This window comes from Methylobacterium guangdongense (assembly GCF_038442355.1).
In the GTDB taxonomy this organism is placed as follows: Bacteria; Pseudomonadota; Alphaproteobacteria; order Rhizobiales; family Beijerinckiaceae; genus Methylobacterium; species Methylobacterium guangdongense.
The window spans coordinates 167292-279094 of record NZ_JBBXMX010000001.1 but is presented as its reverse complement, the minus strand read 5'-3'; the positions used below and the strand labels follow the sequence as shown (position 1 = coordinate 279094).

At 68.8% G+C, this 111803-nt stretch carries 104 protein-coding genes, 2 tRNA genes and 1 other annotated feature (2 of these 107 cut by a window edge); of the genes, 58 read left to right on the top strand and 48 right to left on the bottom strand.

Features of this window, described 5'->3' with window-relative positions:
- The 3 genes from lepA to AAHG09_RS01365 form a co-directional block, all read right to left on the bottom strand.
- A protein-coding gene (gene lepA / locus AAHG09_RS01375) for a translation elongation factor 4 (protein ID WP_342104801.1) crosses the window boundary here: on the bottom strand, positions 1-1452 show its 5' portion. 351 nt of this gene lie to the left of the window's left edge; 1452 of the gene's 1803 nt are visible here — the first part of the coding sequence; it begins with the start codon at positions 1450-1452; the stop codon falls past the left edge of the window.
- Between the two features lie 220 nt (positions 1453-1672).
- Positions 1673-1873, bottom strand: coding sequence for a hypothetical protein (locus AAHG09_RS01370; protein WP_342104799.1), 201 nt, complete (start codon positions 1871-1873; stop codon positions 1673-1675).
- A 60-nt stretch (positions 1874-1933) separates the two neighbouring features.
- Positions 1934-2719: a HugZ family pyridoxamine 5'-phosphate oxidase gene (locus AAHG09_RS01365; RefSeq protein ID WP_342104797.1), complete on the bottom strand. Its 786-nt coding sequence runs from the start codon at positions 2717-2719 to the stop codon at positions 1934-1936.
- A gap of 290 nt (positions 2720-3009) precedes the next feature.
- Between AAHG09_RS01365 and AAHG09_RS01360 the strand changes: the two genes are divergently transcribed.
- The 4 genes from AAHG09_RS01360 to AAHG09_RS01345 all read left to right on the top strand — a co-directional run bounded on the left by AAHG09_RS01360 (position 3010) and on the right by AAHG09_RS01345 (position 6560).
- Positions 3010-3720, top strand: coding sequence for a response regulator transcription factor (locus AAHG09_RS01360; RefSeq protein WP_010682252.1), 711 nt, complete (start codon positions 3010-3012; stop codon positions 3718-3720).
- 68 nt (positions 3721-3788) lie between these two features.
- Positions 3789-5543 carry a stimulus-sensing domain-containing protein gene (locus AAHG09_RS01355; protein ID WP_412759979.1) on the top strand — a complete coding sequence of 585 codons (1755 nt, stop codon included), beginning with the start codon at positions 3789-3791 and terminating at the stop codon, positions 5541-5543.
- A complete protein-coding gene (locus tag AAHG09_RS01350) occupies positions 5540-5983 on the top strand; it encodes an HPr kinase/phosphorylase (RefSeq protein WP_342104792.1) in 444 nt (147 codons plus the stop codon). Before AAHG09_RS01355 ends, AAHG09_RS01350 begins: the two co-directional genes overlap by 4 nt.
- Before the next feature lie 175 nt (positions 5984-6158).
- On the top strand, positions 6159-6560 hold the full coding sequence (locus AAHG09_RS01345) for a PTS sugar transporter subunit IIA (protein WP_091714599.1): 402 nt from the start codon (positions 6159-6161) through the stop codon (positions 6558-6560).
- A 7-nt stretch (positions 6561-6567) separates the two neighbouring features.
- Here the strand turns inward: AAHG09_RS01345 and AAHG09_RS01340 are convergent, their stop codons facing one another.
- The 6 genes from AAHG09_RS01340 to AAHG09_RS01315 form a co-directional block, all read right to left on the bottom strand.
- Positions 6568-7392, bottom strand: a complete 825-nt coding sequence (locus tag AAHG09_RS01340; RefSeq protein ID WP_342105451.1) for a DMT family transporter — start codon at positions 7390-7392, stop codon at positions 6568-6570.
- Between the two features lie 62 nt (positions 7393-7454).
- Positions 7455-8768, bottom strand: coding sequence for an ATP-dependent protease ATPase subunit HslU (hslU, locus tag AAHG09_RS01335; RefSeq protein WP_342104790.1), 1314 nt, complete (start codon positions 8766-8768; stop codon positions 7455-7457).
- A 102-nt stretch (positions 8769-8870) separates the two neighbouring features.
- Positions 8871-10367, bottom strand: coding sequence for a SulP family inorganic anion transporter (locus tag AAHG09_RS01330; protein WP_342104788.1), 1497 nt, complete (start codon positions 10365-10367; stop codon positions 8871-8873).
- Between the two features lie 65 nt (positions 10368-10432).
- Positions 10433-10488: a sequence feature (sul1 is cis-regulatory element that is thought to sense ions involved in sulfur or methionine metabolism; They are found in Alphaproteobacteria), on the bottom strand.
- Positions 10489-10552: 64 nt separating this feature from the next.
- A complete protein-coding gene (locus tag AAHG09_RS01325; protein WP_342104786.1) occupies positions 10553-12223 on the bottom strand; it encodes a methyl-accepting chemotaxis protein in 1671 nt (556 codons plus the stop codon).
- 138 nt (positions 12224-12361) lie between these two features.
- Positions 12362-12892, bottom strand: coding sequence for an ATP-dependent protease subunit HslV (hslV, locus tag AAHG09_RS01320; RefSeq protein WP_342105450.1), 531 nt, complete (start codon positions 12890-12892; stop codon positions 12362-12364).
- Between the two features lie 151 nt (positions 12893-13043).
- Entirely contained in the window at positions 13044-13811 is a 768-nt protein-coding gene (locus AAHG09_RS01315; RefSeq protein ID WP_342104783.1) for an SGNH/GDSL hydrolase family protein, read from the bottom strand.
- Between the two features lie 360 nt (positions 13812-14171).
- On the opposite strand from AAHG09_RS01315, the gene AAHG09_RS01310 reads away from it, so the two are divergent.
- The 3 genes from AAHG09_RS01310 (at position 14172) to AAHG09_RS01300 (ending at position 16043) form a co-directional block, all read left to right on the top strand.
- Positions 14172-15386, top strand: coding sequence for an MSMEG_0565 family glycosyltransferase (locus AAHG09_RS01310; protein WP_342104781.1), 1215 nt, complete (start codon positions 14172-14174; stop codon positions 15384-15386).
- Entirely contained in the window at positions 15379-15657 is a 279-nt protein-coding gene (locus AAHG09_RS01305) for an MSMEG_0570 family nitrogen starvation response protein (protein WP_342104780.1), read from the top strand. Before AAHG09_RS01310 ends, AAHG09_RS01305 begins: the two co-directional genes overlap by 8 nt.
- Before the next feature lie 86 nt (positions 15658-15743).
- Positions 15744-16043, top strand: a complete 300-nt coding sequence (locus tag AAHG09_RS01300) for a hypothetical protein (RefSeq protein WP_342104778.1) — start codon at positions 15744-15746, stop codon at positions 16041-16043.
- Here AAHG09_RS01300 and selB read toward each other — a convergent pair.
- Complete coding sequence (gene selB / locus AAHG09_RS01295) at positions 16040-17980, bottom strand: selenocysteine-specific translation elongation factor (protein WP_342104776.1); 1941 nt, start codon at positions 17978-17980, stop codon at positions 16040-16042. The genes AAHG09_RS01300 and selB overlap by 4 nt on opposite strands.
- Positions 17981-18342: 362 nt before the next feature.
- On the opposite strand from selB, the gene AAHG09_RS01290 reads away from it, so the two are divergent.
- From AAHG09_RS01290 to AAHG09_RS01240, 11 genes are all read left to right on the top strand, one after another.
- Positions 18343-19857, top strand: a complete 1515-nt coding sequence (locus AAHG09_RS01290; RefSeq protein WP_342104774.1) for a CYTH and CHAD domain-containing protein — start codon at positions 18343-18345, stop codon at positions 19855-19857.
- 677 nt (positions 19858-20534) lie between these two features.
- Positions 20535-20993: a tellurite resistance TerB family protein gene (locus AAHG09_RS01285; protein ID WP_342104771.1), complete on the top strand. Its 459-nt coding sequence runs from the start codon at positions 20535-20537 to the stop codon at positions 20991-20993.
- A 98-nt stretch (positions 20994-21091) separates the two neighbouring features.
- Complete coding sequence (locus AAHG09_RS01280) at positions 21092-22372, top strand: Zn-dependent hydrolase (RefSeq protein ID WP_342104768.1); 1281 nt, start codon at positions 21092-21094, stop codon at positions 22370-22372.
- A 61-nt stretch (positions 22373-22433) separates the two neighbouring features.
- Positions 22434-23717, top strand: a complete 1284-nt coding sequence (locus tag AAHG09_RS01275; protein WP_342104766.1) for a beta-ketoacyl-ACP synthase — start codon at positions 22434-22436, stop codon at positions 23715-23717.
- Positions 23714-24481: an SDR family oxidoreductase gene (locus AAHG09_RS01270; RefSeq protein WP_342104764.1), complete on the top strand. Its 768-nt coding sequence runs from the start codon at positions 23714-23716 to the stop codon at positions 24479-24481. The genes AAHG09_RS01275 and AAHG09_RS01270 overlap by 4 nt, the downstream gene beginning before the upstream one ends.
- A 30-nt stretch (positions 24482-24511) precedes the next feature.
- On the top strand, positions 24512-24799 hold the full coding sequence (locus AAHG09_RS01265) for an SH3 domain-containing protein (RefSeq protein ID WP_342104762.1): 288 nt from the start codon (positions 24512-24514) through the stop codon (positions 24797-24799).
- A 103-nt stretch (positions 24800-24902) separates the two neighbouring features.
- Complete coding sequence (locus AAHG09_RS01260) at positions 24903-25256, top strand: hypothetical protein (protein WP_342104760.1); 354 nt, start codon at positions 24903-24905, stop codon at positions 25254-25256.
- Entirely contained in the window at positions 25231-25581 is a 351-nt protein-coding gene (locus tag AAHG09_RS01255) for a type II toxin-antitoxin system PemK/MazF family toxin (RefSeq protein ID WP_342104759.1), read from the top strand. The genes AAHG09_RS01260 and AAHG09_RS01255 overlap by 26 nt, the downstream gene beginning before the upstream one ends.
- Before the next feature lie 52 nt (positions 25582-25633).
- Positions 25634-26659, top strand: coding sequence for a zinc-binding dehydrogenase (locus AAHG09_RS01250; RefSeq protein WP_342105449.1), 1026 nt, complete (start codon positions 25634-25636; stop codon positions 26657-26659).
- Between the two features lie 99 nt (positions 26660-26758).
- Positions 26759-27775, top strand: a complete 1017-nt coding sequence (locus tag AAHG09_RS01245) for a lipid A biosynthesis lauroyl acyltransferase (RefSeq protein WP_342104757.1) — start codon at positions 26759-26761, stop codon at positions 27773-27775.
- A 7-nt stretch (positions 27776-27782) separates the two neighbouring features.
- On the top strand, positions 27783-28550 hold the full coding sequence (locus tag AAHG09_RS01240; RefSeq protein ID WP_342104755.1) for a DUF1223 domain-containing protein: 768 nt from the start codon (positions 27783-27785) through the stop codon (positions 28548-28550).
- 93 nt (positions 28551-28643) lie between these two features.
- Here AAHG09_RS01240 and AAHG09_RS01235 read toward each other — a convergent pair whose 3' ends face one another.
- Entirely contained in the window at positions 28644-28865 is a 222-nt protein-coding gene (locus AAHG09_RS01235) for a hypothetical protein (protein ID WP_342104753.1), read from the bottom strand.
- Between the two features lie 245 nt (positions 28866-29110).
- On the opposite strand from AAHG09_RS01235, the gene AAHG09_RS01230 reads away from it, so the two are divergent.
- The 4 genes from AAHG09_RS01230 (at position 29111) to AAHG09_RS01215 (ending at position 33964) form a co-directional block, all read left to right on the top strand.
- Positions 29111-29830 carry a DUF1194 domain-containing protein gene (locus AAHG09_RS01230; protein ID WP_342104751.1) on the top strand — a complete coding sequence of 240 codons (720 nt, stop codon included), beginning with the start codon at positions 29111-29113 and terminating at the stop codon, positions 29828-29830.
- Positions 29831-29933: 103 nt separating this feature from the next.
- Positions 29934-31004, top strand: a complete 1071-nt coding sequence (locus AAHG09_RS01225; protein WP_342104749.1) for a malate/lactate/ureidoglycolate dehydrogenase — start codon at positions 29934-29936, stop codon at positions 31002-31004.
- A gap of 96 nt (positions 31005-31100) precedes the next feature.
- Entirely contained in the window at positions 31101-32411 is a 1311-nt protein-coding gene (locus AAHG09_RS01220) for an MFS transporter (protein ID WP_342104747.1), read from the top strand.
- A 29-nt stretch (positions 32412-32440) separates the two neighbouring features.
- The gene (locus AAHG09_RS01215; protein ID WP_342104744.1) at positions 32441-33964 is read left to right on the top strand and encodes a UxaA family hydrolase; all 1524 of its coding nucleotides are present in this window, start codon (positions 32441-32443) and stop codon (positions 33962-33964) included.
- 222 nt (positions 33965-34186) lie between these two features.
- On the opposite strand, the gene AAHG09_RS01210 is transcribed toward AAHG09_RS01215, so the two are convergent.
- A complete protein-coding gene (locus AAHG09_RS01210) occupies positions 34187-35233 on the bottom strand; it encodes a saccharopine dehydrogenase family protein (RefSeq protein ID WP_342104741.1) in 1047 nt (348 codons plus the stop codon).
- Between the two features lie 142 nt (positions 35234-35375).
- On the opposite strand from AAHG09_RS01210, the gene AAHG09_RS01205 reads away from it, so the two are divergent.
- Positions 35376-36161 (top strand): polysaccharide deacetylase family protein, encoded by a 786-nt coding sequence (locus tag AAHG09_RS01205; RefSeq protein WP_342104738.1) that lies wholly within the window; start codon positions 35376-35378, stop codon positions 36159-36161.
- A 341-nt stretch (positions 36162-36502) separates the two neighbouring features.
- On the opposite strand, the gene AAHG09_RS01200 is transcribed toward AAHG09_RS01205, so the two are convergent.
- On the bottom strand, positions 36503-36796 hold the full coding sequence (locus AAHG09_RS01200; protein WP_342104736.1) for a DUF2218 domain-containing protein: 294 nt from the start codon (positions 36794-36796) through the stop codon (positions 36503-36505).
- Between the two features lie 254 nt (positions 36797-37050).
- On the bottom strand, positions 37051-38514 hold the full coding sequence (locus AAHG09_RS01195; RefSeq protein ID WP_342105448.1) for an FAD-binding oxidoreductase: 1464 nt from the start codon (positions 38512-38514) through the stop codon (positions 37051-37053).
- 134 nt (positions 38515-38648) lie between these two features.
- Here AAHG09_RS01195 and AAHG09_RS01190 point away from each other — a divergent pair, with 134 nt between their 5' ends.
- The 3 genes from AAHG09_RS01190 to AAHG09_RS01180 all read left to right on the top strand — a co-directional run bounded on the left by AAHG09_RS01190 (position 38649) and on the right by AAHG09_RS01180 (position 40012).
- Positions 38649-39344, top strand: coding sequence for a fumarylacetoacetate hydrolase family protein (locus AAHG09_RS01190; RefSeq protein WP_342104734.1), 696 nt, complete (start codon positions 38649-38651; stop codon positions 39342-39344).
- Between the two features lie 20 nt (positions 39345-39364).
- A complete protein-coding gene (locus AAHG09_RS01185; RefSeq protein ID WP_342104731.1) occupies positions 39365-39829 on the top strand; it encodes an NUDIX domain-containing protein in 465 nt (154 codons plus the stop codon).
- 108 nt (positions 39830-39937) lie between these two features.
- Positions 39938-40012: transfer RNA gene (locus AAHG09_RS01180), tRNA-Gly, on the top strand.
- Between the two features lie 214 nt (positions 40013-40226).
- Here the strand turns inward: AAHG09_RS01180 and AAHG09_RS01175 are convergent.
- The 3 genes from AAHG09_RS01175 to AAHG09_RS01165 form a co-directional block, all read right to left on the bottom strand.
- Complete coding sequence (locus AAHG09_RS01175; protein WP_342104729.1) at positions 40227-41900, bottom strand: putative bifunctional diguanylate cyclase/phosphodiesterase; 1674 nt, start codon at positions 41898-41900, stop codon at positions 40227-40229.
- A gap of 1 nt (position 41901) precedes the next feature.
- Positions 41902-43725, bottom strand: coding sequence for an ATP-binding protein (locus AAHG09_RS01170; protein WP_342104726.1), 1824 nt, complete (start codon positions 43723-43725; stop codon positions 41902-41904).
- Between the two features lie 346 nt (positions 43726-44071).
- Positions 44072-44257, bottom strand: coding sequence for a hypothetical protein (locus AAHG09_RS01165; RefSeq protein WP_342104723.1), 186 nt, complete (start codon positions 44255-44257; stop codon positions 44072-44074).
- Between the two features lie 194 nt (positions 44258-44451).
- Between AAHG09_RS01165 and AAHG09_RS01160 the strand changes: the two genes are divergently transcribed.
- From AAHG09_RS01160 to AAHG09_RS01140, 5 genes are all read left to right on the top strand, one after another.
- Positions 44452-44694 carry a hypothetical protein gene (locus tag AAHG09_RS01160; protein WP_342104719.1) on the top strand — a complete coding sequence of 81 codons (243 nt, stop codon included), beginning with the start codon at positions 44452-44454 and terminating at the stop codon, positions 44692-44694.
- A gap of 28 nt (positions 44695-44722) precedes the next feature.
- A complete protein-coding gene (locus AAHG09_RS01155) occupies positions 44723-44938 on the top strand; it encodes a hypothetical protein (RefSeq protein ID WP_342104716.1) in 216 nt (71 codons plus the stop codon).
- Between the two features lie 107 nt (positions 44939-45045).
- Positions 45046-46326, top strand: a complete 1281-nt coding sequence (locus AAHG09_RS01150) for an O-acetylhomoserine aminocarboxypropyltransferase (protein ID WP_342104713.1) — start codon at positions 45046-45048, stop codon at positions 46324-46326.
- A gap of 82 nt (positions 46327-46408) precedes the next feature.
- Positions 46409-46669: a type II toxin-antitoxin system RelB/DinJ family antitoxin gene (locus AAHG09_RS01145; RefSeq protein ID WP_342104711.1), complete on the top strand. Its 261-nt coding sequence runs from the start codon at positions 46409-46411 to the stop codon at positions 46667-46669.
- Positions 46656-46937, top strand: a complete 282-nt coding sequence (locus AAHG09_RS01140) for a type II toxin-antitoxin system YafQ family toxin (protein WP_342104709.1) — start codon at positions 46656-46658, stop codon at positions 46935-46937. Before AAHG09_RS01145 ends, AAHG09_RS01140 begins: the two co-directional genes overlap by 14 nt.
- Positions 46938-47066: 129 nt before the next feature.
- Here the strand turns inward: AAHG09_RS01140 and AAHG09_RS01135 are convergent, their stop codons facing one another.
- A complete protein-coding gene (locus AAHG09_RS01135) occupies positions 47067-48854 on the bottom strand; it encodes an acyl-CoA dehydrogenase C-terminal domain-containing protein (protein ID WP_342104708.1) in 1788 nt (595 codons plus the stop codon).
- Between the two features lie 294 nt (positions 48855-49148).
- On the opposite strand from AAHG09_RS01135, the gene AAHG09_RS01130 reads away from it, so the two are divergent.
- Positions 49149-52538: a hypothetical protein gene (locus AAHG09_RS01130; protein ID WP_342104706.1), complete on the top strand. Its 3390-nt coding sequence runs from the start codon at positions 49149-49151 to the stop codon at positions 52536-52538.
- 138 nt (positions 52539-52676) lie between these two features.
- Positions 52677-53114 (top strand): DUF3429 domain-containing protein, encoded by a 438-nt coding sequence (locus AAHG09_RS01125; protein WP_342104704.1) that lies wholly within the window; start codon positions 52677-52679, stop codon positions 53112-53114.
- A 565-nt stretch (positions 53115-53679) separates the two neighbouring features.
- Here AAHG09_RS01125 and AAHG09_RS01120 read toward each other — a convergent pair.
- Together AAHG09_RS01120 and AAHG09_RS01115 are read right to left on the bottom strand one after the other, a co-directional pair.
- Entirely contained in the window at positions 53680-54186 is a 507-nt protein-coding gene (locus AAHG09_RS01120; protein ID WP_342104702.1) for a C39 family peptidase, read from the bottom strand.
- 149 nt (positions 54187-54335) lie between these two features.
- Entirely contained in the window at positions 54336-55004 is a 669-nt protein-coding gene (locus tag AAHG09_RS01115; protein WP_342104699.1) for a C39 family peptidase, read from the bottom strand.
- Positions 55005-55324: 320 nt separating this feature from the next.
- On the opposite strand from AAHG09_RS01115, the gene AAHG09_RS01110 reads away from it, so the two are divergent.
- Complete coding sequence (locus AAHG09_RS01110) at positions 55325-55798, top strand: VOC family protein (RefSeq protein ID WP_342104697.1); 474 nt, start codon at positions 55325-55327, stop codon at positions 55796-55798.
- A gap of 128 nt (positions 55799-55926) precedes the next feature.
- On the opposite strand, the gene AAHG09_RS01105 is transcribed toward AAHG09_RS01110, so the two are convergent.
- The 3 genes from AAHG09_RS01105 to AAHG09_RS01095 all read right to left on the bottom strand — a co-directional run bounded on the left by AAHG09_RS01105 (position 55927) and on the right by AAHG09_RS01095 (position 59553).
- Positions 55927-56376 carry a response regulator gene (locus AAHG09_RS01105; protein ID WP_342104694.1) on the bottom strand — a complete coding sequence of 150 codons (450 nt, stop codon included), beginning with the start codon at positions 56374-56376 and terminating at the stop codon, positions 55927-55929.
- On the bottom strand, positions 56373-57491 hold the full coding sequence (locus AAHG09_RS01100) for a sensor histidine kinase (protein WP_342104690.1): 1119 nt from the start codon (positions 57489-57491) through the stop codon (positions 56373-56375). The genes AAHG09_RS01105 and AAHG09_RS01100 overlap by 4 nt, the downstream gene beginning before the upstream one ends.
- Positions 57492-58338: 847 nt before the next feature.
- Positions 58339-59553 (bottom strand): NADP-dependent isocitrate dehydrogenase, encoded by a 1215-nt coding sequence (locus tag AAHG09_RS01095; protein WP_342104686.1) that lies wholly within the window; start codon positions 59551-59553, stop codon positions 58339-58341.
- Positions 59554-59747: 194 nt separating this feature from the next.
- Here AAHG09_RS01095 and AAHG09_RS01090 point away from each other — a divergent pair, with 194 nt between their 5' ends.
- Entirely contained in the window at positions 59748-60521 is a 774-nt protein-coding gene (locus AAHG09_RS01090) for an RNA methyltransferase (protein ID WP_342104682.1), read from the top strand.
- On the opposite strand, the gene AAHG09_RS01085 is transcribed toward AAHG09_RS01090, so the two are convergent.
- Positions 60522-60707 carry a hypothetical protein gene (locus AAHG09_RS01085; protein ID WP_342104680.1) on the bottom strand — a complete coding sequence of 62 codons (186 nt, stop codon included), beginning with the start codon at positions 60705-60707 and terminating at the stop codon, positions 60522-60524.
- Positions 60708-60809: 102 nt separating this feature from the next.
- Here AAHG09_RS01085 and ccmA point away from each other — a divergent pair, with 102 nt between their 5' ends.
- Together ccmA and ccmB are read left to right on the top strand one after the other, a co-directional pair.
- Entirely contained in the window at positions 60810-61448 is a 639-nt protein-coding gene (gene ccmA, locus AAHG09_RS01080) for a heme ABC exporter ATP-binding protein CcmA (RefSeq protein WP_342105447.1), read from the top strand.
- Positions 61445-62113, top strand: coding sequence for a heme exporter protein CcmB (gene ccmB / locus AAHG09_RS01075; RefSeq protein WP_342104677.1), 669 nt, complete (start codon positions 61445-61447; stop codon positions 62111-62113). Before ccmA ends, ccmB begins: the two co-directional genes overlap by 4 nt.
- Positions 62114-62575: 462 nt before the next feature.
- On the opposite strand, the gene AAHG09_RS01070 is transcribed toward ccmB, so the two are convergent.
- Positions 62576-63103 carry a hypothetical protein gene (locus tag AAHG09_RS01070; protein WP_342104675.1) on the bottom strand — a complete coding sequence of 176 codons (528 nt, stop codon included), beginning with the start codon at positions 63101-63103 and terminating at the stop codon, positions 62576-62578.
- A gap of 236 nt (positions 63104-63339) precedes the next feature.
- Entirely contained in the window at positions 63340-64419 is a 1080-nt protein-coding gene (locus AAHG09_RS01065) for a hypothetical protein (RefSeq protein ID WP_342104672.1), read from the bottom strand.
- Positions 64420-64696: 277 nt separating this feature from the next.
- Here AAHG09_RS01065 and rpsT point away from each other — a divergent pair, with 277 nt between their 5' ends.
- The 4 genes from rpsT (at position 64697) to AAHG09_RS01045 (ending at position 69209) form a co-directional block, all read left to right on the top strand.
- Entirely contained in the window at positions 64697-64963 is a 267-nt protein-coding gene (gene rpsT, locus AAHG09_RS01060; protein WP_342104670.1) for a 30S ribosomal protein S20, read from the top strand.
- Between the two features lie 498 nt (positions 64964-65461).
- On the top strand, positions 65462-66955 hold the full coding sequence (gene dnaA, locus AAHG09_RS01055) for a chromosomal replication initiator protein DnaA (RefSeq protein ID WP_342105446.1): 1494 nt from the start codon (positions 65462-65464) through the stop codon (positions 66953-66955).
- 319 nt (positions 66956-67274) lie between these two features.
- Positions 67275-68483 (top strand): acetyl-CoA C-acetyltransferase, encoded by a 1209-nt coding sequence (locus AAHG09_RS01050; RefSeq protein ID WP_342104667.1) that lies wholly within the window; start codon positions 67275-67277, stop codon positions 68481-68483.
- A 219-nt stretch (positions 68484-68702) separates the two neighbouring features.
- Positions 68703-69209: a hypothetical protein gene (locus tag AAHG09_RS01045; protein ID WP_342104664.1), complete on the top strand. Its 507-nt coding sequence runs from the start codon at positions 68703-68705 to the stop codon at positions 69207-69209.
- Between the two features lie 30 nt (positions 69210-69239).
- Here AAHG09_RS01045 and AAHG09_RS01040 read toward each other — a convergent pair whose 3' ends face one another.
- On the bottom strand, positions 69240-70019 hold the full coding sequence (locus tag AAHG09_RS01040) for an EAL domain-containing protein (RefSeq protein WP_342104661.1): 780 nt from the start codon (positions 70017-70019) through the stop codon (positions 69240-69242).
- Positions 70020-70131: 112 nt separating this feature from the next.
- Here AAHG09_RS01040 and AAHG09_RS01035 point away from each other — a divergent pair, with 112 nt between their 5' ends.
- Entirely contained in the window at positions 70132-72333 is a 2202-nt protein-coding gene (locus AAHG09_RS01035) for a 3-hydroxyacyl-CoA dehydrogenase NAD-binding domain-containing protein (RefSeq protein WP_342104658.1), read from the top strand.
- Between the two features lie 2 nt (positions 72334-72335).
- Here AAHG09_RS01035 and AAHG09_RS01030 read toward each other — a convergent pair whose 3' ends face one another.
- Positions 72336-73265: a LysR substrate-binding domain-containing protein gene (locus AAHG09_RS01030; protein ID WP_342104655.1), complete on the bottom strand. Its 930-nt coding sequence runs from the start codon at positions 73263-73265 to the stop codon at positions 72336-72338.
- A gap of 139 nt (positions 73266-73404) precedes the next feature.
- On the opposite strand from AAHG09_RS01030, the gene AAHG09_RS01025 reads away from it, so the two are divergent.
- Both AAHG09_RS01025 and AAHG09_RS01020 read left to right on the top strand, forming a co-directional pair.
- A complete protein-coding gene (locus tag AAHG09_RS01025; RefSeq protein ID WP_342104650.1) occupies positions 73405-74304 on the top strand; it encodes an amino acid ABC transporter substrate-binding protein in 900 nt (299 codons plus the stop codon).
- Between the two features lie 31 nt (positions 74305-74335).
- Positions 74336-75385: a threonine aldolase family protein gene (locus AAHG09_RS01020; protein WP_342104646.1), complete on the top strand. Its 1050-nt coding sequence runs from the start codon at positions 74336-74338 to the stop codon at positions 75383-75385.
- A gap of 6 nt (positions 75386-75391) precedes the next feature.
- Here AAHG09_RS01020 and AAHG09_RS01015 read toward each other — a convergent pair whose 3' ends face one another.
- The 3 genes from AAHG09_RS01015 to AAHG09_RS01005 all read right to left on the bottom strand — a co-directional run bounded on the left by AAHG09_RS01015 (position 75392) and on the right by AAHG09_RS01005 (position 80107).
- Positions 75392-76261, bottom strand: coding sequence for a 3'-5' exonuclease (locus tag AAHG09_RS01015; RefSeq protein WP_342104642.1), 870 nt, complete (start codon positions 76259-76261; stop codon positions 75392-75394).
- A 69-nt stretch (positions 76262-76330) separates the two neighbouring features.
- Positions 76331-78763, bottom strand: a complete 2433-nt coding sequence (gene ligA / locus AAHG09_RS01010; protein ID WP_342104637.1) for an NAD-dependent DNA ligase LigA — start codon at positions 78761-78763, stop codon at positions 76331-76333.
- A 48-nt stretch (positions 78764-78811) separates the two neighbouring features.
- Entirely contained in the window at positions 78812-80107 is a 1296-nt protein-coding gene (locus AAHG09_RS01005) for an MFS transporter (protein WP_342104634.1), read from the bottom strand.
- 124 nt (positions 80108-80231) lie between these two features.
- On the opposite strand from AAHG09_RS01005, the gene AAHG09_RS01000 reads away from it, so the two are divergent.
- From AAHG09_RS01000 to AAHG09_RS00990, 3 genes are all read left to right on the top strand, one after another.
- Positions 80232-80924, top strand: coding sequence for a 4'-phosphopantetheinyl transferase family protein (locus AAHG09_RS01000; protein WP_342104630.1), 693 nt, complete (start codon positions 80232-80234; stop codon positions 80922-80924).
- An 83-nt stretch (positions 80925-81007) separates the two neighbouring features.
- Positions 81008-81084: transfer RNA gene (locus tag AAHG09_RS00995), tRNA-Pro, on the top strand.
- A gap of 133 nt (positions 81085-81217) precedes the next feature.
- Positions 81218-82246 (top strand): hypothetical protein, encoded by a 1029-nt coding sequence (locus AAHG09_RS00990; RefSeq protein ID WP_342104627.1) that lies wholly within the window; start codon positions 81218-81220, stop codon positions 82244-82246.
- Positions 82247-82250: 4 nt separating this feature from the next.
- On the opposite strand, the gene tgt is transcribed toward AAHG09_RS00990, so the two are convergent.
- Positions 82251-83387 carry a tRNA guanosine(34) transglycosylase Tgt gene (gene tgt / locus AAHG09_RS00985; protein ID WP_342104622.1) on the bottom strand — a complete coding sequence of 379 codons (1137 nt, stop codon included), beginning with the start codon at positions 83385-83387 and terminating at the stop codon, positions 82251-82253.
- Positions 83384-84448 carry a tRNA preQ1(34) S-adenosylmethionine ribosyltransferase-isomerase QueA gene (gene queA / locus AAHG09_RS00980; protein ID WP_342104619.1) on the bottom strand — a complete coding sequence of 355 codons (1065 nt, stop codon included), beginning with the start codon at positions 84446-84448 and terminating at the stop codon, positions 83384-83386. The genes tgt and queA overlap by 4 nt, the downstream gene beginning before the upstream one ends.
- A gap of 98 nt (positions 84449-84546) precedes the next feature.
- Here queA and AAHG09_RS00975 point away from each other — a divergent pair, with 98 nt between their 5' ends.
- The 3 genes from AAHG09_RS00975 (at position 84547) to AAHG09_RS00965 (ending at position 86008) form a co-directional block, all read left to right on the top strand.
- On the top strand, positions 84547-84795 hold the full coding sequence (locus tag AAHG09_RS00975) for a hypothetical protein (RefSeq protein ID WP_342104616.1): 249 nt from the start codon (positions 84547-84549) through the stop codon (positions 84793-84795).
- A 6-nt stretch (positions 84796-84801) separates the two neighbouring features.
- Complete coding sequence (locus AAHG09_RS00970) at positions 84802-85023, top strand: hypothetical protein (protein ID WP_342104614.1); 222 nt, start codon at positions 84802-84804, stop codon at positions 85021-85023.
- A gap of 97 nt (positions 85024-85120) precedes the next feature.
- The gene (locus tag AAHG09_RS00965) at positions 85121-86008 is read left to right on the top strand and encodes a cation diffusion facilitator family transporter (protein ID WP_342104612.1); all 888 of its coding nucleotides are present in this window, start codon (positions 85121-85123) and stop codon (positions 86006-86008) included.
- 21 nt (positions 86009-86029) lie between these two features.
- On the opposite strand, the gene AAHG09_RS00960 is transcribed toward AAHG09_RS00965, so the two are convergent.
- The 10 genes from AAHG09_RS00960 to coxB all read right to left on the bottom strand — a co-directional run bounded on the left by AAHG09_RS00960 (position 86030) and on the right by coxB (position 95411).
- Positions 86030-87277: an SfnB family sulfur acquisition oxidoreductase gene (locus AAHG09_RS00960; RefSeq protein ID WP_342104610.1), complete on the bottom strand. Its 1248-nt coding sequence runs from the start codon at positions 87275-87277 to the stop codon at positions 86030-86032.
- 33 nt (positions 87278-87310) lie between these two features.
- Complete coding sequence (sfnG, locus tag AAHG09_RS00955; protein WP_342104608.1) at positions 87311-88426, bottom strand: dimethylsulfone monooxygenase SfnG; 1116 nt, start codon at positions 88424-88426, stop codon at positions 87311-87313.
- 211 nt (positions 88427-88637) lie between these two features.
- Positions 88638-89399, bottom strand: a complete 762-nt coding sequence (locus tag AAHG09_RS00950; protein WP_342104606.1) for an SURF1 family protein — start codon at positions 89397-89399, stop codon at positions 88638-88640.
- Positions 89396-89770 carry a DUF983 domain-containing protein gene (locus AAHG09_RS00945; protein WP_342104603.1) on the bottom strand — a complete coding sequence of 125 codons (375 nt, stop codon included), beginning with the start codon at positions 89768-89770 and terminating at the stop codon, positions 89396-89398. Before AAHG09_RS00945 ends, AAHG09_RS00950 begins: the two co-directional genes overlap by 4 nt.
- Positions 89771-89917: 147 nt before the next feature.
- Positions 89918-90778: a cytochrome c oxidase subunit 3 gene (locus AAHG09_RS00940; protein ID WP_342104601.1), complete on the bottom strand. Its 861-nt coding sequence runs from the start codon at positions 90776-90778 to the stop codon at positions 89918-89920.
- Between the two features lie 153 nt (positions 90779-90931).
- Positions 90932-91543, bottom strand: coding sequence for a cytochrome c oxidase assembly protein (locus AAHG09_RS00935; protein WP_342104599.1), 612 nt, complete (start codon positions 91541-91543; stop codon positions 90932-90934).
- Positions 91544-91554: 11 nt separating this feature from the next.
- Positions 91555-91719, bottom strand: coding sequence for a hypothetical protein (locus tag AAHG09_RS00930; RefSeq protein WP_167627646.1), 165 nt, complete (start codon positions 91717-91719; stop codon positions 91555-91557).
- A gap of 5 nt (positions 91720-91724) precedes the next feature.
- Positions 91725-92675, bottom strand: coding sequence for a heme o synthase (locus AAHG09_RS00925; RefSeq protein WP_342104597.1), 951 nt, complete (start codon positions 92673-92675; stop codon positions 91725-91727).
- 217 nt (positions 92676-92892) lie between these two features.
- Positions 92893-94521, bottom strand: coding sequence for a cytochrome c oxidase subunit I (gene ctaD, locus AAHG09_RS00920; protein ID WP_342104595.1), 1629 nt, complete (start codon positions 94519-94521; stop codon positions 92893-92895).
- 50 nt (positions 94522-94571) lie between these two features.
- Positions 94572-95411, bottom strand: a complete 840-nt coding sequence (coxB, locus tag AAHG09_RS00915; RefSeq protein WP_342104593.1) for a cytochrome c oxidase subunit II — start codon at positions 95409-95411, stop codon at positions 94572-94574.
- 292 nt (positions 95412-95703) lie between these two features.
- Here coxB and fdhD point away from each other — a divergent pair, with 292 nt between their 5' ends.
- Positions 95704-96549, top strand: coding sequence for a formate dehydrogenase accessory sulfurtransferase FdhD (fdhD, locus tag AAHG09_RS00910; RefSeq protein ID WP_412759972.1), 846 nt, complete (start codon positions 95704-95706; stop codon positions 96547-96549).
- A 60-nt stretch (positions 96550-96609) separates the two neighbouring features.
- Here fdhD and AAHG09_RS00905 read toward each other — a convergent pair whose 3' ends face one another.
- Positions 96610-97482, bottom strand: a complete 873-nt coding sequence (locus AAHG09_RS00905) for a chromosomal replication initiator protein DnaA (RefSeq protein ID WP_342104591.1) — start codon at positions 97480-97482, stop codon at positions 96610-96612.
- Positions 97483-98040: 558 nt separating this feature from the next.
- Here AAHG09_RS00905 and gltB point away from each other — a divergent pair.
- The 4 genes from gltB (at position 98041) to AAHG09_RS00885 (ending at position 104906) form a co-directional block, all read left to right on the top strand.
- Entirely contained in the window at positions 98041-102756 is a 4716-nt protein-coding gene (gltB, locus tag AAHG09_RS00900; protein WP_412759971.1) for a glutamate synthase large subunit, read from the top strand.
- A gap of 9 nt (positions 102757-102765) precedes the next feature.
- Entirely contained in the window at positions 102766-103002 is a 237-nt protein-coding gene (locus AAHG09_RS00895; RefSeq protein WP_342104587.1) for an AbrB/MazE/SpoVT family DNA-binding domain-containing protein, read from the top strand.
- A complete protein-coding gene (locus AAHG09_RS00890) occupies positions 103003-103404 on the top strand; it encodes a type II toxin-antitoxin system VapC family toxin (RefSeq protein WP_342104585.1) in 402 nt (133 codons plus the stop codon).
- A gap of 68 nt (positions 103405-103472) precedes the next feature.
- On the top strand, positions 103473-104906 hold the full coding sequence (locus AAHG09_RS00885) for a glutamate synthase subunit beta (RefSeq protein ID WP_342104582.1): 1434 nt from the start codon (positions 103473-103475) through the stop codon (positions 104904-104906).
- A 26-nt stretch (positions 104907-104932) separates the two neighbouring features.
- On the opposite strand, the gene AAHG09_RS00880 is transcribed toward AAHG09_RS00885, so the two are convergent.
- From AAHG09_RS00880 to galE, 3 genes are all read right to left on the bottom strand, one after another.
- Positions 104933-106357 carry an SGNH/GDSL hydrolase family protein gene (locus tag AAHG09_RS00880; protein WP_342104580.1) on the bottom strand — a complete coding sequence of 475 codons (1425 nt, stop codon included), beginning with the start codon at positions 106355-106357 and terminating at the stop codon, positions 104933-104935.
- Positions 106358-106449: 92 nt separating this feature from the next.
- Complete coding sequence (locus tag AAHG09_RS00875) at positions 106450-107652, bottom strand: lytic murein transglycosylase (RefSeq protein ID WP_412759970.1); 1203 nt, start codon at positions 107650-107652, stop codon at positions 106450-106452.
- A gap of 5 nt (positions 107653-107657) precedes the next feature.
- Entirely contained in the window at positions 107658-108650 is a 993-nt protein-coding gene (galE, locus tag AAHG09_RS00870) for a UDP-glucose 4-epimerase GalE (RefSeq protein ID WP_342104577.1), read from the bottom strand.
- A gap of 328 nt (positions 108651-108978) precedes the next feature.
- Between galE and galU the strand changes: the two genes are divergently transcribed.
- Positions 108979-109848, top strand: a complete 870-nt coding sequence (galU, locus tag AAHG09_RS00865) for a UTP--glucose-1-phosphate uridylyltransferase GalU (protein WP_342104575.1) — start codon at positions 108979-108981, stop codon at positions 109846-109848.
- Between the two features lie 240 nt (positions 109849-110088).
- On the opposite strand, the gene AAHG09_RS00860 is transcribed toward galU, so the two are convergent.
- Positions 110089-110991: an N-formylglutamate amidohydrolase gene (locus AAHG09_RS00860; RefSeq protein ID WP_342104573.1), complete on the bottom strand. Its 903-nt coding sequence runs from the start codon at positions 110989-110991 to the stop codon at positions 110089-110091.
- Between the two features lie 206 nt (positions 110992-111197).
- Here AAHG09_RS00860 and cpdR point away from each other — a divergent pair, with 206 nt between their 5' ends.
- Together cpdR and grxC are read left to right on the top strand one after the other, a co-directional pair.
- Positions 111198-111554, top strand: a complete 357-nt coding sequence (gene cpdR / locus AAHG09_RS00855) for a cell cycle two-component system response regulator CpdR (RefSeq protein WP_003603128.1) — start codon at positions 111198-111200, stop codon at positions 111552-111554.
- A 122-nt stretch (positions 111555-111676) separates the two neighbouring features.
- Positions 111677-111803 carry the 5' end (the start) of a glutaredoxin 3 gene (gene grxC / locus AAHG09_RS00850; RefSeq protein WP_342104570.1) on the top strand. It continues 143 nt past the right edge of the window, so only the first 127 of its 270 coding nucleotides appear in the window; its start codon is at positions 111677-111679; its stop codon lies off the right edge, out of view.

The window sequence follows — 111803 nt, the reverse complement described above, 5'->3', positions numbered from 1 at the left end:
GAGGTCACCCTCGCGGTAGTCCGACACGTGGTAGTCGAACGAGGCGTAGCCCTTCGAGATCGACTTCAACCGGTCGTAGAAGTCGAACACCACTTCGTTCAGCGGCAGGTCGTAGACCACCATGGCGCGCTTGCCGACGTAGTTGAGGTCGATCTGCACGCCCCGGCGGTCCTGGCAGAGCTTGAGCACGCCGCCGAGATAATCGTCGGGCGTCAGGATCGTGGCGCGGATCCAGGGCTCCTCGATCGTCTCGATCTTCATGATGTCCGGCATGTCGGCCGGGTTGTGCAGTTCTTTCACCTCGCCGTCGCGCATCTTGAGGCGGTAGACCACCGAGGGCGCGGTCGAGATCAGGTCGAGGTTGAACTCGCGCTCCAGTCGCTCCTGGATGATCTCCAGGTGCAGCAGCCCGAGGAAGCCGCAGCGGAAGCCGAAGCCGAGCGCGGCCGAAGACTCCATCTCGTAGGAGAACGAGGCGTCGTTGAGCCGGAGCCGGCCCATGGCCGAGCGCAGGTTCTCGAACTCGGCGGCGTCCACCGGAAATAGGCCGCAGAACACCACCGCCTGCACTTCCTTGAAGCCCGGCAGCATCTCGGTGGTCTGGCGCTTGTCCTCGGTGATGGTGTCGCCGACGCGGGTGTCGGCCACCTCCTTGATCGAGCCGGTGAAGAAACCGACCTCGCCGGGGCCCAGCGCGTCGATATCGGCCATCTTCGGCCGGAACACGCCGATGCGATCGACGCCGTAGACGGCGTCGGCACCCATCATGCGGATGGTCATGCCCTTCTTGAGGGTGCCGTCGATGATCCGCACCAGCACCACGACGCCGAGATAGGCGTCGTACCAGCTGTCCACGAGGAGCGCCTTGAGCGGCGCGTCGCTCTTGCCCTTCGGCGGCGGCAGGCGCGTGACGATCGCCTCAAGCACCGCCTCTATGTTGAGCCCGGTCTTGGCCGAGATCGGCACGGCGTCGGAGGCATCGAGGCCGATCACCTCCTCGATCTGCTCCTTCACCCGGTCCGGCTCGGCGGCCGGCAGGTCGACCTTGTTGAGGACCGAGACGATCTCGTGGTTGGCGTCGAGCGCCTGATAGACGTTGGCGAGGGTCTGCGCCTCCACGCCCTGCGAGGCGTCGACCACGAGGAGGGACCCCTCGCAGGCGGCGAGCGAGCGCGAGACCTCGTAGGCGAAGTCGACGTGGCCGGGCGTGTCCATCAGGTTCAGGACGTAATCCTTGCCGTCCTGCGCCTTGTATTCCAGGCGCACGGTCTGCGCCTTGATGGTGATGCCGCGCTCCTTCTCGATATCCATCGAGTCGAGCATCTGCTCGGACATGTCGCGCAGCGCCACGGTGCCGGTCGCCTGGATCAGACGGTCCGCGAGCGTCGATTTGCCGTGGTCGATATGCGCGACGATCGAGAAGTTGCGGATGGAGTCGATCGGGGCTGTCATCGGCATTCCGTTCGGGCGCGCGCCGACGCGCACCGTCTGACGTCTGGACATTCTGGGATGGAGCGGCTCCCGCGCGAGATAGCAGCGCTGCGGGAAGGCGCCAAGCGCGCCCGCAACCGACGCGCCATCCTGTCGCCGGGCACGCGGAAAGACGGGGACCGGATCGATCCGGCCCCCGCCCCTTGCACACGAAGGTGTTGCTTGCGCCGCGCGGGTCGCCTTAGCGACCGCGATCGCGGATCAGGCGCTCGATTTCGGCCTCGCCGTGGGAGCGCGCCTTGGCCTCGGTCGGGTGCTTCCGATCGGACCGCTGGTGCAGCTTGCCGTGCTTGCGGATGCTCCACTGGAACAGGGAGCCGCTGTCGCCGACGGGTTCGACATCGAGGCTGAAGGGGTAGGTGTCTGTCTGCGTTTCGCTCATGCAGCCGATATGGGGCAGTCGGCGGCATTTCGCCATGCCCCTTTGCGAAGTCCGTGCGGCCTAACCTTGCGTGTCGCTCGCGCGCGCCCGCGCGGCCATGGCAACCAAGCTCTTGCGCAGCGCACCCATGTCGGAGACGCGCTCCGGATAGACGACCCGGGCGGTGCGGTCGTTGGCCATCAGGTCCATTCCCTCGGGGTCGAGCCCGGTGAGCCGCCAGGGCAGCCCGGCCTCGGCGCCGCTGCCGGTCGCGTAGAGCGCGAGCGCGTCCGCGTGGTCGGCGTTCATATGCTCCACCGCCCCGCGCTCGCCGGCCACGATGGCCTCGGCGCCGGCGAGGTCGAGGAGCAGTTGATCGCGGGTCAGCGTCGCGGCCTTGGCGAAGCCGCCGTTCAGGTGGCCGGCCTCGGGATCGAGGGCGAAGAAGCCGAAATCGGGGAAGTCCGCGTAGAGCTTGGCCTTAGGATGGCGGGCGAGGAAGCGTTCCCGCGCCCGCAGCTCGCCGGTCTGCGTCGCGCGCCCGACCACGGTCAGCCGGGGATGGGCGAGGGGATCGCCCTTGCCGGTCTGGGCGAACAGCAGCGAGCAGCGTGGGTTCGCGAGCAGGTTCCTCGTATGGGCCGAAAGCCGGGACAGCAGCATCAGCGGCGTGCCGTCGGCATCGGTGGCGATCGTCACCAGGGAGGCGAAGGGCGTGCCGTCCGGGTCCAGGGTCGCGAGCGCGCCGGAGCGGATGCCGCGCAGCAGGCTCCGGGCGAGGCCGATCGCGTCGAAGGGCGCCTCGTCGGCCGGCAGGGGCCGGGCGGGACCCCGCGATTCGGCTGCGTTTCCGCCGGTCTCACCCATGCTGTTCCTCCCCCACGCGAATTGCCGTTCGACGCCTCTGCCACGTTAGCGAGACCGGGGTCGGTGCGCGAGGCGCGACACCCGCGTCAGATCGGCCGTTACGGCCAAGCTATGACCGCCGCTCGCTTTTTCCGATTGGCCGTACTAAAGCACCTGTCCCTTTGCGCGTCCCGGGCTGCGTTTCAACCGCCCGGTTCGCGCTCTTGTCTGCCCCTCGGGGGCCGGGACGCGGCGTGGCCTCGCGCGATGAGCCGAGACCGCGCCAGAACCCGTTCAGTCAGGGATCGCGCATGCCGACCATCGCCCTCGTCGACGACGACCGGAACATTCTCACCTCGGTGTCGATCGCGCTTGAGACCGAAGGCTACCGCATCCAGACCTACACGGACGGCGCCTCCGCCCTCGACGGCCTGCGCCATTCCCCGCCGGATCTGGCGATCTTCGACATCAAGATGCCGCGCATGGACGGGATGGAGCTTCTCCGACGCCTGCGGCAGAAATCGGACCTTCCCGTGATCTTTCTGACGTCGAAGGACGAGGAGATCGACGAGCTGTTCGGCCTGAAGATGGGCGCGGACGACTTCATCCATAAGCCGTTCTCGCAGCGTCTCCTGGTGGAGCGCGTGAAGGCGGTGCTGCGCCGCTTCGCCAAGGAGGCGCCCGGCGCCACGCCGCGCGGGGCCGAGGAGGTCGCGGCCCGCTCGCTGGAGCGCGGCGCGCTGATGATGGATCCCGAGCGCCACACCTGCACGTGGAAGGGCGAGCCGGTCACCCTGACGGTCACAGAGTTCCTCATCCTCCAGGCGCTCGCCCAGCGCCCCGGCGTCGTGAAGAGCCGCAACGCCCTGATGGATGCGGCCTATGACGATCAGGTCTATGTCGATGACCGGACGATCGACAGCCACATCAAGCGGCTGCGCAAGAAGTTCAAGGTGACCGACCAGAGCTTCGACATGATCGAGACGCTCTACGGCGTCGGCTACCGGTTCAAGGAGGCGTGATCTCCGGAATCCGCCGCGTGACCGCCCGCACACAGGCTCAGGCCGAGGAGGCCGAGCCCCGCACCTCCCTGGCCAAAGCCCTCTCCCGCCCGCTGACCTGGCCCCGTGCCCTCTGGGATGCGATCGGCCAGCGCGCCTCGTCGAGCCTGACGCGCCGCATCGTCGTGCTCAATCTCGTCGGGCTGATCGCGCTGCTGGTCGGGTTCCTATACCTCAACCAGTTCCGGCAGGGCCTGATCCAGGCGCGGATCCAGAGCCTCGCCATCCAGGGCGAGATCATCGCGGGCGCCATCGCGGCCTCGGCCTCGGTCGACACCGACACGATCCGCATCGATCCCGACAAGCTGCTTCAGCAGCAGGCCGGCGAGGCCGCCGAGGAGGAATCGCAGCCGCTCGCCTTCTCGCTCAACCCCGAGAAGGTGGCGCCGCTCCTCTCACGCCTCGTCACGCCGACCGGCAACCGGGCGCGGGTCTACGATCAGGAGGGCGGCCTCCTGTTCGACACCCGCACCCTGTTCAAGCGCGGCGATGCCGGCCGGCCCGACCCGCTGGAGCCCCGGCCGCACAAGCCCGGGATGCTGGAATCCGCCTTCCAGACTGTCCAGACCAAGCTAAGCGCTCTGTTCCGCAGCCGGGCCGAGCCCGCCGAGGAGACCGGCCCGTTGAACGGCCACTCCCTGCGCGAGGTCCAGGCGGCGCTCGGCGGCAATCGCGGCAGCCTCGTGCGCCGCAACAAGCAGGGGGAGACCACCGTCTCGGTCGCCGTGCCGATCCATAAGGCCGGCTCGGTCCGCGGCGCGCTGCTGATCTCGACCCAGGGCGACGCCATCGATCGGGTGATCGCCTCGGAGCGGTTCGGCCTGCTGCAGGTGTTCCTCGTCGCCTCGGCCGTGATGGTGGTGCTGTCGTTCCTGCTGGCCGGCGCGATCGCGGGCCCGGTCCGCCGCCTCGCCGAGGCCGCCGAGAAGGTGCGGATGGGCATCAAGACCCGCGAGGAGATCCCCGACTTCACCGAGCGCACCGACGAGATCGGCCATCTGTCGGGGGCTCTGCGCGACATGACCCAGGCGCTCTACCGCCGGATCGACGCCATCGAGAGCTTTGCGGCCGATGTCAGCCACGAGCTGAAGAACCCGTTGACCTCGCTGCGCAGCGCCGTCGAGACCCTTCCGCTCGCCAAGTCCGATGATTCGCGCGGCCGGCTGATGGCGATCATCCAGCACGACGTGAAGCGCCTCGACCGGCTTATCAGCGACATCGCCGACGCGTCGCGCCTCGATGCCGAACTCGCCCGGGCGGAGGCGCGGCGGGTCGATCTACGGCGCCTGCTCTCCACCGTGGTGTCGGTGGCCAACGAGCGGCGGCGGCCGAAGGACTGCCTGATCCAGCTCGACGTGGAGCCGACCGGGTTCGACAACGAGGCGCCGTTCACGATCATCGGCCACGACAGCCGGCTCGGGCAGGTGGTGAACAACCTGCTCGACAATGCCCGCTCGTTCTCGCCCAGCGACGCGAAGGTCCGCGTGGTGCTGCGTCGGGTGCGCGGCGAGGTCGAGCTGATCTGCGAGGATGAGGGGCCGGGCATCCCGGAGCACGCCCTGGAGCGGATCTTCGAGCGCTTCTACACCGATCGCCCCGAGCAGGGGTTCGGCCAGAATTCCGGCCTCGGCCTGTCGATCTCGCGTCAGATCGTGCAGGCGCATCGCGGCACGATCCGCGCCGAGAACCGTCCCGGCGCCCCCGACGAGGACGGCGAGCCCACCGTGCGCGGCGCACGCTTCATCGTCCGCCTGCCGGCCGCGCCCCGCCAGCTCCACGCGTGACGATCACCCTGCATGGCGCCTGCTGCGTGCTCGGCGGCGCCGGCATCCTGATTCGCGGCGAATCGGGCTCCGGAAAATCGAGCCTGGCGCTACTGCTCGCCGCCGCCGCCGACGGTGCGTTCGTGGCGGACGACAGGATCGTCTGCGCGGTCGCAGGCGGGGACGTCGTCGCACGCCCGCATGCGGCGCTCGCCGGTCGTGTCGAAGTGCGGGGGCAGGGGATCCTGTCGGTCGCCGATCTCGGCGTACCCGTCCGCCCCGAGACCATTCTGAATCTCGTCGTCGATCTCGTCGATGTATCGCCGCGTCTGCCTAAGCCGCCCGGACCGGCGGATCTGCTGGGTTTCCAGCTCCCCCGCCTCGTCCTCGATCACGGCGTCCGCGCCGCGGGCTTGGCGCCGCTGCTGATCCGTGCGGCACTGCAAAAGCCGCGGCCGTGACTTCGCAGCCGCACATGGCCTCCGAATCGCTCAGCGGTGGTGCCGCCCCATGGTATACGCGGGACAGCCGTGCCATGATCGCGGGGATGTCCGGGCAAAAAAGTCGCGTTCGCCTTGTGGGGGGCTGTGCGATGCACAACATGGCGGCACACACAGGACGTTGGAACACGTGTCGATGATTGGCATGGTGCTCGTCACTCACGGACTCCTGGCGACCGAGTTCAAGGCCGCTCTGGAGCACGTGGTCGGCCCTCAGGATCAGATCGAAACGATCACGATCGGGCCGGAAGACGATATGGAATTGCGGCGGCGGGACATCATGTCCGCGGTCTGTCGCGTGAATACCGGTGAGGGCGTGGTCGTGCTGACCGACATGTTCGGCGGCACGCCCTCGAATCTCGCGCTGTCGTGCATGAACGGCGGCTCGGTCGAGGTCGTGGCGGGCATCAACCTGCCCATGCTGATCAAGCTGGCCAGCGTCCGCGACGAGGAGAATCTCGGCGACGCGGTGCTGCACGCCCAGGAGGCCGGGCGGAAATACATCAACGTCGCCTCGCGGGTTCTGGCGGGCAAGTAAGCGCCTCTCACGTCTCCAGGATCGCCGCCTCGGGTCCCGGACGCCGCGAGCCCACGGTGATGCCCACGGATGCCGCGATGACGAGGCCGATGGCGAGCGACTGCACGAGGCTGATTCGCTCGCCCAGCAGCGTCAGCCCGGCGCAGGCCGCGACCGCCGGTTCCAGGCTCATCAGCACGCCGAAGCTTTTCCGGTCGAGGCGCCGCAGGGCAACCATCTCGAGGGAATAGGGCAGGGCGCTCGACATCACCGCCACCGCGAGGCCGGCGATCAGGATCCCGGGCGCGAGCAGACTCGATCCGGCCTCTGCCACGCCGAAGGGCGCCACCACCAGGGCCGCAGTCAGCATCCCGAGGGAGACCGCCTGACCGCCATCGACCCGGCCGGCTCGCTGGCCGAACAGGATGTAGAGCGCCCAACACAGGGCGGCCCCGAGATCGAGGGCGACGCCGACCGGGTCGAGCCCGTCCGTCGTGGCGATGGGCAGGAGCAGCATCAGTCCGAGAACGGCGAGGCCGATCCACAGGAAATCGGAAGCGCGGCGCGACGCGATCAGCGCCACCGCGAGCGGACCGGCGAATTCGATCGCCACGGCCGGCCCGAGCGGCAGGCGTGCCAGGGCGAGATAGAACAGCAGGTTCATTGCGCCGAGCGCCGCGCCGTAGAGCGCGATCCAGCCCGCCTCGCGCGTGCTCAGGCTCCGACGCCAGGGGCGCCAGGCCGCAATGAGGATCAGCGCCGAGAACCCGACACGCAGGCTCGATGTGCCGGCCGGGCCGACCGCCGGAAACAGGCTCTTGGCGAAGGTCGCGCCGCATTGGAGGGAGACCATGCCGGCGACGAGGGCGGCGACCGGGAGAAGTATCGGGGACGGGCGCACCCGTCCGGCCGCACTCACAGGATGAACCGACTCAGATCCGCGTTGGCCGCGAGATCCTCTACCCGCGACCGCACATAGGCGGCATCGATCGGCACGGTCTCGCCGGACCGGTCGGTAGCGGTGAAGGAGATCTCGTCGATCACCCGTTCCAGCACGGTCTGGAGCCGGCGGGCACCGATATTCTCCACCGAGGAATTCACCTCGACGGCGACCTTGGCCAGCGCATCCACCGCATCGTCCGAGAAGGTGAGGGTCACGCCCTCGGTCTCCATCAGCGCGACGGTCTGCTTGATCAGGCTCGCCTCCGTGGACGTGAGAATCTGGCGGAAATCGTCCACCGTCAGGGGCTGCAGCTCGACCCGGATCGGAAGGCGGCCCTGCAATTCCGGCAGGAGATCGGCGGGCTTCGAGACGTGGAAGGCACCCGAGGCGATGAACAGGATGTGGTCGGTCTTCACCGGCCCGTGCTTAGTGGTGACCGTAGTGCCCTCGATCAACGGCAGCAGATCGCGCTGCACGCCCTCGCGCGACACGTCGCCCGAGGAGCGACCCTCGCGGGCGCAGATCTTGTCGATCTCGTCGAGGAACACGATGCCGTTGTTCTCGACCTCGCGGATCGCGTCGCGGACCAGCGCCTCGTCGTCGACGAGCTTGTCGGATTCCTCGGCCATCAGGGGCGCGTAGGCGTCCCGCACGAGAACCCGGCGCGGCTTGCCGCGCTGGCCTCCGAGCGCCTTGCCCAGCATGTCGCCGATGTTGATCGCCCCCATGGAGGCCCCCGGCATGCCGGGAATCTCGAACATCGGCATCCCCGCCGGCGCGTTCGACACCAACTCCAGTTCGACTTCCTTGTCGTCGAGCTCGCTGTTGCGGAGCTTGCGGCGGAAGCTGTCGCGGGTGGATTGGCTCGCCGTCGGCCCGACCAGGGCGTCGAGGATCCGGTTCTCGGCGGCTGCCTCGGCCTTGGCGCGGACACCCTCGCGCTTGGTCTGCCGGGTCAGGCCGATCGCCACCTCGACGAGATCGCGCACGATCTGCTCGACATCGCGGCCGACATAGCCGACCTCGGTGAACTTGGTGGCCTCGATCTTGAGGAACGGTGCGTTGGCCAGTCGGGCGAGGCGCCGGGCGATCTCGGTCTTGCCGCAACCCGTGGGCCCGATCATCAGAATGTTCTTGGGCGCGACCTCCTCGCGGAGCGGGCCGGTGAGCTGCTGGCGCCGCCAGCGGTTGCGCAGCGCGATCGCGACGGCGCGCTTGGCGTCGTGCTGTCCGACGATGAAGCGATCGAGTTCGGACACGATCTCGCGCGGAGAGAACGTCGTCACCGCTGGTCCATCCCTGTTCCCGGCCGCGTTGCGTGGGCCCATGCCGGGAATGGGGTCCCGCGCGCCCCCGCGCAAGGGGCTGCGCGGGGGCGTATGGCCGCCTCAGTGTGCCGCGAGCGACGGTGCGGCCCCGGGCTTGTCGTGGGTTCCGAAGCGTTCCACCAGCGTCGCGCTGGCCGCGTTCAGCCCCATGACCTCGACGGTCCGGCCCCGCGCGCGGGCCTTCAGCACCACCCGGTCGAGGGCCGCCACGGCCGAGATGTCCCAGAAATGCGCCGCCGTCACGTCGATGACGAGGCGGTCGACGGGCTCGAGCAGGTCGATCGCCTCGGAGAAGGTGCCGGCGGAGGCGAAGAAGACCTGCCCGCTGACCCGGTAGGTCCGGGTCCGCCCGTCCGGCGACAGCTCCGAGGTGACCCGGCTGAGGCGTGAGACTTTTCCGGCGAAGAACACGCCCGACAGCAGCACGCCGACCAGGACGCCGATGGCGAGATCCTTGGTGGCCACGACCACCAGAACCGTCGCCAGCATCACCGCCGAGGAAGGCAGGGGGTTGGTGCGCAGCTGCGCCAGGGAGCGCCACGAAAAGGTGTTCAGCGAGACCATGATCATCACGGCGGTCAGCGCCGCCACCGGCACGACGGCGAGCAGGTCCTGCAGCGCCACCAGCAGCAGGAGCAGGAAGGCCCCGGCCACCAGGGTCGAGAGCCGGCCGCGGGCGCCCGAGGACACGTTGATGACCGACTGGCCGATCATCGCGCAGCCGCCCATGCCGCCGAACACGGCGGACGCCATGTTGGCGACGCCCTGGCCCAGGCACTCGCGGTTCTTGTCGCTGCCCGTATCGGTCAGGTCGTCGACGATCTGCGCGGTGAGCAGGCTCTCCAGCAGCCCGACCGCGGCAAGGGTCGCCGCGTAGGGCGCGATGATGCGCAATGTCTCGAACGTCAGGGGTACGTCCGGCAGGGCGAAGCTCGGCAGCGACGACGGCAGGGCGCCGAGATGCGAGACCGTGCGCACGTCGAGGTGGAACACGGCCGTGACCACGGTGAGCACGGCAATCGCCACCAGCGGCGAGGGGACGGCCTTCGTGATCCGCGGGAACCCGTAGATGATGACGAGGCCGAGCGCGATCAGCCCGTAGGTCGCCGGCGTGACGCCGGTGAGTTCCGGGAGCTGGGCCAGGAAGATCAGGATCGCCAGCGCGTTGACGAAACCGGTCATCACCGATTGCGACACGAACCGCATCAGCCGGCCGAGGCGCAGGAGCCCGGCCAGGATCTGGAAGACCCCCATCAGGATCGTGGCGGCGAAGAGGTACTGCACCCCGTGATCGCGCACGAGTTCGACCATCACCACGGCGGTGGCGGCGGTGGCGGCCGAGATCATCGCGGGGCGTCCGCCTACGAACGCGATGGTGCAGGCGATGACCACCGAGGCGTAGAGACCGACCTTGGGATCGACCCCGGCGATCACCGAGAAGCCGATCGCCTCCGGGATGAGGGCGAGGGCGACGACGACGCCCGACAGGGTGTCGCCGCGGAGATTGGAGAACCACGCGCCGCGAAGGCCGGTGGCTCCAAGGATAGTGCGTTGCATAGAATGATTGATCCGCACGAGGCGCACGTCCGCATCTCGGGCGGACGATCAGGACGACTCGGATGCGTGGTCCGGCGGATCGGCGGCCGGAAGAGCCACCCGGGCTTTCACCGGGTCCTTGCGAATGCCGTATCCCTACGGAACTCCGCGCTGCAACGCAACATCGCTTGCGTGCAGAGCCGGGCTCAGGCGGCCCGGACCTGCGCCACGAAGCCCGTCACCTCGCCGCCGAGCCCATTCGAGCGCCGGGCGATGTCGGCCGCGGCCTCCAGCACCTGCGCCGCGCTGACGCCGGTCTCGTGCGCCGCGCCGAGCACCAGCGCCATCGTCTCGGTGACCGACCGGGTGCCGCTGGCGGCCTCGGCGATGCTGCGGGCGATCTCCTGCGTGGCGACCTGCTGCTCCTCGACCGCGGCGGCCACGCCGAGGGCGATGCCGTGGACCTGCTCGATCGTGCCGCCGATCTCCTCGATCGCCGACACCGCCTCGTGGGTCGCGGCGCGCATGGCGGCGATCTGGCCGGCGATCTCTTCGGTGGCCTTGGCGGTCTGGGTCGCAAGATCCTTCACCTCGGTGGCCACCACCGCGAAGCCTCGACCGGCTTCACCGGCGCGCGCCGCCTCGATCGTGGCGTTCAGGGCCAGCAGGTTGGTCTGGCCGGCGATGGTCGAGATGAGCGACACCACCTGCCCGATCCCGTCGGCGCTGCGGGCCAGGGCCTGGACGCTGGAGCGGGTCCGCCGCGTCGCCTCGACGGCGCTCTCGGCCGCACTCGACGTCTGGGAGACCTGGACGCCGATCTCGCTCGCCGTGGCGGCGAGTTCCTCGGTCGCGGCCGCGACGGCATCGACGTTGTGCGAAGTCGTCTCGGCGGTGCGCGTCACGATCTGCGACTGGTTGCCGGTCCGCTCGGCATTGCCGGCCATCGCGGCGGCGGCCCGCTCCAGCCCGGTTGCCGCGCCGGCCAGATGCTGGACGAGACCCCCGATGCTGCCTTCGAATTGCCGGGCGAGGCCAGCCATCTCGCTCCGCTTGCGCGCCGCCGCATCGCCATCCAGGCGCTGATGTTCCTGACGCAGCGATTCCGCCTTCAGCAGCGTCTCGTTGAGGATCTGCGTGCTGGTCCAGATCGCGCCGATCTCGTCGCGGCGGGGTGCCATAGCGGGAAGCGCGTGATCGCCGCGCGACAGGCGCTCGATCGCCTCCGCGAGTGCGCGGAGCGGCCGGGCGATCTGACGCTGGCCGATGAACAGCCCCAGGGCGCAGCAGATCAGCGTGCCGGCGAGGGCAAGGCCGAGGAGGAGGAGCGCGCGCGCCTGGAACAGCGCCTGGGTCTCGCCCTTGATCGCCGCCATCTCGGTGCGCCCCTGGCTGACCAGGGCGTCGATGCTGGCCTGGAAGGCCCGGCGATTGTTCTGATTGGCCTCGTTGAAGCCGAGATCCGCGGCCGCGCGGGGGCTGACGGTCTCGCCAGCCTCGGCGAGGGCGGTCCGCAGGGAGCGGAACGCGTCGAAGTTGCGGGACATCGTGTCGAACAGCGGGCGCTCGGCTTCCGCCAGCTTCGGTGCCCACTCGGCGCGCAGGGCGTCCATGGCGGCCAGGCGCTTCCGGATGCCGGCGGCGTATTTCGCGGCCTCGGTACGGTCGGCGGAGGCGTAGACGCCCCGCGACTCCATCGTGACCTCGGCCGCGAGGCGATTGAAATTCGCCGCGTCGAGCGCACGGACGGAGGCGCTCTCGACGTTCGACAGGGCGGTCTCGAAGGTCTGCAGCGTCGCCACGCTGACGCCCGCCACCACCAGCGTCGTCAGGCTACAGGCGCCGACGAAGCCCAGGAGTTTGCCGCCGATTTGCATTGCAGTCCAACCCGTCAGGTTCGGTTGGATGCAAAATAACGTCGATTGCTCAAGAGGCCGTTAACCGAGCGCCGCCGAAGGCATCACGATTTGCCTGCTCTTATCGCTCCCAGAGGGCGAAATACTGCCCGACAGCGATCAGGCATCATCCAGCGCCTCGATGACCAGGTTGCCGTTCGTGTAGACACAGATCTCGGCTGCGATCGCCATGGCGCGGCGCACGATCGCCTCGGCGTCAAGGTCGCCGTCCTCCAGCGCCCGGGCGGCCGCCAGCGCGTAGTTGCCCCCCGAGCCGATCGCCATCACGCCGCTCGAGGGCTCCAGCACGTCGCCAGAGCCCGACAGGAGCAGGCTGACGTCGCGATCGGCCACCAGCATCATGGCTTCGAGCCGGCGCAGGTACCGGTCGGTCCGCCAATCCTTCGTGAGCTCCACGCAGGCGCGGGTCAGTTGCCCGGGATATTGTTCCAGCTTGGCTTCCAGCCGCTCGAACAGCGTGAAGGCGTCGGCCGTGGCGCCCGCGAACCCGCCGATCACCGCGCCCTTGGCGAGGCGCCGGACCTTGCGGGCATTGCCCTTGACGATGGTCTGGCCGAGGCTGACCTGCCCGTCGCCGCCCAGGACCACGCGGCCGCCCTTGCGGACCATCAGGATGGTGGTCGCGTGCATCTGGGGCACCGCGCCCCGGTCGTCGTACCTGAATGTGTCCTGGCTCAAGGGTCGGCTCCGATCTCGATCGCGTCGAGATGGGGAACGCGGCGGGCTACGTCCAGCGGGATCATGCCGGCCCGCCCGTCGATCCGGAGCGATCCGGCGCCTGTTACTCGGCGACCGCCTCGGGGGTCTGGACCGAACCCGCATCCGCCAGGATCGAGCGGGCCGCCGCCTCGGCCAGGAGGGCGTACCCGCTATCGGCCATGTGCAGGCCGTCGGAGGCGAACAGCTGCTTCGCCGTCAGCTTCCCCTGCTGCACCCAGCCGTGCATCAGGTCGGCGCGGCGGATCACCGGCACGTCGAGTTCCTCGCCGATGCCGCGCACGGCTTCGAGGAACCGCGAGGCGCCCGGCGTCGCCTCGAGCTTCGGGCACCATTGCGGTTCCATCAGCACCACATCGATGCCCGCGTCGCGGATCCGGCGGATCGCCGCCACCGTGGCCTCACGGAAATGCGCCACGGAGACGCCGCGCAGCGGATCGTTGCTGCCGGTCTGCCAGATGACGAGTTGCGGCTCGGCCTTGATCACGTCGCGGTCCAGGCGGGCCAGCATGTCGTCGACGTGCTCGCCGCCGATGCCGCGGTTGATCACCGCCACATCGATCCCGCGCAGCTGCCTGCGCAGGTCCACCTGAAGGCGCGCCGGATAGGCGTTGGCGGGGCTCGATGCGCCGATGCCCTCGGTGGACGACGAGCCGAAGGCCACGATCTTCAACGGGGCACCGATGGCGATCTGGCGGGCGACGTGCGGGAGATCCGGGCTTTCGCGCAGATCGATGCCGACGAGATCGAGCGAATCGGGCAACAGGTCCGCGTAAGCGAGAACGGCCGTGGGCAGCACGAGCAGGCCACAGAGCACACCGAGCCGGCGCATCAGACCGCGCGCAGGCCGTGCCGCAACCGGGGTCTTCGATGACTTGAACAGCCTGAATTTAGTCACGGGACCGCCAGCTCCGGCACGCGCAAGAGACGGATACATTCTGACACGGGGATTTGAAAAGGGCCGTTCGGCGAGTGGTGTTAAAGCGAGATGAATTCGTAACACAAAATTTACCGGCACCGCGCCCCCGCGGCGCCTGAGCCCCGAATCAGGATGCGCGCGCCGTCCGCGGCACGGACGATGCGTCTGGTGTCCGGCAGGTCTCCGAGAGGGCGGCGGAGACCGGGGTCGGACGTTCGGGCGTGGCGTCCGAGCGGGCTGCGAGCCGCATTGGACCGTCCCAGGGTCGACAGTGTGCGCATCGCGATCCTCACTCCGTCCACCGAACCCCGCGGAACGGTGAGCCATGCCCTGGGGCTCGGCGAGGCCCTGTGCGCGCTCGGCCACGAGGCCGTCGTCCACGCCCCCGACCCGACCGGCCGCGGATTCTTCCGCGATGCCGCCTGCCCGGTGGTCTCGGTCGCCGCCAAGCCCGTCCGCGGCAGCGAGGCGGCGCTCGCGGGTGCCCGGATCGCCGAATACCTGGCGCATTTCTCGATGCCGGCCGCCTGCGATTTCGACGTCTTCCACGCCCAGTGCAGCATCGGCGGCAACGCCCTGGCGACGCTGACGCGCCGTCGTCTCATCACGGGCTTCGTGCGCACGGTGCATCGCACCGAGGTCGTCGCGGATCCGCAGCTCGCCCGGTGGCAGGACCGGGCGATCGTCGATGCCGGGCGGCTGCTCTGCCTCAGTCAAACCTGGGCGGCGACGCTGGCGGCCGAATACGGCATGCAGGCTGCGGTGATCGGCAGCGGCGTCGACGGCACCGTGTACGGACCCGAGCCGGGGCCCGGCGACGCGGCCCTGCGCGGGCGCCTCGGGCTCGGAGGGGGGCCGGTCTTCCTGAGCGTCGGCGGCTTTGCGGGACGCAAGAACCTCCTCGCGATCATCGAGGCCTTCGCGGCTCTGCACCAGCGCATCCCAGACGCACAGCTCGTGGTCGCCGGGGAGGCAAGTCCCGCCGAACCGACTGGGTACGAGGCGCTCTGCTGCGCCGCCCTGGAACGCGCGGGCCTGTCGGTCGGTCCGGGCAAGCCGGTGATCCGCGCCGGGCCGGTCGCCCAAGCCGACATGCCGGGGCTCTACCGGCTCGCCGACACGCTGGTCGTCCCGTCCCGCGCCGAGGGTTACGGCCAGTGCGTGCTGGAGGCGATGGCCTGTGGCACGCCGGTGATCGTCTCGGCGCGACCGCCCTTCACCGAATACATCGCCCCGGGCGAGGCCCTGTGGGCGGATCCGGAGGATGTCGGCGGCCTGGGCGTTGCGATGCGCGACAGTCTGAAGCCGGCCCGCCGTGCGCGCCTGCGCAATGCGGGCCTCGACGTGGCCCGGGCCCACAGCTGGGCGGCCTGCGCGGCGCGGCATCTGCCGTTCTACACGGCCCTGCTGCAGGGACCCGATCCGGTCGCGCCGCCAGCCACCGGCGCGGCGGCCTGGAACATCACCCGGATGCCCTCCGATGCCTGAGATGCGCTTCCACATCCGCTGGCCGGACGGATCCCGCGAGGCCTGCTATTCACCCTCGCTCGTCATCAAGGACCACTTCGCCGTCGGGCAGGACTACCCGGTCGACGAGTTCGTCAGCCTCAGCCGCCTCGCCCTCGGCATCGCCAGCGATCGCGTCCGCACCCAGTTCGGCTTTCCGTGCGGGCGGGCCGAGGCGCAGCTCGCCCGGATCGAGGCGACCGCCCGCCGGCAGGACGCGGGAACCGTCCACGTCGAGGCCTTCGAGGAGTGATCGCACCGCGCCGGGACGAAAGCCGGCTTTCGCGGGTTGTCGGCACATCCGGGCCGGACGGCCCGCGAGCGAGGCCGAAGCGCGCCATGATCACCCGGATCGCCGCCACCCTCGTCCTCGCCGCCACGCCCGTCGGCGCGCAGACCCGGCCCTCCAGCACGGCGATGACCTGCCAGCAGACGATCCGCCTGATCCAGGCGCGCGGCGCGCTGGTGCTGGGCACCGGCGGCCCGACCTACGACCGGTTCGTGCGAGACCGCTCGTTCTGCGAGGCCACCGAGATCGCCAAGCGCGCCTTCCGCCCGACCCGGGACAACCCGAACTGCCTGATCGGCTACACCTGCTACGAGCCCGGAGCGGGAGACTGGCCGGGCGTGGATGATTAGTCGCTCGTCGCGCTGCCTGAGCCCGGTTCGAGGGCGACGATGATCCGGCGATCCCCGGCGCGCCGGGTGAAGCCCGTGGCGTCGAGATGTTCGAGCAGGGGAATCGAGAACTTGCGGGAGATCCCCAGCGTCGCCCCCGCCTCCCGGGCGAGGAAGCCGGTCTCCGGCGTCGCCGCATTCGGGAAGGCCTCGGTGAGGCGCGCCCGGGCACCCACGACGGCTTCCCGATGGAACAGGACGGCGCGGCGCTGCACCCGGTCCACCGCGCGGATCACCGTCCCAGCGCCGACCAGATAGGTCAGGGCTTCCCGCCGCCGCACGTCCCGCCCCACGGCCTCGCTCTCGTCGGGCGGGTTCAAGCCGGCGCGCCGGAAGATCTGTTCCAGCCGGCGGGCGGCCTCGCTCTCGTTGCGAGCGGGGTCGAAATCGGCCCGCCGCCACAGGGTGCCGGCCTGGCTCACCATCCCCGCCGCCGTGAGGGCGCGCAACGCCGTGCCGACGAGCGTATCCGGCAGCTTGAGCGACCGCGACAGGCGTTCCAGGGCGATCCCGTGCTCCATCGGGGAATCGCGGTGATGCTGCGCGAGCGCCGCCAGGATTCCGGTCTGCAGCGCCTCGAAGGCCGCACCGCCGATGAAGCGGTCGCCGACCTCGCGCGCGCCGGACCCACGCAGCATGGTCCGGGCGCGATCCGGCGCCGTGCCGGCGAGGCGGGCGAGTTCCGCGAGGAGTGCCCCGGTGGCACCGGCCTGCCCGAGGCGCACGGCGAGCGCCTGCTCCGGCTTCCCACCCGCCAGGGCGGCGAGATCGGCGAGGACACGCGGATCGTTGCGGCGGCGGCGACGGCTCGCCGGATCGAGGATGCGGCCGCCCGCAATCGTGGCGGCGGGCGAATCCAGCCGCAGCACGTAGGGTTCGCAGGCCGGAACGGCGACGGGTTCGGCCAGATGCAGCTGCGCCTGCGTGCTGGCGCCCGGCTCCAGGCTATCGCGGTCGAGCAGGCGCAGCCTCGCCTCCACCTCGGTCGTCCCGAACAACAGGCGGCAGCTCGTTCCGCTCGCGAGCGCTGCCTCGGCGCTCGCCGCCGCGGTGATCGACACGTCGAGCCACGCGCTCGGCGCGAGCAGCTCCGTCGGCGTCAGGGCCTGACCCCGGGTGATCTCATCGAGCCCGACGCCGCGCAGCGCGACCGCCGTGCGTCGCCCCGGCTCGGCCCGCTCGACCGGGCGCCCGTGAATCTGGAGGCCGCGCACCACCGCGCTCCGGCCGCCCGGCGCGATCTCGACCGTGTCGCCCACCGCGAGCGACCCGCGCCGCAGGGTGCCGGTCACCACCGTGCCGAATCCGGCCCGGGTGAAGACGCGGTCCACCGGAAGGTACGGGAAGCCGTCGTCGCGGGTGGAGTCCGCGTCCGTCAGCAGCCCGGCCAGCTCCGCCGCCAGCTCGGGCAGGCCCGTGCCGGCGACCGTGGAGGTCGCGATCACCGGACCCGCCTCCAGCCCGGCCCGGGCGGCCGCAGCCGCGATCTCGGCCGAACGCGCCGCGATCGTCTCGGGGCTGGCCAGATCGGATTTGGTGAGCGCCAGGACGCCGCGGCGCACGCCGATCAGCCGCGCGATCTCAAGGTGCTCGACGGTCTGCGGCTTGATGCCCTCCTGCGCGTCCACCGCCAGCAGGACGGCCCGCATGCCGGTCGCCCCCGACACCATGGCGCGCACGAAGCGCTCGTGGCCGGGCAGGTCCACGAGGTCGATCTCGCCACGCTCGGTCGGCAGGAGCGCGAAACCCGGCACGATCGAGACGCCGCGGGCCCGTTCCTCCTTGAGCCGGTCCGTCTCGATCCCGGTCAACGCGCGGACCAGCGCCGTCTTGCCGTGATCCACGTGCCCGATCACGCCCACGAGAAGTGTCTTCAGCACAGTCACCGACCTGACCATCTCCTGGGCGCTGCCGTCCCAGCAGCGCGCACCACGCGACTCGTCGGGAATCCCGCCGCGCTGACTCGTCGTCGAGCCAAGGGCCCCCGGACGGTCGGGGCCGGGGCATGCGCGGCAGATGGATTGTGGACAATTTGTTTTGCCATGCGTTTCCAATTTGGGAAAGCGCGATTTTCACGCAGTGCAACATGCCACGGGCGCACAGCGCACGCGCAAGCTTGGCAAAACCCCTCCGTGAAACAATAGATTTTGCTCGATCGGCACCGACAAAGTGCTTGGCCGGCGCGTGCGACCGCGACAGTTCGCTGCAACCCGCCGGGGGCCCTACACCGTTGGGTCAGCGTGGTCACGAAGAGGAGAGCATGAGCGAGAGCACACGCAACGCCGAGGCGCCGCGCGAGGTCGAGCTGAAGCTGGTCTGCGCGGGGTCCGATCTCACGGCGCTGGCCGCCCATCCCCGCCTTCAGGGTGCCGTGGAGATCCAGCCCGAGCCCCTGGTCACCACGTATTACGACACGCCGAAGCGCGACCTGCGGGCCGCCGGCCTGACGTTGCGGGTGCGTGCCAAGGGCGGGCGCCACATCCAGACCGTCAAGGCGGGCGCAGGCGATGTCGGGCTGTTCGATCGGGCCGAGTGGGAGACCGAGATCGCCGGCGAGACCCCCGATCCGGCCGCCTGGGCGGGAACGGCGGCCGAGGCGGTCCTGCGCGACGCCGACGCGCCGGTCGAGAAACTGTTCGCGACGCTCGTCACGCGCCGGGAATTCCCGGTCCAGCAGGGTGAGTCGCGAATCCTCGTCACGCTCGATGAAGGCCGCGTCGAGAGCCCGGCCGGGGATACCCCGCTCTGCGAGGTCGAGCTGGAGCTTCAGGCGGGTGAGCCCGCCGACCTGTTCCAGCTGGCGCAGGCCCTGGCCGAGACGGTCCCCCTGCGTCTGGGCGTGCACAGCAAGAGCGCGGTCGGCTTTGCGCTGATCGATGGGAACGGGCGATCCGCCGTGAAGGCGGAGGCGATCGACCTGCCGGCGGATGCGAGCGCCGGCACGGTGTTCCGGCAGGTGGCCCGCGCCTGCCTGCGCCACATGCGGCTCAACGAGACCGTGTTCCTGGAAGCCGGGCAGCCGCCCGAGGCCCTTCACCAGATCCGCGTGGCCCTGCGGCGGCTGCGTTCGGCGCTGTCCCTGTTCGCCCCGATGCTCGACGGTGATCCCCGGGCAATGGGCTTCGCCGACGAGATCAAGCGCGTGACCGAACCCTTCGGTCATGCCCGCAACCTCGACGTGTTCCTCGGGGACACCCTACCGAATCTGGCCAAGAACCGCCCGGACGATGCCGGCCTCGACGGGCTCCGCGAGCGTGCCGAGGTCGAGCGGGAGCGCGCCTACGACGTGGTCCTGACGACCCTGCAGAGCCCGCAATGGCGCAGCCTGATCATCGATCTTGCCGGATGGGTCGAGACGGGCGCCTGGGCCGCGCAGCCGGCCGCCGCCGAGACCGGACGCGCCTTCGCGGCCGGCGTGCTCGACCAGGCGCGCTTGCGGCTCAAGAAGCGCGGCCGCGGCCTCAAGCACCTCGATCCGCATACCCGGCACCGGGCGCGGATCGCAGCCAAGAAGCTGCGCTACGGCGCGGAGTTCTTCTCGGGCCTCTACCACAAGAAGAAAGCGCGGCGCCGTCAGGAGAAGTTCGGCGACGCCCTGTCGGATCTTCAGGATCACCTCGGGGTGCTCAACGACCTTGAGACGGCCCGCTCGATGTCGGAGAGTCTCTCGGGGCCGCCGATGCCCGGTGCGGACGATCCGAGCGTGCTGGACCTCCTGAAGGCCGCCGCCGATGCCCGGTCGGACCTCCTCGACGTGAAGCCCTTCTGGCGGTGAGAAACAGGGCGGCGGCGGTTGTGATGCGCGGGTCCGGACCGCCTTATCCCCCACGGGGCTATGGGCGGCTGGAATGTGCGGGCTCTACGACCGCGCCCGAAGATCCCGTCTCCCCGCGTGCGGGGAGCGGAGGCGACGACGGCGCGACGGTGAGGAGGCAATCCCGAAAGAAATTCGTCCTGTATCGCCCCCTCATCCTCGGCTGCCGACTCGATGCGATGGCGGCAGGGTCGCCGCATCCCGCTTCCCGCAAGCGGGGCGAGGGAGAACGCGGCCATTGCGGGCAGAGGGGTGTGGGCTGTTGAACGTCTCTGACCCCGTACGCCGGCGGCCAGCGAGTTCGGGTCGGAACCAGCGCGGCAGGTCGGGCCCGTCGGCGGCCGAGACCGCCGCCGGCACGAAGGTCGGGCCTGGGGGGCACCCGAACATCGTTCCGGCGGCGTGACGACGGCGACGGTTCCTGCTGGGGGGACTCGGGTCCGCCACCGGTCGACCGCACGTGAGCGCGGCTGGTGATCATATGCGCACGGCCATGTTGCCGAAGCGTGTCTGCACCGGCGACGATCCGTAGAAGTTGCAATATTCCGTCGCATCAGATCGGGCACAGTGTCGGGTTTCTTCCGCGCCAGCGTCTGCTATCCCTCCCGCGTTCCCGCACCGGGCCCCGGCATGACCTCATGAGCCTTCGCGATCTCCTCGGCCAAGTGAGCCGGACCGTCACGGCCTATGTCGGCGACAAGGCCCTCATGCTCGCCGCGGTCTCGGCGGCGGCCAACGTCATCGTGGCCGACGGCGAGGTGGCCGGCCAGGAATTCGACGCCGCCCTCCACGGCCTCAGCGCCGATCCGGTGCTGATGAAAGGCTACGATGCGCTGATGCTCGAAACCGAGCTCTACGAGGGCATCGCCCGGGCGCGGACCCGCCTCGGCCGGGCGGAAAATCTGCGCCATGTCGCGGGGATCGTCGAGCGGCCCGCCAACCAGCGCGAAAACGTCTTCCTGATCGCAGCCGACGTCGCCGATCAGGACGGGATTAGCAACATCGAGGCGAGTGCGCTCGGCGAGATCGCCGCCGCCCTGCAGGTCGACGGCGTCGGGCTCCTGCGGGCCAACCCGGTGCGGCGTCCCCCGGCCTGACTGGCATCGACGTTGCTGAACCGGCCCGCCCGGCGCAGAACGGCGGGCGGATCGATGATGGACACGTGACACGGCGCTCCGCCGTGAGAGGAACCGGCATGGCCGACACGAGCCTGAGCAAGACCCACAACCTCCGTGCGGACGGTGCGCGACTCTGGTCCACCATCCTGGAGACGGCCGCGTTCGGCGGCACGCCGGCCGGCGGCATCAATCGCCTGACGCTCTCGGCCGAGGATGGCCGCGTGCGCGACTGGTTCCGGGACGCCTGCACGGCGGCGGGGCTCGAGGTCTCCGTAGATGCGCTCGGCACGCAATACGCCCTGCGGCCGGGCCGCGACATGGGCCGGAAGCCGATTGCCTTCGGGTCGCATCTCGACACGCAGCCGACGGGCGGCAAGTTCGACGGTGTGCTGGGCGTGCTGGCCGGTCTCGAAGTGATCCGCAGCCTCGACGATGCCGGCATCGAGACCGAGGCGCCGCTGCTGGTGGTCAACTGGACCAACGAGGAAGGCTCCCGCTTCGCCCCCGCCATGATGGCCTCGGCCGCCTATGCCGGTGAGTTCACCACGGACGAGATCCTGATGAAGCGCGACGCCGCCGGCACCACGGTGGCGGAGGCCCTCGACGCCATCGGCTATCGCGGGGTCGAAGCCGTCGGCACGCGGGAGATCGGCGCCTTCGTCGAGCTGCACATCGAGCAGGGGCCGATCCTGGAGGCCGAGGGCAAGACCATCGGCGTGGTCGAGGGCGGCCAGGGGATCATTTGGTTCGACGGCGTGATCACCGGCTTCGAGAGCCATGCCGGCACGACCCCGATGCCGCGGCGCCGCGACGCGCTGCTGGCCCTGTCCGAGTTCGCGCTGGCGGCCGAGCGCATCGCCCTGGCGCATGCCCCCTCGGCGGTGGCGACGATCGGCGAGGCCGCGATCCTGGCCCCCTCCCGCAACGTCGTGCCCGGGCGCGTCGCCTTCACCGTCGACGTGCGCGATCCCCGCTCGGCCACCCTCGACGCCATGGAGGCCGCGCTGCAGGAGGCGGCCGCCGAGATCGCCGGGCGCCGCCGCCTGGAGATCCAGCTCAACCGGATCTGGCGCAAGGAGCCGATCCCGTTCGACCCCGCCATCGTGGCGGCGATCGACGCGGCAGCCGAGGGCCTCGGCCATCCCCGGCGCCGGATCATCTCGGGGGCGGGTCACGATGCCTGCAACCTCGCCGCCAAGGTGCCGGCCGCGATGATCTTCGTGCCGTGCAAGGACGGGGTGAGCCACAACGAGTCCGAATCCGCCACCCAGTCCGACTGCGCGGCCGGCGCCGACGTGCTGCTGCAGACGGTGCTGCGCCTCGCCAACGCGCCCCGTGCGGACGCGCCTGCCGCATGATGGGGCGGCCCGGCGATGTCCCCTGGTGTAAGGCCGCGGAAAATCCGGTAAGGGCCGCGCCATGAGCGCGCGATCCTCCCGCGACGCCCGGGGCCGGCCGCTCGTCGCGGTCACCGGCCTCGGCGTCGTTTCATCCCTCGGCCAGGGCCAGACCGAGACCTGGGCGGCCATGACCGAGGGGCGGTCGGGCATTCACGCCATTGCGCGGTTCCCCACCGACGGCCTGCGCACGCGCATCGCCGGCACGGTGGATTTCCTCGACACCGAGCCCCTGGTGGCACCACTCCTGTCCGAGCGCTTCGCCGCCGTGGCGGCCGAGGAGGCGATCGCCCAGGCCGGAATCGGCACGGCGGGCGATTTCCCGGGGGCCCTGTTCATCGCCGTGCCGCCGGTCGAGATGGAGTGGCCGCAGCGGCAGGCCCTCGCGCAGGCCGCGGGCGGCGACGGGCCGGTCGATTATGCCGGGCTGCTCCGGGCCGCCGCGACCCGGCGGTTCGATGCCTGGCACGACCTGTTCATCTTCGGCACCGTGGCCGACCGCATCGCCGACCGCTTCGGCACGAAGGGCTCGCCGATCTCGCTCTCCACCGCCTGCTCGTCGGGCGCCACCGCGATTCAGCTCGGCGTCGAGGCGATCCGGCGGGGCGAGACCGCGGCGACGCTGTGCATCGGCACGGACGGCTCCGTGAACCCGGAATCGCTGATCCGCTTCTCGCTGCTCTCGGCGCTCTCGACCCGCAACGACGCGCCGGAGGCGGCCTCGAAACCCTTTTCCAAGGACCGGGACGGCTTCGTGATGGGCGAGGGCGCCGCCGCCCTGGTGCTGGAAGACGCCGAATCCGCACGGGCCCGGGGCGCCACGATCCTCGGCTACGTGCTCGGCTGCGGCGAGAAGGGCGATGGCTTCCACCGCACCCGCTCCAGCCCCGACGGGGCGCCGGTCATCGCGGCGATCCGGGCGAGCCTGGAGGATGCCGGGCTGGAACCCGACGGGATCGACACGGTCAACGCCCACGGCACCTCGACGCCCGAGAACGACAAGATGGAGGCTCTGGGCCTCGGCGCCGTGTTCGGCGACCGCGCCGCCGCCCTGCCGGTGACCTCCAACAAGTCGATGATCGGCCACACCCTCACTGCGGCTGGCGCCATCGAGGCGGCGGTGTCGCTGCTCACCATCCGCCACGGCCGTATCCCCCCGACCATCAACCACCGCGTGCCGGATCCGACGATCACCCTCGACATCGTCGAGACGGCCCGCGATCTGCCGGTGCGCACGGTGCTGTCGAACTCCTTCGGCTTCGGCGGCCAGAATACGTGCCTCGTCTTCGGCGCGGAGCCGGCGTGAGCGTCCCTCCGCCCCCTCGCCGCGTCCTCGTCACCGGCGGCGCCTCCGGTATCGGCGCGGCGATCGTCCGGGCCCTGGCCGGCGCGGGCTTCGCGGTGGATTTCACCTATCGATCCTCGGCCGAGGCCGCCGAGACGCTGCGCGCGGAACTCGGCGCGGCGCATCCGGACCGCAGCTTCGCGGCCCATGCCCTCGACCTCGCCGACCGGGCGGCGCTCGATGCGTTCTGCGAGGCCGCGGAGGAGGGGGATTATTACGGCCTCGTCCACAATGCCGGCCAATCGAGCGACGCGCTCGCCGCCATGCTCGACCAGGATCGGGCCGAGGCCGCTATGCAGGTCAACTTCTTCTCGCTGACCCGCCTCGCCAAGGCGCTGGTCCGGCCGATGACCCGGGCCCGCGCCGGCCGCATCGTGGCGATCGGGTCGGTCGCCGCCCTGCGCGGCAATGCCGGAAACGCCGCCTACGCCGCCACCAAGGGGGCGCTGATCGCCTATTGCCGCACGCTGGCGATCGAGACCGCCAAGCGCGGCGTCACCGTGAACGTGATCGCCCCGGGCTTCGTCGACACCGCCATGATGGCCCGCTACGCCGCCTACCGGGACGGCATGGAGCGGCAGATCCCCGCCGGGCGGTTCGCGCGGCCCGAAGATGTCGCGGCGCTCGCGGCCTTCCTGATGGGCGAGGGGGCGTCCTACATCACCGGGTCGGTGCTGCCGGTCGACGGCGGCCTGACCGCCATGATGGGCGTCCACCGGGCCTGACCCGCGATGCCGAACCGGACGATCCCGCCGATGCGCGCCAGCCTCGCCCTCACCGCCGTCTTCTCCGTCTCAACGATGCTCGCCGCCGGGCGGGCCTGGGCCGAGGCGGAAGTCTACCGGGTCACGGGCCTGCCCCCGGGGGAGGCCCTGAGCATCCGCGTGGAGCCGGACGCCGCCGCCGAGCAGATCGGCGAGATCCGCGTCCGCGCCCTGGTGTTCGGCTGCACCAACGACACGCCGAGCCGCACGACCTGGTGCCGGGTCAAGGCGGGCCGGACCTTGGGCTGGGCGCGACGGCGGTATCTGGCGCCGGAGTAGTTCACCGCTCGCGCGGGGTCGAGACGCCGTCGAAAGCGATGATGACAACAGCCATGTTGATCTGGGGAAGGACGGCGCGTAGCTCTCGATAGGAGGTGCAGCGATGGCGACCCTGATCCTGCGCGACGACGTTCTTCGGGCGCGGCATGTCGAGGACGATCCGGATCTCGCGCGGGTCATCCGCGCGCTGCCCCCGAATCAGCCCATTGTTCTTCGGGTCGAGGGCAAACCCCTCCGCTTCCGCAAGATCGTCGACACAGCCACGGGCCAGCCGACCGACAGCGTCCGGCCCGAGCCCGCCGATGCGGAGATCTGGCATGACTTGCAGTCCCGCCGCGGTTCGATGATTACCGTCGAGCCTGAGCGGCCGATGCCTGATCCTTATCTGCTGTCTCTGAGCGCGACTCTGACGGAGTGGAACAGCTCGGACGATGCCGCAGCTTACGACGGCCTATGAACGCTTCGACGTCCTGACGGCGCTCTTCCCTTTTATCGACGTTCCCGTCCGCAAGCCGCGGCCCGTCATGGTGCTCTCGAACGGCGCCTTCAACACAGCGAATGGGCATGTCGTGACCGCGATGATCACCACGGGCGCCAGCAGCCGCTGGCCGAGCGACCACCCGATTTCCGGTCTGGCTGCGGCCGGCCTGAAACATCCGTCGGTCGTTCGCTGCACGCTGTTCACGCTCCCGAACACGCAGATCGGCCGCCGGATCGGACATCTCGCCGCGGAGGATCGTGCGCAGCTCGCGGTCCATTTCGAAGCGATCCTGCACGCCTGATGAATTTCGCGGCGCCGCCGGGTCGGTGTGCGCCAGCGACGGAAAGACGATGATGGTACAAGCCCTCCAGCTCTTCGGCGACCGCGACCTGCGCCTGACCGAGATCGCGCCCGCGCCCGCCCCCGGGCCGGGCGAGGTCCGGATCCGCATCCGTGCCGTCGGCCTCAACTTCATCGATGTCTGGGGCTTTCGCGGCATGGCCTTCGCCAAGCGCAGGCTGCCCCTCGTGGTCGGTGCGGAAGCCGCAGGCGCGATCGAGGCGGTCGGGGAGGGCGTCGCGGATCTTAGCCCCGGCGACCGGGTCGTGCCTTACGGGGCGATGACCTGCGGCCGGTGCCGCGCCTGCCGCGAGGGGCGGGACAATCTCTGCGAGGACGTGTCGGGCGTGATGGGCTTCCACCTCGACGGCTTCGCCCGGGAACTGGTGACGCTGCCGGCGCGCCTCGTCGTCAAGGTGCCCAACGGGGTGAGCGACACGGATGCCGCCTGCGCGGGCATCGCCTTCGGCACCGTCCAGCACATGCTGTTCGACAACGCCCGTCTGGAGCCCGGCGAGAGTGTCCTGGTCCACGCCGGCGGCTCGGGGATCGGTACCGCGGCGATCCGCATGGCCAAGGCGATCGGCTGCACCGTCTACACGACGGTCGGCGACGACGAGAAGGGTCGCCGGGCCGCCGAACTCGGCGCCGATCACGTCATCAACTACCGGACCGAGCGGTTCGAGGGTGAGGTCCGGCGTCTGACCAAGCGCAAGGGCGTCGACGTGGTGTTCGAGCATGTCGGCGCCGACACGTGGAACGGCTCGCTGCTCTGCCTCAAGCGGGGCGGGCGTCTGGTTACGTGCGGCTCGACCTCCGGCGTCTCGGCGACCATGAACCTGATGCAGCTGTTCCAGCAGCAATACCGAATCACCGGATCGTTCGGCTGCTCGCTCGCCAATATCCGCCAGGCCCTCGACAAGATGGCGGCCGGCATCCGGCCGGTGGTGGATACCGTCTACCCGCTCGCCGACTTCGCGCAGGGGCTCGAGCGCCTGGAATCGCGAAAGGTCTTCGGCAAGATCCTCGTCGGTCTGTAGCGCGTCCGGCCCCGAACGTTTCGCGCTGCGGCGAACATGGCGTAAACGGGGCCTCGCGGGGACGTGGGGGCGGACCCGGATTCTGTCTGGGAACTCGAAGTGCTGCGTCTCGCCCTCGTTCTGAAACGGTCCTGGCCGCGCCTCGCGGGCTACGCCATGATCCCGCTGATCCGCGCCCTGGTCTGGCTGGCCCGCCTCCTCGGGCCGGCGCGCTCGGCTGCCGTCGGTGCCGGGATGCTGCGCCGGATCGGCCCGCTTCTGCCGGCCCACCGCACCGCCCTGGCGAACCTGCGGGCGGCCTTCCCGGATTGGCCGGCGGCAGAGCATCGGCGGATCGCCCTGGAGGCGTGGGACAATCTCGGCCGCGTCGGGGCCGAATATGCCCATCTCGACATCCTGTTCGACTACGATCCCGAGGCGACGGGCCCGCTGCGGACCGAGGTCGCCGGCATCGAGCACTTTTTCGCCCTCCGCGACGACGGCGAGCCCGGGCTGATCTTCTCGGCGCATCTCGCCAATTGGGAATTGCCGGCGATCTGCGCCGCCCGGTTCGGCCTGGACGCGACCGCCGTGTTCCGACCGCCCAACAACCCGGCGGCCGCGCGCCTCGTGCAGGAGGTCCGCCGCCGCTCCATGGGGGGGCTGGCAGCCTCGACGCCGGGCGCCGTGTTCGCCATGCGCGACGTGGTGGAACAGGGCGGCCATCTCGGCCAGCTGATCGACCAGCACTTCACCCGCGGCGTCGTGGTGCAGTTCCTCGGCCGGCCCTGCCTGGCCAATCCCCTGCTCGCCAAGCTCGTCCGGCACTACGAATGCCCGGTCCACGGCGTCCGGGTCGTCCGGCTGCCGGAGGGCCGCTTCAAGCTCGACCTGACGCCACCGCTCGACCTGCCGCGGGCCGCGGACGGGACCATCGACGTGCCGGGCGCCATGCAGGCGATGACCGCTGTGGTCGAGGCCTGGGTGCGGGAGAATCCGGGGCAATGGCTGTGGATGCATCGGCGATGGCGGCCGGACATGCTGCCCCATGCCCGAAAAGGGACGGCCTCGCCCGCGACACCAGTACATCCGTCTCAAGCCAACGTGATTTCCCAGACGGCGGACCACACGCTCTGATAGTCCCATGAAGCCTTGGCATTGCGCCTGGATCCGCGACCGCCGCGCGCTGTGCGCGGCCGTGCTGCTCGGCTCGGCCGTGGCTGGCTCCACGGCACGGGCCGAGCCGGTTCGGGCGGTCGTGGAGCTGTTCACCAGCCAGGGCTGCGGCGCCTGCCGCACGGCCGAGCCCGTCCTGCGGGACCTCTCGCGACAACCCGGCGTGGTCGCCCTGACCCTGCCGGTGACCTACTGGGACTATCTCGGGTGGAAGGACACGTTGGCATCGCGTCCGCTGACCGAGCGCCAGCGCGGTTACGCCCGGAGCCGCGGCGGCCGGCAGGTCTTCACGCCGCAGGCGGTGGTGGATGGCAGCGGGGTGGCCGTCGGCTCGGACATTACCGCCCTCGACCGGCTGATGCGCGATTCCAGTCAGCGCGGCGGTTTGCCGATCGCTGTTCGAAGCGAGGCGCGCGGCGACCGGATCTATGTCGAGATCGGCGCCGCGCCCGAGGCCAAGGCCGAGATGCGTGGCGAGGTCTGGCTGGTGCCCGTGCTGCGCCGCCGGGCGGTGGCGATCCAGGCCGGCGAGAACGGCGGACGCAGCGTAACCTACGTCAACGTGGTGCGGGGGTTGCAGCACCTCGGCCATTGGAACGGGCAGGCGCTCACCCTCGACGTACCCGACACGCAGGCCGAGATCGCCGACGCGGACAGCTGGGTCGTCCTGCTGCAGGGCGGCGGCGAGAACCGGCCCGGCCACATCTTCGGAGCCGCGAAGGGACCGGGTCTGTAGAACGTCCTCGGACGAATCGGCTGTCGGTCCGGCGCGCGCGAGCGCTTCACGACCGGGGTGCCCGGCAGCCCGAGGCTCCCGGGCCTCGTGTCCTCAGTTCAGGCTGATCGGGTCGATCTGTCGCCGGCCCTCCCTCTGGTGCCGGGCGCGCGATTCCCGCGCAAGTTCGGCGAGCTTCGCGTCGAACCGATCAGACAGGCGGCCGACGAGGCCGATCGATCCATCGATGACGCGGCTGACGAGCGCGACCGTGCCGATCACAGCCCCGACGATGAGGCGCTCGATGGCGTGCAGGATCCGGCGAACGAAGTGCATGGGTGGACGTCTCGGGGTTTGCGGCGCGGGAAGCACCTTCGTCCACGCGAATTAGTGTCGTCGGATGCCCGCGGGATGGGACGAAAAGCGGCGCTGCCCCGTCGGCATCGCGCGGAACCAAAGTCGCACCGTGTCCGCTCGGTCGGTCCCGGCTCGGTACGGTCCTTGCGAACCGCACGGGCAGCCCGCCCGTTGCCTGCGGTACGGCGGCGCTCGCGCGCTGCCTCCCTGATCGAGTGTCGGCCATGCGGCGACGCCACCTCCTGTCCGGTCTGCTCGCCGCGCTCTCGCTCGCGGGACACCGCGCCAGGGCGGCCGACCTTCAGGACGTCGACGTCCTCCTCGTGCTCGCCGTCGACGTGTCGCTCAGCATCAGCGAGACACGCTTCGATCTCGAACGCCGTGGCTATGCCGAGGCCTTCACCGATCCCCGGGTGCTGCGTGCCATCGGCGACGGGCCGGCCGGCCGCATCGGCGTCGCCCTGTTCGATTGGGCCGGCCCTGGGGAGCAGAGCGTCGCGGTCGACTGGATGATCATCGGCTCCGCGCAGGATGCCGCCCTCTTCGCAGCGCGGCTCGCCGCCGTGCCCCGCCCGTTCTACGGACGGACCGCGATCGGCTCCGCCCTCGGTTTCGCGGCCGATCTTCTGGCACGGGCGCCGTTCCGGACCGAGCGGACGGTGATCGATATCTCGGGCGACGGCACCGGCAATGCCGGCCGCTCCATCACCGACGCCCGGGACGCGGCCGTCTCGGCCGGCATCACCATCAACGGCATCGTCGTCCTCACCGACCCTGACGGCATGCCGAGCTTCCTGAAGGAGCACACCAACCCGCCCGGCGGGCTCGCGGCCTATTATCGGGAGCACGTCATCGGCGGCGAGGGGGCATTCGTGATGAGCGCCGAGAGTTTTGAGGCGTTCGGGCGCGCCATCGTCGCCAAGCTGATTCGCGAGATTTCGTGACGCGTCCGCCGTCGGCGTCACCCGGATCGCTCGCCTGGCACGTTTACGGGCGCTAGGTTCATCCCGCACGCGCTCGTTGAGGCGCGGCCAGGGAGGAGTCGGAATGCGGATCTCGGCCGACGGGCTGTCCGCCTATGTGCGGGACATCTTCGTGCGTGAGGGCTGCGACGCGGCGGAGGGCGAGCGGATCGGCCGCTTCCTCGTGGCGGCCAACCTGACCGGTCACGACAGCCACGGCGTCGTCAGGGTCCCCCGCTATGTCGAGTGGCTGCGCACCGGCGAGGTCGAGGCGGGCCGCACCCCCGAGATCGTCACCGATGCGCCGTGCTTCGCCCTGGTCGATGCCCAGTACGGGTTCGGACAGACCGCGGGTCCCTTCGCGGTCGATCTCGGGATCGCCAAGGCGCGGGCGAACGGCGTGGCGATCGTCGCCCTCCGGCATGCCGGGCATATCGGGCGGATCGGCGAATGGTCCGAGCGCGCCGCCGCCGCCGGGCTGGTCTCGGTTCATTTCGTCAATGTGGCGGGCAGCCTGCTGGTGGCGCCCTTCGGCTCCGTCGAGCGGCGCTTCTCCACCGCGCCATTCTCGGCCGGTTTTCCCGTGCCGGATTCGGACCCGATCATTTTGGATTTTGCCACTTCGCTGGTGGCCGAGGGCAAGGTGCTCGTCGCCTCCCGGGGCGGCAAGCCGTTGCCGGAGGGCGCGCTGATCGAGCCCGATGGCCGCCTCAGCGCGGATCCGGCGACTTTGTTCGGCCCCCTGGAGGGGGGCGAGCGCGACAATCAGCGCGGCGCGGGGGCGATCCGCGCCTTCGGCGAGCACAAGGGCTCGGGGCTGGCGCTGATGTGCGAGCTGCTCGCTGGCGCGCTCACCGGATCCGGAACGGCGGGGCCGGGCAAGCGCCGAATCTGCAACGGCATGCTGTCGATCTACGTGACGCCGGCGGCGCTCGGGACCGAGGACGTGCTGGCATCGGAGGCGCGGACCTATCTCGATTTCTTCAAGAGCGCCCGCCCGATGCCGGGTGCCGAGGTGCTGCTGCCCGGCGAGCCGGAGCGGCGCATGCGCGCCCAGCGCCTCGCGGAGGGCGTCCCGCTGCCCGAGCCGGTCTGGGAGACGCTGCTCGCCGCCGGACGGCCGCACGGGCTCGACGGGGAGGCCTACCGCGCCTGATCGCGCGGCGGACGACGTCTTTTGCGGTGACCTCCGGCCAGAATGGGGGCGCCGCGCCATGCGGGGACGCCATCCCCGCGTTTCGGGAGGAACACGATGCCTCGCTTGCGCTGGCTCATGATCGGCCTCTGCATGGCCGCCAACGCCATCAACTACATCGATCGCGCCAATCTCGCGGTCGCCGCCCCCTCCATGTCGAAGGAACTGGGGCTCAACGCCACCGATATGGGGCTGATCCTGTCGGGCTTCTTCTGGACCTACGCGATCATGCAATTGCCCTTCGGCTACGTGGCCGACCGGGTGGGCGCGCGGCTGTCGCTGGTCGTGGCGGTGGTCTGGTGGTCGGCCTGCACGGCGCTGACCGCGGCGGGGCGGGGCTTCCTGTCGCTGCTGGGCCTGCGCATGCTGCTCGGCGTCGGCGAGGCCGGCGCCTACCCGTCCTTCGCCAAGGTCGCGGCCTCGTGGTTCCCGCGCAGCGAGCGGAGCTTCGCCAGCAGTATCTTCGACAGCGGTTCGCGGGTCGGCTCGGCACTTGCGATCCCGCTGGTCTCCTGGGTGATCGCGACCCTGGGCTGGCGCGAATCCTTCATCATCACCGGCGTGCTCGGCTTCGTCTGGGCGGTGTTCTGGATGTGGCTCTATCGCGAGCCCGAGAATCACCCCGCCGTCTCGGCTGAGGAACTCGCGCGCCTGCGCGCCGCGCAGGAGCGGCCGAAATCCGTCGACGCCGCCGAGGCGCAGGAACAGGTGCCGTGGCTGTCCCTGTTCCGCTACCGCACGGTCTGGGGGATGATGGCCGGGTTCTTCTGCCTGAATTTCGTGATCTACTTCTTCATCACGTGGTTCCCGACCTACCTCGTGAAGGCGCGGGGCTTCTCGCTCGCCGAACTCGGCACGCTGGGCAGCCTGCCGGCGCTGGCCTCGATCCCCGCGGGCTGGCTCGGCGGCTTCGCCTCCGACGCGCTCTACCGCCGGGGCTGGAGCCTCACCGCCGCCCGCAAGACCTGCCTCGTCGGCGGCATGCTGATGTCGTCGGTGATCACGCTCTCGATCATCGCGCCCAACGTCTACGTGGCCCTGCTGTGCTTCGCGGTGGCCTATGGCAGCCTCGCCTTCACGGCGGCCTCGATCTGGGCGCTGCCCGGGGACGTTGCGCCGACGCCGGCCCACGTGGCCTCGATCGGCGGCATCCAGAATTTCGCCTCAAACGTCGCCGGCATCGTGACCACGACCTTCACCGGCGTGATGCTGACCGTCACGCAGGGCTCCTTCGTCATCCCGTTGATCGTAGCCGGCGGGTTCTGCCTGCTCGGTGCCTTCATCTACCTGTTCGTGGTCGGCGAGATCGCGCCGCTGCCGGTCCGGGAGACCCGCGCCCCGGCGCTGCGGCCCGAGGCGGCCCGATGAGCGACACGACACATCGCCAGGAGACAGCCATGTCCGCCTACCCCGTCATCACCCTGCGGCCGGACGACGGCGTCGTCGTCGCCCGGGGCGCCATCGAGCCCGGTACGCCGGTTGCCGAGGGCGTCACCGCCGCCGAGCGGATCCCGGCCGGCCACAAGGTCGCGGTGCGCCCGCACCGGAGCGGCGAGGCGGTGACGAAATACGGCCAGATCGTCGGCTTCGCGAAGGAGGACATCGCCGCCGGGCGGCACGTCCACGTCCACAATCTCGGGATGGGCGAGTTCGCCCGGGACTACGCCTTCGGGATCGACGCGAAGCCGACCCGGCTCGTCACGACGCCCGCGACCTTCCAGGGCATCCGCCGTCCGGACGGGCGGGTGGCGACCCGCAACTATGTCGGCATCCTCACCTCGGTGAATTGCAGCGCCCACGTCGCCGACCTGATCGCCGACGCGTTCCGCCGCCATCCGATCCTCGGGCTCGATCCGCTGGCCGCCTATCCCAATGTCGACGGCGTGGTGGCGCTCACCCACAAGACTGGCTGCGGCATGGCGATGGGCGAGCCGCTGCGGCTCCTGCGCCGGACGCTCGCGGGCTACGCCCGGCACGTCAACTTCTCGCACATCGTGATGATCGGCCTCGGCTGCGAGGTGAACCAGATCGGCGCCTTCCTGGAGGAGCAGGGGCTCGGCGACCGGATCCGCAGCATGAACATCCAGAGCCTCGGCGGCACCCGCAAGACCGTGGAGGCCGGCATCGACTTCGTGAAGGGGATCCTGGACGAGGCGAACGTCGTCCGCCGCGAGCCGGTGCCGGCGAGTGAGCTGATCGTCGCCCTGCAATGCGGCGGGTCGGACGGCTATTCCGGCGTCTCGGCCAACCCGGCGCTCGGGATCGCCAGCGACCTCGTGGTGCAGAACGGCGGCACGGTGATCCTGTCGGAGACGACCGAGACCTACGGCGCCGAGCACCTGTTCACCCGCCGCGCCGTCAGCCCGGAGGTGGGCCAGAAGCTCGTCGATCTGATGCGCTGGTGGGAGGAATACACCCGCAAGGAGGGCTCGGAGATCGACGCCAACCCGTCGCCCGGCAACAAGGCCGGCGGCCTGACCACGATCCTGGAGAAGTCCCTCGGCGCCATGGCGAAGGCCGGGAGCACCAACTTGGTCGACGTGCTGCGCTACGCCGACCCGGTGACTGCCAAGGGGTTCGTGTTCATGGACACGCCCGGCTACGACCCGGTCTCGGCGACCGGGCAGGTGGCGGGGGGCGCGAATCTCGTGTGCTTCACCACCGGCCGCGGCAGCGTGTTCGGCTGCAAGCCGGCGCCCTCGATCAAGATCGCCACCAACTCGGCCATGTTCCGGCGGCTCGAAGAGGATATGGACGTCAATTGCGGCACCATCCTCGACGGAGAAGAGACCGTCGAGCAGGCTGGGCGGCGGATCTTCGAGCTGATCCTGAAGGTCGCGAGCGGCGAGCGCACGAAGAGCGAGCAGTTCGATTTCGGATCGTCGGAATTCGCGCCCTGGCAGATCGGCGCGACGGTGTGAGGCGCAGCGCAGTTCACGACAGGGCTCAGTCGGGTCGATCCCACCCAATCCCCTCATCCTGAGGTGTCCGCGTCAGCGGCCTCGAAGGAGCCCTCCAGAGGACGCCGCGATCTCTGGAGGCCTCCTTCGAGGCCTCCGCTGCGCTCCGGCACCTCAGGATGAGGTGGTGGATTGGACAACCGATCTCACGGTTTCCCGGTCTTGTGCCGTATAGCTGGAGAATCAAAGGTCGGTCCGCACCACGCCCGGGAATGCGAGGATGAAGTCGGGGCCGAAGGCGGTCACCGGCGTGTGGAAGCCCGCCGGCACCGCGCCGGCGGCGAGGCGGCAAGCGATCTCTAGGGCCGTCGCGGCCGTCAGCGTGTAGCCCTCGGGCGTCTCCATGCGGCTCGCCGCCCGATGCCCCGCACCGTCCCAGGCTTCGGCCAGGAAGGTGCTGCGCGCCGTCTTCCGCGCGGCCGCCGATGGGCCTTCCGGCAGCCGGTCGATGCCGCGGTTGATCAGCCGCTGCGCCGTCCCGCCCGCGATGATCCGCCGGATCCCGGCCGGCAGGCCGGCGGCGGCCGCCATGGCGGGGAAGGCCTCGAAGTACACGTCGATGTTCGGGACGCCGGTCGAGTACCACGCGCTCGACACGTCACCCCAGCCGAGCCCCACGGTCCGGCGCGGACCGCGGCCGAAATCGGCGCTGCCGCGGGGCGGGCTCGGCAGCTCGACGATCCGGCCGTCCCGGCGCACCCGCGTGCCCCAGGCGATGCCCTCGACCATGGTGCGGGCAGTGCCCCGGCTGAAGCCGCCGAAGCCGCCGATCGAGATCCGCAGATGCGTCGTACCCGGTAGCCGCTGGGCCACGTGGGCGGCGAGGCAATCGCTCGGCACCACGTCGAACCCCGCGGCCGGCAGCAGCACGATGCCGGCGGCCTTCGCCTCGGCGTCCCGGGCGGCGAGCGCCTCCAGCACAGAGATCTCGCCGGTGATGTCGACGTAATGCGTGCCTGCGGCGAGGCAGGCTTCGGCCATCGGCTGCGCCGTTTTCGAGAACGGACCGGCGGCGTGGATCACCGCCGCAACACCCGCGAGCGCGGCCCGCAGGCGCTTCGGCTCGTCGAGGCGCGCGGCGCGCGATTCGAGGTCGAGCCGGCGCGCGAGGGGCCGGAGCTTGTCCGGATCCCGCCCCGCCAGGATCGGCCGCAGGCCCTGCGCGCGTGCGTGCTCGGCGAGCAGCGTGCCGGTGTAGCCGGTGGCGCCGTAGATGAGGATCGTGCCCATGGCCGGGCTTCTGCCACCGCGGCCGCGTGTGTGAAAGCGCGCCGCGGACCGGCCGGATCCGAGGCATCGACGCTTGTGCCGTGGCACGCCAAGTTGGCCAATGCCCCCGGCGAATTTGGATTCGCGCAGGAGCGCCATGACGATGAACTGGTTCCGTCGCCTCACGTCCGCTGCCGGCGCGGGCCTGTGTCTGGCTTTTCTGGCCGGCCCGACTTGGGGGGCCGACCGGACGGTTCAGATGGCCCCGCAGCCGGACCTGAAGCCGGATCTCGCCGCGATGCCGCAGATCGCGGCGCCGGCCGACGACGCGGAGCGCCGGATCAATGCAGCGCTCAAGCGCCTCGACGGGAACGTCCGCAAGGCCGCGAAGTCCTGCCAGGCGGATGGCGGCGCGAGCAGTTCCTGGACGCGGACGATCCACACGCCGATGCGCGGCCCGCGCTTCTTGAGCGTCGCGATCAGCGACGACATGTTCTGCGGCGGCGCGCATCCGAGCACGGGCCTGATGGCGATCGTGTACGACCTGACGACCGGCGCACCGGTCGATTGGACCACGCTGCTTCCGGCTTCGCTGACCGGCAAGGTCGCCCTCGCCGAAGGCCTGGACGGGACCAAGATGGTGACGCTCGCCTCCAAGCGGCTGCTCGCCCTGTATCTCGAACGCTACCGTCCGAAGGACAGCAAGGCGAAGCGCGAGGGGGACGACAATGCGTGTCGGGAGGTGGTGCAGGAAACCGCGCAAGGCGACCCGCCGGCCATGATGGCGTGGCCCGATGCCAAGGCGGGCGGCCTCGCCGTCCAGTTCGATCTGCCCCACTACGCGCAGGCCTGCGCCGACACCGTCGTCATCCCGAATGCCGTTCTGCGGCAGGAGGGCGCCCAGCCCGTGCTCACCGACGCGATCGAGGCCGCGCATGCCGCGCCGTGACGACCTGATGAACGCGGTATTGGCCCGGGGCTCAAACAACGGCCGTGGGCGGCGTAGCCTGCCGGTCTGGCAGGCGAGCCGCCGCAGCGTCCGGGAATGATCCCTGCTCGCGTCCCGCATCGGCGACATGGGACGAGTCTGTCCTGCGGCAACGGCGGCGTTGTCAGCGGCACCGCGCCGTCCTGCAGGCGCTACCGACCTCTACGAGCCGGTCGGACTCCTGGAGGAGGTGTCGACCGCGATCTACACGGCCGCTGCCGGCGGCAATGCCAGCCTGATAAGCGTCGGGTGAGGGCGGAGGTCATCGCCCTCACGCGGCAATTCATTCGGGCGCTAAGCCGTCAGGCAGCGCGCGACCAGCGAATGTCGCCGAGGCTTTCGCGGAAGGCGAAGCGGGCCAAGTGATCGGCCACGACGTTCTCCAGCCGGGTCAGGTTGACCGGGTCCGCGCTGTCGATGCGCATCACGAGCGCGTCGGGCTCGGCGTCGAAGGTGCAGACGCGATCCTCGCCGAACGGGACGGTGCCGTGCTGCGGGGTGGCCTCGACCTTGAACTTATGGCTCCAGTGCCGGCAGAGCTGCTGCAGGTAGCGGCTCGCTTCCGCGGTCTGCACGCGGGCCAATGAGGTAGGCATTCCGTCGATCTCCGAAGGGACGTGATTCAGCCTGGGGTCAACGTTCGTCGCTGTATCTCGCATGTGCGAGATAGGAAGGTATGGGAGCAATTGCCATGCCGGACCGCGACGGACAGGTCTCCGCTGTCACCGAGAAGGGTCTGACCACCGCGTTAGCAGAAGCTTAACGGGGCGGCCGGCCGGCGCCGATGGCAGCCGGCCGTGACTGTCCTGCACCGAGCCCGGCGCCGAATTATGGCGCGGCGCACAAATTTTTAGGCCGCGGATCCCGGGCGTTGCGCATGCTCTGCGCCGGCCTCGGCGATGACCTTGCCGGGGTTGAGCCGATGCCCGGGATCGAGCGCATCCTTGAGCCTGCGCATCAGATCGAGGCCGACCGGGTCGCCGTAGCGGGCCAGCTCTTCGCGCTTGATCAGGCCGACCCCGTGCTCGGCCGCGATCGAGCCGCCGAGTTCATGGACGATGTCATGGACGATGCGGTTGAACCGGCCCCATTGTGCCAGAAACTCGGCCGGCGCCATCCCGGCGGGTTGCGACAGGTTGAAGTGGATGTTGCCGTCCCCGAAATGGCCGAAGCCGCAGGGGCGCAGGCCCGGCATCTCGGCCCGGCAGGCCGCCCCGGCCCGCTCCAGGAAATCCGGCAGGCGCGACAGCGGCACCGACACGTCGTGCTTGATCGAGGCGCCCTCGCGGGTCTGCGCCTCAGGCACGCCCTCGCGCAGCCGCCAGAGGGCGTCGTTCTGGGCGCCGCTCGCGCCGATCACCGCGTCCTCCACCGTGCCGGCGGCGAGGGCATCGCCGAGCGCGGCTTCGAGGGAGGCCTGCATGTCGGCATCGGGCCGGGCCGAGGCGGCCTCGATCAGCGCGTAGGCACCGTGCCTGCCGGCGAGCGGCGGGACCGTGCCCGGGACATGCCGCAGGACGAGATCCAGCGCGAAGGGCGGCAGGTACTCGAAGGCCGTCAGGTCCCGGTCGAGCCGTGTGCGCAGATCCACGAACAGGGCGAGGGCGGGCTGCGCCGAATCCAGGCCCACGAAGGCGACGCTGGTGCTGCGCGGCTTTGGGAACAGCTTCAGCACCGCCGCGGTGACGATGCCGAGCGTGCCCTCGGAGCCGATGAAGAGCTGCTTGAGATCGTAGCCGGCATTGTCCTTGCGCAGCGCCCGGAGCCCGTTCCAGACCCGCCCGTCGGCCAGAACCACCTCAAGACCGAGGACGAGATCGCGGGCGTTGCCGTAGGCCAGCACGGCGATCCCGCCCGCATTGGTGCTGATCCCGCCGCCGATCCGGGCCGAGCCGCGCGACGCGTAGGAGAGCGGGAACAGCATGCCGGCGGCGTCGGCGGCCTCCTGAACCTCCTGCAGGATCATCCCCGCCTCCACCGTGATGGTGGCGTCCACCGGGTCGACGGCGCGCAGGCGTGTCATCCGCTCCAGGGACAGCACCACGCCGCCCTGCGGGACGCCGGCCCCGGTGAGTCCGGTATTGCCCCCGAGCGGCACCACCGGGAGCCCGGCCTGCGTGCAGGCCCGGACCGCGAACGCGACCTCCTCGGTCGAACCCGGCCGCAGCACCGCCACCGCCGACCCCGTGAACAGCTTCCGCGTCTCGGTCAGGTAGGGGGCCAGATCCTCCGCCTCGGTCAGCACGTGGCGCGCGCCGAGGCCGTCGCGCAGCGCGGCGAGCAGGGTGTCGGGGGTGGTCGCCATGGGTGTCATCGCGAAAATTTTGTAGACCAAGATGCGCGCTCGGCAACCGGCCGTATGGCGCATGGCCACAGGCACCTTACAACGGTCGCATCGCCCGCGGGCAACGCCCGCCCGAACCCGGACATTCCACCGCAGAGGCCGAGATGCTGTCCGTCATCCAGAACCCGCCCCGAGTCGCGCTCCCGATCGTGGGCAGCATCGATTTCTTTCCGGTCCGCCGCGTCTACTGCGTCGGCCGCAACTACGCCGCCCATGCCCGGGAAATGGGCGCCGATCCGGATCGCGAGCCGCCGTTCTTCTTCATGAAGCCCGCCGACGCCCTGCAGATCGTGGGCTCAGAGCCGACACCCCATCCCTATCCGTCCAAGACCAAGAACTACCACTTCGAGGTCGAGATGGTGGCCGCGCTGGCCGGCGGCGGCACCGACATCCCGGTCGCCGATGCCCTGGATCATGTCTACGGCTACGCGATCGGCCTCGACATGACCCGGCGCGACGTCCAGGACGAGGCCAAGAAGCTGTCGCGGCCCTGGGACACCGCCAAGGCGGCCGACGGCTCGGGTCCGATCGGCGCCCTGCATCCCGTCTCGCTGGTGGGCCACCCGGCGCGGGGCGAGATCACACTCGCGGTGGATGGGCAGACGCGCCAGAAGGGCGACCTCGGCGACATGATCTGGTCGGTGGCCGAGCAGATCGCCTACCTGTCTGGTTATTTCGCGCTGCAGCCCGGCGATCTGATCTTCACCGGCACGCCGTCGGGCGTCGGGCCGGTCGAGCGTGGCCAGCGCATGGTGGCGTCGATCGCCGGCCTCGGCGCGATCACCCTCGACGTCGGCTGATCGGGCACCCGCGGACCGACATGCTCCTCGACCGGCAGCTGCTGCGGCGCCTGTTCCACCTCGGCGCGCTCGCCACGCGGGGCCTGACGCTCGGCGTCCGCGGGATCGCCATGGATTCGCAGGGCCGTGTGGCGCTGGTGCGCCACACCTATATCAGCGGATGGCATCTGCCCGGCGGCGGCGTCGAGCTTGGGGAGAGCGCGGCGGAGGCGATGATCCGCGAGTTCCGCGAGGAGGCGGAGATCGTCCCGGAGGCGCCCCTGCGCCTCCTGGGCCTTTACCGGAACGTCGTTGCCGCGCCCCGCGATCACGTCGCGTTGTTCGCCCTGCCAGCCTTCACGGTGCTGCGGCCGAAGGCGCCGGACCGGGAGATCGCCGCCTGCGCGTTCTTCCCGATCGACGCGCTCCCCGAGGGCACGACCCGCGGCACCCGCGCCCGCCTGGAGGAGATGCAAAAGGGCCTCCCGCCGGACCCGCATTGGTGAATCGTCATGAGTGGGCAAAGAGACGCTTGCGTCGCCCGGCGGAATGGTGTTTAGAGAGCGCCGCCGGGGGCCGCCGGCACGAAAGTACGGGCGGCGCGGCACTAGTGAGCGGGTGTAGCTCAGGGGTAGAGCACAACCTTGCCAAGGTTGGGGTCGAGGGTTCGAATCCCTTCGCCCGCTCCAGTTTTCCCAACCATACGAACGACGTACAAGGCCGCAGATCTGCGGCCTTTGTCGTTCTGAGATCGCGATCAGCCGCGATCGACGAGGCGTCTCAAAAAGCGTCGAAGGGCCGTCTGGCCAGGACCGGCCTTCGTGTGGGACGGGACCGACATGCCATCGGCCGCTGCGCGGATCGGTCCGGCGTGTGCCGGGACAACGCGTCGCGCGCGACCCGTCAGGCTCGCCGCAACAGATTCGGCAAGCGGAAATCCGAGCTGCGGCTCTGAGCGGCGCGTGGCGCCGACACCCGCTCCTCCTGCCGGATCTGCTCGATCAGCTGAGGCTTGGCGTAGTAGTAGCCCTGTGCGCAGCGAATCTGCGTGGCACCCAGCAGGTAGGCGACCTCTTCGAAGGTCTCGACGCCCTCGGCGACCACCGACATGCCGAGCGCCATCCCGAGCGATTCGATCGCCTTGAGGACGATCTGGCTGCGCGGGCGCTTGTCGATGTCGGTGATGAAGGACCGGTCGATCTTCAATTCGTCCGCGGTGATCTCGGCCAGCGCCGCGAGCGACGAGTAGCCCACGCCGAAATCGTCGATCGAGACCCGGGCGCCGATCGCCCGGATGCGCGGCAGCACCTCGCGCTGGAAGCGGCCCTTGGTGAAGAACGCCTCCTCGGTCAATTCCAGCACGAAGCGCCGGGCCAGGCCCGTCGCCCCGAGGGCGTCGCAGAAGGCCGACATGAACGGCACGTCGCAGGCCTGCTTGGCGGCGATGTTGAGGCTCACCGTGACGTCCGGCCCGAACACCTCGTCGATGTCCGGCATGGTCTGAACGGTCTCGTTCAACACCTGCAGGGTGATCTCGTTGATGAGGCCGAGTTCGATCGCCAGCCCGATGAAGTCGCCCGGCGCCTGGATCACCCCCAGCTCGTCCCGCCAGCGCAGCAACACCTCGACGCCCGTCACGGCGTGGGTCCGCATGTCGACCTTCGGCTGAAAGGCGCAGCAGAAACACCGGTCACGGATCGCCAGCCGCAGGCGCTGCTCCACGGCCATGCGGGCGGTGGCGGCGTGGCTCATCGTCTCCTCGAAGACGCTGACGCCGCCCTTCACGTCGCCCTTCACGCGATACATGGCGTTGTCGGCCTGCCGGCGCAGGATCTCGTAGGTCGTCCCATGCTCCGGGAAGAGGCTCAGCCCGATCGAGGCCGAGGCGAAGATCTCGTGATCGTCGATGAAGAACGGCTGCTTCAGCCGGTCCGATATATCGAGCACCTCCGCCAGGGTGGCGTCCCGGTCGGCTACGGGGCTCAGGAGCAGTACGAACTCGTCGCCGCCGATCCGCGCGAGCATGTCGCTCGGGCGCAGGGCGCCGCGGATGCGGTCGGAGACCTTGCGCAGCAGGGCGTCGCCAGCGGCGTGGCTGTAGTAGTCGTTGATGTGCTTGAAGTTGTCGAGGTCGATGAAGGCCAGGGCGAACCGGTCATCCGGGCCGGCTTCGACGATGAGTTCCTCAATGCTCTGCTCGAACATCGTCCGGTTGGGCAGTCCCGTCAGCGCGTCGATATAGGCGCGCGCGATCAGGTCGCGCTGGATCGCGTGATGATGCGTGACATCCGTGAGCGTGGTGAGCGTGAAGGTATCCGTGTCGGTGCCGACGGGCTGCGCCTGCGCCTCGACGACGCGATCGCCGACCTGACCGATGATCGCAGCATCAGGGCTGTCGAACGCGCTCGCGGAGAGATCATCGACCGCCCGCGACCCGAGCGTGCGGGCCGCGTCGTTGGCCAGGATGCAGAGCCCCCGCTCGTCATGAACGACGACACCGACCGGAAGCGCCTGGATGGCGGCTTCGAGGAGGCTCTGCCGATCGCTTCTTCGATCTCTTGGCGGGGACGTGCTCACGTCAGCCCTGCTGCCAGAGCGTCTTGGGCGCGCGCAGGCCCGACTCGGCGGAGGCGTCGCCGCTCTCCAGGGGGCGCCGGAGCAGGCGACGATGCACTTGGTCCAGTGCGGCGCCGTTGCCACCTTCGGCGCCCGGGTCACGGGGGAGACGGGCGCTCACCGAGGCGTCCGCATCCAGCCCGCCCGCCTTGCTCATGGTCGCCCCGCGCCAGCGCTCCACGACGGCGCCCACGAAGGCCGCGCCGGGGATCGCATCGCCGTGATCGGAGGCCCGCCCGCTCATGTCGTTGCGGGGTTGCCGCTCCGGGGGCAGGGCGGCGAACTTCATCCGCACCGGCATCGGCACGCCTTCGCCGAAGGCGATGACCTCGCCGGTGCCCAGCGACGGCACGAAGGTGAGCAGGTTCACTGCGTCGGAAACCGCCGCGGCCAGGAAGGCCTGATCGCGATCATTGGTCATGCGCATGGCGAACAGGGTGCTGCACTGCGACATGATCGTCGGATCGAGTTCCGCCGGCCGCTGCGTGACGAGGCCGAGATAGACGCCGTGCTTGCGGCCCTCGCGGGCGATCCGCGACAGGGCCCGGCGGGTCGGGGTGAAGCCCACGGAGCGGTCGGCGGAGGCGTAGCGGTGGGCCTCCTCGCACACGAACAGCAGCGGGATCGCGCCCTCGCTCCAGATGCCGAACTCGAAGGCGAGGCGGCACAGGACGCACACCACGGCATCGACGACTTCTATGGGAAGCCCGGCGAGCTGCATGATCGTCATCGGGCGTCCGTCCGGATCGAGCCGGAACAGGTGCCCGAGGATTTCGCCCATCATGTCGCCGCCGACATTGGCGTTCTCGAACATGAAGCCGTAGCGCGGATCGTTGCGGATCGCCTCGATGCGCGTGATCAGGCGATGATAGTGCATCCGCCCGACGCGGTTCTCCAGGCGGCCCATCCGCTCGTCGATCAGCGCGATCAGGTCCTGCAGCATGTAGGGGACGGGTGTATCGACCGTGTAGCCGGAGCTCTTGCCGATCGTGCGCTTGACGATCTGCCGGTCGCTGGCCTCCTTGTACTGCGCGTACTTGCTCTTCGCGAGGGGAATGACCTCCGCGAGGATCTCGATCTCCTCGTCGATCGGCGAGCGGCCGCCGTAGATGACGTCCGCGATCTCCTCCAGGTTGAACAGCCAGAACGGCAGCTTCAGATTGCGCGGGCTGATGACGCTCGCCTGATCGCCGAAACAGGCCGCGTACTCGTTGTGGACGTCCAGGAGGAAGATGCGCACCGATTGCTGGGCCTGCATCACCTGGTCGAGGATCACGGCCACGCCGCTGGATTTGCCGACGCCGGTCGTGCCTAGCACCGCGAAGTGCTTCGTGAGGAGATCCTCGACCTTGATGCAGGCCGGGGTCTCCGGGTCCTGATACAGCGCCCCCACGGTCGCCATGTGCGCCGTGGACACCTGATAGAGGATCCGCAGATCGCCCGCGGGCAGCAGATCGACCGCGTCGCCGATGGCGGGGTAGCAGGTCACGCCCCGGCGGAACCGCTTGGTCCCGTCATCCGACAGGATCTCGCCGAGGAGATCGATGCTGGCGTAGGCCCCCGGCTGCCGCGACCGGTCGCCGCCCGACGACAGCGTCGTGATGATGCCGATCAGGACCGCACTGCCGGCTTCGATTCGGACGAAATTGCCCACCGTGGCCCGCACATTCGGCCGGCCGTTCTGTCCGGCGAGTTCGAGATGAACCTTCGAGCCTTCGACCGACGTCACCGAACCCATGCGCGCCGCCGGAACCTCGTCCCGGCCGAATCCGTCACCGTTCAACATTACGTGTGTCCGAGTCCGCCAACCAAACGTGTCGCCATGGTGAGGGGCGCCGATTAAAAATCCAACAAAGATCGGCCCAGGACTCTGCGATGATTAATCAATCCTTCTACAAGTAGATTATCGATCGCCCGATAGAACAACAGTCCGCGCCAAAATGGTCGACAGCGATGCACGACAATACATACAGCGGGTGTATTGAAGGCGGCAGTTTGCACGCAGAAATTGTGTGCGCGGCACGAAGGTGTCGCGGGCTCACCGGCCCCAGGTCGGACGCGGTCAGAAACCGCTTTCGGCGCGCATGATTCTGAGCGCGCCGGATCGACACCCGTCCTGGGCGCGATGCGCCTCAGTCGCCCTGCGGCCCGTTGAAATGCTCGCGCTTCCAGCACTCACCCGAGATGCGCGCTCCGTTCGAGGTCACGAAGGCGTAGGGCGAGGCTTCCACGACGTCGCCGTTGCGGGTCCGGATGATCCACCGGAAGCCGTCCGTGCAGGGAATGATTTCGACCGAGTGGGTCCGGAAAGATGGCATCGACATACCCCCTTAACGTTTGAGGCGACGCTTCCGCTCCGGGGCCTCGACCCGTAAGGTTATCGAGATCCGCCGCGGTGGGTCTGCGGCCGGTCGCGTCCTGTCGCGGGAACGCACGACGCCCTATCCCGTTCGATCCGTCGAAGAGCCGCCCGGGCCGACCTACGGCGCGCGCAAGAAAGCGAGGACTCGGCATGGCAATCAGGGCCTTGAATGACCGGAAGAAGCTGTCGAACGACTTCAACGAGGCCAACGACGCCTTCATCGACGAGGTTCTGAACGCCCTCCGGTCGGAGAAAATCCCCCTGGATCTGGCCCGCGCCTACCTCGCGCATCCGGTCGCGATGATGCACACCGACGGAGCCCAGGCGGTGGCCGATTATTTCGAGCGCATGCTGGCACAGAGGCCGAACATCGACTGGATGCCGGGCAATTGACCGGTCCAGTCCCGGAAAGGATGCGCGCATGACCACCGAAGAAATCCAGGATCTGAACCGCGCGCGCGCCGCGCTGGCACGGCAGCGGAACGCCATCGCCCGCAGGATCGGCGGCCTGGAGGTGGCCCCGATCTCGATGTCGGAGGATCTGACCCGGACCCTCCTGGCGATCGAGGCGGTGGATCGCGCCCTGGTCGAGGCCGGCCAGCCGCATGTCGATATCGGCCCGCTGCCAGACGCGTAGCCGTTGGGAGTCCGGTCTAACACCCTGTGCGCGATCGGGCTGCACGATCCCTTGCGCCCCGCGCGCGCACGGGCGTAGAGCCTCGTCCGACCGGAGGAGACACGACGATGACCGACCGCCTGCCCGGCTTCAACACGCTGGCCATTCACGCGGGCGCCGCACCCGACGCCGCCACGGGCGCGCGGGCGACGCCGATCTACCAGACCACGAGCTTCGTGTTCGACGATGTCGACCACGCCGCCTCGCTGTTCGGGCTGCAGGCCTTCGGCAACATCTACACGCGGATCACCAACCCGACGAACGCGGTGCTGGAAGAGCGCATCGCCGCCCTCGAAGGCGGCACGGCAGCCCTTGCGGTCGCCTCCGGCCACGCGGCCGAGTTCCTGACCATGCACGCCCTGATGCAGCCGGGCGACGAGTTCGTGGCCTCGAACAAGCTGTATGGCGGCTCGATCAACCAGTTCAATCACTCCTACAAGAACTTCGGCTGGTCGGTGGCCTGGGCCGATAACGACGATCCGGCCTCGTTCGAGGCGGCCATCACCCCGCGCACCAAGGCCATCTTCTGCGAGTCGATCGCCAATCCCGGCGGGGTCATCACCGACCTCGCGGCGCTCTCGCAGATCGCCAAAAAGCACAACATCCCGCTCGTGGTCGACAACACCATGGCGACGCCGTACCTGATCCGGCCCTTCGAGTACGGCGCCGACATCGTGGTGCATTCGGCGACCAAATTCCTCGGCGGCCACGGCAATTCGATCGGCGGCCTGATCGTCGACGGCGGCACGTTCCAGTGGGCCGGCGATGCCCGCTACCCGATGATGAGCGAGCCGCGGCCGGAATACTCCGGCATGGTGCTGGCCGAGACCTTCGGGAATTTCGGCTTCGCGATCGCCTGCCGGGTGCTGGGCCTGCGCGACCTCGGTCCGGCGCTGTCGCCCTTCAACGCTTTCCTGATCCTCAACGGCATCGAGACCCTGCCGCTGCGGATGCAGCGCCATTCCGACAACGCCCTGACCGTCGCCAAGCACTTGGCCCAGCATCCGGCGGTGTCGTGGGTGAGCTACCCGGGCCTGGAGACGGACCGCTATCACCAGCTGGCGAAGCGCTACACGCCGAACGGCGCCGGCGCAGTCTTCACCTTTGGGTTGAAGGGCGGCTACGAGGCGGGCGTGAAGCTGGTCTCTAATCTCCAGCTGTTCTCGCACCTGGCCAATATCGGCGACACGCGCTCGCTCATCATCCACCCGGCCTCGACCACCCACCGCCAGCTCACCGACGCGCAGAAGACCGCCGCCGGGGCGGGGCCCGACGTGGTGCGGCTGTCGATCGGGCTGGAGGATCCGGCGGATCTGATCGAGGATCTGGATGGGGCGCTCGGCGCCTGAACGTGTGAGCAGGCTGCCCCGGCCTTCTGGTTTCCGGACGACTGCTGCGTTATAGCAGGCCGTCCTCCCGGAAGGTGTCACGATGCCGAATGCCGTGATCGAAACCGACGTCGATCTCGTCACGCAGGAAGAAGCTGCCGCTGTTCTGGCTGGCCTGGGGCTCACGGTGTCCGACGCCGTCAGGCTGCTGCTGATGCGTGTTGCCCGTGAGAAGGCGCTGCCATTCGAGCTTCTCGCGCCGAACGAGACAACGATTGCCGCAATGCGTGAAGCGCGCCAGGGAGGCCTGCCGCGTTTTGACGACGTGGCCTCGCTGATGGCCGCCCTGAATGCGGACGATTGAGCACACCGGCCAATTCAAGCGCGACTATAAACGAGAGATGAAGGGGCGCCACCGCGCCACGCTTGCGGCCGATCTCGCGGCAGTCGTGGAATGCTTGGCATCCGATCTGCTGCTTGAGGCGCGACATCGGGACCATGCCCTGGTCGGCAATTGGCACGACCACCGGGACTGTCATATCAAGCCGGATCTCGTGCTGATCTATCGTCTGCCCGACGCCGAGACGATCCAGCTGGTGCGTCTTGGATCTCACGCCGAGCTTGACCTCTGAATCGCATTCGGCCGATCGACGACGAAAATGAAGCCGAGCGTGGCAGGTTCATGCGCCTGCGAGCATTGCGTGCATTGTCCCCGTCCCTGAAACCGGAACGAGGCTGCCGGCGTTCGACTGACGGTGCCTTCAGAACGCCTCCGCCTCCAGCGCCATGGTGCTCTCCGCTCCGGCCTTGATTCGCGCCAGCCGCAGGCCCGTCTCGGGCAGCATCCGCTCCATGAAGAACCGGCCGCCCGTGAGCTTCGAGTCCCAGCGGGGGGAGGGCGCCTCGGCCTGCTTGATCAGCGCGGCCTTGGCGATCCGGCCCCACATGTAGCCCAGCGCGACCAGCCCGAAGAGGTGCATGAAATCGGTCGCCCCGGCGCCGGCATTGTCGGGCTTTGCGAAGGCGTTCTGCATCAGCCACATCACGGCGCCCTGAAGGTCGTTCAGCCCGGCCTGGAGCGGCTTGACGAACGGCGCCATGGCGGGATCCTCGCCGTGGTCCTTCACAAAGGTCTGGACCTCGCCGAGGAACGCCATCATCGCCCGGCCGCCATCCTTGGGCAGCTTGCGGCCGATCAGGTCCATCGCCTGGATGCCGTTGGCGCCCTCGTAGATCATGGCGATGCGGGCATCGCGCACGAACTGCGACATGCCCCATTCCTCGATGTAGCCGTGGCCGCCGAGCAGCTGCTGCGCCTCGACGGCGTTGGCGAAGCCGCGGTCGGTGAAGACGCCCTTCACCACCGGGGTCATGAGGCCGAGGTAATCGTCCGCCGCCTGCCGCTCCTTGGCGTCCTCGGAGCGGTGCAGGATGTCGGCCTGCAGGGCGGTCCAGAGCATCAGCGCGCGGGCCGCCTCGTTGAAGGCGCGGATCTGCAGCAGGGTCCGGCGCACGTCCGGATGCACGATGATCGGATCGGCGGCCTTCTCGGGTGCCTTGGCGCCGGTCAGCGCCCGGCCCTGGAGCCGGTCCCGGGCGTAGGCGGCGGCGTTCTGGTAGGCGACCTCGGATTGCCCCAGCCCCTGCACGCCGACCGCGAGCCGCGCCTCGTTCATCATCACGAACATGGCGTTGAGGCCGCGATTCTCCTGGCCGACCAGCCAGCCGGTCGCCCCGTCGTAGTTCATGACGCAGGTGGCGTTCCCGTGGATGCCCATCTTGTGCTCCAGCGAGCCGCAGGACACGCCGTTGCGGGCGCCGAGCGACCCGTCCGGGTTCACCAGAAACTTCGGCACCACGAACAGCGAGATGCCCTTCGTGCCCGCGGGCGCCCCCTCGATCCGCGCGATAACGAGGTGGACGATGTTCTCGGCTAGGTCGTGCTCGCCAGCCGAGATGAAGATCTTGGTGCCGGTGAGGCTGTAGGAGCCGTCGCCGTTCGGCACCGCCTTGGTCTTGAGCAGGCCGAGATCCGTGCCGCAATGCGGCTCGGTCAGGTTCATGGTGCCAGTCCAGGCGCCTTCGACCATACGGGGCAGGTAGAGCGCCTTCTGGTCCTCGGTGCCGTGGACCAGCAGGGCGGCCATCGCGCCCTGGGTCAGGCCCGGATACATGCCGAAAGCCAGATTCGCGCCCGAGGCGAATTCCTGCATCGCCGTGTTGAGCGTGTGCGGCAGGCCCTGCCCGCCATACGCCTCCGGCACGGACAGCCCCATCCAGCCGCCGCGCGCGTAGGTGTCGTAGGCGGCCTTAAAGCCGGTCGGCGTGCGGACGGTGCCGTCGGCCTCCCGGCGGCAGCCTTCCAGATCGCCCGCGCGGTTGAGCGGCGCCAGCACCTCCTCGGCGAGCTTGCCGCCCTCGCGCAGAACCGCCTCCACGACATCGGGGGAGGCGTCGGCGAAACCCGAGAGGTTGTCGCGTGCGTGGAAGCCCAGGACGTCGGAGAGCAGAAACAGCGTGTCGTCGACCGGTGCGCGGTACTGCGGCATCTGAGGCGTCCCCGTCTGCGCGGATCCCTCGGGGTCATCCGCTGTCCAGCAATGCATGTAAACGCCCGTCCACCGTCGGGGCAACGGCCAGTCCCGCCGCGCGGTGACACGTCACAAGGCCTGCGGCGTCTGTATGCGCAAGACGATTACAGGGTGAGGACACCCTTAACCTCGTGTTTACCAAGAAAGTTAATGATCACACTCGAACGACCCGAAGCGTCTGTCGTGGATACCCATTCGGGGAGCCACAGCGCCTCGGTTCGGACCACGGACGCTGCCGACCACAGGCCCACGATGACCCGCACCGCGATGCCGCAGCTCGACAGTTTCGATCCTGAGGTGCTCGACGCCGCTCGCGACGTCGCCGCCCGAGCAGGCGTTCCGCTCGAGACGTGGATCGCCTCGGTCGTGCCGCAGCAACAGTCGGGTCTTTCCGGCAACCGCCGGGAACGTCGCCGTCTGCGGGCCGAGCAGCTCGACCGTCCCGCCGGCCGGCCGGAGACCGCAATCCGAGCCGATGCCCGCGCCGATACCCGCGCCGAGGCCCGTCCTGATCTGCGCAGCGAAGCGCGCGTCGACCCGATCGGCGCCCGCCCGCGCGAAATCCCGGCCGAGCGCCCGGCGCCGATCGCCGAAACCTACGGCGAGGGCATCGCCGCGCTGATGAGCCGGCTCGACGGCCTCGACCGGACCCTGGACGCGGATCGTCGCGAGGCGCAGATCGCCGAGCAGCAGCGTCTGGCCGAGATCGAAGCGCGCATCGAGCGCGCCCTCAACGCCGCCCCGGTCCAGCAGGTTACCGAGCGCCTCGGGGATATCGAGCGCCGCATGTCGCAGCTCGGCGATCAGGTCGCCGCCGGGCGTCAGCCCGGCCGGCGCACCCGCCCGGCGGCCGCCGATATCCGCAGCGCGGTGCTGGACATCCGCCAGCGGCAGCGGGAGCTGTCGCAGGGAGGGGGCGGCGATGTCGCGGCCCAGCCGGCCGATGGCGGCGTGGTCGCCAGCATGCGGCAGGACCTCGCCCGCCGCCTGGAGGCGCGCACCGGGGATGCCGCGACGACGGCCGCCCTGTCCGAGCTCCAGGCAGAGACCGTCCGCCTGCGCCAGTCCATCGATCAACTGGCCACGAATCGCGACGTCGGCGCCCTGGAGGATGCCGTCACCGCGCTCGCCAGCGGCCTCGATCGTGCCCAGGCCGGCACGGATCTCGCCACGATCGCGGCGCCGATCGAGCAGATCCGACTTCAGGTCGAGTTGCTCGCCGAGGAGGTCGCCGAGCACGTCCATGCCCGCGTCGCCGAGGATGTCCGCCGCTTGGCCGAGCGCCTCGACGATGTCGCGGCCACCGGGCCAACGGATCCGGACGGGCAGACGCTGGCGGCCTTGTTCACGGAACTGGACGAGATCCGGCAGCTGATCACCGCGCTGGCCGATCCGGAGCGGATCCAGAGCCTCGCCAACAGCCTGCAGGTCGTCAGCGCCCAGGTGGTGCAGCTGCAGCACGTCGGCGCCGGGCCGGATCTGCGCCCGCTTCTGGAAGAGATTCGCGGCGAGGTGAAGAGTGCGGCGCCCGCGGCGCTCGCCGAGCAGGTCCAGGTACTGGCCGAGAAGGTCGATCACCTCTGCGCGCTGCAGGACCGATCCGAGCCGGGCGGTGACGCGGCCCAGTCGACCCCGGTCCAGTCCGGCGAGATGGCCTCCATCCACGCCATGCTGCACACCCTCGCCGAGAAGGTGGACGAAGCCGGCGAGCACGAGGGCCTCGACGCCCTCGAGAAGCAGGTGATGAGCCTGGCCGACCGGCTGGACACGCCCCAGGGCGGCGATCCGGCGCTGGCCGGGCTCGAGCGGACCATGGGCGATCTGCTGGCGCAGGTGGCCGCCCTCCGGGAAGCCGCGCCGAGCGAGGCCGTGGTGGAGCGCGCCGCCCGCAACGCGGTCGCCCAGACCCTGAGCGGAACCGGGATCACCGCGGATTCAGGCGAGATCGGCCTCCTGCGCGCGAGCCTCGCCGACATGCAGGCCCGTCAGGCCGCCTCGGACCAGCGCCTGGGCGCCACGCTGGAGGGTGTCCAGACCGCCCTCGAGCGCCTTCTCGTCCGGCTGGGTCCCTCTGACGCGGTCGAGCCGCGGGGCCCGTCCCTCGGCGAGCGCCTGATGTCCTCGGCGAGCCCCGAGGTGACGCTCGCCGCCACCGATATGAAGCCGGCGGCAGGGGCCGAGACCCCGCTCGTCGCCGACGACCTCCTCGAACCCGGAAGCGGCCGTCCGGTCCGCGCGCCGCGCGGGGGCCGCGATGCGGCGAGCCGCCGGTCCGCCAAGGAGGCGCAGACCGAATCGGTCCGCGTCCGGCTGTCCGCCGATCCCGGGGCCGAGAGCGACATCAAGACGAGCTTCATCGCGGCGGCACGCCGGGCGGCGCAGGCAGCCCAGGCGGAACTGGCTGCCGAAGAGCCGACCGAGCGCCGCGACATCCGGCCCGCGAAGCCGACGACCCCGTCGGCATCCGGGGAGCCGGGCCGCGTGGGCCGGCTGCGGAGCGAGCTCGACCGCCGGCGCCGGCCGCTGCTGCTCGGGCTCGCCGCCATCGTCCTGGCGCTCGGCGCATTGCAGGCGGTGAAACTGCGCACGCCCGAGGAGCCCCGCCCGGTCGTGGCCGCGAGCCAGGCCGCACCGGTCGGCGGCGAGGCTGCTGGCGAACCCGCGAAGGTCGCGGCGAAGACCGAGACCGGGGACGCCGGCAAGGACGCGTCGAAGGAGGCGTCGAAAGAGGCTCCGAAGGAGGCTGCGAAGGAAACCGCCAAGGTCGCCGGGGCCGATGGCTGGAAGGACGCCTCGGGTGCCAAGCCGCCCGTCGCCGATCCGACCACCACCCAGGCCCTGCCGAACCCGGTTCCCGCCGAGGCCCGTGCGACCGCCGCGAAAGCCGTCCTGCCGCAGGTTGCGGGGATGAACACCCTGCAGGCCGATCTCGGCGGCGTGCCGGCCGGACTCGCCAAGGTGAAGGCGGCCGCCCTCGAAGGCGACGGAACGGCGGTGTGGGATCTCGCCAGCCGGGAGGCCGAAGGCCGCGGCATGCCCCGCGACCTCGCGGTGGCCGCCAAGCTCTTCGAGAAGCTGGCCGCGGCGGGCTACGCCCCGGCGCAGTACAAGATCGCCGGCCAGTACGAGAAGGGGGCCGGCGTGGTCCGCGATCTCGACAAGGCGAAGCTCTGGTACGGCCGTGCCGCCGAGCAGGGCCATGCCCGCTCGATGCACAATCTCGCGGTGATCTTCGCCGAGAACCCGGCCGCCAACGGCAAGCCGGACTTCGCCTCCGCGGCCTCGTGGTTCCGGCAGGGTGCGGAGTACGGGGTCCGTGACAGCCAGTACAACCTCGGCGTGCTGTACGCCCGCGGCATGGGGCTGACGCAGGATCTGGTGCAGTCCTACGCGTGGTTCGCCGCCGCCGCCGCCCAGGGCGACGAGGACGCGGCCAAGAAGCGGGACGATGTGGCCAACAAACTCAGCACCGCCGAACTCGCTAGCGCGAAGTCCCTCGCGGCCGCCTTCAAGCCGCGAAAGATTGACGCGGCGGTGAACGAGCAGCCCAGCATCAAGGCCGGTGCGACGGCCCCGATGTCGCTGCTCGGCGCTCCTGCGCCCAGCCCCGTGGCCTTCACGGGCGCCCCGAAGCGCTCCTGACGGCGATGGGCCGGAGCGCGGGCTCGGACAATCCGAGCTTGACCGCGCTCCCGCGATGCGGGAACGCTCCGGCCGGGCGGTGTTGCACCGAGGTCGGGCCGCGTAGATCGCCAGCCCTTGCCGTTGCTCGGAGGATGGATGGCGCGCCGGAACACCATCCCGATCGGCGCCCTCGTCCTCGGCGTGGCCGGCCTGATCCCGTTCCTGGGTTTCGCGGCCCTGGCGGTGTCGGGCAGTGACGGCGGTCTCAGCAGTATCGGATTGGCGCCGCGGACGATCCTCTCGGCCTATGGCGCGGTGATCGCCTCGTTCCTCGGCGGCATCCGCTGGGGGGCTGCCGCGGCGCGCAACGCCGGCAACGCCGACTACCTCGTGGCGATCATTCCTTCCCTGGTGGCCTGGGCCGCGATGGCGGCACCGGCGCCGTGGGATCTGCGGATCCTCGGCGTGCTCGTGCTCGCCTGGGGCCTGATCGACCAGGATCTGCCCCGCCGGGGCCTCGCGCCGCTCTGGCTCGGGCGGCTGCGGCTGGTGCTGTCGGGTGTTGCCGGGGCTGCGCTGCTGGTCGCGGCTTGAGGCGAAGACGCACCGGTTGCGTCAATTGGGGACCTGTCGGACTTGGATCGACTGGCTTGGTTGTCCGCAGGTCCGAGAAGGGTGGTTTGCGGACTTAAGTAGCTCCGCTATATCGTTTGCATGTCATACGCAGCGAAAGTGATCCTCCATGCTCCACCGTGGGACGATCCATCATTAGAAGCGTTCGTTGAGGCGTGTGTCAGTGATAAAGTTCAATTGATTTGCGTAATGAGTCCAGATTGCGAGCGGGTTCATGACGTTATTGACGAATTAATAGTCATTGGAGGCCACTCTGGTATCCTTGCGACTTGGCATACTGATGAAAGTTTCGCCGAAGTCCAAGCGTTCGCGCGGACGCTATCTCTTGATGACGGATCGGATGAAACACACCAGGAGGTGAGACTGTCTCCGAGCTAAAGGGCTGCTAAGGGTGGATTTAAGACGGTCCGGTTTCAAGCAGCGGATCAACAATAACGGACGTCAACTCTCAGCCTAGTCTCAAACGAACGAAGCTGGAGCCTGCATCGCCTTCAACTGCAATGAATCACTCTCGGAAGCCGTTAAGCTAAAGCGATCTCTTCCTCGGTGAGGTCGTGACAAGGCTTCGAAAATTTCCATTAAATGCATGTTCATTCCACATCGATTGAAGATCATCATAGGAGATCGAGTATCGCCCTGGAGCACTTGCATTCGGATCAACGACATTGATGGCCTGCGTTCTCTCATCAAAGCCGGTAATCACGATAGTATGTCCCTCCGGCATGCTCAAATCGATCATGACGGGATGTCTACGAACGATTTCATCCTTCACAACAGCTAAACCCCTCCGAAATCCCAAATCGTTGTCCTCAAAGATTTGCTCGTGCCATTCATACCCTAGGGCGCGCGCGGCTCTTATGATATCTCTGTAATATGTAATCGTAAAATCGTCGAATCGCTTCGAGAGAGAATATTCGATCCCGCGAGACATAGTCTTTAATTTTCTGGGGGAGTGGCGGTCGCCATAGAAGGCCATTATCATCGCGGCTGATGTAGGCACACACAACAAGTCTTCTTGAAGCAGATATTTCACGTCAAGGTCGTTAGTCGTTGAGGCCAGAGGGGATTGACCAATTACATTCTGGCTTGCAAAAGCTGCCGGCAATCGATGCCACGCATAGCTTAATGCTATGACGCATGCGATCCCTATGACAAAACTTTGAATTATGCCTAACATGCCAATCAAGATACATATGGGATGGGAGAAGTAATGACTAAGCTGCGAAAATTACGCTTGAATGCATGCTCGTTCCATATTGATCGCAGACGGTCATAGCTAATACTGTATCGACCGGGCGCGGCGATGTTGGGGTCAACCACAAAAATGGACTGCAGCGTTTCGTCGAAACCACAGACAACAACTGTGTGTCCCTCTGGTGCGCTGACATCAATCATGAGGGGGCGGCCATGTTCGAGTTCCCGCTTGATGGTTTCCAAACCTTTTTGAAAGCCAAACGCATCGTCTGCGAAAGCTTTCTCGTGCCAACTGTAGCCGAGGTCAGCAGCAGCTTTCACAATGTCGCGGTAGAACGTAATTGAAAAATCATCAAACGGCTCTGATGGCACATAAACTGCGCCGCGAGACAACTTCTTTAACTTGCGGGGCGGTTGCTCATCTCCATAGTATCTCATGATTATCGCCGCAGACGTGGGTACGCCAAGCAGTCTTTCTTGCCGAATAAACCCGATCTTTAGATCAATCTTTGCTAGATGGCCTTTTGTCGATTTGACTGTGCCTGCTGTCTCTGCTGAAGCTGAGTTTGATTGAACCACGATACTTGATACGAGGAGGGCGGCCAGAATATGGGCAACCTTCGCTAGAAGCCGAGTATTTACGGAATTAGCAATCATCACAGCTTGTCTTCAAAATAGGCGATCTCTGCCCGAAAACCGCATAGATATAAGATTGTCGATCATTGCGCTACGTGGCGTTAAATTTTCATACTCCGCCGGATGTCAATTTTAACAGCTCATAGCAGGGCCAGGAGCTTGGCGTATAGCGGTCTACCCTGACACGAAATTTTGCACGCGCTGAGTACGTCTGCTTTACGGATGCCGATGCGCCTGGGGGTTCCGTCTGCAACGGGTCGCGATCAGACCGACTGCTCTGCCGAAGGACCGGGCACGACCCGCTGCGGACGAATGGGCCGTTTGCCGCTAGATCATCCCGCATGACGGAACACACAGGCATCCACGTACGGCGCGCCGATCATGTCGGCTTTGCGGTCGCTTCCCTCGACGAGGCGCTTCGGTTCTGGGTCGATGGGCTCGGCGCGCGGCTTGTGCGGACGGGCGAGATGGGCGGAGAGTTCCTTGGTCAAGTGACCGGAGCGCATGGCGCGAAGGTGCGCATGGCAATCGTTTCGCTGCCGGACCAGACGATCGAACTCCTGGAGTATCAGGGTCTGGAGCGACCAAGCGAGCCAGCCAAGCCGTTCGACCCTGGCTTCGCGCATCTGGCCCTTGTCGTCGATGACATCGACGCGCTCCTGGTGCGGATCGCCGCCTACGGCTGGAAGGCGCAAGGGATTCCGCAGCCGATTGCAAGCGGTGCGCGGGCCGGAACCCGGGTGATCTACGCCGTTGGTCCTGACGGCGCGACGATCGAGTTCATGCAGCCGCCAGCTACAGCCCACAATCGCTGATCCCGCCAGGCAGCGGACCGCTTGCCACAACACGCCCAAGTCGCCCGATAAACATCGAGTGGATACTTATGGGAAGCCTACATGGCGATGCAGGCGACCGGGTTGGGTCGTCAGCGGACAGGGTCGGCCTAGAAAGGCTCCGCTCCGGAGGGTTCCCCTTTCGGCCGGTGGCAGGCGCACGCCGCGGCTTTCTCGTCGGCGCGGCCCCACATCGGCGCTTCGCAAGTGAGGAGCTGTGTTAGCAGATGCGCCAGCGGCGCCGCTTGATAAGGCTTCTGAAGCACCGGGGCTGACCGATACGCTTCCTCCAACCCCTGCGTGCCGTAGCCGGTCGCGAACAGGAACGGCGTGCAGCGCTCTGACAGCAGGTCGGCCACCGGATAGCTGCGGGCGTCGCCCAGGTTGACGTCCAGCACGGCCAAGTCGAAGTTCCCGGCGCGGACATGATCCAAGGCCTTGTCGAGGCGCATGGCCACCACGACCTCGCAGCCGAGGTCGAGCAGCATGTCCTCCGCGAGCATGGCCACGAGGCTCTCGTCCTCGACCAGCAGAACGCGGCGCCCTTCCAGCAAACTCATCGGGCAGGATGCCCTTTCAGTGTCTCCTGGCCGACCCAGCCGAGCTGGGTCAATGGGATCTCCAGCCGGCAGACGACACCGCTCGGCGCGAACGTGATAGCCGCGTTGCCGTCGAACTCCATCGGAAGCTGCCGCTCGATGAGCCGGGAGCCGAAGCCTCTGCGTGTTGGCGGAGTGACCGGCGGGCCGCCGCGCTCTTCCCATGCGAGATCAAGCTGCTCGCGGCCATCGTCCAAGGCCTGCAGGGACCACGTCACCGCGACCCGGCCCTCAGGGACCGATAGAGCCCCGTATTTGGCGGCGTTGGTCATCAGCTCGTGCAGCGCCATGGCCAGAGTTACAGCGACCTTGGGGTGCAGGCGTGCATCCGGTCCGCTTAACACGAAGCGGTTAACGTCGACCTCCGCCAAGAGGTGCGGTGCAAGCGCGCGCTCAACCACGCTGCGCAGGCTGGCACTCTCCCAGTTGTCCTCGACGAGCACGTTATGGGCGGTCGACAGCGCAGCCATGCGGGCGTCGAACACAGCCCGCGCGGCTTGGTCGGTCTGGCCGCGGAACGTCTGCGCGGCGATCGATTGGACCGTGGCCAGGGTGTTTTTCACCCGGTGGTTCAGCTCGTTGATCAGCAGGCGCTGGCGCTCGGCCGCGGCCTTTTCCTCGCTGATGTCGCGGACCTCGATGATCGTGCCGATGATGTTGGCCGCGTCGTCCCGGATCGGGCTGGCCGTGAAGCCGACCGGATAAAAATGCCCGTCCCTGTGAACGAAAACCTCCTCGCCACGCTCTTGGTTGTTCTCCGGGAAGGCGCGGTCGATCGCACATTCCGCCAGCGGGAACGGCCGGCCGTCCGGGTAGGTGTGGTGCACGATGTCGTGCAGCGGGCAGTCGCGCTCCAGAACCTCGTCGAGCGTCCAGCCGGTCAGCTGCTCGGCGGCGCGGTTCATGTAGATGCAGTGCTGCCGGTCATCCATCAGGAAGATGGAGACCGAGGCGTTGTTGAGCACGGCATTGAGGCGCCGCTCGGTCTCGAATAGTTGGCCGGCACCGGGCCTGAGACTCACGAGAGGTGTACTGGCGGCGGGAACAGATTGCAGCGGCTGCCGAGTATGCGGCACTGATACGACCCTTCACAGCGGGGTTGTCAAAAAGAACGGGGACCAACGAACCGTTGGGATCGTGCATCTCGCATGCCGCGTTGCGGCAGGCGCCACAAGGCCGAGCCTGCCAATGCGCTGACGGAAGGGTTGTTCCATACCCCGAACACAGTGGCTTCACGCGAGGCTTGGATGTCGGCAGTTGGTCGTCTATTTGCCGGCCCGACCCGGCCTCCACACCGTCGTTGCGTGTAATGATTTCCAAAACCCAACGATTGCGTTTTCGTGTCGCCATCATCGCCGCGGAGGCCCGGGCGGGGGCTCACACGGCCCTGCTGATGAATAGGATCCTTCACGGACAGGATACTGACGAAACCGAGCAGGTCCTGTGTCGCGAAATGGACGTCCTGGCGGCGTTGCGTGCCCATACAAAAGCGCGGAACAAGGATGAGCCATCGCCGTAGACGGTTCATTCTTACGGCTACTGATCTGTACCTTCGCTCCAGCAGACCCGCGACCGCACGGCAGCGGGTCCCCGCTATGGGCACTTAGAGCCGTGCCCGATCGCGTTGCAATCGTGCGCGGCTCTAAGCCTTTGTTTCAACGCGCTCTCTTGCGCCGAACCGGTGTCCACTTCGGCGGAGAGCGCTCCAGTTGGGATTGTCGCGGCGTCCGGTTGGGGTCGAAAGCTGCCCCTCGACCGATTTGACGTGCCCGAACTCAGGCGCCGCTCCCAGCAGACCGCTTGCTGCGACGGCTTCGATTAACAGGCCTGAGCGCGCTGCCGAACGCGCAAATCGGCTCCTTAAAGGAAACGGCGGGCGCCCCGGAGGACGCCCGCCACATCTACCGTCGCGGTGCGCCAGCCTCACGCACCCATGGCGGTCTTCAGGTTCTGGTCGACCTTGTCGAGGAAGCCCGTGGTCGAGAGCCACTTCTGCTCGGGCCCGACGAGGAGCGCCAGATCCTTGGTCATGAAGCCCGCCTCGACCGTGTCGACGCAGACCTTCTCCAGGGTGGCGGAGAACTTCGCCAGATCGTCGTTGCCGTCGAGCTTGGCTCGGTGCGTCAAGCCGCGGGTCCAGGCGAAGATCGAGGCAATCGAGTTGGTCGAGGTCTCGCGGCCCTTCTGGTGCTCGCGGTAGTGGCGGGTGACGGTGCCGTGGGCGGCCTCGGCCTCCACGGTCTGGCCGTCCGGCGTCATCAGCACGGAGGTCATCAGGCCGAGCGAGCCGAAGCCCTGCGCGGCCGTGTCGGACTGCACGTCGCCGTCATAGTTCTTGCAGGCCCAGACGTAGCCGCCCGACCACTTGAGGCACGAGGCCACCATGTCGTCGATCAGGCGGTGCTCGTAGGTGATGCCGAGCGCCTTGAACTTCGCCTCGAACTCCTCCTCGTAGACCTTCTGGAACAGGTCCTTGAACCGGCCGTCATAGGCCTTGAGGATGGTGTTCTTGGTCGAGAGGTAGACCGGGTACTTGCGCGCGAGCCCGTAGTTCATCGAGGCGCGGGCGAAGTCGATGATCGACTGGTCGAGGTTGTACATCGACATGGCGACGCCGGCCTCGGGGAACTTGAACACCTCCTTCTCGATGACCGTGCCGTCATCGCCCTCGAACTTGATGGTCAGCCGGCCCTTGCCGGGCACCTTGAAGTCCGTGGCGCGGTACTGGTCGCCGTAGGCGTGACGGCCGATCACGAAGGGCTGGGTCCAGCCGGGCACGAGCCGCGGCACGTTCTTACAGATGATGGGTTCGCGAAAGATCACGCCACCCAGGATGTTGCGGATCGTGCCGTTGGGCGAGCGCCACATCTCCTTGAGGCCGAATTCCTGGACCCGCTGCTCGTCGGGGGTGATGGTGGCGCACTTCACGCCGACACCGTGGCGCTTGATCGCCTCGGCGGCATCGACCGTCACCTTGTCGTTGGTGGCGTCGCGGTGCTCGACGCCGAGGTCGTAGTACTCGAGATCGACGTCGAGATAGGGATGGATCAGCTTGTTCTTGATCTCGGCCCAGATGATCCGGGTCATCTCGTCGCCGTCGAGCTCGACGACGGGGTTCGCTACCTTGATCTTCGCCATGGACAGATGCCTTCCGCGTTGTCCCCGCGCACGGCATGCAAGGGCCGTGCGGTCGTGCGCCCGGGTGGCCCGGGCTGGAATTCGCCCCGCGACATAGCGCGGCCCTTCCGGCGACGGAAGGCGCGGGCTGTCATCCGGGCCGCTTCGTCACCCGGCCCTCGACGGGCGAGGGCCGGCCATGCCAGACGGCCGGCATGACGAGCCGAGACGCAGCGGGCGATGCCCCCAGGAAGGTCACAGAACTGCCGCCGGGAATCGCCCCCACGGTGATCCTGGTGGAACCGCAGCTCGCCGAGAATATCGGCATGACGGCCCGCGCCATGGCGAATTTCGGCCTGTCCGAGCTGCGCCTCGTCAATCCGAAGAACGGCTGGCCCAAGAAGGGCGTGCGCGAGGCGGCCTCCGGCGCGACGCATGTCCTCGACCGGGCGACGATCTTCGGCAGCGTCGCCGAGGCCATCGCGGATTGCCACTACGTGCTGGCCACCACGGCGCGCGAGCGCGGGCAGATGAAGCGCGTCTTCGCCCCCGATGACGCCATGGCCGAACTCGTCGCCCGGGAAGGGCAGCGGACCGCCGTGATGTTCGGCCGCGAGCGGGTCGGGCTCACCAACGAGGAGGTGTCGCTGGCCGACGCCATCGTGACGTTTCCGGTCTCGCCGGATTTTCCGTCGCTCAACCTCGCCCAGGCGGTGCTGCTCGTCGGCTACGCGTGGCGTCAGGCGAGCGGCCGGGCCAAGCTGCCATTCTCGGGGGAGCTGCTTTCGCCGCCGGCGACCCGCGAGGCGCTGGTCGCGCTGTTCGGCAGCCTGGAGGCCGCCCTCGACGGGGCCGGCTTCTATCCGCCGGAGAAGCGCGACATCATCGCCCGCAACATGCGCGACATGCTCCACCGGATGGGGATGACCGAGCAGGATGTCCGCACCTTCCGCGGTGCCCTGCGGGCGCTCACCCGGAAGGGCACCTGATCAATCGCCGGCCGGCTTCATCTCCGGCGGCTTGCCGCCGCCGAAGCAGCGCCCGACCGCGTCCCAGAACGCGGCCTGTTCTTCCGGTGTGCACGCGGCCATGCGCGCCTCGACCTTGGCACGGCCGGCGACCGCGTCGGGCGTCGCGGCGACGTCCGCCTCGCTCGGGTTCCTTGCCTCGTGCATCGGCAATCCTCCGTTTCGGAACGAAAGCCCAGCTGAGCCGTGCGGTTCCGTTCCACGGCGCAATCGGGCATGGAGGGCGGAACGGGACGGGCGGGGGATCGGGTGCGGCTGAGCGTGGACAATCTGGCCTGCCGCCGCTCCGGCCGCCGCATCTTCGCCAACCTGTCCTTCGTCCTCGGGCCGGGCGATGCCCTGGCGGTGACGGGCCGCAACGGCGCCGGCAAGTCGAGCCTGCTCGCGATCCTGTCCGGCCGGCTGCGGCCGGATGCCGGGCGGATCGACATCGCCGATGTCGGCGAGGCGAGTCTGCCGGAATGCCTGCACGTGGTCGGCCATCGCGACGGCCTGAAGAGCTCACTCACCGCGGGGGAGAACCTGCTGTTCGCCCAGCGTCTTCTGGGGGCGCCGCGCCTGTCGCCCGGGGACGCCCTGGAGCGGCTCGGCCTCGGCCATGCCCACGATCTGCCGGTGGCCTATCTCTCGGCCGGCCAGCGGCGGCGGGTGGCGCTGGCGCGGCTCCTCGTCTGCGCCCGGCCGCTCTGGCTGCTCGACGAGCCGACGGCCGCCCTCGACACGGCTTCGCAGGCCGTGCTCGCCGGGCTGATGGCGACACACCGGGCCGAGGGCGGCCTTGTGATCGCGGCGACGCACCAGGCGCTCGGGCTCACGGACGCCGCCGAACTGCGCATCGAGACGGCCGCGGCGGCCCCCGCGGCGGACGTGCTGGAGGAGTGGGCGTGATCCGCGCGGTTCTCGCCCTCATCGCCCGCGACCTGCGGCTGTCGGGCCGCGTCGGCGGGTCCGGCGCCCTGTCGCTGGTATTCTTCCTGATGATCGTCGCCCTGGTGCCGTTCGCCCTCGGGCCCGATCTCAACCTGCTGTCGCGGATCGGCCCGGCGATCCTCTGGCTCGCCGCCGTGCTGGCGACGTTGATCGGCCTCGACCGTTTGTTCCAGGCCGACGAGGAGGACGGCTCCCTCGACCTGATGACCGCCGCGCCGGTGCCGCTCGAACTGGTGGTGCTGGGCAAGGTGACGGCGCACTGGCTGACCACCGGCCTGCCCCTCGCGCTGGCCGCGCCGCTCTTCGGCTTGCTGGTCGCCCTCGACGGCACCGCCATGGGCGCCACGTCCCTGACGCTGCTCGCCGGGACGCCGGCGCTCAGCTTCATCGGTGCCGTGGGCGCGGCGCTCACGGCTTCGATTCGCCGGGGCGGGCTGATTCTGGCGGTGCTGGTGCTGCCGCTGATGATCCCGACGCTGATTTTCGGCGTCTCGGCCGCCCAGGCGGCGAGCGGGGGGACGGTGCCGTTCCTCGTGCCGCTGGCGGTGCTGGCCGCGCTGACGCTGATCGCCGCCGTGGTCGGGACGCTGGCGGCGGCGGCGGCCTTGCGCTGGCCGGAGTGAGGCTTGACGATCGAGCGCCGTCGGGCCGGAGATCGTCGCATCACAGTTCAGACCTCTAATCCAGCGGATTATCCGCTAATATCTTGAGCAGATAGTCGTATTATCCATCGATGTCTTCGGTGCCTCGGAAGGTCGATACCTCGACGTGATCGTCGTCGAAGCACTCGATTTCGAGGCGCAATCCGTAGAGCGTTGCGTCGACCCTGATCGTATCCGGCCGATCCCGCGCGAGCCGGAAGGAAATTCTCGCTCTCTCCAAAGTTTTTAGTACGTCAAAGATCGTATGACTTCCCACGCCTGTTCCTCCTCGGCGAGTTGACGCTATTCACGCGGGCAAAACAGGAATCATAGCGAGCGTTTAGCTTGCCGTTACTTTCCGACCGCTCTATTGTGTTCGCCTCGCCACTCTTCCAGTTGTGGTCGCCCTGCAAGCAATCGAGATGAAGTCCGTCCCGATTCCGATTATCGTTGGTTGGGAATGTCGGTGAGCGCAATCGGCGTTTTCGCTCGCTGAAATGGGAACGCCGTCGGCTGCCAATGCCGGCCGAGTTTGAAACGATCTGCTTCAGTGCGCTCGTTCTCCCAGAGAAGCCTCGCCAAAGTCATGTGATCACCGGCCAACAAGGCTTCCCCCACCGCAACCCAACTCCGGAGATAATCTGACATCGGCTCGCCAGCGATCGCTTTTTGCTTCTCGTATCGCTCCCTGAAGCTCGGGGTTATCAGATCCCAATGTTTCCTGGCAATCGCAAGTTCACCGAGCGCTACGTTTGTGAGGCACATCCAGATATGATCTTTACAGAAGCTATAACCTCGCATTTCTTGGGATAAAATAAATGTCAAAAGCTTGTCGATTGTGTCAAGAGATCTGAGAAACGGAAGGACCGCGGTTTCAATTTGATCGACGAAATTTTCAGCGATGGTCGGGTCGTCCCAGTCCCAGACGCCATCCTCGCCAGCAGGCATGAACGGACGCGATCGACCGATCATACCGATTGATCGACCATAACCTCCAAAGTCGAATTTGTCCCCGCGGATATATAGCTCCGTGAGCCTCCACTCTAGCGTGAAGTATCCACGACTCGGGCGATCATAGATTCGAATCTGCCTAGCGATATGCCCGACGCCTTGGAGGCATAGAAACTTGCCCCCCGTGAAAGCAATATCGGGGTTTCGATCGATCAACGGAGCAGACAACGCTCGAATTTGTTGGGCTGACGTACGAGTTAATTTGGCCATTTCCTGGGTCTCACTTGTATCATGATAAATCGTACCACCTCGGGAAATTTGCGTTTTGCAGCCATGATGGACGCAACGGCCTGTTTGGGTGTCCATCCCTCCCGTCCGGTTTTTGGATCATAGATACACGCGGTGTCGATTCGAGGCCGTTCAAATACGTCGGATCTCTTGCTGCCAAGTAGTATCATCTTTCCTTTATCATCCAAGTCAGCTAGAATGAGTTCTGCAACAAAATTTGGATCGTTCTTCCTGTTGATGATGCGGGCGATCTCAATATGGATCATGGTACCCAGCTGGGTCGCATTTGCGTAACCACCGCGCGCTTTCACACGCGCAGTTACTTCGTCCACGATGGCCTGTACTTCCCCAGCTCTTGGGCAGACGTTATCCAATTGAGCTTGGCTGAGCCGGCCGATCCACATCGGCATATTCATCTGCGGATCGTCACCAAACTTATATTCCTGCGCTGTAAGCCCTAGAACGGTGCCATACCCATCCTCACGAGCGGAGAGGTACGTCAGGAGCTGCAACCCAAGCTCGAAGGTTGCGATGACGGGGGCGGCGATCAGCGGCAGGGCGGGGGCAAAGGCTTGTTGAACGATTGGCTCAGCGACGAGACCGGTCGGCGTAAAGGTCGTCCGCGATAGAATCTCGCCCGTTTTGCCGTCGCGAACCGTCTGCGTTTCCCCGGATGTCTCGAAGACCCGGCTTTCGCCGTCCGGCGCGGTGACAGTATGTTGTTCGTCGAACGGCTTTCGCTTCGCATGGACGCGGATCGACAGGACGCGCGTCCCATCCTCCAGGGTTGCGCTCGCCGTGAGCGGTGGCGGGTCCTGGAGGGACGGTCCGCCGGGCCGATCCTCTCGAAACGAGGCCCACTGAGCACCGATGGGAGCCGCCACCCACTCGCCGCCGTTGGGCTGTCCCGCCGGAGCGCGCGGCTGCGTCTCCCAATTTTTGATCTGGAGCTGCTGCTGCAGGCGGATCAGCTTGGTCTCCAGCGCGAGGCCGGCCAGAACATGGCGCAGAACGATCGCTTCGCTGTGCGCTCGAGACACGTCACGCATGGGGCTTCGCTCCGCTAGACCGCTTTGCCGCGGCCTGTATGGAACAAAGCAGGAATTTAGGAAAAATGTCAAGTTCTAGGACGTGCCGCCCGATCGGGCTGTATCCGGCCGTTCCGCGTTGACGCAGCGCGCACCCCTCACTATAGAGACCGCTTCGCCGAGGGGCCGCGCTTTCGCGCGCGCTGCGTCTCGGCCATCGCCAGACAACCTGACGCGACGACCGATCTCCGGCCATCCCGGCCCGTCGGCATCGCCCGACGAAGAGAACGAGGATTCCATGGCCAACACCGCTTCGGCCAAGAAAATGACCCGCAAGATCGCCAAGCGCACGGCGGTCAACCGCTCGCGCCGCTCGCGCATGCGCACCTTCGTCCGCAAGGTCGAGGAGGCCATCGCCACCGGCAACCAGCAGGACGCGCTCGCCGCGCTCCGCGCCGCCGAGCCCGAGATGATGCGCGCCGCCCAGCACGGCATCGTTCACAAGAACAACGCCTCGCGGAAGGTCTCGCGCCTCGCCGCCCGGGTGAAGGCGCTGGCCGCCTAAGCGACCCGCACCTTACAGACGGTTTGAAGCCCGGCTCCATGAGCCGGGCTTTTTTCTTGCCCGCTATCCGGTCGACACCAGGGCCCGCCGACCGCGCCCGGGGCCGGCCGGTCCGGAAGCATTAACCCTGTTCAAGAATCGGCGACATTGCAGAGTCTCGGCGCGCCGTGTAGCTTAACAAAACCTGACGGCGATCAAGCAAAACGCAGCCAATTCGAGATTCCGGCGAATCATTCCGATTCGCCAAGACTCTAGCGGGATCGCTCGTCGCCCTCGGAAAGACTTTCGGATGGGAATCTCCGCCATCCCCACAAGTCCCACTGTTAAAGGAACCGTAGGTAATTGTTGATAGGCTCTCCCAATCGGCAAAAGTTCCTCGCAATGGGCTTGACTCCGTTCGGGGGACTCTGTCCCGCCCGTTCTGGCGGGACTCTGTGAGCGTAAATCGTGCGTAGGCGCGGCCTGCGGGAGACCGGGGCAGCGTCGGGAGAGCCAATGATGCGTGTCGACGGAACGGTGGCGAGCGACGACGATGGCGGCCGCAACGGCGGCAGCACCATGGACTATGGATCCGCCTGGGCGCGCGTGAAGCGCCGCCTCCGCGCCGAGCTTGGCGAGGACGTCTTCGCGAGCTGGTTCGCCCGGCTCGAACTGGAGGCCGTCGCGGGTGGCACGGCCCGTCTCACGGTGCCGACCCGCTTCCTTAAGAGCTGGATCGAGTCCCACTACCTCGACCGCGTGCTCAATACGTTCAAGGCGGAAGTCGAGGAGATCGCGCGCATCGAGGTCGGCGTGCGCGGTTCCGGCGCCCCGGTCCGCACGGTCGCCACGGGGGCGGCCAAGCCCAACCCCGCCAGCGGGCCGCTGGCCCGGCTGCACGCCACCGGAACGCCCGCCCCGGTCGCCGCCGTCGCGCCGGAGCCCCGCCCGGCCACGGAGGCCGGCGGCGATCTCAGCGGGACGCCGCTCGATGGGCGCCTGACCTTCGCGAGCTTCGTGATCGGCCGCTCCAACGCCCTGGCGCACGCCGCCGCCGAGCGGGTCGCCGCGCACCAGGGGGAGGGGGCCCTCTACAACCCGCTCTACCTCCATGCCGGCGTGGGCCTCGGCAAGACGCACCTGCTGCACGGGATCGGCCACGCCGCCCGGGAGGCCGGGCGCCGGGTGATCTACCTGACGGCCGATCGGTTCATGTACGGCTTCGTCAACGCCCTGAAGACGCAGTCGGCGCTGGCCTACAAGGAGCGCCTGCGCGGCATCGACCTGCTGATCCTCGACGATGTCCAGTTCATCCAGGGCAAGTCGATCCAGGCCGAGTTCGGCCACACGATCAACGCCCTGATCGATGCCGGCCGGCAGGTCGTGGTCGCCTCGGACCGGCCGCCGACCGAGCTGGAGGCGCTGGACGAGCGGGTCCGCTCGCGCCTCGGCGGCGGCCTCGTGGTCGAGATCACCGCCCTTGACGAGGCGCTGCGGGTCTCGATCCTGTCGGCGCGGCTCGCCGCCGTGCGGGCCTCGCATCCGGGGTTCGACGTCTCGCCGCAGGTGGCGTCCTACGTGGCCCGGGCGATCACCGCCAACGGCCGCGACCTGGAGGGCGCCGTGAACCGTCTTCTGGCGCACGCCACGCTCACCGGCACCGCGGTGACGATGGAGACCGCCGAGGCCGCGATCCGCGATCTCGTGAAGAACCGCGAGCCGAAGCGCATCAAGATCGAGGACATCCAGAAGCTGGTGGCCTCGCGCTACAATGTCTCGCGGTCGGATATCCTGTCGGAGCGCCGGACGGCCGCCGTGGTCAAGCCGCGCCAGATCGCCATGTACCTGTCGAAGGTGCTGACGCTGCGCTCCCTGCCGGAGATCGGCCGCCGCTTCGGCGGACGCGACCACACCACGGTGCTCCATGCCGTCCGCAAGATCGAGAAGCAGATCGGCGAGGATACGGTGCTCGGCGACGAGGTCGAGCTGCTGAAGCGCATGCTGCAGGACTAGCCGGTCCCCGGGCCCCGGCCGGACGCGTGCCGGCCGGGGCTCTGCCTGCCTCCGAGGGGATCGCCGCATCATCCGTCGTGCTGTCACGCGCCCTCCGCCGGCCCCCGCGACTGGGGCTGGCCGAGGGCGCGCGCGCCGTGGCACACTGGCGCGAGCCGAAACGGCCCTGTAAGGCCGCGTCGCCGCTGGAGCGCTCTCCGCCGAAGTGGACGCCGGTTCGGCGTCGGAGAGCGCGTCACGACGCAGACTTGGAGTCGTGCGCGATTGCAGGGCGATCGGGCAGGGCTCAAGGCGAGGACCGACACCCCGGGGAGTGCTGATGACGGACGCCTTCATCTACGACCACGTGCGCACGCCTCGCGGGCGCGGCAAGGCGGATGGCTCCCTGCACGAGGTCACGGCCCTGCGCCTCGCCGAGACGGCGCTGCGCGCCCTCAAGGACCGCAACAAGCTCGATACCGGCCTGGTCGACGATGTCGTGCTGGGCTGTGTCGATCCGGTGGGCGAGGCGGGCGGCGACATCGCCCGGGCGGCGGCCCTCGTGGCGGATTACGGGGCCCAGGTTCCCGGGGTGCAGATCAACCGGTTCTGTGCCTCCGGCCTCGACGCGGTGAATTTCGCGGCCGCGCAGGTCATGAGCGGCCAGCACGAGATGGCGGTGGGCGGCGGCGTCGAGTCGATGAGCCGCATCGGCATCGGCGCGTCGGGCGGTGCGTGGCCGGTCGATCCGGCGATCGCCATCAAGTCCTACTTCATGCCGCAGGGCGTCTCGGCCGATCTGATCGCCACCAAGTACGGTTTTACCCGGGACGATTGCGACGCCTACGCGGTCCGCTCCCAGGAGCGGGCGGCCAAGTCCTGGGGGGAGGGGCTGTTCAACGGCTCCGTGGTGCCGGTGCGCGACGTGAACGGCATCACCCTGCTCGACCGCGACGAGCACATGCGCCCCGGCACCGACATGCAGTCGCTCGCGGCGCTGAAGGCGTCCTTCGTGCAGATGGGCCAGATGGGCGGCTTCGACGCGGTGGCGACCGACGCGCATCCCGACGTCGAGGCGGTCAACCACGTCCACCACGCGGGCAATTCCTCCGGTATCGTGGACGGGGCAGCCGCCGTGCTGGTCGGCTCGAAGGCGGCCGGCGAGGCCGCGGGCCTGCGCCCGCGGGCGCGGATCCGGGCCTTCGCCAATATCGGCTCCGACCCGGCCCTGATGCTCACCGGCCCGGTGGACGTCACCCGGAAGGTCCTGGCCAAGGCGGGCATGAGTCTGTCGGACATCGACGTGTTCGAGGTGAACGAGGCCTTCGCGGCCGTCGTCCTGCGCTTCTGCCAGGCTTTCGATCTCGATCCGGAGGCGGTCAACGTCAATGGCGGCGCCATCGCGCTGGGCCATCCGCTTGGCGCGACGGGCGCGATGATCCTCGGCACGGCGCTCGACGAGCTGGAGCGGACCGGCAAGGAGCGCGCGCTGGTCACCCTGTGCATCGGCGCCGGCATGGGCACGGCCACGATCATCGAGCGGGTTTGACCGCGGCCCCGTCCGGGAGCGACGTGCCGCCGCTCCCCAAAGGCCGGGAACGCTGGCGCGCATCGTCCCGAAGGTGGGTGCCGGCTTTCGGCAAAAGACGATGCGCCACAACCCTCTACAGCATCGTGACGGTTCCGATCCCCGGCACGATGCTGTAGAGGCGCGGGCGACGATCGGCCCGCATCCGGGCCGGACGATAAGACCATGGGAGATAAGCCCTTGAACCGCCTGATCGCGACGCTGTGCCTCGGCGTCACCTTGAGCCTGCCCGTCGCCGCCCACGCCGACGATGCGGCGGACCGCGTTGCCGCCGCCACGAGCCTCGTGAACAAGACCCTGATCAAGAACCTGCAGACCGGCTTCAACGTCGCGCTGGAGAAGACCGTCGCGCCGATGCCGGAGGCCCGCGCCGAGGCCGTGCGTAAGGAACTCACCGACGAGTTCGAGAAGCAGCGCGGGATCATGGTCGAGGGGTTGTCGAAGGAATATGCCGAGAAGTTCAGCCTGGCGGAGCTGAAGCATCTCGACGAGATCTATTCCGATCCGACCTACCTCAAGTTCCAGACCATGAACGCCGATCCGAAATCCTCGGTGACGGCGATCTCGCAGAATTCGGTTACCAAGCTGCTCAACATGCTGGCGGTAGCCTCTGCGACCGACAACACGCCGAAGCCCGGTGACCCGCCGCTGCCGCCGGCCGCGGCGCCCGCCCCGGCTCCGAAGTAGGCGATGGCCGCCGCGCGCCCCCGGCTGGCCTCAGGCCGCGCGCGCGGCGACCGTCGGCGCGAAGCCGGCGACCGGGGGCAGCGCCTCCAGCATCGGCTTGGCGAAGTGATAGCCCTGCATCAGGGTGATCCCGAGGGCGCGCAGGGCCTCGCGTTCCGCCGCGGTCTCGATGCCCTCGGCGAGAACCGTCACGCCGAGCGTCCGCGCGATCGCGACGACGCCCGATACGATGGCGTGGCGCCCGGCATCGGTGTCGAGGCCGCGCAGCAGGTCCATGTCGATCTTGATCAGGTCGGGGCGGAAGTTCGCCAGCAGGCTGAGGCCCGCGAAGCCGGCGCCGAAATCGTCAAGGGCGGTCAGGAAGCCCTGCTTCCGGTAGGCGGCGACGATGCGCTGGAGATGCGCGATGTCGCGGAAGCGCTCCTGCTCGGTGAATTCGAACATCAGGCGCTTGTCTTCGAAATCGACGCGCCGCGCCGCTTCGAGGGACGCGCGGATGCAGGCGACCGGCTCGTACACGGCGTTCGGCATGAAGTTGATCGAGAGACGGGTCCCGCTATCCCGTGGGAACAGCCGGCCGGCGAGTTCGATCGCCCGGACCCGGGCAGCCTGATCGAACTGGTACCGATTCTCCTCCGTCACCCTGCTGAGGATTGTCGGGGCGGGCTCTCCGTTCGGGCCGCGCACCAGGGCCTCGTAGGCCCAGACCGCGCCCGTACCGAGATCCACGATCGGCTGGAAGGCCATCGAGAAGTCGAAGTCGAGGGCGGCGCCGGCGCGGCAGGCGCGGCACCCGGTTTCCTTCGTCATGGCTGGCTTTCGTCGGTGCCCCCGCGTGGGAGACCGTGCCCGACGGTGGTCTACACAACCTTAACGTGATCGCTTTGGTATCTTTCCGACGCTTTCCTGGGAGGACGGCACCATGACGCTGACCGATTTCCGGCTCGAGACCGATCCCGACGGCATCGCCCTGGCGACCTGGGATATGCCCGGGCGCTCGATGAACGTCATCACCGACGGCGTGATGGACCAGCTCGAGCACATCATCGAGCAGGTTGCTTCGGATCCCGCCATCAAGGGCTGCGTCATCGCCACCGGCAAGGACAACTTCTCCGGCGGCGCCGATCTCACCATGCTGCAGGGGTTGGGGCGGGCCTACGAGCAGCTCAAGGCCGAGCGGGGCGATGAGGTGGCGATGCGCCACTTCTTCGAGGCGTCCCGGCGGCTGTCGCTGCTGTTCCGGCGGCTGGAGACCTGCGGTAAGCCCTTCGCGGCGGCGATTCAGGGCCTGTGCCTGGGCGGCGCCTTCGAGCTGGCCCTGTCGTGCCATTACCGGGTCGCGTCCGACGACGCGAAGACCCGGGTCGGCCTGCCGGAGATCAAGGTCGGCCTGTTCCCGGGCGGCGGCGGCACGCAACGGGTCGCCCGGCTGATGCAGACCGGCGACGCCCTCCAGATGCTGTTCAAGGGCGAGCAGATCCGCGCACCGATGGCCAAGGGCATGGGGCTGATTCACGCGGTGGCGCCGCAGGGCGAGATCGTCGCGCGGGCCAAGGCCTGGATCCGCGAGGGCGGCTCGGCGGTGGCGCCCTGGGACGTGCCGAAATTCAAGGCGCCCTCCGGCAAGGTCTACTCGCCCGCCGGCATGATGATCTGGCCGCCGGCCAACGCGATCTACCGGCGCGAGACCCACGACAACTACCCGGCCGCCAAGGCGATCCTGGCCTCGGTATACGAGGGCTTGCAACTGCCGATGGATCTCGCCCTGCGGGTCGAGAGTCGGTACTTCGCGCATATCCTGCGCAGCAAGGAAGCGGCGGCCATGATCCGCACGCTGTTCATCTCCATGGGCGAACTGAACAAAGGCGCGCGCCGGCCGAAGAACGTGCCGGCTACGAATCTCCGGAAGGTCGGCGTGATCGGCGCGGGCTTCATGGGGGCCGGCGTCGCCTACGTGACGGCGCAGGCCGGGATCGACGTGGTGCTGGTCGATCAGTCGGCGGAGGCCGCCGAGAAGGGCAAGGCCTACGCTCACACGCTGATCACCGGCCAGATCAACAAGGGCCGCGCCAAGACCGCCGACCGGGACGCGCTGCTCGCCCGCATCCAGGCCACCGCCGATTACGGCGCGCTCGTGGATTGCGACCTCGTGATCGAGGCGGTGTTCGAGGATCCGAAGGTGAAGGCCGAGGTGATCCGGAAGGTCGAGGCGGTGATCCGCCCCGACGCGATCTTCGCCTCCAACACCTCGACCCTGCCGATCACCGGGCTCGCCATGGGTTCGCAGCGGCCGGACCAGTTCGTCGGCATCCACTTCTTCTCGCCGGTCGAGAAGATGATGCTGGTCGAGATCATCAAGGGTGAGGCGACCGGGGATGCGGCGCTCGCCACCGCCCTCGACTACGTAAGGCTGATCAAGAAGACCCCGATCGTCGTCAACGACGCCCGGGGCTTCTTCGCTAACCGCTGCGTCGGCGCCTACATCCTCGAAGGCCACAAGATGCTGGCCGAGGGTGTGCCGCCGGCCATGATCGAGAGCGCCGGCCGTCAGGCGGGCATGCCGGTCGGGCCGCTCTCCCTCAACGACGAGGTCGCCCTGGATCTCGTGCTCAAGATCGCCAAGGCGACCGAGGCCCAGGTCGGAGCGGGGGCCGTCGATCCGGCCCAGAAGGCGATCCTGTCCGAGCTCGTGGAAAAGCAGGGCCGCCTCGGCCGGAAGAACCGCAGGGGATTCTACGACTACCCGGAGGGCGCGCCGAAGCGCCTCTGGCCCGGCCTGAAGGATCTTCAGCCGAACCGGCTCGATCCCGAATCCGTGGATTTCGGCGAGTTGAAGCAGCGGCTGCTGGTGGTGCAGGCGCTGGAGGCCGCTCGCACGGTGGGCGAGGGCGTGGTGACCGACCCGCGCGAGGCGGATGTGGGCTCGATCCTCGGCTTCGGCTTCGCGCCGTTCACCGGGGGGGCCTTGTCCTACATCGACTTCATGGGCGCGGCGGGCTTCGTCGATCTGGCCCGAAGGCTCGAAGCCAAGCACGGCCCGCGCTTCGCCGTGCCTGACGTTCTCGCCGCCATGGCCGAGCACGGCGGCAGCTTCTACGGCGAAGCGCAGAAGCGCGCGGCCTGAACTCAGCCTGCCGGGCGCCCGATCGCGGCGTCCGGCAGGGCGGCGAGTTCCTCCAGCAGGACCGCCCGGGCGCAGGCGCCGAAGGCCCGCATCAGCCGTCCGCGCGCATGGTCGGGCGGGAACAACAGGGCGAAATGCACCGGTAGGGCAGGGGCGAAGGGTCGAATTGCGATCGGAGAGACCTTCGCCTCTTCGTAAGCGGCCAGCGGGTTCATGATGCTGGCCCCGAGCCCGGCCGAGACGAGGGTGCAGATCGAGGCGCCGAGCCCCGCCTCGGCGGTGATGCTCAGCGTGACGCCCGCCGCCGCGAAGACGGCCTCGGTCCGATCCCGCAGGGCGCTGCCGAGGGAGGCCGCGACGAAGGGCACATCCCGAAGATCCTCCGGGCCGAGTGCTGCGCGCGCCGCGAGCGGATGATCCTGGGGCAGGACCGCCACGCAGGCCCGGGTCTCGACGGAGTCGAGCCGGCCCTCCGGGACGTCGCCGTAGAGCATCGTCAGCGCGGCATCGCAGAAGCCTGTGGCGATCCAATGGTTCACGGTCTCGTCGTCGCCCGAATGGATCGCCACGATCACGTCCGGATGCGCGGCCCGGAAGCGTACCACCGCCCGCGCCAGGAGACCCCCGGCCAGCCGGGGCATCGCGGCGACCCGGAGCCGCTCGGCGCCGAAGGCACGGATACGCCCAGCCGCCGATTCCAGGCTGGTCAGACCCACGAAGGCCCGCTCCACCTCGGCGTGGAAGCGCGTGCCGTCGAGGGAGGGCACGACCCGGCTGCCGCTGCGGTCGAACAGCGGCAGGCCCGTGATCGCCTCCAGTTGTGCGATCAGGCGGCTCACCTGAGGCTGTGAGGTGTGAAGCTGGCGGCTCGCCTCGGTCATGGAGCCTGTGGCGACTACGGCTCGAAACGCCTCGATGTGCCGAAAGGTCATCCGCCGTGGAGCCATATCAAATCCGTATGCTCGGGCCTTCAATCGGCATTGGACGCCAGCGCGCGGCCGATCCTAGGATCAGCCGGCAAAGCTTGGGATGCCGTGTTGGCATAACCGGGGGGTTCGGATCGTGTCGAGGATGCTTTCGCTCATCGTGGCCGCATCGTGCTGGGCCGGGCTCGCCGTGCCGTCGGCCGCGGAGGGACGCCTCGACAAGATCCGGACCACCGGCCAGATCAGCCTCGGCTTCCCGGACGCGTCGCCGCCGTTCGGCTTTCTCGACCAGAATGCAAAGCCGGTCGGCTATTCGCTGGAGATATGCGAGCACGTCGCACAGAAGCTCAAAGCCGCGCTCGACTTGCCCAAGCTCGACATCCGTCACGTGCCGGTGATGTCGGCGACGCGGATCCCGCTGATCAACAACGGCACGATCGATCTCGAATGCGGCACCGCCAGCAACCTGCCGGAGCGGCACAAGCTGGTCTCCTTCGCGCCGACCACCTTCGTGGCGCAGGTGGTGCTGACGGCCAGGAAGGACGCGCCGGTCGACGTGAACGACATCGCCTCGTTCCGCGGCAAGGCGATCTCGGCCCAGGCGGGGGGCGAGACCCAGCGCGTCGCCACGCGGATCAATTTCCGCGACAAGCTTGATCTCCAGGTGATGCCCGCCAAGGACACCGCGGAGGTCTTCCTTCTGCTGGAGACCGGCCGCGCTGCCGGGACGATCAACGACGATGCCCTGGCCCACGCCACGGTCGCGGGTGCCAAGCGGCCCGGGGACTACAAGATCGGCACCCAGGGGCTCGAATTCGCCCCCTACGGCATTCTCGAGCCGAAGGACGACCCGGCCTTCAAGGCGGCTGTCGACAAGGCCGTGGTCGAGCTGATCCAGGACGGCACCGTGGCGCGGCTCTACAGTCGCTACTTCGAACAGCCGATCCCGCCGAAGGGTATCAACCTCGAATTGCCGATGAGCGATGTGCTCAAGCGCGCCCTGGCCAACCCGACGGATTCCGGTGATGAGGCGGCCTACCGCTAGGGCGGCCGGTGCGTGCGAGATGCGAAGCGACATGACCGAGACGGCCGAAACGTCCGACAGCGTGGACCTGCGCAGCGATACGGTCACCCAGCCGACCGAGGCCATGTACGCCCGGATGCGGTCCGCCCCGCTCGGCGACGACGGGCTCGACGCCGATCCGACCGCGCGGGCGCTGGAGGAGACGGCGGCCGCGATGCTCGGCAAGGAAGCCGGCCTGTTCGTGCCGAGCTGCACGATGGGCAACCTGCTGGCGATCCTGGCCCAGGTCCAGCGCAGCGAGCAGGTGCTGCTCGAAGCGCAGGCCCATATGCTCAACACAGAGCGCGGGGCGGCAACCCTCACGGGGGCGTTCCTGCTCGGGATCCAGGGTGCGGACGGCGCGATGGATCTCGACCGTCTGGAGGCGGCGCTGCACCCGTCCGCAAGCCCGCTCCGCACAGCGATGATCGCGCTGGAAACCTCGCACAACGCCGCCGGTGGCGCGGTGCTGCCGCCCGACCATATGGCGGCGGTGGCGGGGATCGCCCGGGCGCGGGGCATCCCGGTCCATCTCGACGGGGCACGCTTGTTCAACGCCGCGACGCATCTCGGCGTCCCGCCGTCAGACCTCGCCACCCATGTCGACACGGTCTCGCTCTGCCTGTCGAAGGGTCTGAGCGCCCCGATGGGCGCGGTGCTGGCCGGTGACGCGCCGGTGATCACGGCGGCCCGGCGCCTGCGCAAGATGATCGGCGGAACCCAACGGCAGGTGGGGGTCGTCGCGGCGGCGGGGCTGGAAGCCATCACCGCCATGGGGGCGCGGCTCGCCGAGGATCACGCCCGGGCCCGGCAGCTCAGCGACGGGCTGAACGCGCTTGCGCCGCGGCTGACGGCGAGCGTCCCCCAGACCAACATCGTGCAGGTCGATCTGGCACGGACCGGCCGCGACAGCGTCCGCTGGGTCGTGGATCTCGACGCGGCCGGGGTCCGGACACGGCCGCTCGGCCCGACGCGGCTGCGCCTCGTGACCCATCGGCACATCGCGGCTTCCGATGTCGAGCGCGCCGTCGCGGCCTTTCGGACCTGTCTCGACGCGGCCTGATTCGTCTCAGGCCGCGCCGGCGACCCGCGCGCTCGCGCCCAGCATCCGGGCTAGGAGCACGACGTCGGCGGCGTTGTCGGATAGCAGATCGGTGACGTCGCCGACCTCCAGGGCCTTCACGTGGCGGCAGCGCACGCCGAAGCGGCCGGCCGTGCAGGTGCAGCGCAGCTGCGGGCCACCGGGACGCTCCTCGAGGCTCACATCGTACCGGTTGCCGGTGGACCCGCGCATGGAAAAGCGCAAAGCCGTCGGCGCCTGCGGGAAGGCGGCCATCGCACGCCCGCTGATCGCACCGGGAGCCCGTCGGGGTATCGCGGGACCACCGGCCGCCCGCGTGATCGGCAGGCCGATCACGGCGGCCAACGCATGGATATCGGCGGCCTGCCGCTCGCGCATCGCGGCCAGCGCGATCTCCGCGCAGGCATAGGCGTCCTCGCCGGCATCGTGGTGCTCGAAGCGGATGCCGAGGCGCCGGGCGACCTTGCCGAGGCCGCAACCCTCCGGCGCAGGGAACACGCGGCGCGCGACCTGTACGGTGCAGAGGTACGACAGATCCGGCACCGGCAGGCCGGCCCGTACCAGCCCGGCCCGCAGCACGCCGATATCGAAGCTGGCATTATGCGCCAGGATCAGGCCGCGCCGCAGGTCGTCCAGATACGGCACCATCGCGGTGGCGAAGTCCGGCGCGTCGGTGACGTTGGACGGCAGGATGCCGTGGACCCGGATGTTGCCGGGCGAGAAGCGCATCTCGGGCGGGCGGATCAGGTGGCTCTCCCGGCGGATCACGCGGCCCTCCGCGATCCAGGCGAGACCCACCGCGCAGGCGCTGTCGCGCCGCTCGTTGGCCGTCTCGAAGTCGAGCGCCAGAACCGTCATCGGAGGAGACCTGCCGGCGGGAGTTCTCGGGGTGTTCCCCGGGAGGTCTAGGCCGGCCGGACTCGAGCTTCAACCCTGCGCCACCATCCCGAGCCAGTCGTCCTCCGAGACGACCTTGACGCCGTGCTTCTGCGCATCCTTCAGCTTGGAGCCCGCCCCGGGACCGGCCACCACCAGATCGGTCTTGGCCGAGACGGAGCCGGAGACCTTGGCGCCCAGGCGTTCGGCGACGGCCTTGGCCTCGTTGCGGGTCATCTTCTCCAGGGTCCCGGTGAACACCACGGTCTTGCCCGCGAAGGCCGAGGCCGACGCCGCCTGCTCCATCGGCTCGACCGCGACCGCATCGAGCAGGGCCGAGACGGCATCGGCGTTGTGCGGTTCGGAGAAGAACAGGATCAGCGCGTCGGTGGCCACCGGCCCGATCTCGCCGTCATCGGCGAACAAGCGGTAGGCATCCCCGGGGCGTTGCGCCGCAGCTCGCGCGATCGCGGCCCGCACCGCATCGGCATCGCCGTAATGGGCGAGGAGATTCGCGCGCTGGTTCGTGCTCAGGCGCGCCCGCGCCTCGCCCGGTGTCGCCTCGTCCTCCGGAAAGCCCAGATCGAGCAGACGTTCGCGCGTCGTTCCGCCAACCTTCGGCACCGCCGTCAGCTCGACCCAGTCGGGCCCTGGCTGCGCCGCGGCGGCCTCACGGATCGCCGCGATGAGCGACGGCAGGTCGGAAAACCGCTTCGCCAGCGCCTTGGCGGTCGATTCGCCGATCTGCGGGATCCCGAGGGCGAAGAGCAGGCGGTTCATCGGAACCTGGCGCCGGGCTTCGACGCCGGCGAGCAGATTCTTGATCGCCTTGTCCTCGTCCTCGCCCTTCTTCTTGGCGGCCTTCTTCGGAGGTTCGGCCGCCCCGGCTTCGGCCCGCCGCTCGGCCGACAGCGCCTCGCGCCGCGCCACGATCGCGGCCTTGAGCTTGTCGAAGTCGAGCCGGAACAGGTCGGCGGGCTGGCGCACGAGGCCGGCCTCGAACAGCACCTCGATGTAGGTCTCGCCGAAGCCCTCGATGTCGAAGCCGTTGCGCGAGACGAAGTGCTTCAGCCGCTCCACCCCCTGCGCCGGGCAGATCAGGCCGCCGGTGCAGCGGCGGATCGCGTCCGGGCGGCCGGTGCGGGGATTGACGGCGCGGACCGCCCGGCTGCCGCAGGCCGGGCAGGTCTCGGGGAAGGCGTAGGCCTGCGAATCCGGCGGGCGTTTGGCCAGATCGACGTCCATCACCTTCGGGATGACGTCGCCGGCCCGCACCACCGTCACCGTATCGCCGACGCGGATGTCGCGGCCGTCGCGGATCGGCTCGCCATCGGCGCCGACGCCCTTCACGTAGCCCTCGTTATGCAGGGTCGCGTTCGACACCACCACGCCGCCGACCGTCACCGGCCGCAGCTTCGCCAGCGGGTTCAGCGAACCGGTGCGGCCGACATTGATGACGATGTCCTCGACAACCGTGGTGGCCTCCTGGGCGGCGAACTTGTGAGCGAGCGCCCAGCGCGGCGAGCGCGAGACGAAGCCGAGCCGTTTCTGCAGGGCAAGGTCGTCGACCTTGTAGACGACGCCGTCGATGTCGTAGCCGAGCCCGGCCCGGTCCGCCTCGATCCGCCGGTAATGGGCGAGCATCGCCGCGACATCGGTGAAGGTCCGGGTCAGCGGATTCACCGGCAGGCCCCAGGCGGCGAAACGCTCGAGGGCGCCGGTCTGCGTCTCGGCGATCGCCGCCGAGAGCTCGCCCCACGCATAGGCGAAGAACCGGAGCGGCCGGGACGCGGTGATCCCGGGATCGAGCTGGCGCAGGCTGCCGGCGGCGGCGTTGCGCGGGTTGGCGAAGAGCGCCTTGCCGGCGGCCTCCTGCCGGGCGTTGATGGCGGCGAAATCGGCGTGCGACAGATACACTTCTCCGCGCACCTCGCAGATCTCCGGCCAGTCCGAGCCGGCCAGCGTCTCGGGGATGTCCTGCACGGTCCGGGCGTTGGCGGTGACGTTCTCGCCGACCTCGCCGTCGCCGCGGGTGGCCGCGGTGTCGAGCCGTCCGTTCACGTAGCGCAGCGACAGGGACAGGCCGTCGATCTTCGGCTCGGCCGTGAAGGCGAGGGGTTCATCCTCCGGCCAGCCGAGGAAGCGGCGCACCCGGGCGACGAACTCGGCGACCTCAGAATCGTCGAAGGCGTTGCCGAGCGAGAGCATCGGCACGGCATGCCGGACCTTGGCGAACTTTTCCGAGGGCTTGGCGCCCACCGAGGTGCTGGCCGGCGCCGTGCCGGACAGGTCCGGGAAGCGGGCTTCCAGTGTCTCCAGGCTTCGCCGCAGGCGGTCGTACTCCGCGTCCGAAATCTCGGGCGCGTCCTCCTGGTAGTAGAGCCGGTCGGCTTCGAGGATCGCCTCCGAGAGGCGCGCGTGCTCGGCGCGGGCCTCCTCGGCGGTCAGGTCGAGATCGGGCGTGTCGGTTTTCGCGGCGGCCATGGCGGGGTTCTAGCGCATCGGCGGCCCGCCGGGAGTCGCCGTTTCACCTCACCGGCGGGCGACGAGCAGATCGGCGCGGCCGGCAACCCGGAATGCGCCGAGAAACACCGCGGCGACGAACAGGGCGACGGCCGCCAGCGGCAGGACCGGCGCGAGCCACCCGGCCAGAGCCGTGCCGGCCACGGAGCCGAGATTCATCGCCGCCATGTAGACCTCGAACTGCGTCGCGGCGCCCGCACGTCCCTGGCTGGCCTGGAGCAGGGCCGGCATCAGCGCGACGATCAGCAGGCCGGGCAGCATGTTGGTCAGCGCCAGGATCACCGGCCCGGCCGCGCCGACTAGCCCCGACGCGATCAGGGCGGCGGCCAGCAGGAAGGTCCCGGCGCTGGCGATCAGCAGGACGCGCAGCGGCCGCACCGGGCCGGCCCTGTCGGACCAGAACCCGACCGCCAGGGCGCCGGCCGTCCCGCTCGCGAGCGCCAGACCGGCCTGGAGCCGGGACAGGGCGGCCGGATCCCACGCCTGACGCTGCAGCAGATCCACCGAGAAGGGCAGTTCGAACAGGCCCAGTGCACCGTCGAGGCCGAAGCACAGGGCAAGGAGCCGCAGGGCGCGCGGTCGGCGCAGGCCCACGATCAGGCGGCGCAGGAAGCGGCGGAACGGCAAACGTCGGGGCGCCGATCCACGCCGCGCCAGGGTGATGAACGCGTCCGCGGGCGCCTCGCGGACCAGCAGGATCGGCAGGCTCGCCAGTATCGCGGCCGCGAGGAGCCAGCGCGCGCTGACGGCATACCCGTAGGTCGTCAGCATCCACCCGAAGGCGGCCGCGCTGATACTGCTGCCGGCGACGAAGCCCGCCCGCGTGCAGCCGCTGACCCGGCCGAGTTCGGCGGCCGGCACGTGGTCCATGATCATGCGGTCGCAGGCCGTATCGAGGAGCGACGCGCCCAGGCTGTGCGCCAGGAAGATCAGGCCGAGCCAGCCGACGTGATCCTCGGCGCCCCACAGCAGGAGCGCCAGGGCGGCATGGCACCCCAGAACCGCCGCGACCGCGAAGGTCCGACGCCGGCCCATCCGGAAATCGCCGGCCCGATCGACCACCGGACCCCACAGGATCGGCTGGAGCGTCCAGGGCAGGCCCGCCAGGGCGAAGTGGAAGCCGATCTCCGCCGCGGACACGCCCCGGGCGGTCAGATGATTGGCCAGCGCCGTAAGCGAGAACCCGGCGATCAGGCCCTGGTAGAGGTAGGTGGCGAAGAACACGGCGTAGCGGGTGCGACGGCCCGCAAGGCTCAGCGGCTCGCGCAGGGACATGCGGGCGGACAGCGCGGCCGGATCGCTCAAGCGCGCCGCACCTTGTCCGCCACGCCCCGCGGCGCGATGCTCCTCAACCTCGACACCGGATGCGCCTCGTGCCCCCACCGCCGTACGATCTTAGTCTCGATGTCCGGCAGCGGCGAGGTATCGTGTGAGCGCAGTGGATGTGTGGCTTGTCGATCTCGCCGTATCGCCGGACCGGCTCGCGCGTTGCGCTCAGGTGCTCGACCGGGACGAGCGCGCATGTGCCGACCGGTTCCTGCGGCCGGCGGATCGCGCCCGGTTCATCGTGAGCCACGCCGCGCTCCGCATGGTCCTGGCACGAACGCGTGCCTGCGCGCCCTCCGATATCCGTCTGAACGTGGATGCCGCCGGCAAGCCGGGGCTTGCAGAGCCGATCGGGAGCGTCCTGGAATTCAACCTGTCGCATTCGGGCGCCCGCGCGCTCATCGGTCTCGCGGGCACCGCCGCCATCGGCGTCGATATCGAGCAGATCCGGTCGCTTCCCGATGCCGTTCGGATCGCGCAGATGCACTTTGCGCCCGACGAGGCGGCAGCCCTCGCCCGCCAGCCGCCCGATGCCATCGGGCCGATCTTCTTCGGCCTGTGGACCCGCAAGGAGGCCGTGGTGAAGGCTCTGGGCACCGGCCTGTCCCTGCCCCTCAACCGCTTCAGCGTGACGTTGCCGCCCGGCGCTCCGCGCCTCTTGCGCGATGGCGCAGGCTGGACCCTCGCGGCGGTCGAGGCCGGGGCCGACTATGCCGCCACCGTGGCGGTTCGCAGGGCCGACGCGACGATCCGGCACCACACGCTTCCGTCGGGCTGGCCCGACCAACTCGAATGAAAGGCGTGAAATCGCCTTGCGGCCCGGCCAAGGCACGGCTATACACCCGCTCGCCGGCCCTGGCAGCGATGCGGGCCGGCCTTCGGAGTGTAGCGCAGTCTGGTAGCGCACCACGTTCGGGACGTGGGGGTCGCAGGTTCAAATCCTGCCACTCCGACCAAGAATTCCCGAGATCTTCCCATCCGTATCTCCTCGGCAGAAGACGATCGCGTTCTCGAGCCTCGGCTCTGCCGAGCGGGATCAGTCAGACCGGGCGAGGGGCCTCCATGGCATCGCGATCGCCGGGACGGACGATGGACGGAACCGACGCTTCTGCCTCATGGACGCGCTTTGCGCGCAGCCTCGTCGGCGCCGCCACCCTCATCGGCCTGACGGTCATCGCCATCGTGGGCCTGATCGACCCCTACGGCCTGCGGGCCGCCCCGGATCATCCGCCGGGCCCGATCATGGATGCCAACCAGCGCCTGTCCTATCCCCAGATCGCCCGCGGCGGCCCGTTCGATGCGGCGGTGTTCGGCACCTCCACGGCCCGCCTGCTCGATCCGAAGGCCCTGGATGAAGCCTTCGGCGTCCGGTTCGCGAATCTGGCCGTGAACGCCGCGACGCCGGACGAGCAGATCCGCCTAGCCGACCTGTTCTTCGCCCATCATCCGGTCCGCGCGGTCCTGTTCGGGCTCGACGCGACATGGTGTTCGGCCGATCCCCCAGCCCGCACGGCCAACGCCTTTCCGGACTGGCTCTACGACGCGGGGACGCCGTGGGATCTCCTGAGGCAGGTCAACCTGCGCTCCGTCACCGTGGCGGTTCAGGCTGGGCTCGCCCGGTTCGGCCTGGCCCGACCCCGGTTGCGGCAGGATGGCTATGCGGTCTTCACGCCGCCGGAGGACCGTTACGATCCGGAGCGCGCCCGCGCCCATATCCGCGCCGGCGCCGCCGATCCGACAGCGCCTGCCGATCCGGCGGATGCACCCATGCCGGCGCTCGTCCGCCTCGATCATCTCCTCGGCGGCGTGCCGAGCGACGCGGTGAAGCTCCTCGTATTCATGCCGGTCCACGCGGCCGCGCAGGGCGCGCCCGGCACGGCGCTGGGCCGGCGGGAGGCGGCCTGCAAGGGCCGGGTTGCGGCGATCGGTGCCCGCCGCGGTGCCACGGTGGTGGATTTCCGCTTCGCCTCGCCGCTCACCCGCCAAGACGCGAACTACTGGGACGCGCTGCACTACCGCCTGCCGGTCGCGGCCCGGATCGTCGCGGATCTGAAGGAGGCGGTGGCCACCGGCGCGGATGATCCGGCCGGCACCTACCGGGTGCTGGCACATCCCTGACGCCTCATGCGGCGGCGCGTTCGGCCCGCGCCCAGCCTTCGCGCGTTTCGCTGCAATACGCGGCGTATCGCCCTTCCCGGATCGCCGCCCGGGCGCCGGCCATCAGGTCCTGGTAGTAGGCGAGGTTGTTCCAGGTCAGCAGCATCATCCCCAAAATCTCGTTCGAGCGGACGAGGTGATGCAGGTAGGCGCGGGAATAATCCCGCGTCGCCGGGCAGGTCGAAGCTTCGTCGAGGGGCGCCGTATCCTCGGCGTGACGGGCGTTGCGCAGGTTGACCCGGCCGTGGCGCGTGTAGGCGAGGCCGTGGCGGCCGGCGCGGGTCGGCATCACGCAGTCGAACATGTCGATCCCGCGGGCCACCGCGCCCAGGATGTCGTCCGGCGTGCCGACACCCATCAGGTAGCGCGGCTTCGCGGCGGGCAGGTGCGGCTCGACGGTCTCGATCATCGCGAACATCACCGCCTGCGGCTCGCCCACCGCGAGGCCGCCGACGGCGTAGCCCTTGAGGTCGAGATCGGTCAGGGCGCGGGCGCTCTCGACCCGCAAAGCCGGGATGTCGCCCCCCTGCACGATGCCGAACAGCGCCCGCTCGGGCTGCTCGCCGAAGGCGACCCGGCACCGCTCGGCCCAGCGCAGGGACAGGTGCATCGCCTTCTCGATCGCCGCGTGATCGGCCGGGAGGCGCACGCACTCGTCGAGCTGCATCTGGATGTCGGAGCCCAGCAGCCCCTGGATCTCGATCGAGCGCTCCGGGCTCATGTGGTGCGCCGTCCCGTCGATATGCGAGCGGAAGGTCACGCCCTGCTCGTCGATCTTCCGGAGCGCCGAGAGCGACATCACCTGGAAGCCGCCGGAATCGGTCAGGATCGGCCGGTCCCAGTTCATGAAGCGGTGCAGGCCGCCGAGGCGGGCCATCCGCTCGGGGCCGGGGCGCAGCATCAGGTGGTAGGTGTTGCCCAGCACCACGTCGGCGCCGAGGTCGCGGACCTGCTGCGGGTACATCGCCTTGACGGTCGCGGCCGTGCCGACCGGCATGAAGGCCGGCGTCCGGATCGCGCCGCGATGCGTGGTGATCGCGCCGGTGCGGGCCGCGCCGTCCTGCGCCGCCAGGGTGAAGCCGAAGGGGAGGGGATCGGTCATGAATGGTCCGCGCCGGGGCCCGGGAAGAGCAGGCTGGCATCGCCGTAGGAGTAGAACCGGTAGCCGGCCTGGATCGCGTGCGCGTAGGCGGCGCGCATCGTGTCGAGCCCCGAGAAGGCCGAGACCAGCATGAACAGCGTCGAGCGCGGCAGGTGGAAGTTCGTCACCAGGGCGTCGACCGCCCGGAAGCGATAGCCCGGGGTGATGAAGATGTCGGTGGGGCCTGAGAAGGCCGCGAGCGTCCCGTCCGGACGCGCGGCGCTCTCCAGCAGGCGCAGGGCGGTCGTGCCCACCGCGACGATCCGGCTGCCCGCGGCGCGGGTCGCGTTGAGCGCGTCGGCGGTGGCCGCATCCAGGATGCCGATCTCCGCGTGCATCCGGTGGCCCTCGGTGTCGTCGGCCTTCACCGGCAGGAAGGTGCCCGCCCCGACATGCAGGGTGACGTGGTGGCGTCGCAGGCCGGCCGCGTCGAGTTCCGCGAGCAGGCTTTCCGAGAAATGCAGGCCCGCTGTGGGGGCCGCGACGGCGCCGGGGTTCCGGGCATAGATCGTCTGATAGTCCGTAGTGTCCCGCGCGTCGGCGGCGCGCTTGCCGGCGATGTAGGGGGGCAGGGGCAGCACGCCTTCCGCCGCGACGGCGGCGTCGAGGTCGGGCCCGGCCCGGTCGAAGTCGAGCACGATCTCGCCGGCCTCGCCCTTCTCGACCACGGTGGCGGTCAGGGCGCCGAAGCGCAGCGTGTCGCCGGGGGAAAGCCGCTTGGCCGGGCGGCCGAAGGCGCGCCACCGCGCCGGTCCCTCGCGCAGATGGAGCATCGCCTCGGTGCGCTGCCCGGGGGCGCCCGGCCGCGTGCGCACCCCATGAAGGCGCGCCGGGATCACCCGCGTGTCGTTGAACACCAGGGCGTCGCCGGACCGCAGGGCGCCGGGGAGATCGCGCACGGTCCGGTCGGCCAGAGCCGCGCCCGGCTGCACCACGAGCAGCCGCCCCGCATCCCGCGGCTCGGCCGGGCGCAGGGCGATGCTGCTCTCGGGCAGGTCGAAATCGAAGAGGTCCACGCGCATCGCCGGCTGCCTGCACGGAACCGCCCGCGGTTTCAACTGCGGAACCCGCGGGGATCGCGCCCGTTTTCCGCGTCACCGAGACGCGAGAGGCTTCGACGATGCCCTGGTTTGCCGTTCGCCCCCGCGATGACGCCGATCCGCGGTGGCCCCTGCCGGGGAAAGCCGAGATCGTCCTGAAGGCCGAGGATCCCGATCAGGCCCGGGTGAAGTTCGAGGAGGCCTATCCGAGCCAGCCGTTCGGCAGCCCGGCCGTGCCGGTCCCGAATGCCGGCCTCGGCAGCTTCCGCGGGGACCCGGACGCGCTGGTCGTCACCGAGACGGGCGAGCCGCCCGCCGATCGGGCCTAGCGTCCCATGGCACCGCTCGGTCGCCCCCGCCGCGTGACCCTGGACGGCCAGTTGCTGAGCTACTGGGAGCGCGAGGCCGCGCGCCTGGACGCCTTGGCCTCCGCCACGCGTTTCGCATGGCAGCGCCGCCGCCTGCTGCGCAAGGCGGAGGCAGCCCGCGCCAAGGCGGCGACGAGCCGCCAGCGGGAGGCTGCCCGCGGGAACGCGCCCGGATCGGTTGAGACTTAGCCGCGGCCAAGACCTTTTCGGGAGCCTCGAACCTTTGCCGTGGCCTGGGCCAAGGTTCATGCCGTATGACCGCGCCGACTCCCGTTCGGCGCAGACCATGGACCGCACCCAGAAAGCCGCTCTGTTCAGCGCCGCCATCGGCCTCGCCGTCACGGCCCTGAAATTCTACGCCGCGTGGCTCACCGGCAGCCTCGCGCTCTATTCGGATGCCCTCGAGAGCATCATCAACGTCGTGGCGGCGATCGGCGCCTTCATCGCCCTGCGCGTGGCAGCCCGGCCCGCCGACGACGAACACCCCTACGGGCACCACAAGGCCGAGTTCTTCTCCGCGGTGATCGAGGGCGCCTTGATCATCGTGGCGGCGCTCATGATCCTGCGCGAATCCTATCACGGCCTGTTCGATCCCAAGCCCCTCGACGCTCCGGCCATCGGTGTGGCGATCAATTTCGGGGCCGGCGTCATCAACGCGGCCTGGGCCATGGCCCTGATGCGCTGGGGCCAGCGGTGGCGCTCGCCGGCCCTGGTCGCCGACGCGCGGCACGTCTTCGCCGACGTCGTCACGTCCTGCGGCGTCCTGATCGGGGTCGGTGCCGTGCTGGTGACGGGCTATCCGATCCTCGATCCGATCGTGGCCGGGCTGGTGGCGCTCAACATCCTCTGGTCCGGCTTCCGGATGGTGCGCGAATCGGTCGACGGCCTCATGGACCGCGCCGCGCCGCACGAGATGGTGGCGCAGATCCGCACCCTGATCTCGGAGCACGGCGAGGGGGCCCTGGAGGCCCACGACGTGCGCACCCGGGCGGCCGGGCAGGCGACGTTCATCGACTTCCATCTCGTCGTTCCCGGCATCATGAGCGTCGCGGAGTCTCACGCGATCTGCGACCGTCTGGAGAACGCCCTGGAGACCACCATCCCCGGGGCGGTAGTCACGATCCATGTCGAGCCCGGCGAGCAGGCCAAGGCCCGCGGCGTACCGGTGCTCTGATCCGGCGATCACCGCCCGGGGTCAGCTCCAGGCATGGCGCGGCGGGTTGACACCGTTCAGTGCGTGGTTGCCGATGATGGCGTATTTCCACCGGACCGGGTCGTGCAGCGTGTGGGTCCGGGCGTTGCGCCAATGCCGGTCCAGATTCTCGGCCCCCAGGGTCGAGCGGGTGCCCGACAGTTCGAACAGCTTGTTGGCGGCCGCGAGGGCGACCTCGGTGGTCAGCACCTTCGCCTCGGCCACGGCGAGCTGCGCGGCCGCAACGCTGTCGGCGTCCGGGCGGGCCACCGCCGCGTCGAGGACGAGCCCCGCACGATCGAGCAGCGCCTCGGCGGCGTGCTGGCGGATGGTCAGATCGCCGATCGCCTGGATCGTGTAGGGATCGTCACTGGCGTGCTCCTGCCCGCTGTCGATCCAGGGGCGGGCCTTCTCGCGCACGAACCGGATCGTGTCGTCCAACGCTTCCCGGCCGATCCCGGCATCGATCGCCGCCTGGATGATCTGGAACACGGCGCCGTTCGCGGAGGGGGCTTCGTAGCCCTTCCAGGCCGGAACGAGGTGCGTCTTGGGCACCCGGACATCCGCGATCAGAACGGTTCCGCTCGCGGTGCCGCGCTGTCCGAAGCTCGACCAGTCGTCGATGACCGTCAGACCCGGCGCGTCCCGCTCGGCGATGGCGTACCACGCCCGGCCCTCGTCATCGACGGCGACGATCGGCACGCGATGCGCCAAGAGCGCACCGGTCGCGTAGAATTTTTCCCCGCGCACCACCACGTGATCGCCCTCGTCGGTAAAGCGCGTCCTGAAATCGCCCGCCCGCTGGGTGCCCCGCTCCGAGAAGGCGTTGCCGAAGCGGGTGCCGCGCAGAACCTCCTCGAACAGCAGCCGCCTCTGGGCATCGTCCGACACGGTCCGGATCGCCGCGACGATGCCGAGATGATTCTGCGCGATCTGCGCGATGGCGGGGTCCGCCGCCGCGATGATGGCGATAACTTGTACCAGGGTCCGATAGGACACCTCGGGCCCGCCATAGGCCCGCGGCACGTTGATCGACCACAGACCGCTCTGCGAGAAGGTATCGAGCTCGGCGAGGGGCCGCACGGCGTGGCGGTCACGCTCCGAGGCGCCGGCGCGGAACGCGGATGCGAGCCGGCGGGCGATGTCGAGCGCCTCCGAATCGCTGCCGATGACGTGGGCCTGGGTCGGCGGTCGTTCCGGACCCGGCACGCCCTGGGGTGTGATGGTCTTCGCATCGACGGCGATGTTCATGGGACGCTCCGAAAGGGCAGGGGAACGGGACGATCAGGCCGCTTCGGCGCGCTGAGCGCGGGCGGCCTCCAGGGCACGCACCCGCGGGATCACGTGGGTGCCGAAATACGCGACCTCCTCCTGGAAGTGCAGGAAGGCGAGCAGCGCGAGGTCCGCGCCGGCATCCTTGAGATCGAGAATCCGCGCGGCGATCTGGTCCGGCGTGCCGATCAGGTTGCTCCGGAAGCCGTCGTTGTACTGGACCAGATCCGCGAAGGTGGATTTCGCCCAGTTGCCTTCGCCTTCGGGTGAGGCCTTGCCGGCGTTCTTCACCTCATGGCCGAACGCCTTCACGGCATCGCCGTCGGCGTGGTCGATGATCTCCTGCAGGACCGCGCGGGCTTCTTCCTCGGTATCGCGGGCGATCACGAAGGCATTGACGCCGATGCGCGGGTTGTTGCCGCTCTGCGCCGCCTTGGCGCGGATATCGTCGACCTGGGCGCGGATGTTCTCGGGGGTGTTGCCGTTGGTGAAGTACCAGTCGGAGACCCGGGCCGCCATGTCGCGGGCCGCGCGGGACGAACCACCCTGGAAGATCTCGGGCAGCGGCTGCCCCGGCTTCGGCTTCAGCGTGTAGTCGCTGTATCGGTAGAAATCGCCGCGGAAGGTGAAGCTGTCCTGGGTCCAGATCCCCCGCAGGCTGCGGATGAATTCCTCCGAGCGGCGGTAGCGCTCGTCGTGATCCAGCCAGGGCTCGCCGATCGCCCGGAACTCGCCCGAGAACCAGCCCGACACGATGTTCACCGCAACGCGGTTCTCCGTCAGTTGCGCGATCGTGGCGATCTGCTTCGCGGCGAGCGTCGGGTTCCAGGGCCCGGGCAGGATCGCGGCGATCACCTTGAGCTTGGTGGTGGCGGCCAGCAGGGCGTGGCTGAACGCCACCGATTCGTGCTGGTATTCGGCGCCGTAGCCGGCCGTGAAGCGGATCTGCGTCAACGCGTAGTCGAAGCCGGAAGCCTCGGCGATCTGCGCCAGCTTTCGGTTGTACTCAGCATCCCAGCTCGTGCGCTGCGGGATCTTGCTGATCACGAGGCCGCCCGAGACGTTGGGGACCCAGTAGGCGAAGCGGATCGGCTCCCGCTCCTCCGTCGCGCTGTATTGGCTGGTCATCCGGCACTCCCTGAAGCGCACGGCGCACAGCGCCGCGTTCCCTTCGATGGATCGGCTCGAACTGAATACAAGATCCAGAACGTGACCGATCACTGAAGACGAACGGAAGTATTCCGACTTGCAGGTCGCGGGTCAAAGGAACGGGTTGCTTTTTTCAGTCCGTCCGGAATGAGGCTTTCCTTCTCTGAAGCCTCTGCGAAGCGGTTTCGTCCTAGGCTGCGCTGCTCGGATCCGTCTCGTGGAGGCGGCGCCACGCGAAGGCGGAGAAGACCGCGATGAGGCAGCCGGCGAGCCCGAACCACGTGAACGCGTATTGCAGGTGGTTGTTGGGCAGATCGACCCGCAACTGACCGCCCCGGGGCCATGTGGTCTGGCCCGGCGTCGAATCGGCTTCGATCAGGTAGGGCGCCACGACCGAGAGGCCGCGGGCGGCGGCAATGCCGGCGATATCCCGGTTGAACCATTCGCCCCGCGCCGGATCCGGCTCCGGCACGAACAAGCCGCGCGCCTCGCTCGCCCGCAGGATGCCGGTGACCGTGGTGGGCCCCTCGATCAGGCCGTCCCGCCGATCGGCCTGAGCCTTCAGCTCCGTGGGGACGAAGCCGCGATTGACCATCACCACGCTGCCGTCGTCGCGCACGAGCGGCGTCAGCACGTAGTACCCCTGCAGGGCCCGGCCCGGCGTCTCGCCGGGGGCGAGACCGTGCACGAGGGTTTCCTTGTCGTTCAGGAAGCGGCCGGACACGCGCACGTGCCGGAACTCGTCCCGGACGGGAACCCACTCCGCAGCCTTCGGCGGCGCCACCGGCTCCGCCTTGGTCTGCCGGATGAGGCGGGCGATCAGATCCTCTTTCCAGGCCCGGCGCTCGACCTGCCAGGTTCCGAGGCCGAGGAGGATCGCCAGCGCAATCAGCGCGGCCAGTCCCGGTGCAACGAGATCGCGCCACGCACCCCGGGCAGCCGTTTCACTCACGATTCGAAGCGTCCCTGCTCGGCCTTGTTGCTGAATTGAAGCGCGATCAGCATGCCCTTCAGCGGCCGGACGAGCATCAGGCTGAGGCCGATCGACAGCGTCGTCGCCACGAGGGCGTGGACCCAGATCGGCGGTTCGTAGGTGATCTCGAGCCAGAGGGCGAGACCGACGACGATCAAGCCGACGATCGACATGACGAAGAAGGCCGGGCCGTCGGCCGAATCGAAATGCGAATAGTCGAGGCCGCAGGCCTCGCAGGATGGGCGCAGGGCCAGGAACCCCTTGAACAGGTGGCCCTCTCCGCAGCGCGGGCAGCGGCCCTGCAGACCTGTCGGGATCGGGGGCGGCGGCGAGAAGGTGCGTTGGTCCACGGGGTCACTCCAGACCGATCCGGGGCGATCGCGACCGCGCCGCCTCCAGGTCGTCGATCTCGATATGGGGATTCGCCGGTCTCGCACACGAAAAAGGGCGGCCGGAGCCGCCCTTCGCAGGCCCGCCATGCAGAGGCGGGATGGATCTCAGTGGGCGGCGCCGTGGAAGACGCCCGAGCCCCACACGTAGATGGCGGCGAACAGGAACAGCCACACGACATCGACGAAGTGCCAGTACCAGGCGGCGAACTCGAAGCCGAGGTGCTGGCGCGGGGTGAACTGGCCCGCATAGGCCCGGAACAGGCATACGGCCAGGAAGATCGTGCCGATGATCACGTGGGCGCCATGGAAGCCCGTCGCCATGAAGAAGGTCGAGGAGTAGATGCTACCCGAGAAGCCGAACTCCGCGTGGCTGTACTCGTAGGCCTGGCAGGCGGTGAACAGCACGCCGAGGATGATGGTCAGCCACAGGCCGTATTTCAGGCCCTTGCGGTCGCCCTCGAGCATCGCATGGTGCGCCCAGGTCACGGTGGTGCCCGAGGTCAGCAGGATCAGGGTGTTGAGGAGCGGCAGGTGCCAGGGGTCGAACGCCTCGATGCCCTTCGGCGGCCAGACGCCGCCGGTGAACTCCACCCGGGAGATCTGGATCGGATCGGCGGTGTAGAGGGCAGCCTCGAAGTAGGCCCAGAACCACGCCACGAAGAACATCACCTCCGAGGCGATGAACATCATCATGCCGTAGCGGTGATGGAGCTGGACGACGCGCGTGTGGTCGCCGGAATTGGCCTCGTGCGCCACATCCTTCCACCACGAGAACATCGTGTAGAGGACGCCGATCGTACCGGCGCCGAAGATGTACGGGCCCGGCGACAGGGTGCCGATCTGCAGGCTCTTCATCCAGAAGACGGCGCCGAACGCCATCAGGAAGCCCGAAAAGGCGCCGATCAGCGGCCACGGACTTGGGCTCAGGATGTGAAAGTCGTGATTCTTGGCGTGCGCCTCGGCCATCGTCCCGTCGCTCCTCACCCGCCGCCCTGTACCGTTCCCGGCATCCGGCCTGACGCTGCTGGCTGTTTGCTCTTGGCCGGGCGTGGCACAGACCACGCCCAAGCTTGTCTGCACGTGTAGTCCGAGCAGGCCCGTATTGTCACGCGCCCGCGATCAGAATTCCCGCTTCTGCCCGACGGTTGCCGTGTCGGCCGCGGCGGCGGTGACCGGTTCGCCGTTCTTGCTGGCGAAGTAGGTGTAGGACAACGTCATCTCGGAGAGATGGGCCGTGTTCGAATCATCGCGCACGGCCGGGTCGACATAGAACACCACCGGCACGTCGAGGGTCTCGCCCGGCTGCAAGGTCTGCGCGTTGAAGCAGAAGCAGGCGATCTTCACGAAGTAGCCGCCCATCAGCCCGGGCTGGACGTTGAAGGTGGCGACCCCCGTCGAGGGCTTCGTCCCGGCGTTCTGAACCCGGAAGAAGACCGTCTTGGTCTCGCCGAGCCTGGCCTCGACGCTGTTGGTCTCGGGGGCGAACTTCCAGGGCAGGCCGGGCGCGACGTTGGTGTCGAAATGGACCACCATGCTGTCGTTGGCGCGCGCCGCGGAGGCCGCGAGCGCCGGGCCCTGGCGCGGCGTGCCGTCGTAGCCGGTCGCCTTGCAGAAGGCGTCGTAGAGCGGGACCGACGCGAAGGCGAGGCCGACCATGCCGACCGCGAGACCCGCGCAGGCCAGGGCGGTGCGGTTGGCGCCGCGGCCCGGACTCGGTTGGGGTGAGGCCATGGCGGATCTCCTTAGAGCGGCCGGCTCAGGATCTGCGGCCCGAGCTTGACGATCGTCAGCACGAAGAACAGCAGGACCCATGCCCCGAGCGCCAGGGCGATCGCGATCGAGCGCTTCCGGCGGCGTGCCTCCTGCTCGGGGGTGAGCGGACGATACTGGATCTCGGGCTCGGGCATGGTGCTCAGCCCAGGACCGGCCGGAACAGGCCGAAGCTCTGCTCGGCCAACAGCGCGGAGAACAGCGCGAACAGGTAGAGGATCGAGAAGCCGAACATGCCCATCGCGGCGCGGCGCTCCGCCTCGCCCTCGTGGTTACGCAGGACCCGGATGCTGAACGCCACCATGCCGAGGCCGCCGACGAGGCCGATCACCGCGTAGAGCAGGCCGCCGAAGCCCAGGGCCACGGGTGCCAGCCCGAGGGGGGCGAGCAGCAGGGAGTACCAGACGATCTGGCGGCGGGTGGAGGCCGGACCGGCGACGTTCGGCATCATCGGGATGCCGGCGCGGGCGTATTCGTCGGCCTTGATCAGGGCCAGCGCCCAGAAGTGCGGCGGCGTCCAGATGAAGATGATCGCGAACAGGACCAGCGACTCGATCCCGACCGAGCCGGTGACGACCGCTTGGCCGATCACCGGGGGCAGGGCGCCGGCGGCACCGCCGATCACGATGTTCTGGGCCGTCGCCCGCTTCAGCCACATCGAGTAGACCACCGCGTAGAACACGATGGTGAAGGCCAGCAGCGCAGCGGCGAGGACATTGGCGGCGAGGCCGAGCACCACCACGGAGGCCACCGAGAGGAACAGCCCGAAGCCGAGAGCTTCCTCGGAGGTGATCCGGCCCGAGGGGATCGGACGCGTGGCGGTGCGGCTCATCACGGCGTCGATGTCGGCATCCCACCACATGTTGAGGCAACCAGAGGCGCCCGCACCCACCGCGATGGCGAGGAGCGAGATCGCACCGATCATCGGCTGCACGTGGCCCTGCGACACGACCATGCCGACAAGCGCGGTGAAGATCACGAGGACCATCACCCGCGGCTTGAGGAGCGCGAAGTAGTCCGGGACGTCCCCGCCGGCCGCCGAGAGGGCGGGGGCCGGACCATCGCGTCCGATGCTGTTCGTCAGGCTCGTCATCGCGTCTGCCGCTGCTGTGCCGGCGCCCGGCCACGCGCGTCACGGCCGAGTCGTGTTTCGAATTCGACGTGTTCCAAGTGCCGGCGTGAGCGGGGCCCGGGACTGTTCCCTCGGCCCGTGCGGATCGCCCTCGACGCTCGCCCTTGCCGGGAGGTCGGGTGAACCGGCCTCCGGGGAAGGGCGAGGGCCGCTGATGCGGCCCTCGCGGGGGTGTCTATCAGTGCGCGCCCGGCTCGTCGACGATGCGGGGCAGCGTCTCGAACTGGTGGAAGGGCGGCGGGGAGGGCAGCGTCCACTCGAGGGTGGTGGCGCCTTCGCCCCACGGATTGTCTGCGGCCCGCTCCTTCGACCGGAAGGCCAGGACCACGCCGATCACGAACACGAACATGCCGAGGCCGAAGATGTGACCGCCGTAGGTCGACACCTTGTGCCAGCCCGCGAAGGCGTCCGGATAGTCGGCGTAGCGACGCGGCATACCGGCAAGGCCGAGGAAGTGCATCGGGAAGAACAGGATGTTCGCGCCGATGAAGGCCAGCCAGAAGTGCAGCTTGCCAGCCCATTCCGGGATGATGCGGCCGGTCATCTTCGGGAACCAGTAGTAGACACCGGCGAAGATGATGAACACCGCGCCGAGCGACAGCACGTAGTGGAAGTGCGCGACCACGTAGTAGGTGTCGTGCAGGTACTTATCGACCGCCGAATTCGCGAGCACGACGCCGGTGACGCCGCCGACCGTGAACAGGAAGATGAAGCCCACCGCCCAGTGCATCGCGGCGGTGAAGCGGATGGAGCCGCCCCACATCGTGGCGATCCACGAGAAGATCTTCACGCCGGTCGGCACCGCGATCACCATCGTGGCGAACACGAAGTAGGACTGCGTCTGCAGCGACAGGCCGACCGTGTACATGTGGTGCGCCCACACGACGAAGCCGACCACGCCGATCGCCACCATGGCGTAGGCCATCGCGAGGTAGCCGAAGACGGGCTTGCGCGAGAACGTGGCGATGATGTGCGACACGATGCCGAAGGCCGGCAGGATCATGATGTACACTTCGGGGTGACCGAAGAACCAGAACAGGTGCTGGTACAGGATCGGATCACCGCCGCCGGCCGGGTCGAAGAAGGTCGTGCCGAAGTTGCGGTCGGTCAGCAGCATCGTGATGGCGCCCGCCAGAACCGGCAGCGAGAGCAGCAGCAGGAAGGCGGTGACCAGCTCGGCCCAGGCGAAGAGCGGCATCTTGTGCAGCGTCATGCCCGGGGCGCGCATGTTCAGGATCGTGGTGATGAAGTTGATCGCGCCGAGGATCGAGCCCGCGCCCGACAGGTGCAGGGCGAAGATCGCGAAGTCGACGGCCGGGCCGGGATGGCCCGCGGTCGAGAGCGGCGGGTAGACGGTCCAGCCGGTGCCGGCGCCGGACGCGCCGGGCGCGCCTTCGACGAACAGCGAGCACAGCAGGGAGCAGAAGCCCGCCACCGTCAGCCAGAACGAGATGTTGTTCATGCGCGGGAACGCCATGTCGGGCGCGCCGATCATGAGGGGCACGAACCAGTTGCCGAAGCCGCCGATCAGCGCCGGCATCACCATGAAGAACACCATGATGAGGCCGTGGCCCGTGACGAACACGTTGTAGGTCGCGGGATTCGAGAAATACTGCAGGCCGGGCTGCTCCATCTCCATCCGGATGCCGAAGGAGAGGAACGCGCCGATCATGCCGGCGCAGAAGGCGAAGAGCAGATAGAGGGTGCCGATGTCCTTGTGGTTCGTCGACAGGAACCACCGGGCGAAGAACGACGGCTTGTGGTCGTGGACCTCGTGGGCCTCGGCATGGGCTGCGGCTGTAGCCATGGATTCGGGTGCCTTGTGAATCGGATGGGTGCGGTTCGGTCGGCCGGGGCTCAGCGCGCTTCGGCGAAGCTCGTGCCGTTATCGATGCGGGCGTACTTGGTCTTCGCTTCCTTCAGCCAGTCGGCATAGGCCTGCTCGCTGACCACGCGGACCACGATCGGCATGTAGGCGTGGCGCTGGCCGCACAGCTCGGAGCACTGGCCGTGGAAGGTGCCTTCCTTGTCGGCCTTGAACCACATCTGGTTCAGGCGGCCGGGAACGGCGTCGATCTTGAAGCCGAAGGACGGCATCGCCCAGGAATGCAGCACATCCGCGGCGGTGACCTGGATCTTCACGATCTTGCCGACCGGGACGACCATCTCGTTGTCGGTCTGCAGCAGGCGCGGCTGCTTGTCCTCGTCGATATTGGCGTCGAACGTGAAGCCGCCGCCGGCCTCGGTCTGCGGGTACTCGTAGGACCAGTACCACGCGTGGCCGATGACCTTGACGATCATGTCGGCCTTGGGATCCGACAGCTGCGTGCGCAGCAGGCGGAAGGACGGGATCGCCACGGCGACGAGAATCAGCACCGGCACGATCGTCCAGGCGACCTCGATGGCGGTGTTGTGGGTGGTCCGTGAGGGCGTGGGGTTGCGCGTCTCGCCGAAGCGGAAGACGCACCACAGGATCAGGCCCAGCACGAAGACCGAGATCGCCAGCGACAGCCAGTGCAGCCCGATCTCGAAGCTGAGGATATCCCGGGCGTTCTCGGTGACCGGGATCTGCCGGCTCATCTCCCAGGGAATCGGCTGGCCGAAGCCGCCGGCCTGTGCGTGCGCTGTCGGGAAGAGCAGGGCGCCGAGCGTGGCGAGGCTCCAGAGTGACCGGTTGATCGTCCGCACCGTCCGCATCTGCCTCTCGTGGCTCCCCTGGCTGCTGTAGGCCTCCGCCGGCCTGTCCTCGCGAAGGCGAGATTGAACCGACGTGACGGAGTACCGGTTGTGTCACCCGGCATTATCCGACCGGGGCTTCAGACCACAAGGGCCGCCAAGGCGCAACCGCACAAGCGTCGCATCGCGCGCTTTCCGGTCGTCTGTGAGCGGCCCACCTCATGCGCGAGAACGTCGCGAGCAGGTTGATTGGCCCCCCTTGTGCTGCGCGGGGCGCGATCGATACGCAGACGCCACACCATCGGAGGCGACCATGTCGACGGATGCCGGCACTCAATCCACCGGGCTGCCGCCCTGCTCTGTGAACGTCCCGATGCAGGTCGTGGCCTATACGGGCGACGGGACGCGATCCGGCGAGCGGGCGCTCGCGGTCGAGACGCCGGTCAACCTGATCTACGGCAGTGTGCCGCACGCAGTCATGATGGCGACGCCGGCCGATCTTGAGGATTTTGCTTACGGCTTCAGCCTCACGGAGGGGATCGTCGAGGACGCCGGCGAGATTCGCGACACGCGCATTGAAGCCGGTCCGGACGGCATGCGTCTCCACGTCGAACTGGCGCCGGGACGGTTGCGCGAGCATCTCGCCCGCAAGCGCGCGATCAGCGGACGCACCGGATGCGGCGTTTGCGGCATCGAGGATATCGCGGAGCTGCCGCGGGCCGAGATGGGGATCGTGGCAGATCTGCGGGTCCCGCTTCCGGCGATCGCCCGGGCACTTGCGGGGCTCGACGGTGCGCAGCGTCTCGGGGCCGAGACCCGGGCCGTCCACGCCGCCGCTTGGGCGGGGCTCGACGGGACCCTCCTGGCCGTGCGCGAAGATGTCGGGCGCCACAACGCCCTCGACAAGCTGATCGGCGCCCTGATGCGCGCCGGAACCCCGGCTGATCAGGGATTCCTGGTGATCACCAGCCGCTGCTCGTTCGAGATGGTCGAGAAGGCGGCGCGGCTCGGCGCCGCCGTGATCGTGGCGATCTCCGCTCCGACCTCCCTGGCGCTGGACCGCGCCCGGGCGCACGGGCTCACGCTCTGCGCCATCGCGCGCGCCGACTCGGTCACGGTGTTCACTGGCGCGGAACGGCTCGTCGCGGTGGGGCCGTAAAAGGCACGAGAGCGAGGTGGAGCGAACCGGCCCCGAAATCGGGGCCGAAGCGCCGGAGCACTATTGTGCCGCTGCCGGGTCTTTCTCGGAGGGCCCCGGAACGATGGTCGCGCCGCCGATCACCCGCACGGGCTTCCTGTCGGCGGGCGGATCCTTCCACTCCTTGACGGCGGGCTTGGCCGCCTCCGCGACGGCGGGGGCCGCGGGCTTGGCCGCTTCCTCCGGGCGCGGGGCTAGATTCGCGGATGGCGCCTTCTCGATCGCCGCCGACTTGGTCTCGGGTGCCGTCTCTGTCTTCGGCTCGGACTTGGCCGCTTCGGCGGGGGCGATCTTCGGAGCGGGCGCTTCGGGGGACGTGCGGTGGGGCGCGCGCGAGTCCGGATTTCGCCCCGGAGAGGTCCGCGCGACCTTACGCGGCGCGGCGCTTCTGCCGACGCCGTCGGGATTGATGCCGTCAGGGTTGGCCTGGGGCCGTGCGGCGGTGCCGGCCGGCCGGCGATCGAGCCGCAGGGCCGGTGCTTCCTCCCCGGGGACGGGGCGCAGGACGCGGCGGGGACCGGTATCCTCCTCGGTCCAGCCGAAGCCGGGGGCGGGTCGCTCCAGCCGGGCATAGGTGTCGGGCGCGCCGAGACGCTGGCGCCCCACGATTCCCCCGGATCCCGGATCGACGAAGAGGCGCATCGGCATGCCGGCCGGGCTCACGGCCTCGACCACGTAGACGCGGCCGTTGAAGCGGGGACGGCTCACGCCGGTGAATCCCTGATCGGCGAGGCGCCACGCGACCACGCGCGGCGGCATCACCTCCTCCTCGAAGGCGAATTGCGCGCTGACCCCGCGGCAGAGTCCCAGGAGAGCGCCGCCGGACAGGAGGGCGGCGCAAAGGGCCCGGGCTGTCGCGGTCCGCAGCCGCGCGGGCATCGTGCTCGTGGTCATCACTCTGATGCGTTCCCGTTGGAGACCCGGCAGAGTATCCGGTTCCGGCATGGTCCGGGCCGGTGGGACCCGGACCTCGACCATGCCGGCAGGGTCGTTGCCCCGCATGCCGCTTGTGCTCGGCCCTCGAGGTAGACCGTCCGATTCTGGCGAGATTACGGAGGCCGGATCCGACGGTTCGAAGGGCGACCGGAAAGTTCGACGCGGCGGGCCGCGCACGGCTCGGCGGCAGTCACTTGCTGAAAGCATTTCAATCTGGCAATTTCGCGACATAGGACAGCACAACTGTCCCATCGGCCGTGCACCGGCCGTCGCCGTCTCGCGCGCGGGCGAGAATTTCGGCAGACGGATACGGGCGCGCCAGCGCACCGCTCCCCGAGCGGTCCGGGTCCTCGACGAACGCAAGCCGAAGGACGTGTCCCCGCGGACCGGCCGGATGGCCTGCGGCATGAGGTCGGAGCGGCTGGCGCCGACGGCTCGCGGGCACGAAACATGCTCGCAAGTCCATGGGCGGGGCGCTCATGGGCGGACGGTGTCGAGGGAAGGACGAATCGAAGCATGTCACAGCGCAGACCCGCCGACGCGTTTGCCGCTTCCACGCTCCAAACTGCCGCTCCCCGCGGCGGCACGATGCCGCTCATCGTCCGTGATCCGGCGCTGCCGAAACAGCAGGGGGCCTATGATCCGGCCCGGGAGCGGGACGCCTGCGGCGTCGGCTTCATCGCCGACATGCACGACCGCCGCACCCACGCCATCGTCGAGCAGGGTCTGAAGATCCTGGAGAACCTCGATCACCGGGGCGCCGTCGGGGCCGACCCGAAGATGGGCGACGGCTGCGGCATCCTCACGCAGATTCCGCACGGCTTCTTCGCCGAGGAATGCTCGCGGCTGGGCTTCGAGCTGCCGCCGGCGGGGTCCTACGCGATCGGCCAGCTGTTCATGCCGAAGGCCGAGGAGCCCCGGGCGATCATCCAGGAGATCGTCGAATCGGCGCTGGCCGCCGAGGGTCTGCCCCTGCTCGGCTGGCGCGACGTGCCGGTCGATCCGGAGGATCTGGGTGTCGCCGTGAAGGCGACCGAGCCGCATCACCGGCAGGTCTTCATCGGGCGCCCCGCGTCGGTGACCGACCAGGAGACGTTCGAGCGCCGGGTCTACGTCGCCCGCAAGGTGATCTCCAACAAGGTGTACGGTCTCGACGACCCGCGGGTGAAGGAGTTCTACCCGGTCTCCGTGTCGACCCGGACCATCGTCTACAAGGGCATGGTGCTGGTCACGCAGCTCGGGAACTACTTCCTCGACCTGAAGGACGAGCGCTTCGTCTCGGCGATCGCTCTCGTGCACCAGCGCTTCGCCACCAACACCTTCCCGACCTGGCGCCTGTCGCACCCGTACCGGATGGTCGCGCATAACGGCGAGATCAACACGCTGCGCGGCAACGTCAACTGGATGGCGGCCCGTCAGGCGAGCGTCGATTCCGACCTGTTCGGCAACGACATCTCGAAGCTGTGGCCGATCTCCTACGAGGGCCAGTCCGACACGGCGTGCTTCGACAACGCCCTCGAGTTCCTCGTGCAGGGCGGCTACCCGCTCGCCCACGCGATGATGATGCTCATCCCGGAGGCCTGGGCCGGCAACCCGCTGATGAGCGAGGAGCGGCGCGCCTTCTACGAGTACCACGCCGCCCTGATGGAGCCGTGGGACGGCCCCGCCGCCGTGGCGTTCACGGACGGCCGCCAGATCGGCGCGACCCTCGACCGGAACGGCCTGCGTCCGGCCCGCTACATCGTCACCGATGACGGGCTCGTGGTGCTCGCCTCCGAGATGGGCACCCTGCCGATCCCGGACGAGAAGATCGTGCAGTCCTGGCGGCTCCAGCCGGGCCGGATGCTGCTGATCGACCTGCAGAAGGGCCGCATCGTCTCGGACGAGGAGATCAAGGGCGAGCTCGCTGCCGCGCACCCCTACGCCGACTGGGTGAAGAACACCCAGATCGTGCTGGAGGACCTGCGCCCGGTCCAGCCGCGCGAATCCCGCGGCGATGTCAGCCTGCTCGATCGCCAGCAGGCCTTCGGTTACACCCAGGAAGACCTCAAGCTGCTGATGCAGCCCATGGCGGTGACCGGCCAGGAGGCGGTCGGCTCCATGGGCACGGACACGCCGCTCTCGGCCCTCTCCGAGAAGTCGAAGCTGCTCTACACCTACTTCAAGCAGAACTTCGCGCAGGTGACGAACCCGCCGATCGACCCGATCCGCGAGGAGGCCGTGATGAGCCTCGTCTCGTTCATCGGGCCGCGGCCGAACCTGCTCGACATGGAGGGTGCGTCCCGGCGCAAGCGCCTGGAGGTCCGCCAGCCGATCCTGACCAACGCGGATCTGGAGAAGATCCGCTCGATCGGCCATTTCGAGGACCGGTTCGACACCAAGACCCTCGACATGACCTACCCGGCCGATACCGGCGCGCAGGCCATGGACGGGGCGCTGGACCGGCTCTGCGACCGCGCCGAGGCGGCGGTGCGCGGCGGCTACAACATCATCGTGCTGACCGACCGGGCGGTCGGGCCGGACCGGATCCCGATCCCGGCTCTGCTCGCCACGGCCTCGGTGCACAATTACCTGATCCGGAAGGGCCTGCGGACCTCGGTCGGCCTCGTGGTCGAGTCGGGCGAGCCGCGCGAGGTGCACCACTTTGCGTGCCTGGCCGGCTACGGCGCCGAGGCGATCAACCCGTATCTCGCCTTCGAGACGCTGCTCGAGATGAAGGACGAGTTCCCGCCGGACCTCACCGACGACGAGATCATCTACCGCTACATCAAGGCGATCGATAAGGGCCTGCTGAAGGTGATGTCCAAGATGGGCATCTCGACCTACCAGTCCTATTGCGGCGCCCAGATCTTCGATGCGGTCGGCCTGAACTCGACCTTCGTGGGCCGCGACTTCTTCGGCACGGCGACGACCATCGAGGGCGTCGGCATGGCCGAGGTCGCCGAGGAGACGGTCCGCCGTCACCGCGACGCCTTTGGCGACGCGCCGGTCTACCGGAACGCGCTGGATGTCGGCGGCGAGTACGCCTACCGCCTGCGAGGCGAGACCCACACCTGGACGCCCGACACCGTGGCGACCCTGCAGCACGCGGTGCGCCTCAACGTGCCCGAGCGCTACCGGGAATACGCGCAGCTGGTGAACCGGCAGGAGAACCAGCTCAAGACCCTGCGCGGGCTGTTCCGGATCAAGGCGGCCTCCGAGATCGGCCGCACGCCGGTGCCGCTGGAGGCGGTCGAGCCGGCCTCCGAGATCGTCAAGCGTTTCGCCACGGGCGCCATGTCGTACGGCTCCATCTCCAAGGAGGCGCACGAGACGCTCGCCATCGCGCTGAACTCCTTCGGCGGACGCTCGAACTCGGGCGAAGGCGGCGAGGAGGTCGAGCGGTTCAAGCCCCTGCCTGACGGGCGTTCGCGCCGGTCCGCGATCAAGCAGGTCGCGTCCGGCCGGTTCGGCGTCACGACGGAATACCTCGTCAATTCCGACATGATGCAGATCAAGGTCGCGCAGGGTGCCAAGCCCGGCGAGGGCGGTCAGCTGCCCGGCCACAAGGTCGACGCCAAGATCGCCAAGGTCCGCTACGCCACCCCGGGCGTCGGCCTGATCTCGCCGCCGCCGCACCACGACATCTACTCGATTGAGGATCTGGCCCAGCTGATCTTCGACCTGAAGAACGTGAACCCGTCGGCGGACGTGTCGGTGAAGCTCGTCTCCGAGGTCGGCGTCGGCACCGTCGCGGCGGGCGTCGCCAAGGCGCGGGCCGACCACATCACGATCTCGGGCTATGACGGCGGCACCGGCGCGGCGCCGCTGACCTCGCTCAAGCACGCGGGCGGCCCCTGGGAGACCGGGCTGGCCGAGACCCAGCAGACCCTGGTGCTCAACAACCTGCGCGGCCGCGTCGCCCTGCAGGCCGATGGCGGCATCCGCACCGGGCGCGACGTGATCATCGCGGCGCTGCTCGGTGCCGATCAGATGGGCTTCTCGACGGCCCCGCTGATCGCGGCTGGCTGCATCATGATGCGCAAGTGCCACCTGAACACCTGCCCGGTGGGCGTCGCCACCCAGGATCCGGTGCTGCGCAAGCGCTTCAAGGGCACGCCCGAGCACGTGGTGAACTACTTCTTCTTCGTGGCCGAGGAGGTGCGGGAAATCTTGGCGTCGCTGGGCTTCACCAAGCTGGAGGAGGCGGTCGGCCGCTCCGACGTGCTCGACAAGGTCGAGGCCATCGCCCACTGGAAGGCGCGGGGACTCGACTTCACCAAGCTGTTCCACCGGCCGAAGGTGGCCGAGGGCACGGCGATCCGCCACGTGGACGTGCAGCACCACCCGATCGATACGGTCCTCGACCGGCGGCTGATCGAGAAGGCGCAGCGCGCCATCGAGACCGGCGAGCCGGTGGTCATCACCGAGACGATCCGGAACTCGGACCGGGCCGCGGGGGCGATGCTCTCCGGCATGGTCGCCAAGGCCCATGGCCACGAGGGCCTGCCCGACGACACGATCGTGGTGAAGCTCGCCGGCACCGCGGGCCAGAGCTTCGGCGCCTGGGCGGCGGCGGGCGTGACGATCGAGCTCACCGGCCACGGCAACGACTATGTCGGCAAGGGCCTGTCGGGCGGCAAGCTGATCATCCGGCCGAGCGACGCGCTGAAATCGCCCCCGGACCGGACCATCATGGTCGGCAACACTGTGCTGTACGGAGCGATCGCGGGCGAGTGCTACATCCGCGGCTCTGCCGGCGAGCGCTTCGCAGTGCGCAACTCCGGCGCCATCACGGTGGTCGAGGGCATGGGCGACCATGGCTGCGAGTACATGACCGGCGGCGTGGTCGTGTCGATCGGCGAGACCGGGCGCAATTTCGCGGCCGGCATGTCGGGCGGTATCGCCTACGTGCTCGACGAGGACGGCTCGTTCTCGGCGCGCTGCAATCTGTCGATGGTCGATCTGGAGCCCGTCGAGGAGGAGGACGACCTGATGCGTCGCTTCCACCAGGACGGCGACCTGGAGACCAAGGGGCGGGTCGACATCCTGGCCGACATGTCCGGGCACGACGAGGAGCGGCTGACGCAGCTCATCACCAACCATCTCAAGTACACGGGCAGCCCCCGCGCCAAGGCGATCCTCGACGATTGGAGCCGCTACCGCACCAAGTTCGTGAAGGTCATGCCGGTGGAGTACCGCCGGGCGCTGCGCGAGATGGAGATGGCGCGGATGCCGGTGGCGGCGGAGTAGGGGAGACGGATGGACGGGCAGGTGGCACGGGTCCGCCTCGTCAGGACCGAGGCCGGGCAGCGCCTCGATATTCCGCCGGGCTTCGTGCTCGGCGGCGACGAGGCGCTGCTGCGGCAGGAAGGGGACCGGCTCGTCCTCGAGCCAGTCTGCCGTCCGTCCCTCCTGTCGGTTCTCGATGGGCTGACGGATCTCGACGAGACGTGGCCAGACATCGCGGATCCGAGGCCGGAGGATGTCCGGCTCTGAATGCGCTACTGGCTCGACACAAACATCCTTTCGGCCCTTATCCGGTCGCCGCGGGGATCGGTGGCGGAGCGAATTCGGGAGATCGGTGAAGCGGGCATCTATACGAGTGTCATCGTTGCGGCTGAACTCCGCTACGGTGCGCTCCGAAAAGGATCGGAGCGGCTGTCGCGGCAGATCGAGGCGGTGCTGGACACCATCCCGATCACATCCTGGCAGCCACCGAACGACGGGATCTACGCGGAGCTGCGTCTCGGGCTCGAGCAGGCCGGGACGCCGATCGGGGCCAACGACCTGCTCATCGCAACGCAGGCGCTCGCGGACGCGAGCGTCCTGGTGACCGACAACACGAGGGAGTTCGCGCGGATCAGCGGGCTGACGATCGAGAACTGGTTGCGGCCTTGACCGTACCGTTCGGCTTGATGCGGCAAAGCCTTCCGGCGAAAGACATAGCGGCGCGATTGGACTGATCGATGGGCAAGATCACAGGCTTCCTCGAATTCGACCGGCAGGAGCAGAAGTATCAGCTCGCCGCCGACCGGGTCCGGCATTTCCGTGAGTTCACGCTGCCGCTCGACGAGCACGACCTGACCAAACAGGCTGCCCGCTGCATGGATTGCGGCATCCCGTTCTGCCACGGGCCGACCGGCTGCCCGGTCCACAACCAGATCCCCGATTGGAACGACCTCGTGTTCCAGTCGGATTGGGAGGAGGCATCCCGCAACCTCCATTCCACCAACAACTTCCCCGAGTTCACCGGCCGCATCTGCCCCGCGCCCTGCGAGGAGGCCTGCACGCTGAACCTCGAGAACCAGCCGGTCGCCATCAAGACGATCGAGCAGGCGATCGCCGACCGGGCCTGGAACATGGGCTGGGTCAAGCCCGAGCCGGCGCAGGTGCGCACCGGCAAGCGCGTCGCGGTCGTGGGTGCGGGGCCCGCCGGCATGGCGGCGGCCCAGCAGCTCGCCCGCGTCGGCCACGACGTCCACGTGTTCGAGCGCGAGCCGAAGGCCGGCGGCCTGCTGCGTTACGGCATCCCAGACTTCAAGATGGAGAAGCGCCATATCGACCGGCGCGTCCGCCAGATGGAGGCCGAGGGCGTCGTCTTCCACTACAACCAGAACATCGGCGTCACGAAGCCGGTCGAGGAACTGAAGGCCGAGTTCGACGCCGTCATGTTCTGCGGCGGCGCCGAGGATCCGCGCAACCCGCAGCTGCCCGGGCAGGAGCTCGACGGCGTGCACTACGCGATGCCCTACCTCGTGCAGTCGAACCGGCGGGTGAGCGCCGAGCCGATGCGCGGCAACGGGGAGGCGCCGATCCTGGCCTCGGGCAAGAACGTCGTGGTCATCGGCGGCGGCGACACGGCCTCCGACTGCGTCGGCACCGCCTTCCGGCAGGGCGCCCTGTCGGTGACGCAGCTCGACATCCGCCCGCGGCCGCCGGAGCGCGAGGACAAGCTCACCGTGTGGCCCTACTGGCCGACGAAGATGCGGACCTCGTCCAGCCAGGCCGAGGGCGCCGAGCGCGAGTTCCAGGCCGCGACCCTGCGGCTGGAGGGTAACAAGAAGGGGCAGCTCACCGGCGTGGTCTGCGCCCGGGTCGATGCCAAGCGCCAACCGATCCCTGGCAGCGAGTTCGTGCTGCCGGCCGATCTCGTCTTCATGGCGATCGGCTTCGCCGGCTCGGTGCAGAAGGGCCTGCTGGAGCAGTCCGGGATCGGCGTCGACAAGCGCGGCAACGTGGCGGCGAACGAGGACGATTACCGGACCTCGGACGAGAAGATCTGGGCGGCCGGCGACATGCGGCGCGGGCAGTCGCTGGTCGTCTGGGCGATCCGCGAGGGCCGGCAGGCCGCACGGGCCATCGACGAGATGCTGATGGGGTCGAGCGTCCTCCCGCGATAGGCGCGCGACCCCGTGGCGCCCCGGTGTCAGCCGGGGGGCCAGCGGAAGTCGTCGGCCCGCCCGGGCTGCGGCATCGGCGCGTTCCCGCGCACCAGGGTCCGCTCCACGGTCCCGAAATTGTCGGCGTCCCGGGGGCGCCCGTTCAACAAGGCACCGCCGGGCGAGACCTCGGTTCGGCTCAGCGGCAGCACGGGACCGGCCGCGGGCTTCACCGGCAAGGCTGGGACGCCGGGGGGCTCCGGCAGGCTCGGCAGCATGGCGGTGATCTGGCGGTCGATCGCCGCCGTGTCGGTCGGTTGCCCGGTGCCGTCGAGGCTCGGAGCCGCGGCAGCGGGTGCCCCGCCCGGCGTCACGGCGGCGGACGGCTGATCGGCCTGCGCCGGCGCCGTGCCCATCAGGCGCTTCAGCTCGACATCGGCGAAGTGCGCCAGCTTACGGTCGCCGGCCTTCGTGAAATGAACGCCATCGGCGGTGCGGAGTCTCGCGATCTGCCCCTCCGGATCGGGGCCCGAGGCGGCGTAGCGATCGCGGTCGTCGACGAAGCCCGGCCAGATGTCGACATAGGTCGCCCCGGCCTTGGTCACGCTGTCGCGCACGATGTCGTTCATCGCGGCGAGGTCGCTGCTCAAGGACTCGCTCTGCACGGGCGGCAGCCCGACCCAGACCAGCGGCAGCTTCCGATCGGTGAACACCTTGATGAGCGCGTCGACCCGGGCACGGTACAGGGCGCGCCAACGATCGGTCAGGGGCTCGACCGTCTCGTCGCCTTCGCGAATCGGCTGCCGGTCGTTGGCGCCGAGCATGACCAGGGCGTAGCGGATCTTCGGGTTCGCCTGGAGGTAATCCTGCGCCACCTTGGGCCAGTCGACCACGTCCTTGCGCACGAGCCCGCTGTCGCCCTTGGCGCGGTCGATCACGGCGACGTCGGCATTGTCCTCGAAGACGTCGTCGAGGCCCTTGGCGAGGTGATCCGCCAGGGAATCGCCGAACACCGCGATCTGCACGTGCGGTTCGGTTTTGGCGATCGCGGGCTTGGGCGGCGTCGGCGCCCGGGCGGGACGCACCCGGCGCTTGATCGCGGGGGCCGGCCGCTGCGCTTCGGTCGGGCCGTAGCTGTTCCGGGGGCGGGGCGCCCGATAGGTTCGCTCGGGCGGGGGCGCGACGGGTTGCGGCCGATCCTCCCAGGGCCAGTAGAACTGGCGCGGCGCCTCCTGCGGCGGCGCGTAGCGGGGCTGGCGCCCGTAACTCCCGTCATCCCGGTAATAGGCATCCCGGGACCGGCGCCGTGGCGGCGCTTCGTAGTAGCCGCCGCCACCGGGCTGCTGGTAGCCATCGCCCCATTGCGCGACGGCGGGCGCGCCGCCGAGCAGCGGCAGGCCAACGAGCCAGAGCGTGGCGGTCGCACCCAGATACGCCGACCGACCGAGGCCGCGTCCGCAAGCGACTTTCATGCAAATCCCGCATTCTTCACGGCGAACGGTGCCCCCGAAAACCGCAACATTATAGGGCGAAGTTCTTCGGAGGTCTAAGTCCGGGCGCCGCCTTACGGCTTGGGCGCAGGGCGACCCTCGACATGGGCCAGAAGACCCGATGTGGCGTAGCCGTCGGCCGGCAGGCCTGCGCTGATCTGGTAGCGTCGCACCGCCTCGCGCAGCTTGGGGCCCGCGCGCCCATCCGTCGGCCCATCGTAAAAGCCGGCCGATGCCAGACCGGCCTGGAGCTTCCGCAGGCCGGGACCGTCGAGGCCGGACGCCGTCGGCCAGGACGTCGCCAGGGGTGGCCCGCCGCCGAGCCGGTCGGCGAGATGGCCGACCGCCAACGCGTAGGAATCGGAGGTGTTGTAGCCCCGGATCACCTCGAAATTGCCGGTGATCAGGAAGGCCGGCGCGGTGCGCCCGCCGGGCAGGAACAGGCTGGCGCGTCCCCGCGTCGGCAACGAGCCGCCATCCGTACGCCGGACGCCCCGTTCGGAGAAGCTTGCAAGGTCGCCCGTGTAGCGTGCCAGATCGAAGCCCTCCGGCAGGCGCACCTCGTAACCCCAGGACAGGGCCGGATCCCAACCGAGATCCTTGAGGTAGGCCGCGATCGAGGCCAGCGAATCCGGCGCGCTGGTCCAGATGTCGCGATGGCCGTCACCATCGAAATCGACGGCGTGGGCCAGATAGGTGGAAGGCAGGAACTGGACCTGTCCCATGGCCCCGGCCCAGCTTCCGCTCATCCGTTCCGGCGCGACATCGCCTCGCTGCAGGATGGTCAAGGCTGCGAGCAGTTCGTCACGGAACAGGGTGCCCCGATGACCCGCTTCCGCCAGGGTCGCGAGGGCGCGGATGGTCGGCACATCGCCCGCGCTGGCCCCGAAATCGGATTCGACGCCCCAGATCGCCAGGATCACCGGACCCGGCACAGCGTATCGGCCCTCGATCGCCTGGATGGTCTGCGCCAGCGCCGCGGCGCGCGCGCGGCCCCGGGTGATCCGGCCGGCAGAGGCCGCACCGACCAGATAATCCCAGACCGGGCGGACGAACTCACTCTGGCGGCGCGTCCGGGCCAGGACCGCGGCATCCGGCGCGACGATCCCGCGGAAGGCGGCGTCGAAGGTCTGTGGTGATACGCCCCGGGCGGCGGCGTCGGGGCGCAGCGCCGCGATGAAAGCCCGGAAGCGGTCGTCAGCGCGTGCGGCCTCCTTGGCGTGCCCTGCTCCGGGACAACACAGGCCGGCCGCCAGCACTGCCCTCCGCGACAGCACCCCGGTCAGATCCGGTTGCGCTTGGTGAGATGGTCCTCCCAGGCGAGCGCCTGACGCACGATCGCGTCGAGGTCGTCGTGCCGCGGCTGCCAGCCCAGCCGCTCCCGGATGAGCCCCGCCTCGGCCACGATCTGGGCCGGGTCGCCCGCCCGCCGGGGACACAGCCGCACCGTGAAGTCGCGGCCGGAGATCCGCTTCACCACCTCGATGACGTCGAGCACCGAGTAGCCCCGCCCGTAACCGCAGTTCAGCGTCAGGCTCTCACCGCCCGCCCGCAGGTGATCGAGCGCGACCCGGTGCGCCTCGGCGAGGTCGGAGACCTGGATGTAGTCGCGCAGGCACGAGCCGTCCGGCGTCGGATAGTCGGTCCCGTAGACGTCGAGGCGCTCGCGCTGGCCCAGGGCCGCCTGCGTGGCCACCTTGATCAGATGGGTGGCGTTCGGCGTCGACTGGCCGGAGCGTCCTTCGGGATCGGCGCCCGCCACGTTGAAGTAGCGCAGGATCACGTAGGTGAAGTCGTGCGCCGCCGCCGCGTCGGCGATCATCCACTCGCTCATGAGCTTCGAGCGGCCGTAGGGGTTGATCGGCTTCAGCGGCAGATCCTCGGGGACCGGCACCACCTCCGGCTCGCCGTAGACCGCGGCCGTGGATGAAAAGATCACGTGCCGCACCCCGGCCCGGACCGCGGCCTCGATCAGCGAGCGGGTCTTCACCGTGTTGGCGAGATAGTAGCCGAGCGGGTCCGACACGGATTCGGGCACCACGATCTTGGCCGCGAAATGGGCCAGCGCGTCGATCCGGTGCTGCAGGATCGTCTGGGTCACGAGGGCCTGATCGGCGACGTCGCCGACCACGAGCTTGACGCCCTCGGGCACAGCCCAATCGAAGCCGGTCGAGAGATCGTCGAGGACGACGACCTCTTCGTGGCCGGCATCGAGCAGCGCCAGGACCATGTGGCTGCCGATATACCCGGCACCGCCTGTTACGAGCACCGCCATGTCGTCCCCCTCGATGCGGCCGCCATTTGAACGCCGCGCGATCGCATTGCAATCGCACCCGGTTCTAAACCATTGTTCTGAAGCGCTCTGCTACGCCGAACCGGCGTCCACTTCGCGGAGAGCGCATTAAGCCTTCTTACGTGGTTGCCGGCGCTATATTTGAGGCATACGCCCTCATACTATCCACATCCGGCTCTTGCGACGTGCCGCCTGAACCTGTCTCACTGCGGCGCCCGAATGTCGGGGCCGCTCCGGCACGAAGCGCATCGGGCCAGTCGTTTGAACCGTTGCTCACGTCTTGTCTTTCAGTCCTTGGGGTTACCGATCGATGAAACCGATCCGCAAGGCCGTCCTGCCCGTCGCGGGCCTGGGCACGCGCTTCCTGCCGGCGACCAAGGCGGTCCCGAAGGAAATGCTCACGGTCGTCGACCGGCCTGTTGTCCAGCACGTCGTCGACGAGGCCCGGGAGGCGGGCATCGAGCACTTCGTGTTCGTGACCGGACGCGGCAAGGCGGTGATCGAGGACCACTTCGACATCGCGTACGAGCTTGATCGCACCCTGCAGGAGCGCAACAAGACCGCGGCGTACGAGGAGCTGAAGAAGGATCTGCCGAAGGCCGGGCAGACGAGTTTCACCCGCCAGCAGGCGCCCCTGGGGCTCGGCCACGCGGTGTGGTGCGCCCGCGAGATCATCGGCGACGAGCCCTTCGCGGTGCTGCTCCCCGATATGCTGAGCCGCGGCTGCATGCAGCAGATGCTGGCGACCTACGAGCGCCACGGCGGCAATGTCATCGCGGTCGAGGAAGTGCCGCCGGAGGAGACCCACCAGTACGGGATCGTCAGCGTCGGCGAGACCTTCGGGCAATCGTTCCAGATCACCGGCATGGTCGAGAAGCCGAAGCAGGGCACCGCCCCGTCGAACTTCATCATCTCCGGCCGCTACATCCTGCAGCCGGAGATCTTCGGCATTCTCGAGCACGGCAAGAAGGGCGCGGGCGGTGAGATCCAGCTCACCGATGCCATGATCGACCTGATGGAGACCCAGGACTTCTTCGGCATGCGTTACGAGGGCCGGACCTACGATACCGGATCCAAGCTCGGCTTCCTCGTGGCGAACCTCGCCTACGCCCTGGAGCGGAAGGATCTGGCCGGCCCGTTGAAGGCGGAGATCGCCAAGCTCCTGAAGGACCACGGCTGATCGAGGGCCACGGCTCGCGTCGTGGGCGCCATGCGCGTGCCCCGCGACGCGAGGCAGGTATGCGCTCGCTGCGGCACGATCGGCGATTTTGCCCTTGCGTCTTGTGCGGCGCACTTTATTTTGTGCGTTGCGAGATCGCGATGGCGTCGCGGTCCCGTAGCCCTTCTTGGGCGTTTCCTCCCTAGACTTCGGGCCGCTCCTTCGGGAGTGGCCTTTTTTCTTGGCCGGACGCGGTGCGCCCTATTCGGCCGCCATGCGGCGCGGCGCTAGATCACCCAGGTCGGATGCGACGTCGGTGATGACGGATCGGAGCGCGTCGACCAGCCCGTCAAATCCGGCATGGATCGCGAGGCTGCTCTCGTTCATGTAGAGCGCGCGATTGACCTCGATCTGCAGCGCGTGCCGGCTGAGGTTCGGCTCGCCGTAATGCTCCGTGATGAAGCCGCCCGCGTAGGGCTTGTTGCGCACGACGCGAAAGCCCCGCGCGCGGAACGCGGCCTCGAACGCATCGATCAGCGCGGGCGCACAGGCGGTCCCGAACCGGTCCCCCAGGATGACGTCGGCCTTGACCTCCGCGTCGCGTCCCAGGCTCGATGACGGCATCGAGTGACAATCGATCAGCACGCAATGCCCGTGCAGCTTGGCCGTCCGCTGGATCAGGCTGCGCAACATCCGGTGATACGGCTTGTACAGCCCATCGATCCGTGCGGTCGCCTCCTCGACCGGCAGGCGCCGGGCGTAGATCTCCTGTCCGTCGGCGACCACGCGCGGCACCGTCCCGAGGCCGCCGGCCACCCGCATCGAGCGCGTGTTGGCGAAGGGCGGGAGCCGCCCGTCGAACATCCGCGGGTCGAGTTCGAAGGGCTCGCGGTTCACATCCAGGAAAGCGCGCGGAAAGTTCGCCCGCAACAGCGGTGCGCCGAGTTCGACCACGGGCGCGAACAGGCGCTCGACATGGGCATCCTCCGACCGGCGCAGGGCGAGGGCGTCGAGACGCGAGGCGGCGATGAAGTGCGGGGGGTAGACGGCCCCGGAATGGCCGGTATTGAAGACGAAGGGCAGGGTATGCGCCGCGGGTTCGTCCACTTCATAGGGCGGGGCGAATCCGAAGGCGTCTGGCTTGACCGATTCGGGAGCGCTCATCGATGCGTGGACAACCCGGCGTTGGAAGGAGCACGGCAGGCCCGCACTGTGGTGTGCGTTCGCCCGCCTGTCCACTCCACACCGCGGGTCGATCGTGCCGTCGGCGACAAACGCAGCCTGCGGTGCGCCGGCAATCCTAACACCTTGTTTACCATCCCGTCCCTTTATGGGATCAACACCACGACACGAAGGCTCGGATCCGGCCGATGAAAATCCTGCTGGCGGAAGACGACAACGACATGCGCCGATTTCTGGCCAAGGCGCTGCAGAACGCGGGCTACGACGTCCTGTCCTTCGACAACGGCCTCTCGGCGTATAACCGCCTGCGGGAGGAACCGTTCGAGCTGCTCCTGACCGATATCGTGATGCCGGAGATGGACGGCATCGAACTGGCGCGCCGCGCCACCGAGCTCGACCCCGACATCAAGGTCATGTTCATCACCGGCTTCGCGGCCGTGGCGCTCAACCCGGATTCCAAGGCACCGAAGGACGCGAAGGTCCTGTCGAAGCCGTTCCACCTGCGCGACCTCGTCAACGAGGTCGAGAAGCTGCTCGCCGCCTGACGGGAATCCCGATCGGCCGGGGATCCGGTCGGGGAGGATTAAGGCTGTGACCACGCGGACATAGGCAAGTCGGCCTGCGCGCCCCTATATGACGGGTCGTCACGCGCGGGACATCGAACGCCATGCAGCCGGTTACCATCTACACCACGGCGTGGTGCCCCTACTGCTCGGCGGCCAAGAGCCTGCTGAAGGAGAAGGGCGTGTCCTTCCAGGAAATCGACGTGGAACGGGTGCAGGGCGCCCGCGCCA

Excerpts from the sequence above, each read along its gene's own strand:
- AAHG09_RS01370 (WP_342104799.1), bottom strand. The coding sequence starts at position 1,873 with ATGAGCGAAACGCAGACAGACACCTACCCCTTCAGCCTCGATGTCGAA.
- AAHG09_RS01365 (WP_342104797.1), bottom strand. The coding sequence starts at position 2,719 with ATGGGTGAGACCGGCGGAAACGCAGCCGAATCGCGGGGTCCCGCCCGG.
- AAHG09_RS01360 (WP_010682252.1), top strand. The coding sequence starts at position 3,010 with ATGCCGACCATCGCCCTCGTCGACGACGACCGGAACATTCTCACCTCG.
- AAHG09_RS01345 (WP_091714599.1), top strand. The coding sequence starts at position 6,159 with ATGATTGGCATGGTGCTCGTCACTCACGGACTCCTGGCGACCGAGTTC.
- AAHG09_RS01340 (WP_342105451.1), bottom strand. The coding sequence starts at position 7,392 with ATGGTCTCCCTCCAATGCGGCGCGACCTTCGCCAAGAGCCTGTTTCCG.
- AAHG09_RS01330 (WP_342104788.1), bottom strand. The coding sequence starts at position 10,367 with ATGCAACGCACTATCCTTGGAGCCACCGGCCTTCGCGGCGCGTGGTTC.
- AAHG09_RS01325 (WP_342104786.1), bottom strand. The coding sequence starts at position 12,223 with ATGCAAATCGGCGGCAAACTCCTGGGCTTCGTCGGCGCCTGTAGCCTG.
- hslV (WP_342105450.1), bottom strand. The coding sequence starts at position 12,892 with ATGCACGCGACCACCATCCTGATGGTCCGCAAGGGCGGCCGCGTGGTC.
- AAHG09_RS01315 (WP_342104783.1), bottom strand. The coding sequence starts at position 13,811 with ATGCGCCGGCTCGGTGTGCTCTGTGGCCTGCTCGTGCTGCCCACGGCC.
- AAHG09_RS01305 (WP_342104780.1), top strand. The coding sequence starts at position 15,379 with ATGCCTGAGATGCGCTTCCACATCCGCTGGCCGGACGGATCCCGCGAG.
- AAHG09_RS01300 (WP_342104778.1), top strand. The coding sequence starts at position 15,744 with ATGATCACCCGGATCGCCGCCACCCTCGTCCTCGCCGCCACGCCCGTC.
- selB (WP_342104776.1), bottom strand. The coding sequence starts at position 17,980 with ATGGTCAGGTCGGTGACTGTGCTGAAGACACTTCTCGTGGGCGTGATC.
- AAHG09_RS01290 (WP_342104774.1), top strand. The coding sequence starts at position 18,343 with ATGAGCGAGAGCACACGCAACGCCGAGGCGCCGCGCGAGGTCGAGCTG.
- AAHG09_RS01285 (WP_342104771.1), top strand. The coding sequence starts at position 20,535 with ATGAGCCTTCGCGATCTCCTCGGCCAAGTGAGCCGGACCGTCACGGCC.
- AAHG09_RS01280 (WP_342104768.1), top strand. The coding sequence starts at position 21,092 with ATGGCCGACACGAGCCTGAGCAAGACCCACAACCTCCGTGCGGACGGT.
- AAHG09_RS01275 (WP_342104766.1), top strand. The coding sequence starts at position 22,434 with ATGAGCGCGCGATCCTCCCGCGACGCCCGGGGCCGGCCGCTCGTCGCG.
- AAHG09_RS01265 (WP_342104762.1), top strand. The coding sequence starts at position 24,512 with ATGCGCGCCAGCCTCGCCCTCACCGCCGTCTTCTCCGTCTCAACGATG.
- AAHG09_RS01260 (WP_342104760.1), top strand. The coding sequence starts at position 24,903 with ATGGCGACCCTGATCCTGCGCGACGACGTTCTTCGGGCGCGGCATGTC.
- AAHG09_RS01255 (WP_342104759.1), top strand. The coding sequence starts at position 25,231 with ATGCCGCAGCTTACGACGGCCTATGAACGCTTCGACGTCCTGACGGCG.
- AAHG09_RS01250 (WP_342105449.1), top strand. The coding sequence starts at position 25,634 with ATGGTACAAGCCCTCCAGCTCTTCGGCGACCGCGACCTGCGCCTGACC.
- AAHG09_RS01240 (WP_342104755.1), top strand. The coding sequence starts at position 27,783 with ATGAAGCCTTGGCATTGCGCCTGGATCCGCGACCGCCGCGCGCTGTGC.
- AAHG09_RS01235 (WP_342104753.1), bottom strand. The coding sequence starts at position 28,865 with ATGCACTTCGTTCGCCGGATCCTGCACGCCATCGAGCGCCTCATCGTC.
- AAHG09_RS01230 (WP_342104751.1), top strand. The coding sequence starts at position 29,111 with ATGCGGCGACGCCACCTCCTGTCCGGTCTGCTCGCCGCGCTCTCGCTC.
- AAHG09_RS01225 (WP_342104749.1), top strand. The coding sequence starts at position 29,934 with ATGCGGATCTCGGCCGACGGGCTGTCCGCCTATGTGCGGGACATCTTC.
- AAHG09_RS01220 (WP_342104747.1), top strand. The coding sequence starts at position 31,101 with ATGCCTCGCTTGCGCTGGCTCATGATCGGCCTCTGCATGGCCGCCAAC.
- AAHG09_RS01215 (WP_342104744.1), top strand. The coding sequence starts at position 32,441 with ATGTCCGCCTACCCCGTCATCACCCTGCGGCCGGACGACGGCGTCGTC.
- AAHG09_RS01210 (WP_342104741.1), bottom strand. The coding sequence starts at position 35,233 with ATGGGCACGATCCTCATCTACGGCGCCACCGGCTACACCGGCACGCTG.
- AAHG09_RS01205 (WP_342104738.1), top strand. The coding sequence starts at position 35,376 with ATGAACTGGTTCCGTCGCCTCACGTCCGCTGCCGGCGCGGGCCTGTGT.
- AAHG09_RS01200 (WP_342104736.1), bottom strand. The coding sequence starts at position 36,796 with ATGCCTACCTCATTGGCCCGCGTGCAGACCGCGGAAGCGAGCCGCTAC.
- AAHG09_RS01195 (WP_342105448.1), bottom strand. The coding sequence starts at position 38,514 with ATGACACCCATGGCGACCACCCCCGACACCCTGCTCGCCGCGCTGCGC.
- AAHG09_RS01190 (WP_342104734.1), top strand. The coding sequence starts at position 38,649 with ATGCTGTCCGTCATCCAGAACCCGCCCCGAGTCGCGCTCCCGATCGTG.
- AAHG09_RS01185 (WP_342104731.1), top strand. The coding sequence starts at position 39,365 with ATGCTCCTCGACCGGCAGCTGCTGCGGCGCCTGTTCCACCTCGGCGCG.
- AAHG09_RS01170 (WP_342104726.1), bottom strand. The coding sequence starts at position 43,725 with ATGTTGAACGGTGACGGATTCGGCCGGGACGAGGTTCCGGCGGCGCGC.
- AAHG09_RS01165 (WP_342104723.1), bottom strand. The coding sequence starts at position 44,257 with ATGCCATCTTTCCGGACCCACTCGGTCGAAATCATTCCCTGCACGGAC.
- AAHG09_RS01160 (WP_342104719.1), top strand. The coding sequence starts at position 44,452 with ATGGCAATCAGGGCCTTGAATGACCGGAAGAAGCTGTCGAACGACTTC.
- AAHG09_RS01155 (WP_342104716.1), top strand. The coding sequence starts at position 44,723 with ATGACCACCGAAGAAATCCAGGATCTGAACCGCGCGCGCGCCGCGCTG.
- AAHG09_RS01150 (WP_342104713.1), top strand. The coding sequence starts at position 45,046 with ATGACCGACCGCCTGCCCGGCTTCAACACGCTGGCCATTCACGCGGGC.
- AAHG09_RS01145 (WP_342104711.1), top strand. The coding sequence starts at position 46,409 with ATGCCGAATGCCGTGATCGAAACCGACGTCGATCTCGTCACGCAGGAA.
- AAHG09_RS01140 (WP_342104709.1), top strand. The coding sequence starts at position 46,656 with ATGCGGACGATTGAGCACACCGGCCAATTCAAGCGCGACTATAAACGA.
- AAHG09_RS01135 (WP_342104708.1), bottom strand. The coding sequence starts at position 48,854 with ATGCCGCAGTACCGCGCACCGGTCGACGACACGCTGTTTCTGCTCTCC.
- AAHG09_RS01130 (WP_342104706.1), top strand. The coding sequence starts at position 49,149 with ATGACCCGCACCGCGATGCCGCAGCTCGACAGTTTCGATCCTGAGGTG.
- AAHG09_RS01125 (WP_342104704.1), top strand. The coding sequence starts at position 52,677 with ATGGCGCGCCGGAACACCATCCCGATCGGCGCCCTCGTCCTCGGCGTG.
- AAHG09_RS01115 (WP_342104699.1), bottom strand. The coding sequence starts at position 55,004 with ATGATTGCTAATTCCGTAAATACTCGGCTTCTAGCGAAGGTTGCCCAT.
- AAHG09_RS01110 (WP_342104697.1), top strand. The coding sequence starts at position 55,325 with ATGACGGAACACACAGGCATCCACGTACGGCGCGCCGATCATGTCGGC.
- AAHG09_RS01105 (WP_342104694.1), bottom strand. The coding sequence starts at position 56,376 with ATGAGTTTGCTGGAAGGGCGCCGCGTTCTGCTGGTCGAGGACGAGAGC.
- AAHG09_RS01095 (WP_342104686.1), bottom strand. The coding sequence starts at position 59,553 with ATGGCGAAGATCAAGGTAGCGAACCCCGTCGTCGAGCTCGACGGCGAC.
- AAHG09_RS01090 (WP_342104682.1), top strand. The coding sequence starts at position 59,748 with ATGACGAGCCGAGACGCAGCGGGCGATGCCCCCAGGAAGGTCACAGAA.
- AAHG09_RS01085 (WP_342104680.1), bottom strand. The coding sequence starts at position 60,707 with ATGCACGAGGCAAGGAACCCGAGCGAGGCGGACGTCGCCGCGACGCCC.
- AAHG09_RS01070 (WP_342104675.1), bottom strand. The coding sequence starts at position 63,103 with ATGATCGGTCGATCGCGTCCGTTCATGCCTGCTGGCGAGGATGGCGTC.
- AAHG09_RS01065 (WP_342104672.1), bottom strand. The coding sequence starts at position 64,419 with ATGCGTGACGTGTCTCGAGCGCACAGCGAAGCGATCGTTCTGCGCCAT.
- rpsT (WP_342104670.1), top strand. The coding sequence starts at position 64,697 with ATGGCCAACACCGCTTCGGCCAAGAAAATGACCCGCAAGATCGCCAAG.
- dnaA (WP_342105446.1), top strand. The coding sequence starts at position 65,462 with ATGCGTGTCGACGGAACGGTGGCGAGCGACGACGATGGCGGCCGCAAC.
- AAHG09_RS01050 (WP_342104667.1), top strand. The coding sequence starts at position 67,275 with ATGACGGACGCCTTCATCTACGACCACGTGCGCACGCCTCGCGGGCGC.
- AAHG09_RS01040 (WP_342104661.1), bottom strand. The coding sequence starts at position 70,019 with ATGACGAAGGAAACCGGGTGCCGCGCCTGCCGCGCCGGCGCCGCCCTC.
- AAHG09_RS01035 (WP_342104658.1), top strand. The coding sequence starts at position 70,132 with ATGACGCTGACCGATTTCCGGCTCGAGACCGATCCCGACGGCATCGCC.
- AAHG09_RS01030 (WP_342104655.1), bottom strand. The coding sequence starts at position 73,265 with ATGACCTTTCGGCACATCGAGGCGTTTCGAGCCGTAGTCGCCACAGGC.
- AAHG09_RS01025 (WP_342104650.1), top strand. The coding sequence starts at position 73,405 with ATGCTTTCGCTCATCGTGGCCGCATCGTGCTGGGCCGGGCTCGCCGTG.
- AAHG09_RS01020 (WP_342104646.1), top strand. The coding sequence starts at position 74,336 with ATGACCGAGACGGCCGAAACGTCCGACAGCGTGGACCTGCGCAGCGAT.
- AAHG09_RS01015 (WP_342104642.1), bottom strand. The coding sequence starts at position 76,261 with ATGACGGTTCTGGCGCTCGACTTCGAGACGGCCAACGAGCGGCGCGAC.
- ligA (WP_342104637.1), bottom strand. The coding sequence starts at position 78,763 with ATGGCCGCCGCGAAAACCGACACGCCCGATCTCGACCTGACCGCCGAG.
- AAHG09_RS00990 (WP_342104627.1), top strand. The coding sequence starts at position 81,218 with ATGGACGGAACCGACGCTTCTGCCTCATGGACGCGCTTTGCGCGCAGC.
- tgt (WP_342104622.1), bottom strand. The coding sequence starts at position 83,387 with ATGACCGATCCCCTCCCCTTCGGCTTCACCCTGGCGGCGCAGGACGGC.
- queA (WP_342104619.1), bottom strand. The coding sequence starts at position 84,448 with ATGCGCGTGGACCTCTTCGATTTCGACCTGCCCGAGAGCAGCATCGCC.
- AAHG09_RS00975 (WP_342104616.1), top strand. The coding sequence starts at position 84,547 with ATGCCCTGGTTTGCCGTTCGCCCCCGCGATGACGCCGATCCGCGGTGG.
- AAHG09_RS00970 (WP_342104614.1), top strand. The coding sequence starts at position 84,802 with ATGGCACCGCTCGGTCGCCCCCGCCGCGTGACCCTGGACGGCCAGTTG.
- AAHG09_RS00965 (WP_342104612.1), top strand. The coding sequence starts at position 85,121 with ATGGACCGCACCCAGAAAGCCGCTCTGTTCAGCGCCGCCATCGGCCTC.
- AAHG09_RS00960 (WP_342104610.1), bottom strand. The coding sequence starts at position 87,277 with ATGAACATCGCCGTCGATGCGAAGACCATCACACCCCAGGGCGTGCCG.
- sfnG (WP_342104608.1), bottom strand. The coding sequence starts at position 88,426 with ATGACCAGCCAATACAGCGCGACGGAGGAGCGGGAGCCGATCCGCTTC.
- AAHG09_RS00940 (WP_342104601.1), bottom strand. The coding sequence starts at position 90,778 with ATGGCCGAGGCGCACGCCAAGAATCACGACTTTCACATCCTGAGCCCA.
- AAHG09_RS00935 (WP_342104599.1), bottom strand. The coding sequence starts at position 91,543 with ATGGCCTCACCCCAACCGAGTCCGGGCCGCGGCGCCAACCGCACCGCC.
- AAHG09_RS00930 (WP_167627646.1), bottom strand. The coding sequence starts at position 91,719 with ATGCCCGAGCCCGAGATCCAGTATCGTCCGCTCACCCCCGAGCAGGAG.
- AAHG09_RS00925 (WP_342104597.1), bottom strand. The coding sequence starts at position 92,675 with ATGACGAGCCTGACGAACAGCATCGGACGCGATGGTCCGGCCCCCGCC.
- ctaD (WP_342104595.1), bottom strand. The coding sequence starts at position 94,521 with ATGGCTACAGCCGCAGCCCATGCCGAGGCCCACGAGGTCCACGACCAC.
- coxB (WP_342104593.1), bottom strand. The coding sequence starts at position 95,411 with ATGCGGACGGTGCGGACGATCAACCGGTCACTCTGGAGCCTCGCCACG.
- fdhD (WP_412759972.1), top strand. The coding sequence starts at position 95,704 with ATGTCGACGGATGCCGGCACTCAATCCACCGGGCTGCCGCCCTGCTCT.
- AAHG09_RS00905 (WP_342104591.1), bottom strand. The coding sequence starts at position 97,482 with ATGACCACGAGCACGATGCCCGCGCGGCTGCGGACCGCGACAGCCCGG.
- gltB (WP_412759971.1), top strand. The coding sequence starts at position 98,041 with ATGTCACAGCGCAGACCCGCCGACGCGTTTGCCGCTTCCACGCTCCAA.
- AAHG09_RS00895 (WP_342104587.1), top strand. The coding sequence starts at position 102,766 with ATGGACGGGCAGGTGGCACGGGTCCGCCTCGTCAGGACCGAGGCCGGG.
- AAHG09_RS00890 (WP_342104585.1), top strand. The coding sequence starts at position 103,003 with ATGCGCTACTGGCTCGACACAAACATCCTTTCGGCCCTTATCCGGTCG.
- AAHG09_RS00885 (WP_342104582.1), top strand. The coding sequence starts at position 103,473 with ATGGGCAAGATCACAGGCTTCCTCGAATTCGACCGGCAGGAGCAGAAG.
- AAHG09_RS00880 (WP_342104580.1), bottom strand. The coding sequence starts at position 106,357 with ATGAAAGTCGCTTGCGGACGCGGCCTCGGTCGGTCGGCGTATCTGGGT.
- galE (WP_342104577.1), bottom strand. The coding sequence starts at position 108,650 with ATGGCGGTGCTCGTAACAGGCGGTGCCGGGTATATCGGCAGCCACATG.
- galU (WP_342104575.1), top strand. The coding sequence starts at position 108,979 with ATGAAACCGATCCGCAAGGCCGTCCTGCCCGTCGCGGGCCTGGGCACG.
- AAHG09_RS00860 (WP_342104573.1), bottom strand. The coding sequence starts at position 110,991 with ATGAGCGCTCCCGAATCGGTCAAGCCAGACGCCTTCGGATTCGCCCCG.
- cpdR (WP_003603128.1), top strand. The coding sequence starts at position 111,198 with ATGAAAATCCTGCTGGCGGAAGACGACAACGACATGCGCCGATTTCTG.